The following is an 87,221-nucleotide window of genomic DNA, read 5'->3' on the forward strand; positions in this document are numbered from 1 at the left end:
CTCCACACTCAACATCAATAACACCGAAACCAACTACGGAACAACCACCAACATCAACGTAACCTACGAAGGAGCAGAAGGAATAACCGCAAAACTAAACGATGAATTAATAATATTCAAAGGAAACACCATACCAATACCAATACTCAACGCAGGAACATACACCTTAACAGTAACAACAATACCAGACAAAAACCACAACAGCATAACAAAAACAGCCACAATCACAATAAACAAAGTGGATTCAACAATAAAAGCCAATAATATCACATACACATACGAATCAACAGGAACCACAACAGTAAACTACACCGGAGCCACAGGATTCACCGCAACAATAGAAAAAGGAAACCTGAAAATCGAAAACAACACAATAACAGTCTACAACCAAAAACCAGGAACATACAAACTAACCATAACAACAATACCAGATGTTAATCATAATACTGCTAGCACAAACATAATGGTCACAGTAAACAAGATTGAAACAAAAATAACCGCACCAAACATAAAAACAACATACAACACCAACAAATACCTAACAATAACACTAAAAGACAACAAAAACAAACCAATAACAGGAGCAAAAATAAAAATAAACACACAAAAAACATACACCACCAACAAAAACGGCCAAATCAAAATAAACACCAAAAAATGGACACCAAAAACATACACACTAAAAATAACCTATACCGGAAACGAAACACACAAAGCCACACAAAAAACAACAAAAATAATCATCAAAAAAGCAACACCAAAAATAAACGCAAAAAACAAAACATTCAAATCCAACAACAAAAACAAAAAATACCAAGTCTCACTCAAAGACAACCAAAGAAAACCAATGAAAAAAGCCCAAATCCAACTAAAAATCGGAAAAACAACATACAAAACAACAACAAACAACAAAGGAACAGCAACATTCAAAATAAAACTAACAAAAACAACCAACGCACTCATAAAATACACAGGAAACAAAAACTACAACAAAATAACCAAAAAAATAAAACTGACAGTAAAAACAACATTCCAAACCATATCATACGGAAGCAAAAACCACCAAATGGTCAAAAAAATCCAAAAAGCACTTAAAAACAACGGATACTACACCACAGCCTACGGACACTACCTAAAAATAGACGGAATATACCACATCTGGACACAACAAGCAGTCAAACAATACCAAAAAGACAAAAAACTAAAAATAACCGGAAGAGTAGATGAAAAGACAGCTGTAAAACTTAAAATAGTATAAAGCAGGTGCCAGAGGGCATCTGCCAACCATTCTTTTTTTACCAATTTCACAAAGCGAATCTGCAGCATGTATATCCTCCAATACATTTTGAAAGCAAAAGCGGGAAACGTCGATGTTAATGTCAAAACCGACGATGTAAATTATAATCAAACCAAGTAAACCTCGGTTAAATCATAGCCATATTAAAAATAATGAAAGAAGATTGGAACCCCATCTGCATGAAATTCGAAAAGTTACATTTGAAACATTGCAGAATAATCGGGAAAAAATTTAAATCTTTAAAAAAAATCCTTAAAAAAAAAAGAAATAAAAGGGAGTTGAAGACTCCCCCGTGTTTAATTTTATTTGCGTCTTAATGGCATTAATCCCATAATACTTAAAATCACAAGCAGTATGTAAATCGGATTACCGGTTTCATGTTTAGCAATATTATGCGGAGCAACTTTATTTTCCTTATAATCATCTGTTTCGTTTTTTATTGGTTTAGATCTGTTGTCTTTTACTACTTCCATGTTTGTGGAAGCATTACCGGAATAATAATAATCATCACCACCGAATATTACTTTAATAGTATAATTACCTGCATTGAAGTCTTTTGGAATAGTCCAAGAGACAGTTCCAAAGCCGTCAGTAATTTTCACTTTTTTGACTGTTCCGTCAGGCAATACAACATCAACAATACCGTTGAATATTGAATCGTCTTTAGGAATGACCTTAACAGTAATCATTACAGTTTCTCCAGGTTTTGCTGAAGAAGGAACTTCTACAGATATGTCGACCGGAACTTTTAATACTGTGATTTTCATTGTATTGTTGGAAGGACTATAGATTCCATCACCAAGATATGACAGGTACCCTTTGTAGATACCTGGCCCGGATAACACAACATTCTTGAAAACAGCTCTACCGTTTACAACTTTGGCTGTGTATTCACCGGCAGCACTCTTGCTGATATCAGCAATCTTATCACTGACTTCCAAAATAGCTATACCGCTTAATACTGGGTTGCCGTTTTCATCCAATACGACAGCAACGATATCAACAACATCACCCGGATAACCAACAATGTCAAGAGCTCTGATAGTGGTATCCAATTTGGATACAAGTACATCAATTGTAGTTTCTGACGGATTGCATAAATTATCACCGGAGTAAGTTATTAATCCTGTATAATTTCCAGGACCTGGTAAAACAACACCTTTAAATGTTACAACACCATTCGAAACATCAGCGGTGTACTTGACACCATTGAGGCTCAAAGTAGCAGTACCATCAGGAAGTGGTTTTCCAGTTTCATCAGTAATAACAGCAGTTATAGTTACCTTTTTGCCAGGACTTCCACTGACAGGGCCAACAGTAATGTTTGAGTTGTGAATCACATCGGTTGAGTTGCTTGCAGTGACTGAATCCAATTTATCAGCAAATACGTTTACAGTATTATTTAATAATCCACCGACAGTTGATTTGAATTTGAATGTAAGCACAGCATTTTGACCTGCCTTAAAGAGGCCGTCGTATGTGAATACATCATTTCCTTGTGGGTCTTTGGATTGTTTCCATGATTCAGCGCCTTCAACAGACACCAATTCAAGACCTGCGGAATAAATTTCAACAACTGTAAGGTTTCTTATGTCAAAATCTCCTACGTTTGTGATATTGACTTTGAACAGTACATCTTCACCGATTTGGGTATTGTTGGTCAGGGTAATTTTCTCAACTGAAATCTTAGGGGTTTCATCAAATACTTCAACGGCAGCTACAGCATTGCCCATAACGGTATCATTGTAACCGTATGTAGCGTTGTTGGTCATGAGACCAGTAGCAGTAGTGTTGAATATTAGGTGAACAGTAGTGAAATCACCTGCTTCCAATTTATCCAGGATGAATGTTTTTGTACTTGCATCATAAGTCCAAGGAACATCTGATCTTATTGAGTCGTAAACTAAACCTTCAGAGAAGTTATCTTCACGGATGAATACGTTGTACAAATCAACGGTTCCAGTATTGACAATTCTGAATTCGAATCTTGCTTGGTTTCCAATGATAACACCGTTTCTTTCTAATGAGATTTTAGTAGTGGTCATGTTAATGGTTTTATCCATTACAGTAACGTTTTTACTGGTTGCATTAGTAACAATGGTACCGTTGAATCCAGCTGCGATTGAATTTGCAATGTTTCCTTCAGCAATAGCTCTAAAGTAAAGCAATACTGTGGATACGTCATCATCTGTCAATGAATAGTTCAATCTGAATGTATTTGAAGTTTCATTGTATATCCAGTCATCATCGGTAGTGTAGTGATCAAATACAAGGACATCTCCCCATTCTTTTTCAATGAAGAAAATGGAATCCAAATTAACGTTTCCTGTGTTTTTGATGACTACCTCATAAATGACTAGGTCTCCAACAAATGCCATGTCCTTAACCAACACTTTTGTAGCAGTTATGTTTGGTTCGTAAGGTAAAACCTCTTTTGCTGTGGCATTAACACTTGTTTTGTTTTTGCCTCCGTTCCAAGTTGCATTTACCGCATTGGTAATGGCACCAGGGCCGGTTACATTAAAGTACACATGCAGAGCCGCATAACCGCGCACACTGATTGAACGATTTAAGGTAAATGTCAATGTTGATTCATTGAAAATCCAGGAACTGGCACTTTCCCAACCTGCATAAACAAGGTTTTCACAAGGCAATTCCTGAATGGATAACTCCATAGATTCAAGATGTTTGTCTCCGATATTGTGAACTCTGATTTCATAGAGCACTTTGTCTCCAACATAGACTCTGCCTTGAGTGAGCAGATATTTTTCAACTGTAATATTGGAATTGTCACCTTCCACATCAGGAACGTGTTTGTGTGTAACGTTTATGTAGTCTGATGCATTGGCCAATTCAATATTATTGTCATATCCGCCAGTTACTGTATTGTTTTTGACACCCTCGCTTGTTGTATTGAATACAAGCAAAATGGTTGCCATATCATTAGGAAGCAAAGTTCTGCCATAAGTAAATTTGTACTTATTGTCGCTTATTTTGGATACTGTCCATGATACATTCTGGTCGGAATACAGGTATTCCAAACCGTCAGGAATGTTTTCGATGAAATAAACATTATCCAAAGCAATGTTTCCTTCGTTGATTATTACAATACGGAATTTAGCAAGTTCACCGACAGTAATGATTCTATCGGTTTCATATTTAATCTTTTCAAGGTCAATTGCAACATTGCGAGGCAATACATTTACGCCGCATGTTGTATTTTCACAGTCCATATCGCCGTTGAATCCGGAAATTACAGTATTGTTCTTAAATCCTGCAGTAGTAGTGTTGAAGTACAGTGTTAAACCGAAATCTTCGCCAGGAGCCACTTTTTCGTTCAGGGTAAACTTGTACCTGATGCCGTCAAGTTTTTCCATGGTCCAATTGTCTACAGATTTTCTGAAGTGGTCAAATACCAAATCACCGTAGTCGTCTTCAATAAAGTAGATGTTGTCCAATACGACATCACCTGTATTTTCGAGAATAATGTGATAAGCTACCTGATTGCCTGCATATACCAAATCACCGCTTACAAGTACCTTATGAATTTTCACATATGGATTATACGGCAATACTTCAACTTTTACAGAGCTGCTTGGTTTCACATCTTCATCTTCACAACCGGCAATAGCCTTATTTGTAAAGTTGCCGGGTTTTGTAGCATTGTAGACAAGTTCGATTACATGATTTTCACCAATCGCAAGAGGATGTTTCAAACTGAATTTGACCATTCCTCCTGAATCTACAGCATCCCAGCAATCTTCATTATATATGAAATGGTCATAGACCAAACCGTCAATATCCTTATAGTCCACAAAGAATGCATTACTTAAATCAACATCTCCAGTATTGATAATTTCAATTTTGAAGATTACCTGATCGCCTTCATAGATTACACCCTTATTCTCAAGATATTTGGATATTATCATGTCATATTTCGGTAAAACTTCCTTATCCGGAGTGGTATAGGAAGTTGTATTTCTGCCCACATTCCATGAGGCCTTTACGGTATTTGAAATGTTTGCGATTTTAGTAACGTTGAAATAAAGAATTACCTTAGCATAATCCCTTACCGGAAGGTCATTATTGTATTTCAATGTCAGCCTGTTACCTTGCTGAGTAAGAGTCCAATGCATAGCCTCGTCCCAATGACTGAATTTCAAATTAGGATAAGTTTCATCAACCAATTCCAAATCAGTAATTGTTGCATTACCAATATTGTGAACGACAATTTCATAGTGTACAGTATCACCCAAATGAATATCCCCATGGGTGAGTAGAGTTTTCACTACTGAAATATTGTGGTTACTTCCTTCAGGATAAGGTGAAACTGTTTCATTTACATAAACCCAATCACTGCTTGTATTTAAAAGTACCGGATTGTATAAATTGCTTGCATTGCTATAATAAGCCACTACCTTATTGGTATGATTACCCAATTTAGTTGCATTGAATATCACATCAATCAAAGCGGTTTCACCCATTTCGAAAGTATGATTTAATTCGAATGCTAATTTTCCATCAGAAGTAGTAAAAGCATTCCAGAATTTATCCCTGTCGGATTTGACGTAGACCAAACCGTTGGCGAACTCTTCAACGAAATAGAAATTCCTCAAGTCAGTGTTACCTGTGTTGGTTACTTCAACAACAAATCTCACTAATGAATTTGGTAAAACTTCCCAATTGGAAAGCCTGTCCTTTTCGATTGAAACGCTAGGCCTGAACGGCAGAACTTCCACTCCACAGGTAGCATTAGCTAAATTCATGGTATTGTTATGACCTGCAACAACAGTATTGTTTTTGAATCCGGAACTTGTAAGATTGAAGTACAAGTATGCGGAATATCTCATTCCTATACCTGCTGATTGGTTTAATGTGAACTTATATCTTTTTGAGTCAAGTTTTGTTTGAATCCATGTACCTACATCATTTTTAAAGCTGTTATAAACCAAACCGTCTGTATATGCATCTTCAATGAAATAAACGCCGTCTAAAATTGCATTTCCAGTATTTTCAACGGAAATATGATAAACAATCTGATTGCCGACATATTTTGTTTCAGTAGTTCCAACATGCTTTGTAATTTTTAAATTAGGAAGATATGGAATTACTTCAACATCTGCTGAATCAGTTACGTTGACTTCTGGATATTCACATAATGCTGAAGCATTGTTGGTAATGTGGCCTGCTTTGGTAGCATTATAGTAAAGCTCAATGCTGGCGGTTTCGTTAATACCAAGTGTATTCTTCAATGAGAATTTAATTCTGCCGTCACCCATCCGAGTCATAGTCCAACCGTCGGAATGGCGGTCGAATATCAATCCTGCGATGTTTTCATAATCAACTATGTAAGCACCTTTCAAAGCGATATCACCTGTATTTTTAACGGTAACCTTAAACATGATTTGGGAAATATCGTAAATGGTTCCTTTAGTCTCTAAAGATTTGGCTACAGTCATGTTTGGACTTGGCAAGATTTCAAAATTGCATTCTGATGAATTTGATAGCCTGTCAAAGTTTGCATACATCACTACCTTATTGGCGAAATTGCCTATCTTGGCCGCCTTAAACGGCAAGATCAAACTCACGCTTGAATTGGCCGGCAAAGGATTATCTGAAACCAACTTATCTCCGTCAAAATGCCATCCAGACAATTTAACACTTTTGTTGAATTCAATAGCTGACGGATAATCATCAACAGCATATAACTTTGTAATTTCCTCATCAACATCATTATAGAAGGTAATATTGAAGTATATCACATCATCCAAATGAATGCCCTCAGTGTTAACAAGAACTTTTGTCACATGGAACTGGCGAGGCAAGACTGTCAAGGTTGCAGTTGTATTGCATATCTCATATTTGCCGTTCTCATTTGTGTAATTGGCAAACAGAGTGTATTTTCCAGACTTGAGATTCCTAAGTACTGAACTTTCAAATATTTTTGAAACACCCATACCGTTAGTGTGAGAGTTTCCAAGCAATGTGTAAACGCCGTCAACAATCACATAATATTTTACTGTACTGGCATCGGCAATGAAAGTTAGATTTTCATCGAACAATCCTGAAATTAATTTTTGTTCCTTGAGGCTGCCTTCATACATTGTATGATTGAGCAGATTAAGTCCAGGAGTTATATGAATGCCTGTAGTGTTGAAGATTCCAGTGTATTGCATGTCTTCGGGGTGATTTTCTGAAATAATATACCAGTAATCATCCTTGATACCATGAGGAACGCTAACCTTACCGTATATGTCAGTTACAGCCTCAACAATGCTTGTTGAATCAGTTGAACTGTCATATATGCTGAGTGTGACCTCTTGATTACGTTCACGGGCATCCTGATAAACAACAGTGCCCCCTTGACTTTTATCAGCACCATCGACTACAGCAACACCATCAATCATGACATTTGAAGAAATGCAGTTATTGTGTATCGCATTCAATATGTTGTCTCCACCATATAATACCGCACCTACATGGGCAGTATTATAGACGATAGGCAATATGTATGAATAAGCCTGGTTATCACCAAATGTTACACTGTCGGCAGATAATTTAGAACCTCCGTCAAGATATATGGCACTTCCGTTAATAGCCTTATTGCCGTCAAAGGATGAATCTGAAAGCATCATTTCAGATCCGGTGGAATAAATGGCACCACCATAATCAGCAACATTACCGGTAAAGTTTGCCTTGATACGAATATCGGAAGATCCATTCAAATATACAGTACCAAGTGTAGCTGAATTGTCATTGAATACGGCATTTATCGTATTACCCTTAGAATTTTGACCCATTCGTATAGCAGAACCGTTTTTACCATTATTACTGATAAAATTACCTGTAATTATTGAATTTATCACATTTTTAGTCATTTCAATAGCTCCGCCACCAATACCATCAGCGGTGTTATTGATGAAAGTACCGTTTATATGAATGTCATCTGCCGGACCCTGGAAATAGATAGCTCCGCCTTCAAAACATGCATAGTTATCTTTAAAGTATCCGTTAATATTCACACTCTTTGCAGTATCTTGAAAATGGATTGCACCTGAATATCTGGTTAAAGCCTTGTTTCCTATGAATGTACCCTCAATATTTACATTTTCAGGATACCTGAAATATAGAGCCCCTCCACTTCCAGGTTCACCATTTTGACCTGCAGTGTTATTTATAAAAGTACCTGTAATGTTAACATTCACGGCTTTTTGATCTAAATATACGCCGGAACAATATTGAACAGCTTTATTTCCAATTAAATTAAGCTGGAATACTGAGTTTGTAACATCACCATAGAATTTTACCCCAGTAGCTTGTCTTGAAGTGTTGTTGATAAAAGTAAGATTAAAATTACACTTATCAAAAACAGTAGAAGTACCCGCATAAATAGTGGCTTGATTTCCTGCACGATTATCAATAAATTTAGCGAATATATTTGAATTTTTTACCGGTCGATTGAAATAAATAGCAGAACCATGGCCTTTAGAAGTACAATTTAAGAAAGTACAATTTTCAATAACCAAATAATTCAGATTACTTCCAAAGTATAACGCACCCCCATTACCATTAAAATTAGCATTCTTGAAAACTATGTTTTTCAATATTAAGTTATTAACAGCAGCAGAGGTAGTGAATATTCTGCTCTTGCCGGATGCATCGATTGAAAATCCCTTACCGTCAATCGTGATACCCTTTCCTATTGAAATTGCAGAACTACCTGCACTATTAATATAACTTTTATTCAATTCAAGAGTACCTCCAGCAGAAGTACTGTCAATTAAGCCTTTTAATTGACTGAATGACCCTGAATCAGCAGCCAATATATCATTATTGGTGGCCTTAAGGACATGATTTGAATCAAGTTCTACAGTTGAATTATCAGCTTTTGCCAAACTAAGAGGTGAGTTAGTAACTTCATCAACATCACTGCTGCCCGATTGCATGCTGACAGTAGTATCGGCATCAGCAGATGAAAGTGAAATAGGATCTACAGCGTTATTTAAATCCGAAGCACAAACTGTAGGTATTAATAATAATATTATTAGAAAAGCTAAAAATATTATTATGTTGTTTTGATTTTTCATTTCCTTTCTCACCTCCGTTAAGACCCTATTATAAAACAACGAAACAAATTAGGGAATAAATCATGATTAATTATCTTCCTCATCTTATATAAACATATGATATATTGGTGAAATTCGTATAATTTTTAGCTTATTTTATTAATCAATTGTATCAAAAGTAATGAATATTATACCAATTAGTAAAATAATATTATAAGAATATTATTGAACTTTAAAATTAAAAATATTCTTATTGAATATATTATTAAAAAAAAATGAAATAAAAAAAAATAAAAGTATGTAAATGAACATTCTTTTCCCATCACATTACCTGAAAGTAAAAAATTTCATATATAATATGAATAAACTTATCCAGTTAAGTTCAAAAGTATGAAAAGCACACTCTCAGCTAAGAGATGCAGTGAAAAAATGCATACTTCCCAAATCCCAAAACAATCCTATGCATTTGACTTGAAGCCGACAAGGGATGCAAACACAGATGCAACGCAAAGCAGCATTGAAATCAAGCAGGTTATCTGACAGCTGGTTATCAAAAGAGGATAGTACTGTTCTATTATAGGCACATTTCCCATTACGAATGCAAATACCAATGTCAGTATTCCCATACTCATTGCCTGGCCAACTGTACGCATTGTTGCAACTGAAGCTGATGCGACTGAAGTGTCTTTTGGAGGCACAGATCCCATAATGACATTCGTATTCGGAGGCGAGAACAGTCCAAAGCCTATACCATAGGCTATCATAGATACAACCAGAAATCCCATTGAAGTGGTGCTGTCAAGAGATGAAAACAGGAAAAGTGACAGGGTACCTAAAGCCATTCCAATAGCTGCCAGGATTTGTGGTACAAACTTATCTGACAATCTTCCGGCAATTGGAGCTAGCACTACCTGACACAATGGTGCTACAAGCAATATCATTCCTGCAGTCTGTGAATCAAAACCCTTGATGTATTGAAGGTGATAATTGAGTATTGTCATTACGGCATATGTAGCTAGGTATGCGCACAGAGATGCGAAGTTGGCAGACAGGAACTTGTTATTTTTGAAAAATCTGACATCAAATACGGGATATTTCTGTTTCAGCTCAATCAATGCGAATATTACCAGAATTATTATACCCAAAACGACCAGCAATATTCCAAGCGGAGTGTTTAGAATAGTAAATCCGTACATGAACAGCACCATTCCTATTCCGTAGGCAAATGATCCTTTGATGTCGAGAGGAATGTTTTCAAAGGAACTCCATTCTTCATCTATTCTAGTTAAAAGCAAAGCCAAAATAACAAACAGGAAGGGAACGCCAAAAAGCACTACGGATTTCCATCCTAAGTTATAGTTCAGGATTCCGCCGATGACAGGAGACAGTGAAAGACCTACATAAACACCGGTAATGTTTATGCCCAATGCCTTTCCGCGCTCTTCGGCAGGAAAAGCGTTCACAATCATCGCCATTGAAGTGACATTAATAAAAGAAAGAGAAATTCCTAAAATCAGCCTGCATGCAAGGAACTGCTCCTGTGATGTGACAAGCACATTGACTATGGAAATTATGATAAATAGAACTATGCTTACACATGTGACTTTCTTAAGCCCATATTTTCCTGAAATCTGGCCTGCCGGAACTGAAAGAACCGCCACGACCAATAAAAAGATAATTGTAACCCAATTTTGAACGATATTGCTCATATGAAATTCTGCTGCAATGGATGGAACGACTATAGTGACTGCATTGACAGCAAAAACAGTGAAAAATGACAATACCGTACAAATTATTAAGATTAAATTTTTATTCTCCATTGAGATATTATTTAAATTTTATATTATTTGAGTTTATTCATCAGGCCGGATTTCCTTGCATAATGGAACAAATAAAGCTGGACATAACCTGCATTGTCGCCGAACTCCTCCATTCCAAAATCACGAACCCTGGCCACACTGATATCCTTTCCATCAAAATACAAATGGGAAACTATGCGCTTTATCCATACATCTGACGGGAAAGCCTCTCTAAAGTTAAATCCATAAAGCAATATGCAGTCAGCCACTTTCGGACCGACTCCCGGAACTTCAAGCACGGTTTCAAAGGCCTCTTCATAGCTCATATTGAATATTTCACCAATACTGATTTCATCGGCAAATATTTCAGATGCCCTTCTCATGTATGGTGCCCTGTATCCCACTCCACAATCTTTAAGGTTATTTGTACACATTGAAATATCCGAAACACCTGATAAATCGGATTCCTCTTCCTCATCCAGATATACACCTAATAAATCAGAGCTTTTGGGAAATATGGAGTAGTCGCCATGATGGTCCCCCCAGTTCCTCTTTATCTGAGAAATCGACTTTGTCCATCTTTTGATTGAATTGTTTGCAGAGCATATCGATGAGATTACGCATTCAAAGGGATCAGGCGCCAAAAACAGTCTTAAGCCATTGCAGAATTTAGACATTTCCGTCAGCTCGGCATGATTGCCCAGATATTTATAGAATTTATCCAAATCAAAATCCAAATCGAAAATGTAATTTAACTTATCGCTGGCCTGCCTATACGAAACGTCACCGGAATAATTGAAATCTAAAAATTCGCCATATTGTTTGACATTGAAAATGACCTTATTGCCACCAATATCAACAACATTAGAAAAAGTACCGTCAACTTCACGCCATGGAGGCTGTGAAGTCTGGCCGGACAGTTGAGTTAACTCCAAATCAATAGGGGATTCGATAATCATAAGCGAACAGCCACATTATTTTCTTTCAAGTATTGCTTTACTGTACCTATTGAATACTGGTTAAAATGAAATATGCTGGCCGCAAGAGCTGCTGAAACATCGGTCTTTTCAAAGACTTCAAGGATATGTTTCGGTTCTCCGACACCGCCACTTGCTATAACCGGAATGTCAACAGCATCATTGATGGTTTTGTTCAAATCAATATCATATCCGTTCTGGGTTCCGTCCCCGTCCATACTTGTCAGCAGTATTTCGCCGGCTCCACGCTCTTCACATTCGATTGCCCACTGTATTGCATCAATGCCTGTGAATTCACGTCCGCCGTAGATGCTTGTGTCAAACCAGCAGTATCCCTTATCGGTTTCAATAACTGTCTTGTCAGGCACATCGTCAGGGTGGTCGACATATCTTCTTTTTGCATCGATTCCGATGACTACTGCCTGGGATCCGACAACCTTTGAAGCTTCAGTCAACAATTCAGGATTTTTGATTGCAGCAGTATTTGTTGAGCATTTATCCGCTCCGGCCTTAAGCATTTTAATGTAATCGTCGACTTTCCTTATTCCTCCGCCGACACAAATCGGCATGAAAACGTTTTCTGTCAGTCTGTCAATAACGTCAGCCATAGTGGCTCTTCTTTCATGGGAAGCAGTAATATCCAATACTACAACTTCATCGGCACCTTCCTCATAATAGCGTGTTGCAAGGTCAACAGGATTGCCTGCATACTTGATTTGCTTAAATTCAACGCCCTTTACAACTCTGCCTTCCGTAACCTGCAAATCACAGTCTAGACATGGAATAATTCTTTTAGTCAACATAGTATCAAATAAATAAAAAAAAGTAGAAATTTTTGTTTATTGGATATCCTTAAGCGGAATATCTTAAAACAAAACAGAGTATCGCTACAATAACAGTAGCCACGAGAACATGCTCAGGAGAAAGTTTTGGGCCTACACTTTCTTCATCAAAATATCTTACTAATCCTGCACCTGTTTGAGGCATGGAAATCTTATTATCTTTTTTTGCCATAGTAATCTCCCTTTAAGTTAATTGATAAAAATAATTGTATATAAATATTTTTTTCATAGTATATAAAGTTTAAATTTTTTCCTTTTTGATGACTTTGATATCACTGATTCGGGTATCCGGATACTGTCCGTCCTCATCTTTTTCAACTGCTTTTACCATATCCCATACAGTAAGCAAAGCAACACTTACACCAGTAATAGCTTCCATTTCAACACCAGTTTTGCCTAAAGTGTTGACGGCACAAATTGCCTTGATTTCATCTTCGCCAACTTCAAAATCCAGCTCTATTCCAGTCAATGCCAGCGGATGGCAAAGCGGAATTATTGAAGAGGTGTTCTTGACTGCCTGAATTCCTGCAATCTGGGCGGTTGTTAAAACGTTTCCCTTTTTGATTTCCTCATTTTGAATCAGATTGATTGTATGTTTATCCAGAAATATGCTGCCGCTTGCAACGGCCCTTCTTTTTTGATCGGGTTTACCCCCAACTTCAACCATATGTACTCCGCTGTCTGTCAAATGTGTAAATTCATCTGCCATAATATCTACTTCTCGCTTACTTCAATTACATCCAATTGTTCGCAAATAGCATTAACACCCAGGATTTCACTGATGTTAGGCTTGCTTCTTCCATCATCACCGGAAATCAGTTCCTTAATGTATAATCCCCCTTCGGTTTTAATGCGCATATTGAAGGAGGTGCCATCTATCATCTCATAAGACAAATCCAGAACATGCTTGATGCGCACTTTATCTGCACGACGCCTCAAAACCCTTTGAGGAGTCTGCTGGTGGATTTCATTCAAGTCTTTTATCTGTTCCAGCTTATCCATATCAATTTCGCCGTCACACTTTACAAGGGCATTATAGACCTTGTAGGTATCAGGAGATGATTGTTTGATTTCTGCTTTTCTTCTCCTTTCACAAACATGCAGATTATGATAGGAGGTTTTGCCTTCGTTAATGTGATTAATTTTCTCTTCTATCGAAGCCAGATCGATGTTTCTGATTTTTGGCTCCTTGATTTCCAAAACGAAAGGTCTTCCGGAACCAAGCATCAGCACGTCAATGTCTTCACGGCCGGCACCGTGGAATTTTGCTTCACGTCCTTTAGTCAATTTCAGGAAATGCTCGGAAATCAGCTCTTCGACTGATTCTGGATATTGCTTTCCTGTGTAGTTGCATTCCTCACAGCCCCTTCCCTTGCATTTTGTGCATGGCCATTTGGTTTGAGGAATTCCACGTTTCAGCTTGTTGTATTTTCCTTCAATATATAACGGATTAATCTGAATTCTGACTTTGGGCTCACCTGTAAGGTCAACGTTGAAAACTATATCCTGACTTTCGAATTCCGCTTCCTTGTCATATCTTTCCCAAATTCCAAGGCCGATAAGTCTGTTGACCTCCTTTTTGATGGTTTCAACATCAAGATTGAACTTTTCGGAAAGTTCCTCATCCCTCTCCTGGATATCCTTGCTGATTTTGGAACCTACAAGAAAAGTTTCGAACTCGACACCCAGCCTATTTATCTTATTGTCTATTTTTTCATAAAGGCCTTCGTCGAGCTTATCGAATAGGTTATCACAAACCGCACAGTCCACATTATCCAAATCAATTCCCAACTCCTCAGCTGCCTTGTTAGCCCTTTCGATATTGTTTGAGCCTTCGACGGTTTTGGACAGTTTGCGGCCAAGACAATTTTTACAGATTTTGCCGTCAGTTTCACTTATAATCTGTTTAGCTAATTCCCACATGTTATCTGTTCATGAATTGACCCATCATACGGTTCATTGCGCCGCCACCTAAACGGCCGCCACGTTTTCCTATTCCTTTCATTGTCTTTTTGGTGTTGTTGTAGTATTTCAAAAGCTCCTTGACTTCGCTTTCGTCTACTCCTGAACCTCTTGCAATCCTTCTTATACGTGACTGCTTGATGATTTTGGGATTCAACATTTCCTCTTCGGTCATTGAAGACATCATGATTTTATAGAGGTCTATCTTGTCCTCTGTCATCTTGGATGCCTCTTTTGTAATCTTGTTTCCCATGCCGGGAATCATGTTGAGCACCTGCTGCATCGGACCCATCTTGTTCATCATTTCAAACTGGTTTTTCATGTCCATCAGTGTGAACTTACCTGTCAGCATGTTGTTCATGGTCTTTTCTGCAACATCCTCATCGATGTTCTCCTCAGCCTTTTCTATGAGGGACTTGATGTCTCCCATACCCAGCAGTCTTGAAATGAATCTTTCAGGGTCGAAGAGTTCGAAGTCGTCGATTCTCTCACCTGTACCGATGAACTTGATTGGAGCGCCTGTTTCTGCTACTGCGGACATTGCACCCCCACCTTTTGCTGAACCGTCCAATTTGGTAATGATGATTGAACCGATATCTGTTGCCTGTGAAAATGCTCTTGCCTGTTCACCGGCCTGCTGACCGATAGTACCGTCAATAACAAGAATAGCTTCATTCGGATTGATGATATTGTCCAGCTCATTCATTTCAGCGATAAGGTCCTCTTCCTGCTTGTGCCTTCCTGCAGTATCGAAAATGATGACTTTCCTGTTTTTGAATTCCTGCAGACCTTTGCGGGCAAGGTCAAGGGCATCCTTGTTGTTTGGATCTCCGTACAAAGGCACATCCATTTCTTCAGTCAGCTGCCTTAATTGTTCATAAGCTGCCGGCCTCCATGTGTCTGTACATACGACCGCAGGATTGAAACCCTTTTTCTGTAAATATCTGCACAGTTTACCTATGGTTGTGGTTTTACCTGAACCCTGAAGCCCTAAAAACAGAATTTTATATGGCCTTTCATTGATGTCTAGACCTGCCGCTTCACTGCCAAGCAGGTTTACCATCTCTTCATAGATAATTGTTATAACATGTTCTCTTGGAGTGATACCTTTCGGAGGTTCCTCTTCAAGAGCTCTTGACTCGATTTTTTTTGATAACTCTAAAACTAATTTAATATTTACGTCAGATTGAATTAAAGCACGTTGTATGTCTTTTACAACCTCTTTAATTGTTTTTTTATCGATTACTGACATCCCTACTAATTTTTTCATCGTATTAGTAAGATTTTCTCCTAAACTTCCAAGCATTGCCATTGTAATCACTCTTATAAAAATTCATTTTCAGCAAATTATATAATTATATTAAGTTATACTTATATTTATAATAAGTTTTTATAATTATTTTTGTGATAGCATGTTAGAAGAAGTAATAAAATCATTGGAATCATCACCAATAGTAAAGAAAGGTGATTACAACTACTTTGTAAATCCAATAAGTGATGGAGTACCTGCAATGAATCCTCTAATGCTTAGGGAATTATCACTGGTTGTTCATAAGTATGCCGATTTGAATGTTGATAAAATCGTAGCCGTTGAAGCAATGGGAATCCATTTGGCTACCGCATTATCCCTTGCAACAGACATCCCGTTTGTCGTAATCCGTAAAAGGCAGTACGGTCTTCCTGGCGAAAAGGAAGTGTATCAGAAAACAGGTTACGGCTCATCAAACCTTTATGTAAACGATTTGCAAGAAGGCGAGAGGATACTTCTCATCGATGACGTGGTAAGTACTGGCGGGACACTTGTTGCGCTAATCAGAACATTGCAGGATATGGGTCTTGACCTCAAATCCGTAGTGGCCATAATCGACAAGGGCGACGGCAAGAAAATAGTCAAAAAGGAAACCGGCATAGACGTTCTATCAATCGTAAAGCTAGATGTTATTGATGGCAAGGTAGTTATCGAAAGCACAATTGAAGATTAAAATGTCAATGTATAACATGGATTTGGATAGGGTAATCCGAAAAATCAACTCCAAGGATGCTGAAACCGTAGGCCTTCAGTTTCCCGAAGGACTCAAAATGCAGGCAACAAAAATTGCCCGCAGGATTGAAGAGGAAACAGATGCAACAGTGATAATATCCGGAGACCCCTGCTTTGGAGCCTGTGATGTAAGCGACTATAAGATGAAGGGATCCGTTGATTTGATTGTTCATTACGGACACACACCACTCCCACTAAAATATGAGGTTCCCACAATATTCGTTGAGGCCTTTGCAGATATAGACATCAAGGAAAACCTGAAGCAGTGCCTTGATGCCCTTAAGGACTATTCCAGAATAGGCCTGGTAACCACAACACAGCACCTCCATCTGCTCAATGAAATCAGGGATTATCTGGAGGACAACGGCAAGGAAGTCGTTCTTGGCTCATCCAAATCAACCAGAAAGGGACAGGTTTTGGGATGCAACTTCTCATCAATCAAGAATCTTGATGCGGAAATATTCCTGTTTATAGGAAGCGGAAACTTCCACCCTTTAGGAATCAATCTCTTTTCAAACACCCCCGTCCTGGCATTGGATCCATACAATAATGAACTCAGGAGAATGGATGAATATGCAGACAGGATCCTTAGAATAAGGTTTGCAAGAATAACAAAAGCCGGAAGTGCAAAAAAATGGGGAATACTTGTATCCTCCAAAGAGGGCCAGTACAGAATGAAGCTTGCAAAGCAAATCAAAAAGACCCTGCAGGATGCCGGCATGGAGGCATACATAATTCTGGTGGACAACGTTACTCCTGATGCGCTGCTGCCATATATGGAATTGGAAGCATTTGTGGTAAGTGCCTGTCCTAGAATAGCTATTGACGACTCACAAATGTATAAAAAACCATTGCTAACTCCACAAGAACTTGAAATTGTTTTAAAGAAAAGAGAATGGGAAAATTATCAATTAGATGAAATATTATTCCATGAAAGATACAAATAGTTTAAATACTAATATAAATAAACTTATTATATTAAATAAAAATTTTTATAAATCTTTATTTTGGTGATTTTAATATGAGTATGGAAGATGAGCAAATTGTAATGCCTGGAGATAAATTAGGAATAATAGAGCAATATCTACCGGGAGAAGGTACTTATGACGATAATGGAGAAATAAAGTCATCAGTACTTGGTAATGTTAAAATTAATCAAAAAATGAAGGTCATATCTGTTCAAAGTGATGCTAAACCTGCTTTATTGAAAGTCGGAGATATCGTTTATGGACAAATAACCGATATCAAACCTCAAAGAGCCAATGTAAAAATAGACTGCATTAAAGACAATGCAAGACCATTGGCATTGCCGTACATGGGTGCAATCCACATATCACAGGCAAAAAAAGATTACCTCGAAAAATTATCCGATGCCTTTAGAATAGGAGACATTATTCAGGCTAAAGTAGTAAAAATTACCGGAGATAATGTTGATTTAGGTACTGTAGATGATGACTGTGGAGTTTTAAGAGCAATGTGCACCCGCTGCAGAGACTTTATGCACACCACTAAAAAGCAAAATGAGCTTCAGTGCAATACTTGCAACAAAAAAGAAAGAAGAAAAGTTTCTAAAAACTACGTTAATTAATTAAGGTTGATATAATGGATGAAAATTTTAAAATCATAGAAGAAAAAACATTAGAATTAACTTTCAGTGCGGAAGATGAAAGCCATGGTGTCTTCAACGCCCTCAGGCACATCCTCATGCAAGACCCTGATGTTGAATACGCTGTTTATAATATTGATCACCCTCTTACCGGAAAACCTGAAATGACCATTAAAACCAAAAGAGGAAAAAGACCAAGAGTAGTATTGAAAAAAGCAGCCGAAGAACTTCAAAAAGAAAGTTCAGAATTTAAAAAACTTATTGACGAAGCTTTATAGCTTCACCATTATTTTTATTGTGATTTAATGAGCAAATATAAAAAACCCTCAGTTACAGCAGACATATTCATTTTTGATGATGAATTTAACTTTATTTTAATCAAGAGAAAATTCGAACCGTATAAAGATTACTGGGCGATACCTGGAGGATATGTTGAATACGGAGAATCTGTTGAAGATGCAGCCGTTAGAGAAGCAAAGGAAGAAACCAACATTGACATTGAGCTTAATGAATTGGTAAATATTTATTCAAAGCCGGGAAGAGACCCTAGAGGCCATACTGTAACGGCAGTCTATCTTGCTCGTGGAAATATGGAAAATATGAAAGCTGACGACGACGCTAAGGAAATCGGAATTTTTCGTGAGGAAAATCTAGATGAAATCAATCTTGCTTTTGACCATGACAAAATAATTAAAGATTGTCTAGACAAGGCGAAAAGCAGTTTTTAAGGTATGCATTTAAATATCTTAAAGAAAATATTACATAAATGAGGAAGATTAATAAGTTTAACAAGGAGGAGTTAAATGGAATTTTGTCCTGAATGTGGCGCAATGTTACTTCCAAAAGATGGAATATTGAAATGTAACTCTTGCGGACATGAAAAAAATCTGGCGGATAACAATGACTATGAGGTATCCGAAGAAATCCAGGAAAGTGACAATGTCAAAATGCTTGGAGAAGATGTAGACGTTGGTCCAGTTACAAACGAAACCTGTCCCGAATGCGGACATGATAAAGCTACTTACAAATTATTACAAACTCGTAGTGCTGATGAAGCACCTACACGTATTTTTACTTGTACCAAATGTAAACATACTTGGAGAGCATACGACTGAGGTTTTTATATGAAAGAGTCTAAAGAAAAAGAGCATAGAATTTCCAATCTAAAGGACATGATTGATACCGTCAAGGATGGAGAAGACGGCATTGACTATGATGATATCGAAGAGGACACCGAATTGATTCAGTACCTCAACGATACAGGAAGTCTTGAAGATTTGGAAATTGATGATGAATTCATCTATCATCCAGACAACGATGATATCCATGCCATTAATTTAGATGAGAATCCTATTGATGAAGAATTTCTAATTAAAACACCGAAAAAAGTTGAGGAAGGTTTTAATGAAGAAAATCCAGAGGATGAAGATGAAGAATTGACCGGAGACATAAGCGATAGTTTCGACAATGTCCTGAATGCCAGAATCGGCAGGACCCCTGTTTTAGGTATAGTAAGTACTATTTTAGGTTTGATTTTAATCGTAATAGGTGCAATGATTTTCAGTTCTCGCAGTGACAGAGTAATTGACAATGTTATTTCTGGAGAAAACAGTTTCATTACCGTAATTTTCCTAATCATTGGAGTACTATTATTAATCTATGGAATTTACAAAGTTATCGGAATGAGGAATCCACTGCAAGGTATTTCCAATAGTATAGATTCTATTGACCATGAAGAAATCGAAAATACCGAAAATATTCCGAAAGAAGATCAAAACATCATTCCAAAAAGCAACATTCCATTAGACAAGGAATCTTTCAAAATAGGCGAATTCAATTTCGGTGACTTAAAGAAAAGTCTTAAAAAATCAAAATCTAATTCTGAACCTAAAACCACACCATCAGAAAATATCGATGATATTCCTCCTGCACGTGAAAAGCCTGATGAAAAAAAAGGTCTCACCGCCGAGGAAATCGAAGAGATAGAATACGAAAAAGTAAAACTTGAAAACGAGACTATTGACGATATTTTCGCTGAAGTTGAAGGCATTGAAGATATTCCTATTATTTCCTCTGATTCAAAAAAGGAAAAATAATAAGGAATACGTTTTTTTATTTTTTTATATATTAGGGCCTGTGGTCTAGTCAGGAATGACGCAGGACTTCGGATCCTGAGATCGGGGGTTCAAATCCCTCCAGGTCCGTTAATTTTTAACTCTAACAACTGCTTCTTTGAAAAAGTCAGGTATCAATGACCTGTACATAGGACTTTTGAACAGCATGTTTATGTCGCTGTCTATGATATATGTGTAGCATGAATCGTCTTCTGCACGCATTCCACGTCCATATGCCTGCATAAGGGTCATTACTGTTTTATATGCATACCATTTTTTATCCCTTTTCATTCTCATGTTGACCTGCTTGTCTCCCAGATATGGGAAAGGCACCTTATAGATTATCTGGAACCGGCACTTGTCATAAGGCAGGTCTACGCCCTCGCTCATGGAAGGTGAAACCAAAACCAACGGATTTTCATCCTTTTCAAAGAAATTAAGGATTTGCTCCCTGTTCTGTGACGAATGGGAAATCAAACGTGAATTGTTTAAATTTCGGGTAATGTACTGCTGGCATTTATAGCTGTGAGTGTGAATTAAACCCTTGTCCCCTTCATGCTTTTTCAAAATCTCCTGCAGAATAGGAATGGTTTTTGGAGCTGTCCTTTTGATTCTGTTGGCTGACATTTTTCCTGCCAGATTAAGAATTATTGGCCTTTTTTCCTTTGTAAACGGACTGTCGACCTTGATATGATACACTTCAGCAGGATTCAGACCCAACCATTTTGAAAACATCTTGTGGGAGAGAATTGTAGCGCTCATGAAAATGACAACATCCCCGTATTTCAGAAGGTTGTCCTTTGCATAGTGGTGAACCCTCAACGGCTTGAATGTGACTCCGAACTCATCAGTATCGATGACCCAATTCTTAGGTTCCCTTTCAAGGTTTTCTCTGAGAGTCTTTAGCCTGGCTATGGTTGAACGAATCCTATCCGCCTTGTTTTTGGTTACGTCCTTAAGCTCAATATCATCATAGCTTTCATAAATTGCTTCAATTTCCATTTTCCAGTCTTCAAGTTCGCCGTCCTTCAATGTCTCTTTGGAAATGATTTTGTTAATGTCCTTTTCAAGAGTCCTGTTGTACAGTGTGACCTCCATAGTTGACATCAGCTTGTTTTCAATGTTGTGGGCCTCATCCAAAATCAAAAGGGATCTTTTTCCGAAATGCTTTACGTAATTCAACTCGACAATGGCATAGTCATAGTTCATCAGAGTAATCGGAGAGTTGATTGCATTAGCTTTCTGATTCCAGTAATGGCAATGGCTTCCAGACTGGTAAAAGACTGCACCTCCAAATGAATCTTCAAAAGCCAGTTCCGCATCCAATGTAGGATTTTTGGCAACCCCGTATTGGCAAAAGAATTTGCTTGAGGTAGGTATTGTCTTGCATGTGCCCATGTCGCATGTAACCTCAAGATTATCGTTGAGGCAGGCGAAATTTCCTCTTCCCTTTACGAGAGGAAATTCAAACTCATCTGAATACTGTGACTGGAGCTGCTTTGTCATTGTCAATATATAGGCTGACTCATACATTTTTGCAAGGGTTGTTGCGATTGCAGACTTTCCCGTACCTGTACCTGCTTCCAGAACAATATACTTAAATCCCTTTTTGATTGCATCGTTGATATCCTGAATTATATCCAGCTGACCTAATCTAGGCTCTTCAAAAGGGAAGTTTTCAATTATTTCATCATCAATGTGAGGGTACAGTTCTTTTAAATATGCTGATGTTCCTTCATCAAGCTTATGGTTATCAACAGAATAAACTTCCGGAATCTCATCATCCAAAATTGATGATGTTCTTTTCTTTGTAAAACTGAATAAGGTTGTTGAACCTCCGGATTTCTTTTTGCCGGTAGTTCCACAGGTACAATTACTTTTAAGCATTCCGCAATTTGGACAAAACATAGGATTAGACATTAACATTATATTAGTTGGTATACTATAAATAAATTATAGGAAGAGCATTTGAAAAATAATTATCAAATCGAATAGCTATTAAATAAAGTGATTATATGACAAAAAAAGGAAAATTGATTGGAATTGGTGTTGGACCGGGAGATACTGAATTGCTTACTCTGAAAGCTGCAAAGGTTTTGGAGACCGTACCGGTAATCTTCTCACCAAAATCATCCAAGGAAAAGGAAAGCATTGCACTGTCAATTGTCAGGCCAATTATCAAGAAAAGAAAAGATTACAAAAGACTAATGATTGTAGAACCAATATTTCCAATGATTGAAAATAAGGAAGAGCTTGAAAAGGTCTGGACAAGCGCATCTGAAATGATTGCCCAATATCTAAACAGCGGCAGAGACGTTGCATTCATCACTCTGGGAGACAGCTCAATATTCAGCACATATTCATATGTGCAAAAGAAACTTAAAGGTCAATATGAAATAGAAACAATTCCGGGAATTACATCATTTACCGCCTGTGCTGCAACACGTAACGAGGCACTGGTCGAGCAGAACGACATTTTAACAATTGTTCCAAAAATCGATGAAAGGCTTGAAGAGGTATTGGAATACAGCAATTCCATTGTGCTTATGAAGGCTTCAAGAAACACATCAAAATTGGAAAGCACCATCGAGGAAAATGACAGGCCTAAAGAAATTTACTCAGTGCAAAACTGCACACGCGAAAACGAAAAGATAATTGAAGGATTTTCCCACGAAAAGCCTTACCTTACCACAACAATAATAAAATTCGAAAATGACTAGTAGTTACTAATCGGCAGAGGTTCAACCTCGAAAACACATCTACCATCACCCATCGTATAACATTGGATTTCAATTACACTGACTGGCAATTTGAAGTATTGTGTAAATAATGCTTCAAAAATTCCAGTATCCAAAAAGCAGGCTGGTTTTCCGGTTCTCGGAAGCAGTTCACATTCGAAACAGTCATAGGATGTTATTTTAATAATCTGACCTACTTCAAATGAAACCCTGCCCAAGCCTTTGGTTTTCCAAAAATCAGCGATATTTTCAAGGAAAATATCCAAATCCTCATCATACAATTTTTCAAAAAGAGAGTTGCCTATGCTGTTGCCTGTCTGCTGCAAAATAGGATCTATATTAATTCCTTCCTGAATAAGCATTGATTTCAGAGTGTGGAACAGCAATGTGGAAAATTCGGCATCATTTTCTATAAGATTTTCTATCAGATAATCTGCCTGAGTTTCCTTAATCTCATTAGGCTCAACAGCATTCACAGAACCAATATATTTGGAGTTTATATAGAAAATTTTCTTTCTGTTGTCTATAGGGTGATGTCTATAGGAAATAATTCCGCTTTCTCTCAAACCTTTAAGATGAACAGAAACAGTGGATTTTGACTTACCGACATTACTGACGATTTCTTCAAATTCCATATCACTATCCCTTAGCATTTCCAAAATAGTGAGTTTTACTGGACTTTTGATTACATTTACACCAACATTGTCTTCGGAGTTGGTGAAAATTTGTATTGGTTTTTGTTCTTTCATGTTAAATCTCCAAATTTATACACTTATATTTAAAATCTTTAATTAATAAATATAACTAAAATTAAATGATTATACTATTGTATAGAAATTTTAAAGAAATATTGAAGATTGTAAAAAAAATTAAAACAAATTAATACGAACTGTTCGTTTTAATCCAACAAAATAGTTCGTATACCCAATAACCACAGGCCATAAAACCGCTAAGGCAGGCTTTGAAATCATCAAAAAATCAGTGTAAATTACATTAGACTATGAATCATATCCCAAACAGATTCCCTGCATTGCGTGAAGTTATCTCAATTACTTCACTTTCGCTCATGCCAAGTTCATCTGCAATTTTTCCAATTACATACTTCAGATTCAGGGAAGTATTCTGCTCTCCCCTCTTTTCTTCGGGAGCCATATATGGAGAATCAGTCTCTACAAGAACATGGTCAATGCCAATGTTTTTAAGCACTTTTCTTGTTTTCTTATTGTTTTTGTGAGTAACCGGTCCGCCGATTCCTATATAAAATCCCAATTTGATAAAATCTCTGGCCATTTCAGCCGAACCCCCATAGGCATGAAGAGATCCGACAACATCATGCCTTTTAAGTATGTCATAAGTATCCTGCATTGCCTTTCTGGAATGCACTATCACCGGAAGGTCATGCTTTTCAGCCAAATCAAGCATCCTATCAAACAGCCCGATTTGCATGTCCCTGTTGTCCTTTGTATGATAATAGTCTATGCCAATCTCGCCTACTGCAACCACCTTGTCATTGTCAAGCTGACTGTCCAGAAGCGAAATATGCTCATCAGTTATTTCATCGGCAAAGGAGTAGAAATATCCTAAAGCAGCGTATACGTTTTCATGTCTGGCAGCTAGCTCCAAAACCTCCAGATTGCTTTGAGGGTCGGTTCCGTTCACTATCATGACTATGTCATTTTCTGCAGCCTGCACTATAATCTCCTCGGCATTTTCCATTTCGCTTGCATAAACATGGCAATGCGTATCTATCATCATAAATCATCACTTAAAAGATTTTTTGCATAAGTTTTTATTGTTTCGGCTTCAATTATTATATAATCAATTAGATTAAATTAAATTTTTGGTGAATGGAAATGGAGGATAAGTTTTCAAGAACAGAAATGCTGATTGGAAATGACGGACTGAAGAAACTGAGCGAATCAAAAGTCGCTGTTTTTGGTCTTGGGGGCGTAGGCTCTTATGTCTGTGAAGGACTTGTCAGAGGAGGAATCGGCAATTTCGTTTTGATAGACTTCGACAAGGTAGATGAAAGCAACATCAACAGACAACTGATTGCAACATCAAAGACTGTCGGCAGGCAAAAGGTCGACTTAATGAAAGAAAGGATTCTGGAAATCAATCCCGATGCCAATGTTGAAGTTTACAGGGAATTTTATATGGCGGATTCGCAAAGCGACATCATTACCGAGGACTTGTCCTATGCCGTTGACTGCGTGGATACGATAATGGCAAAGATTGCAGTCATATGCAAATGTGATGAGCTGAATATTCCGGTAATCTCCTCAATGGGGACCGGGAACAAACTGGATGCGACAATGTTTGAAGTGGATGACATCTATGAGACATCCGTATGTCCGCTTGCCAGAATAATGAAAAAAGACCTCAGAAAGAGAAATATAGAAAAGCTTAAGGTAGTCTATTCAAAGGAACATCCTATAAACACCAATGACTGTGAAATAAATAAGGATAAAAAATTCAAGGTGAAGGGAAGCGTTTCCTTTGTTCCTTCTGTTGCAGGACTGATAATTGCAGGCGAAGTAATTAAAGACATTGCAGGCAAATAACGATTAGTTTAATTCAATTTAACGTATAATTATTAAGGAGACAATAGAAATGGCAGATGAAAAATCCGCAAGTGACAATGCAAACCGAATGAGCAAAAACGAGTATTATCTTGCAATTGCCCTTGCAGTATCAAAAAGAAGCACATGCTTGAAAAGACGCTATGGAGCAGTAATAGTTAATAACGACGAGATAGTAAGTACAGGATACAATGGAAATCCAAGAGGAGAGGAAAACTGTTGTGACAGAGGAAACTGTCAAAGAATGAACCTTCCGTCCAATTCAGGCAACTACAACGATTGCTTTTCCGTTCATGCAGAACAGAATGCAATGATAAGTGCAAGCAGGAACGAAATGCTTGGCTCAACCATTTTTCTTGCCGGAGAAAAGTATGATGACGGCTCATGGGTAGAGATAGATGACGCAGAGCCTTGTCCGATATGCTTCAGAATGATAAAGAACTCCGGAATTGACAGGATAGTCAGCCAAAAAGGAATCATGAATCTGAGTAAGGAATCTGAGATGTAATATCCCCACATATGCTGAAGGCATTGAAAATGTCAGACGATACACTAAAAGAGCTGAGAGAGATAACAAAAAACAGGCAATGCTGGAAAGCAAGTCTTGATGATGTTGCAACCAAATTGAACAGTGATTATTCGGTTGCCGTGAAGGCGAAGGCATTATGGCTTCTTGGAGAGATGGGATTAAAACATCCTGCAGAAATAGCCTGTCATGTTGATGATATTGCAGGATTTATGAAAGATGATGATGCCAAACTTCGTGAAAGGTCAGCCAATGCAATGGGAAGAATAGGACGGGCAGACAAAAATCTTGTAATTCCCCATATGGACAGATTAATGGAAATGAGATATGACGAATCAGAAAATGTCCGTCATGCATTTGTCTGGGCCTGTGAAAATATAGCTTCGAATGCTCCCGAGCTGTTTTGTGAAAGACTGGAGATTTTCTATGAAATGATTTCAGATCCCGGAGAGAAAGTCAGGATAGAAGCTCCCGAAATGTTCAGGGTAGTTGGAAAAAGAAACCCCGATTGCGTAAAGCCTTATCTGAAGAGGTTGGAACTGATTGCAGAAAATGACGACAACCCCACAGTTCGAATACACAGCACCGGTGCAATCCGAATTACAAAAAAAACTCTGAATAAAGGTTTATGACATATGCAAATTTTGATGAAACACTTTGCAGAGATATAAAAAACATTGAAAAACTAATTTTTAAAACTTCTTGTATATGCCCAGTCAAAATTGGGATTGAAATTTGAAAACCTTGTCGTTAATGTGAATTGCATGTCATTAAATTAAAACTATAAAAATAACCATTGATTTTATTAAGCATATCTTGCAGGAAATTACTGGAAACTTTTTCGTCATTCTTACTTCATGGAATTCGGCATGAAAATTAAATGACTATCTTAATAACATCATGAAAAATTTTTTATAAATTTATTACTTAAATATAATTATGTATAGTTTCATTATTTGTGTTATAGCATTAATCGCATCGTACTTTACTTATGCAAAACTGGTTGAAAGGTCAGTCGGCGTTGATGAAACACGCGAAACTCCAGCATACAGACTGCAGGATGGGGTTGACTACGTACCGATGCCTCTAGTAAAGAATTTTTTAGTGCATTTTTTAAACATTGCCGGTCTGGGCCCAATTTTTGGAGCCATACAAGGTGCATTATTTGGTCCAGCGGCATTTATATGGATTACATTAGGTACAATCTTAATTGGAGGGGTTCATGACTACTTCACAGGATTCATGTCCGTGCGAAATGATGGATTGACCATGCCTGATATCGTTTCAAAGTATTTGGGAACCAGAATCAGAAAACTTGTTGCCGTTCTCATAATTATTACTGGAATTCTTGTTGCAACCACATTTGCAAAGGGAGCTGCAGATTTAATCAGCGCCCTAACTGGCATACCACTACTTATTTGTATAATAGTAATATTCATTTACTTCTTGATTGCAACCGTATTTCCGGTAGATAAACTTATTGGAAGAATATACCCTATTTTTGGAGTATTGCTATTGCTTATGGCAGTGATAATGCTAGGTGGACTAATCCTTAATCCATCATACTCCATTCCGGAGTTTACAACACAGGGATTGTATTTAACTGACAAAAACATTTTTCCATTTCTGTTTGTTACCGTTGCCTGCGGAGCAATTTCAGGTTTTCACGCATCCCAATCTCCAATAGTTGCACGATGTATTGAAAATGAAAAGGACTCCAGGCCGGTATTTTATGGTGCAATGGTTGTGGAAGGTTTGGTTGCTCTTTTCTGGGCAGCAATTGCAATGGCATTTTTCCACGGCCAGCCTCAACTTGCAGCAATCTACGGCGCACAGCCTGCAGTGGCAGTAAAGGAAATGGCAACAGTATTGGTAGGACCTGTCGGTTTGGTTTTAACCATCATAGGAGTTGTAATCTGTCCAATAACATCAGGGGACACTGCACTTAGAAGTTCAAGAATAACAATTTCAGATTCATTGAATATCAACAATGAGAAAATAATGACAAGGCTGAAAATAGGTATACCATTGTTTTTAGTATCATTCGGATTGACATTTATTGATTTCAGTTTGGTTTGGAGATACTTTGCATGGTCCCAATTGATAGTAGCTACAATAGTTCTGTATGCAGCAGCAGCCTATCTGATGAAAAACAAACAGCATTACATCCTTGCATTAGCTCCAGCAATAGTTTGTACTTTAATTGCATTTGCATACATTCTGCAAGCTCCGGAAGGTTTAAGATTGCCTTCAATGATATCTAATGTAATTTCGGTCATTGCAACGGCAGTCACCACAGTACTATTCCTTAAACAATACAAACCAAAGTCGGAAACTCAAACTGACCAATAATTTAAAAACCTAAGCGGCTTTAATTAGTCGCTTAAACGTTTTTAAATATATTCTTTTTTTAAAATATTTATTAAAATACAATTTTTATGATGTAAACACGTGAGTACATTCGAAAATTATTCTTCAGATAATCTTTGGCCCAAATCATAAGCTTTAGCACAGTCTTTAGGAAACTGCACTTCCTTGATCTGTTCCTTGTGTTCGGCATCGAACATGTTGTTTAGATATAAATCGTACTTTTTAAACTGCTTTGTGTCATAAGCATACAATGATTCACATTCACCAAAGATTGCTGTGAGATATCCCCTCATGATGGCCAGCTGGTCTTCACCGTTGAAATAATCCATTTCTTTAGGGACATTCATTGTGTATATCATTGCTGTTTTTATTTTCTTTTTGATTTTTGAAACCCTATTGCCGTCATCGTCTAAAACATAGGTATCGGCTGCAAAAAGCAATCTTTCAATTTTCTGAGTTTTTCTTCAGATGGCATGCAAAACAGCTCATGCATCCCTTAAAATCATAAGTGTACAAATCAATGTATTTCACATTTGCACCGTTATCTTCAGCACCTTCAGCCACATTTTTGCAAAGCTCTGCAGTGTTTCCCTTTTTTCTAGGACTTGCATTAATAACTATCAAATTCATAATATAGACTTTGGGATTAATGGTAAAAAATATATTTACATTAATTGGTGAAAAAAAGTTAAAAATTCATTTAAATTAAAAATAGCTATTAAAGATATGGAGAAATTAACTTCAATAGCTATTGTAGACAGTGAAAGAAACCTATATTATCTCACATATAAATTTCGTTTATTGTTAATTAATTCTATATCGATGGAGAAAATAATAACTAAAAATTGTTATGCTCTCAATTAATAGTTATTGGCTAATGATGGATTTATCAACATAGAAATAATTAATTCGAAAAATAATCAAATATTCTCTATTCAACTATTTTTCTAACATTAGTAACGCATTACTAATCTTAGAAAGATAATTAGAAGGGAAGAATAGTTATTGAATAAATAACTATTCTACATATGGCTAGATATTAACTATTTTCGATGATTATAATTCTAATGGACCCAATTTGGTCAGAGTATCATGGAATTCTTCCATTGTCCTTTGGAATTTTTCACCTTCTGATGCTGATATCCATTCATGGCGGAATCTTTCTTTTTCGATTCCGAATTCTTCTAGAATGTCTTCAACGATTTTTGATCTTCTGGACCATTTGTAGTTTCCTGCGTCATAGTGGCAGTCTCCAATATGGCATCCTCCTACAAATACTCCGTCTGCTCCTTCCTGGAATGCTTTGAAAATCATTGAAGGGTTGATTCTTCCAGAGCACATTACACGAATAATTCTGATGTTTGGTGAATATTGCATACGTGCTGTTCCTGCTGTATCTGCTCCACCGTAACAACACCAGTTACATAATAAACCTACTATTTTTAAATCGTCTGCCATCTAATCACCTCATAATTCGGTTTTTTCTGGACTGTATAATGGAGGTTTAATATCATCTGAAACTCCAGCTACATAGCCAGTTCTATTGTAGTATTTTTTCTGCAATTTGTCAAAGATTAATGAAACAGGAATGTCCATTGGACATACGTCATCGCATTGTCCGCAATCCACACAGCTGAAACTCATGTGAGATAATCTTACTCCCTGGAACGCAATAGGGGTTGGCGGAACTGTTGTTTCATCTTTGAAGTATGGCTTATTTAGTTCACAGTTTTCAAAGCACCAACAGATTGGACAAACGTCACGGCATGCATAACAGCTAATACAACGACTCCATTCATCCATTTCGCTAACTAACGGATAGCTTGCATCCTGAACCTTTTTAGCCATTTTAATCATTATGCCTTCGACTTTTTCTCTTCCATCAATTGCTCCTTGAGCAGGATTTTTTGTTTCGATAAGTCCTGCTTTTTTAGCGCCATCTATTAATTCCTGACCTTTTTCATCGTTGATTTCAATGAATGTCCAGCCGTCTTCTGCTCCCCAGTTTCCACAGGCGATGTTTGCTTTTCTTGGGATTTTCACATCACATCTTTGGCAGTTGTTACGGCGACCATATCCTTCCTCTTCGAGGTCGTGGATTTTCACAGCTTCTTCTGAACCGTCTGCAAGTTCAATTATGAATTTACCTTTGTCGATTTCCTCGCTGACAACATCATCAGGGTCAGCCTCGTAGAAAAGGTCAATCATTTTCCTGCCGCTAACAGGAGATACAGTTCCTCCACAGTTTAATCCAATCAGATAAATATTGTCCTTATTAATTTTATGTCTTGTTATCAGTTCCTCTACAGCCCTCATGTCACATGGTTTGACTGTGACTGCTACTTTTTTATCAAATAAGTATTTTTGAACAATGTCCCCAATCATTGTTGGAGCGCAATGGTAAGATCCGGCTGTCTTTAATAAATCATCAGATTCTGTGATGAATGTTGGGGTTGCATCGTATACATCATTTTGAGGACTTAATGCCAAAACTCCGTCAACTATTTCCTCATCTAGCAAATACTTTAGAATACTTGTTACAGCTCCCCCACATTCGCCAGCATTGTGAATATCATCATTTTGGGATTTTGCTAAAACGTAACTCATATAATCACTATCCATTTAATTTTTCAATTATCTCAATTTCACTTAAAACATCTGATTCGACTGCAGCGGCAAACATTTGGGTTTCACCCATTGCATTTACAAATGACCCGTCCTTTTCAAGCCATGTTTTAATTGGAACGACAATGTCTGAAATTTCAGTTGTTTTGTTTGAACATGGAGCGAAACTGATAATTTTTGATATCCTTGCGAAATCAAAGTCCAATTCAGCAGCAATATCATCATTGAAAACCAATAAGACCTTGGTGTTTTCCAATAATTCAATCATTTCATCTGATGATTTGGCCTCCATGATTCCTAAAGTACCTTTAGAATTTGATTTGCTGAATACAGGCAGACATTTGCAGTTCAATGCTTCAATTTTATCCAAATCATCCTGTGAATCAACATAATTAAATACTATTACTGAAGAGTCGTCAATATTGCCCTTGTTATTGTCTAAAAATTCCTGAACTGAAGAATTTGATGTTTCATCAGCAATATTGAAAGTGACTGAGTTTTCGGTTTTCCCCAATGCATAAATTTTTGCACCGTTTTGCTTTGCATGGACTATCCTTCTTCCAATTAACGGATTTTCATATAGTAAATCTCCAATTACAAAGACTTTGTCCGCACCTGCAACTTCATCATATGAAGCAACATCAGCAAAATCCTTCAGGTTGTCTGCATAAAAAGCAATATTGTAATTTTTAGATTCACCGAATTCCTTTATAGCTTTAATTTCTTCAATATCATTGCTGCCTGAACAGATTAAAGTTACATCAGAACTATCGGCAGAGTTTAATTCTTTTGATACTTCTTCAATTGCTTTTTCAACATCTACTTCTGATTTTGACACAAATGCCTTCTCAAATTTGTTTTGATAACAGTCAATTGAGTTTCTTCCATTTAAACAATTTTTTCCAGCATTTACAGGATGTCTTTTATAGGGAAATGTTCCCACAATTTCTCCATTGTTTATAATAACATTAAGTCCGCAGCCTACACTACAAGACGGACATAATGTATGCTTAATCTCCAACATATATACATCACCACAATTAGTTATAGAGAGTATTAGAAGTGTTCACTGTCTAAATTTGAATATTCTTTCTTTGATAAAATATGAACGGATTCCCGTGTTATAGAAATCATATCCATCAGAACATTACATGCATGATAAAAGACCATCTGAGAAACTTCATCGTGAATGAATTCCTCAAATAAATCTAATTTTATAATCCCCTCAACTTTAAAATTTAAATTAAAATTTCCACATGACTTTAGAACTATGTTGAAATTTATCTTTTCTTGATCGGTGTTGGTGTATTCGACAAACCAATCAATATCCAAATTTAAATTCGTATTTTTAGGATTTATATCATCTCTAATCAATCCAATTTTTTGCATGCAAATTTCCATTATACTCCCAACCAGTTAATAACAATTATAAAATTAGGCATCTAATTATATAATCTAATTTTTCTTGGGAGTAATAACAATATAAATGTTTTTAAAGTATTAACTTTAATATTTAAAGTTTAATATAAAAAATAAGCATTCATAAAAGTTTAATTTTTAATTGAATGAATTTAATTATCGTAAATTAAATTTAATAATCTCATTTTCAGTTTTATAAATTAATTATTACTTTTTAAAAAAATATGAATTTCGATAATTAACGTTTAAATTAACAATAAAAACATCTAAACCAATTTAATTAAAAAAAATACGATAATTATGATAGTATAGGAGGTAAAAATATTTAAAAAAACGGATTGAATGACATGAAAATTTTAACATTAAAATCTGATAGTAATACTTTATCTAAAATTATTACTACTCAAAGACATAAAAAATTATAATAAAGTATTACAAATTCCATGAGATATTACAAGATACTTACATATAAATAATTTATACCGCAGCAGATAAGTATTTATCCAAAAATACATCGTCTCAACAAGTTGACAAGATCGTGATAAAAAAAGAGAATATCATCACATCAGATCAAATATTCCCTTAAATCATCACCAAAAAAACAAGTAGTTCAAAATTATCCAAACTAATGGATTACTTTGATAGGTTTGATACAAAATGACTCAAGATAATTAAAAAATGCTTTTAACTATCTTTCTAACATTATTATTTTCACAATAATCTTAGAAAGACAATTTAAAGATAGAGTAGTAAATAGCCTCCTACAGCTATTTACCAGAGTATATGATATTTCAAAATCGAGGTTTTTATCATATTAATTATCAATAATCATGATAATCTAATAAATAATCACTAGTAATAACATATATAAAGCTTACTAAAGTAATACTTTATAATTTACTTAAAAACAATTCATAATTTGATAAATTTAAAAAATATTGTATTTTAGAAAATTTATGAATAATCAAAGTCAATATTATCCGTATGAATAAAATCAAGAAGACATGTATGACCGTTAATAATTTAAATCAGATATTGAATAATTAAATAAAATTCAAATAATTGAAAATTTAAGAAACCAAGATAGTAAAAAAATTCTATAAATAAAAAATAAAAGAATTAAAAATGGATAATTTAGAAAATAAACTATCAAAATCAAATAATTTAAAAATAAAGCAAGTAAATATATATTTTATATAAAAATAATAAACAAGACCAAAATATCAGATGCCCCTTATGTCCTTGAAAATAAAATAAAATAAATACATTATTTATTTAGGTAAAAAAACGAATAAAATTTCAGTTTATTAAAAACAAGAACAAATGAACACCAAATAAATCCAATGAATAAAAAGTCAATTAAGTAATACTTTTTTTAAAAATAATACTATTTAAATTAATAAAAAATAAAAAATAATTATTACTAAAAAGGAAAATGACAAAATGCCTTATACAATAGTCAAGGCATCAGGCACTTTTTTAAGTACGTTTTCCTTAACAGGAATCATTGTTGATGATGCAATAGAAAAGTCTGCATTTTCAGCTGCAATTTTATCATCTTTCTGCGGAATGACTGTTGCATTCAATGCATCCTGCAGATTATCAACGGTATTTTTCAATACCCATTCGTCAACATCAGAAATGATAATCTCATCCACATATCTATCAAGCTCATTAGCGATTACCCATGATATGAATCTTCCGCCATGTAGCGCGATAGTATTCCCTTCAGCCAAATTAACAATATCCTCCAAAGTGTGCTTCAATTCTATATTTTGATACATTCTGGAGTTGATTAAAGTTGCCCAATGTGCATCTCCAACATGGTACGCACCTATTTTTCTTGGATATACATAATCCGGTCCAGCTATCTTAACGGCAGTAGCTAATGAAAGCAAATCGTGTTTTTGAACTGGAAGTCCTCTATTAGGAAATTCTTCATTGATGATTTGAATGATTCGAGGGAGTCCGAATTTACCTCTTCTTGCAGTTCCAGGCTCAAATCCGCACATATAACCATGATGATTTTTTGGAAAACCTGTAATAACCATATTCAAACCGGAACGCAATCCCACACGGACTTCATGCTCATAGGCACCATTTGTTGCCACCACTTTTCCGGGAGACAATATCCTTGCAGCAGCAATTGTTTTTGCAAAGCTTTCAGTTGTGTTTTCACATCTGTTGAAAGGACCTCCTTCAACAACTATAACATCAGCACCGATTTCAATGGACTTTTCAAATCCAGTAATCACTTCATCGTAACCGTCGCCGACAAACATGATTGATTCCAAACCCCTGCCATATTTTTTGGCCAGCTGTGCAATGTCTTCGGCTTCTCTTAAAGGTGCCGCATGTCCGTCACCGGTTTGTTCGCAAGTAACATTGACCGCAACAGATGATGATAATTTAACCCATTCCTCCTTATCATCCTTTTGCTCCAATTCTTTATCAATCAGACGCTCATGGATTCTTCCTCGAGGACACTCAGTAAATGCAGGACCCTTATTATAGCATTCACCACCACACCCGCTGATATTTTTTGGAAGTCTCATAGCACCGTTTTCCCCGAAATGATCCAAATCCAGAGGAACATCAACAACTTCATGGACTTTTCTCATTACTTCAAGCCCACTCATTCCAAATTTTTCGCCTATATCTGAAAATGCATAAGCGCAAATATGGATTGGAGCACCAATCATATCCGACAATCGGCAATTGCCCAACAAATCCATTAATTCTAAATCAGATGCGCATGTTCCAGCAACAACCTCAGTCAAATCACAACCTAAGGGAAATCTTTTAAATTGCATCCCAAGTTTCATTGCTTCATCCATTGAGAGTTCTGAAATTGCATCAACAACAGACCCCACATCCTTGTCCATTTTTGAAATTTCAATTGCCGCCTCATCATCATGAACAGCTTTTTTTATTAAATCATACATGAAAAATTCTCCAAAATTAAGTTTAACTAATATATTTTTCAGTGAAATCTTGAATAAATATGTTTCGATTTAGGTTTACCTAAAATAGATTTAAAATAGTAATATAACAAAATAAAAAGTATTACTAAATCTAATCATAACAAAAAATTAGTAATAACAGTATTACAAAAAATAAAAAAATGCTACAATAAATAATACTAAAAAAAGGGTAATAACAAATTTTAAATAGTACTATTTTTTAAATATAATTTATTACTGCATGGAATAAAACTACCATAATTTTTAATACTTAATGGGTCTTCTCATTAAGTCCATGCAGTAACATTCGAATAGTATGAACTTTTATAAAAGTTCATTTTAAAATAAGGAGACAAAAAAATGGTTCTTTCTAAATTAAAAGAAAGATTCAGTAACGATAAAAAAGGAGATAAAAAAATGAAAGTAGCAATTTTAGGTGCCGGATGTTACAGGACACACGCTGCAAGTGGAATTACCAACTTCTCAAGAGCTTGTGAAGTTGCAGAAGCAACTGGAAAAGAAAACATTTCTATGACCCACTCAACCATTGAAATGGGTGCAGAATTATTAGAATTAGCAGGTGTAGACGAAGTAGTCGTATCAGATCCAGTATTTGATGGAGATTTCGTTGTAGTAGATGATTTTGATTACGCAGAAGTAATTGCAGCACACAAAGCAGGAAACCCAGAAGATGTAATGCCTGCTATCAGAGCAAAAGTAAATGAATTAGCAGAAACCGTACCAAAACCAGCTAAAGGTGCTATTCACTTTACTCACCCAGAAGACTTAGGTATGAAATGTATTAACGATGATTCTGAAGCTGTAGCTGACGCTGACTGGGTAATGACCTGGTTACCAGAAGGAGGTATGCAACCTGACATCATCAAAAACTTCGCTGATGACATTAAAGAAGGCGCAATTGTAACCCACGCATGTACTATCCCAACTACTGGATTAAACAAAATCTTCGAAGACTTAGGAACCAACGTAAACGTAGCTTCCTACCACCCAGGTGCTGTACCAGAAATGAAAGGACAAGTATACATTGCTGAAGGTTTCGCAGACCAAGCTTCCATTGACACTTTAATGGACTTAGGTCAAAAAGCTAGAGGATCTGCTTTCACATTACCTGCAAACATGGTTGGTCCTGTATGTGACATGTGTTCCGCAGTAACTGCTATTACCTATGCAGGTATTTTAGCTTACAGAGACACTGTTACCCAAATTTTAGGTGCTCCAGCAGGATTTGCACAAATGATGGCAAACGAAGCTTTAACCCAAGTAACCGCATTAATGCAAGATGAAGGTATCGACAAAATGGACGATGCTTTAAATCCAGCTGCATTATTAGGTACTGCTGACTCCATGAACTTCGGTTCCTTAGCAGAAATCGTACCTACAGTATTAGATTACTTAGGTAAAGACAAATAAACACGATAAGTTAAATTGTTGATTTTTATCAACAATTTTTAACTTATTTTTTAATTGTTACCCGTTAGCCATTAAAAAATAAGTTAATTTTATATTAAAGATAAAAAAAATTAAAGCCTGGTGTTAACTTGATTGATGAAATTTTAAATAGAGCAAAACAAGGACAAGAATTAAGCGATGAGGAATTTTTAGAATTGTTGAATATCGATAATGATGAAGATTTGGAAAAATTGTTCAAGACAGCTTGCGATATAAGAGATAATCAATCAAAAGTAATCAAATTAACATCAACAGTCCACCTTACAAACAAATGCCAAATCCAACCTAGATGTGAATATTGCGGATTTGCAGAAGAAACATCTGAAAAAGGATATTATAATGCATTTTATAAATCAAATGAAGAAATATTGAATGCAGTAAAATCCATTCAAGAGGCTCACATTCCCCGCGTGAGCTGTTCTGGAGGGTATGGATACAAAGGAAAACAGGCAGTAAATGCCTGCAGAATTGTAAAGGGACATTCCGATTTGGAAATTCTTGTAAATGTTGGTGGAGATTTAACCGAAAAATCCGTGCAGGAGTTAGGCGAACTGGGCGCAGATACAATTTGCTGCAACTTGGAAACTATAAATGAAGACGTGTTCTATCAAAGAAAACCTGGAGACTCACTGGATCAAAGAATACTAACTTGCAAAAGAGTGAGCGATGCGGGAATCGGTCTCTCATCAGGACTGCTTTTAGGCCTTGGTGAAACCAAGGAAGACAGGATAAAACACCTGCGTTACTTATCCAACTTCAGAACCCTGGAAGAAATTCCAATTATGGGATTTAATCCATATGAAGGCACTCCAATGGAAAATCATCCTGCATTTCCATTAAAAGAACAGCTGAAAATGGTTGCCATTACAAGAATAATGTATCCCGAAATCACAATCACAATGCCCACACCAACTGTAGGCCCTGAAAATGTGGAATTTTCATTGAAAGCGGGTGCAAACAACTTGGCTACAGTAATAGCTGACAATTATCCTCATGAGGTTAAAGGAGTAGGTTCTCCCGAATACGGAAATTATACAGAAGTCGTCAATGTCATTGAAAAATTGGATTTGATACCTCAAACTATTTAATCACTTTTTTTAATATATGATAATATGGCATTTGAAAAGATGATAAGAAATGCATTTGAAGAATCCGAAAACGACTGCAGATTTGGAGATACTCTAGAGGAAATTGCAGAAATTCAGGATTACATAAAAAATGCTGAAAAGATATGCATACCCAATAAAAATGGAATTAAAGTTGAAGTATTGAATAGGGTTTTAAATGAATACGAACTGCCTCAAGCTGAAATACTTCAAATCAACACAAATACCGCAGATACCAGCAGAATTCCAGCACTGTCAAAGGCATATATGGCACTTGACCAAAGCGATGCAGATTTGATAATAGCCAGAGGACGTTTAGGAATTCCGGGTTCCGGATCACTGCTTATTTTTATAGACAGCAAGGGAAGAATACTTACTGCAGGAACTTCCCCCTCACATGCAATTCACAAAAAGACAATTGAAGAAGCAGTTTATGAAGAAGCATGTGAAGCCCTTGAAAAGATTGGTTTTAAAAAAATTGAAGGTTAAAACATGGATATCGATACTGGAATAACATCTGAAGTACTTACAATTAAATCTGAAACCAAACTAATTGATATATTTAATGAAATTATTTCAAAAAAGTCAGAAGCTGTTTTCAACTACATTGAAAGTTTAAATTTTTCCTTAGATGCCAAAATAATTGTTATCGGAACATATTTTACAGGAGTAGGAATTGTTAAAAAATTAAGCAAAAAATATGAAAACATATTATTGATTGATATCTATCCTCATTTGGAAGGCTTGCTTTATACAGATGTTGGAGGTGAGCTAAAAAACAATGTTGATTTTTCATCCGACCTCGATTTAATCTATTCCGGAGATGTTGTAATTGACACAACAGGTTTTGGTGGCATCAATGTTGAGCAGTCCTCAAAATTTGATGTTGATGCATTCATAATAGAAGATCCGATTGCTGAAGACAATGATATCCTTTTGAAGGATAAAAACAACATTGACGAAAGATTAAGTGCAGTCAAATCCCCAAATAAGGCAATAATAAAAACCGAAGGTATAAATACGAAAACATCCGGAACAATGACATTGACAATAGGCCTTTTGACAAAAGTTTTGAACAGATGCCTTGAAAAGGAAGGTACTCTATATAGCGCATGTGAAATGGGCTTTTTTGAAGAGGTCATTTTTAAAGAAAAAGATATTGATAAATTTATTGAACTTGCAAATGCAAATGCCCTGAAGGTGTCCACAATCAGACCGTTCAATTGCGATGACATCATCAGTGAAGAGCTGAATAAAATTACCTCAAGAATGATTTAAATGAAACTTAAAGAAATAATTGACTTTTTGGAAGAGAAAATTCCTAAATCCTTGGCTTTGGAAAATGATGAAATCGGATTTAAAAAAGATTATGATTTATCACTGAATATTGAATTAATTAAGCTCTATATGGATTTACTGCCCGAAGATGATGATAACAGCGAAAATACTTTGATAATAACCCATCATTCACCATTATTCATTCCAAAAACACCGACTTACACAATACATTCAAATTGGGATATAACAGATGGCGGTGCAAATGATGCATTGGCAAAAGCACTAGATTTGGAGGTTATTAGTTATTTTGATGACAATACAAATATCGGAAGAATCTGTAAAACAAATCAGAAGTTCATTGAACTGCAAAATAATATTTTAAACAATTTCAACCATGTGCGAATCGTAAATAGCTTAGATGATGAAAAGACAATAGGAAAAGTTGGAATCGTATCCGGTTTTGGTTTAAAAAACCCAGATTATATAAAATTAGCCAAAGCAAAAAATTTAGATATTTTAATATCAGGAGACATGACGCAGGAAACTGCAATTCTTGCCAAAAATTTAAAAATTACATTGATTGACCTAACCCACCATGAAAGCGAAGTTCCGGGATTGTATGCTCTTGAAGACCTCTTAAAAGAACTTGATATTAATACTGAAGTTATCGACAAAAACCCTATAGAAGTGATAAAATGACAAATGACGAAATCAAAAAAATGGAAGACAGACAAGTCCCTCACGGCAGGATTGACTTAATTGGATGCGGAAGATTAGGTTTGAGAATTGGAATAAACCTAATGCAGGTTCACAGAGGTGGGCCAAGAACAATAGGTGCTTTTGACGGTCAGAAAGTAGATGGAGGAGATGTAATTTTTACACTTCTTGGAGCTGAAATAGGTCAAAACAAACCTGATTTCATTAAACAGCTATGCACCCACAAAAAAGAATTCAGAGAAGTTTTAAGCTATCCGGAATATATTACAGAGGAAAATACAGATTTGATTGAGGGAGATGTTGTAATCATTGTCATCGCTGGCGGAAATACCATACCTACCGCAGCCAAAATAATAAAGCATGCACATGAAAGAGGGGCGAAGACCATTGGAACAGCAGGAATATTCGGATATGGAAATGAAAATATTGAAATCAAAGACATTTCAGAATATGATGACACCAATCCCGCTGTTGAAGAGTTAAGAAAACAGGGAATAACAGAAAATCATTTGCTTTTAACAACAAACAAATTCATAAGAGATGGAGAACCTATAACACCATATACTTTAGATGAAGTTGCAAATACCATTACAATGAATGCATTGAAGTTATTGGATGATAAACTATGATCAAAATAGCAACAGCAGAATGTTTTACACAAGGCAAAATTGGAAGGGAACTGCATGCACTGGCTCAAAGTTATGAAGGAATCTTTGGATTAGAATACATTGAAAACATAGAAGAATATGGTGATTTCGATTATAATGACCTTAGCGTAACCTGCAGCTTATTTATTCCAACAATTGAAGCCATGGAAAAGGTATTGAATGTTGAAAATCCCCCAAAACCAGATAAGCTAATCAAAGGCATAAAGGTTTATGATGAAGCAGGAGATAAGGCCGTGAGTAAAATTATGGCAAAAGCTGTAAAGGAATTGAGCGGTTGTGACATAGCCATTGGAACAACAGCAGGCATTGGACATGGTGGAATATCAATAATAACAGACAACTACGAAATTACGACAACAACAGATATTTATGCAGATTTATGTGAAAAGGACAGCGAAAAATTATTTCAGCGTAGCGAAAATGGAATTGAAAAAACATTAGAAATACTATTGCTGCTTCTAAATAACAAGTTTAACCAGATAAAATCTTTTAAAAATGTAGAAATAAAAAAATTAGAAAAATTTAATATTTAGGGATTTGAACTGAATATTTCAGCAGATAAATATTCTAAACAGAAAAAAATAAAAAAATGGTAAAACTCTATACCATTACCTGACCGATAATATCTTCACTAACAGCAGTAATTTTAACTATTTTACCGTCCTGCAAGTATTCAAACTTATATTTGTTCTTACCATCATCCATATCCTTAATCAGGAATCCATCTTTGCCGGCGATATTTTTCTTATCACCGCCAGGATTGATTGAATCAATTTTCTGATTGTTTTTTGAACCTACCTGAATTTCCAATTCATCGCCAGCGGCATTACTATATTCGGAAGTTTTTTCACTATCAACAGCTGTGCCGTCAATATCTTCTACATCATTAGAATCACTTACATCTGTTTCTTTTTCAATAGAACTGTATCCATCAGGAATTTTGAATTTAATGCCTTCTAAAGTTAATTCTTCAGTTGCACTAATGGCAGCCACTGTAGAAACAACTACGACCAAGAACAATGCAAGAACTAATACTTTTTTCTTATCCAAAATTTTCACCCCCTTGCATTTATATTAATATATAACCTGAAAATTATATTTATAATTATTTAATTTTCAAAAAAATATATAGTTTTATCTATTTTTTTATTTTTATATAGCAATAATTTTGTATTTTAACTGAATATTTTTTATCATTTCCACAACTTTGGATAAAACGTATAATGCTTATTTCAATTTCCAACATTAAATTAATTTTATTTTCGATTTTTAATTAAAATAAATGAAATAGCATACCATTTATTTAACTCAAAAGACACATATTCTTTAAATGATGAAAGGGATAATATGGTCGACAGAAATATAAATTATAACAGATATTTTTTAAGGCAAATCAATGATTTTGACGAATCTACAATGCTTAATCCCGATTTAACAGGTAATGAAAAAATTAAATTAAATAAAAATGAATTAAAAATAAAAAATAATAAAATTAAAGAATTTTGCAAAGAAAATTCAATTAGCGAAAATATACTTTTTTTAGCAAGCACATTAACAACTTTGAATAAATTTAATTTCTCCAATAAAAATCTAATTTTCCATGAAAACAATATAATCTTTACAACAAAATTTGAAAACAGGAAAATAACAATTAGAGACTACCTAATTCAAATCCAAAACGATTATCTGGAAAATTTAAAATATTGCGAATTTTCAACTGATAAAATAATTGATGAATATGACTTAAAGACCGAATTCTATTATGCCTTCAATAAAGACCTAAATCTCAATTCATTCAAACGCGAATATAATTTTTACCTGAACATTCAAAAAACAGCCGAAGAGTTCGTATTATCCTCCCATTACAATGACCAGTTATACTCCAATGAATACATCAATCTCTTCTTGAAAAGCATCGCCACAATCATAAACCAAATTCTGTCAATCGACACTTCAAAATCAACCTTATCAGACATCACACTTATTAAAAAAGAAGAAAGCAAGGAATTTAAGGAAGTGGAAATTCCATTCATCCACAAGCGCTTTGAAAAGCAAGTTGAAGCAAATCCTGACCACACAGCACTCATATCAAACGGCGAAAGATTAACCTACAGCGAAATTAATAAAAAATCCAACAAAATCGCCAATGCACTTATCAAAAAGGGTGTAAAACCTAAAAGCAATGTTTTGGTAATGCTTCCAAGAAACAGCAATTTGATTGCATCAATTATGGGTATTCTAAAAGCAGGTTGCACCTACATTCCGATTGATCCGTCATATCCAAAAGAAAGAATAGAATACATTTACAAAAACAGCAAAGCGGATTACATAATTACCGACCGTGATTTAGAAGATTCAATCAATATCAGTGAATTACTCAAAGAAGAAAACAGCGAAAACCCTGACGTTAACATCAAACCTGACGATTTAGCTTATGTCATTTATACATCAGGTTCTACTGGAAATCCTAAAGGAGTGATGGGAAGCCATAAAAATATCACAAGTGTGTTTTCAAAAGATGAAAACAATGAAATCTATAATGAATACGTGAAAATGAACAGGAATCTTGGAATTTCTACAGTATCATTTGTTGCATTTTTAGTCGATTTCATGAGCCTTACATTTGGAACCACATTAATACTTGCCAATGACAATGAAATAGAAAACATAGAATCATTGACCCGACTGATAGAAAGTGAAAAACCTGATGCCATTACTTTTACAACTCCCTCACGTCTTAAACAATCTCTGGAGTATGAATCATTCACAAAAGAGCTTTCATCAATAAACTACATCACCATTGGTGGAGAAATGGTGACAATGGATGTCCTATCCAAATTACCATGTGATAAAACAAATGTTTATATTGGTTATGGGTCTACAGAAACCACAGGATTTGCAACATTGGAAAAAATAACCAATCCAAACAATGATTTGACTATTGGAAAATCCGTTCATAATGCAATATCCGATGTTAGAGACATTGACGGGAAAATAGTGCCTCAGGGAGTGATGGGTGAACTCTATATCGGGGGAAACGGAATTGCAAAAGGATATTATAACTTAGATGACGAGTCAAATGAATCATTCCTAACCATAAACAGAATACCATACTATAAAACCGGAGATTATGCAATAGAAACCCCCGACGGCAAAATTGAATTAAAAGGAAGAATAGACAATCAAATCAAACTCAGGGGATTGAGAATAGAAATCAGAGAAGTAGAATCAAACATTTCAAAATATCCAAATATAAATGAAAACATCGTTGTGATTAAAAAAATCAACAACGAAGACCATCTGTGCACATACTTCACCTCCGAAAAGAAGATCAACTCCAATGAACTAAAAGAATTCTTAAAAGAAAGATTAACAAAATATATGATTCCAACTGTGTTTATGCAACTGGACGAACTGCCAAAAACACCAAATGGAAAAATAAGCATCAGAGAACTTCCAAAACCAAAACTTAATTTGGAATTGGTTCCGCCGCAGAGTGAAACGGAAAAAACATTATTCAAAATAGCTTCATCCATTTCAGAAATCACCGAATTCGGTGTAACTGACGATTTATATGCAATCGGATTTACCTCATTAACATTCATGAAACTTAATGCCGCAATCTATAATGAAACAGGCATTAATTTAAACATTTCAAAATTAATCGACAATCCAACAATCAAAAACATTGCAAATCAAATTGAAAATACAAAATCCGGCGATTTAGATAAGATTATGGAGGATGCTAAAAACGCAATGTATATTCCATTGACCGCAAATCAATTGGGAGTATACTACGAATGCGCTCAAAAACCCGACGAACCGCAGTACAACCTTCCAAGTCTAATCAAATTTGACAAAACTGTTGATGGTGAAATATTAAGAGAGGCAATCATCAAAACTATCGATGCCTACCCTTACCTTAAAACCAGAATCGTCATGCATGGTGACCAGCTAATGCATAAGCGTGATGATTCAATAGCAATCGATGACATACCGATTGTTGAAGTGCCATCCATCAGCGATGAGGAAATTCAAAAACTCAATACCGAAAGATTCGACCTGTTAGGAGGCCAACTGTTCAGAGCAAAAATTTATGTAACTGATGATGAAATCATATTGTTCTTTGACATTCATCACCTGATAACAGACGGTGAATCCATCGACAGACTATTCAGAAACTTTGCTTATGCTTATGAAGGCAAAGAGATTGAAAGTGAAATTTTTGACGGATATGTCAATGCATTGCTTGAAGCGGAAAATGAAAACAGTGCGGAATACATAGCTTCTGAAAGATATTTCCATGAGCTACTGACACAGGAAGTTGACTCAACAGTTCTGACACCTGATTTAAATGGAAATGAAGAAGAGGGTGAATTGGTGTCAATATCCAAAAATATCAATCCAAAGCTGATTAGAGAATTCTGTGCCAATGAAAGAATAAGTCCTAACGTATTATTCATGGCAAGTACCGTATTGAACCTGAACAAGTACACATTTTCAGACAAATCCTTAATAACAACCATATTCAATGGCAGATCAAGCCCAAATTACTTCAATACACAGGGCTTTTTAGTCAAAACATTGCCTTTGCTGTCCATCAATGAAGATAGAGACATTACCGTTAAGCAGTTTTTAACTCAAATTGATGGAATATGGAAAGAAACAATACAGCATGCAGATTATCCGTATATTAAAATTGCCGAAGAGTTTCAACTAAAACCTGAATTCATGTACACCTACAATAATCGTGATGAGCAGGTTATCACCGTAAACGGTAATGAATATCCGTATATTCATTTAGAAACCCAACAGACAGATTATAAAGTCACTTTTGACATTAATGAAAGTAAAGACAATATTGAATTATCCATACTGTACAACAATCAGCTATACAGTGAAAAATACATTAAAGTATTCCTGAACAGTGTTTTGAGCATTATAACTCAGTTCATTAATGACGATACCGGAAATTTAAGTATCAGTGAAATTGAACTGAACAGGAATTATGAAATACCTGAATTCACTCCTGTGGAAAATCCGTTTATCCACAAGCGCTTTGAAAAGCAAGTTGAATCAAATCCTAAAGGAATTGCACTTGTTGCAGAAGATGCCACATTAACCAATGAGGAACTTAATCAAAAGGCAAACAAAATTGCAAACGCATTAATCAAAAAAGGAGTCAAGCCAAAAAGCAATGTCCTTGTAATGCTTCACAGAAACAGCGATTTAATAGCATCAATATTAGGTATACTGAAAGCAGGAAGCACATACATTCCAATAGACCTTGAATATCCTCAGGACAGAATCAATTATATTTATGAAAACAGTCAGGCGGACTACATCATTTCCGAAGAGGATAAAGAAAACGCCTTAAATATCAAGGAACTTCTCAAGGAAACAAATACCAAAACTCCTGATGTTGAAATCACGCCGGATGACTTGGCCTATATGATTTACACCTCAGGTTCAACCGGAAATCCGAAAGGAGTAATGATTTCACATGAAAACATCTGTAATGAAGTGGAAAACCCAAAATCACAATATGAAAGCTTACTATGTATTGCAACAATTTCTTTCGATGTGGCAATGGATGATATTTTCGTAGCGCTTGCAAACGGAATAAAACTCATATTTGCAAACGATTCACAAATCAAAATCATTCCTGAATTGACTAAACTAATAAATGAACATAAACCGGAAGTTGCTGAGTTCACACCATCCAGACTGGCATCACATCTTGAAGTGGATGAATTCTGTGAAGCAATACGCTGCCTTAAATGTTTATTCCTTGGAGGAGAGCAGTTTTCAACCAAAGTATACGAGAACTTCAGAAAACACTCTGATGCAATCGTATACAACAGTTACGGACCAACAGAAACCACAATTACATCAAACAACAAGGAAGTCACAGATGTCAACGACATAACAGTCGGATATCCACTATACAACTACGTCACAGACGTGCGTGATATCGATGGAAAACTCCTGCCTTACGGAGTAATGGGAGAGCTATACATTGGAGGCGTTGGTGTAGGTAAAGGATACTACAACATGCCGGATAAAACCGAAGAAGTGTTCCTGACCATCAATAACATCCCATACTACAGAAGCGGAGACTATGCAATCTCAAGGCCGGACGGTGAAATAGAACTCCTTGGAAGAATCGACAATCAAATCAAATTAAGGGGATTGAGGATAGAAATTGGAGAAATCGAGTCCAACATTAACAGATTCCCTTCTGTAAAACAGGCTGTTGTCGTAATCAGGGAAATCAACAATAACGATCATTTATGTGCATATTATACTGCTGACGATGAAATTGATACATTCGAATTAAAAGACTTCCTTAAAGACAAGTTAACCAAGTATATGATACCTACTGCATATATGCAGCTTGATGAAATGCCACAAACACCAAACGGAAAGACAGACATAAAAGCATTGCCTAAACCGAAATTGGACCTGGAATATGTGGAAGCTGAAAACGAAACCGAACAAATACTCTTCAAAATCGCATCAGAGCTTGTAAATACTAATAAGTTCGGTGTAACAGATGACTTATATGCAATCGGATTTACATCACTGATATTGATGAAATTCAACTCATTAATCTATACAGAAACAGGAGTTAATATAGACATTTCACAATTATTCGACGATCCAACCATCAGAAAGCTCGCATTGCAAATAAAAGAGGGCTACGACAGGCTAGATTTAGAAGAATTTACCAAATTAGCAGACAAACTGGAATACTTCCCATTAACTGACAATCAGTTGGGAGTATACTATGAATGCATGCAAAGTCCAGATGAAATAAAATACACGATGCCAACAGTCTTAAGACTTGACAGTACAGTAGATGCAGAAAAATTGAAAAAATCCATAATCAAAGCCGTGGAAGCCCACCCATACATCAAAACCAGAATCATAACCACAGATGACGGTTCACTGAAACAATATAAAAACAATGAAGCCGACATAGACGAAATCGAAATCGTTAAAGTCGATTCAATAACAGACGATGAAATCATCAAAAATGACGTGAAAGCGTTTAATTTTGGTGATGAACAATTATTCAGATTCAAGATATACGAAACAGCCTGTGAAACAGTACTGTTTAGTGACTTCCACCACATTATAACAGACGGTGAGTCACAAATCAACTTCTTTACAGATGTTGCAAACGAATATGAAAACAAAGACATGTCAGAAGAGATTGTAGACGGCTATATATACAGCCTCATTGAAGATGATGCTAAAAACAGTGAAATATACGAAAAATCCAAGGAATTCTTTGATGAAAAGCTCTCACAGGATATCGAATCAACAGTTCTCACACCAAACCTTAATGGAAACCCGGATGAGGGTGAACTGAAAACTGTCATCCAAAAAATCAATCCGAAAAACATTAAGGAGTTCTGTAATGATTATTCATTGAGTCAAAATGCGTTGTTTCTGTCTGCACTCGCATTGACATTGAATAAGTTCACATTCAGCGATAAGACACTGATAACAACAATCTTCAATGGAAGGTCCAACCCATATTATTACAATACACAAGGATTTCTTGTTAAAACACTTCCATTAATATTCCGCAGCAAAAACAGAAAAGCTACTATAAAAGAATTCATCAGAGGCATTGATGAAATATGGAAAGAAACAATAAAGCATAGTGGATACCCATATACTACCCTTGCTGAAGAATACCAATTAAAACCAGAATTTTTCTTCTCATATCAGGAATTCCTTAAATCGGAAGAAGTAACAATAAACGACAAGGCTTATGAAGGATATGAATTAAGTTCTGATGACATTTCAGCAACTGCATATAAAATTAATTTAGATATTTTCGCATATGAAGACAACATCAAATTCAAATTAGATTATAACGACCAGTTGTATAGTAAAGATTACATCCAAAAATTCCTTGATTCACTTAAACTTGTCTTAAACCAATTCATTAAAAGTGACATTGACAAGTTAATGATTAATGAAATAGAACTGGAAAGTGAATCAGAATTAGTTGAATTTACTCCTGTAAAAAACCCATTAATCCATAAACGCTTTGAAAAACAAGTTGAAAGCATACCTGACGAAATTGCACTGGTTTCAAATGAAGAAAAATACACTTACAGAAAATTGAATGAATTAAGTAACAGGGTTGCCAACGCCTTGATTAAACGTGGAGTTGAGCCAAGAAATAATGTTTTAGTAATGCTTCCAAGAAACAGCGATATGATAGCAGCAATACTCGGTGTCTTAAAAGCAGGATGCGCATACATCCCAATAGATCTGGAATATCCTAAGGAAAGGATTGATTACATCTATGAAAACAGTCAGTCAGACTACATCATATCCAATGAAACTTATGACAACTCATTAGACATCAAAGAACTGCTTGAAGAGGAAAACATCAAAAATCCGGATGTTGAAATTACACCGAATGACTTAGCGTATATGATTTACACATCAGGATCAACCGGAAATCCAAAAGGAGTAATGATATCACACAAAAACATTTGTAACCAAGTTCAAAATCCAAAATCACAATACGAAAGCCTGCTCTGTCTTGCAACAGTATCATTCGATGTATCTGTAGACGACATGCTAACATCCCTTTCAAACGGACTGAAACTTATTCTTGCAAGTGACACTCAAATCAAAAACATTCCAAAATTAATAGAGCTAATCGAAAGCGAAAAACCGGAAGTATCCGAAATTACACCTTCAAGACTTGCATCATATCTGGAAGTGCCTGAATTTTGCGAAGTAATCGGCTGCTTAAAATGCCTATTCCTCGGAGGAGAGCAGTTCTCAACCAATGTATATGAAAACTTCAGAAAACACTCTGATGCAATCGTATACAACAGTTACGGACCAACAGAAACTACAATTACCTCAAATAATAAGGAAATCACCGATGTTAATGATATAACTGTAGGTTTGCCATTAGAGAACTATATAACTGATGTGCGCGATATTGACGGTAAACTCTTGCCGCAGGGAGTAATGGGAGAACTGTACATCGGAGGCGTCAGCGTAGGTAAAGGATATTACAACATGCCGGACAAAACCGAAGAGGTATTCATGACCATCAACAACATTCCGTACTACAGAAGCGGAGACTACGCAATAGAAAAACCGAACGCTGAAATCGACATCAAAGGAAGAATAGACAATCAAATCAAACTCAGAGGATTGAGAATAGAAATCGGAGAAATTGAAGCTAACATTACCCGATTCCCTAAAATTAAAAATACTGCTGTTGTAATCAAAAAAATCAACAACAGCGAACATCTATGCGCTTACTTTACTGGAGAGGAAGATATCGACATTAATCTCCTTAAACGTTACCTGCAAAACAAGCTGACCAAATATATGGTTCCAACAGTTTTCATGCAGATTGATGAAATGCCTCAAACACCGAACGGTAAAACAGACATCAAGGCATTGCCTGAACCTTCATTGGCGCTTAATTTTGTTGAACCTGAGACAGAAACCGAGAAAAAGATATTCAAGCTCGTTTCATCACTTACAAGTGCAGATGAATTCGGTATTACAGACGACTTGTACGCTTTAGGATTCACATCACTAACGCTGATGAAATTAAATTCAATGATTTACAACGTGACTGACGTAAACATTGAGATAACAGATTTATTCAACAATCCGACAATCCAAAGCCTTGCAGATAAGGTTGACAACAACATAGACACCCAGATTGACATTCCAGAAATCATCAAGACTGCAGAAACAATGGATCTGTTCCCGCTGACATCCAACCAGTTAGGAATCTACTATGAATGTAAGCAAACCGAAGAAATCAAGTACACAATTCCTTCCTGCATACGCTTTGGCAGTGATATTGACGCATACAGACTTAAACAGGCAATAATAGATACTGTTGAAGCGCATCCATATCTTAAAACAAGAATAATTACCACCCCCAATGGTGAATTGAGACAGAAAAGATGTGACGATGCTGAAATTGATGAAATTGAAATCGTGGAAATTGACTCCATTTCAAATAAAGAGATGATGGATAAAGACGTCCAATTCATTCCGATTGAAGATAATCAGCTGTTCAGATTCAAGATTTACAAGACTCCAGATGAAACAGTGCTTTTCACAGATATTCACCACATCATAACTGATGGAGTATCACAGGACCTTCTTTTCAAAGACATGCTGCAGGCTTACAATCATGAAGAAATCGATAAAGAAACTGTAGACGGATATGCTTATAGCCTAATTGAAGCTGAACTCGGCGAAAATGAAGTTTCAAAAGAGTATTACAAAAAGAGGTTTGCTCAAGGATTCGAATCCACCGTACTTACTCCAAACATAAACGGAAATCCGGATGAAGGCAAAATCAAACTTATCGGCGACAGAATCGACTCCCACTTCGTAAGACACTTCTGTCAAGACCATTCCATAAGTCCAAATGTTCTCTTCATGAGCGCTACAATCCTAGCACTTAACAAGTTTACATTCTCCGACAAGGCACTGATAACTACAATCTTCAACGGAAGATCCAACTCCAACTACTACAATACTCAGGGAATGCTTGTAAAAACACTCCCAATCATGGTAGGCAGCGAAAACAGGTCAATGATGGTTGAAGACTTCATCAAAGTGGTCGACAAATCATGGAAAGATGCGCTGGTACACAGCAACTACCCCTACACCACACTTTCCGAGGAATATCAATTGAAACCGGAATTCTTCTATGCATATCACGGAGCGTTTGAAACCGATAGTTTGGAAATGGGAGGAAATAAATACGCCATGGAAGAGCTTGACGGAACCGTGGCAACAGACTACAAGCTCAATTTAGACATTTATGATGATGGAGACGACATTGGAATTTTAATTGAGTACAATGACCAAATCTATACTAAAGACTATGCCAAAGACTTTTTAAACGCAATAAAATACATATTGGTTCAATTCTTCGTAAACGATATGGACAAATTAAGAATTGAAGATATTGAGCTTGCAACCAACATGATTCCAGTTGAATTTGAAGAAGTAATCAATCCATTCCTCCACAAGCGTTTCGAAGCGCAAGCGAAAGAAAAACCTGATGAAATCGCACTTGTTGCAACTGACAAAATACTGTCATATGATGAGCTCAACAAAAAGTCAAACCGCATAGCAAATGCGCTTATCAAAAAAGGTGTGAAACCTAGAAGCAACATATTGATAATGCTTCCCCGTAACAGTGACCTGATTGCTTCAATAATCGGTGTATTAAAAGCAGGTTGTGCCTTCATACCACTCGATTTAAAGTTCCCTAAAGAAAGGATTGACTACGATGGCCTTGACCTAAATTCACTATCCGTTAAAGAATTGCTTGAAGAGAACAATACAGACAACACAAATATTGAACTTGATCCTGATGATTTGGCATACATGATTTACACATCAGGTTCAACAGGAAATCCTAAAGGAGTGATGATTTCACACGAAAACATCTGTAACGAAGTGGAAAACCCAAAAGCACAATACAAAAGCATATTATGCATTACAACAATTGCCTTTGACGTTGCTATGGAGGACATATTTACATCACTTACACATGGAATCAAACTGGTATTTGCAAACGATTCACAAATCAAAAACATACCTGAACTAACAGAACTAATCAAGGAACACAAACCAGAAGTAGCTGACTTTACACCATCCAGAATGGCTTCACACCTCGAAGCGGATGAATTCTGTGAAGCAATAAGCTGCCTGAAATGCCTATTCCTTGGAGGAGAGCAGTTCTCAACCAAAGTATATGAAAACTTCAAAAAACACTCCGACGCTGTTGTATACAATGGTTACGGACCAACAGAAACCACAATCACATCAAACATTAAAGAAGTCACAGATGTCAATGACATAACCGTCGGATACCCAATGTACAACTATATAACTGACGTGCGCGATATTGACGGGAAACTCCTGCCTTACGGAGTAATGGGAGAGCTATACATTGGAGGAGTCGGTGTAGGAAAAGGATACTACAATATGCCGGACAAAACCGAAGAAGTATTCATGACCATTAATGATATCCCATACTACAGAAGCGGAGACTATGCAATCTCAAGACCGGACGGTGAAATAGAACTTTACGGAAGAATCGACAATCAAATCAAACTCAGAGGACTGAGAATAGAAATCGGAGAAATCGAATCCAACATATCCAACTTCCCAAAAATAAAACAGGGCATTGTCGTAATCAAGAAAATCAGAAACAACGAGCATCTGTGCGCATACTTCACCTCAGAAGAGGAAATCGACAAGGATGCACTCAAGGAATACCTAAGCGAAAGACTTACACAGTACATGGTTCCGACCGTTTTCATGCAGATTGAAGAGATGCCGCAAACTCCTAACGGAAAAACAGATGTAAAAGCATTGCCTGAACCTAAACTTGAACTTACATACGTCCCTCCTAAAAACAAGCTCGAGCAAACAATCTGTGCAATATACTCCTCCATCCTCGACATAGAAATCGTCGGTGCAGAGGATAACTTCTTTGAAATAGGAGGAACATCACTTATCGCATCAAAACTAATCATTGAATTACTTAAACAGGATTATGACGTGAAATATGACGATGTTTTCAGAAACCAAACTCCAAGAAAACTGGCAAGCTTCCTTTCAGGAGATGAAATCTCAGATGACCTGAACGTTGAAATCATTGAAAACTATGACTATACCAAAATCAACAAGCTTCTTGAGAAAAACACCTTTGAAAACTTTGCAAAAGGTACAAACCAAGAGTTGGGTAACGTACTGCTTACTGGAGTAACCGGTTTCCTAGGTATCCACGTATTATATGAATACATCAAAAATGAAGAGGGAACAATCTACTGTATGCTAAGAAAAGACCAGTTCGATACCTGCGAAGAGCATTTAATAGATTTGATGAACCACTACTTCGATGAGGACTTAACTGACCTTATCGGATCAAGGATAATCCTAAGCGAAGGAGACATAACAAATCTGGATGACTTCAAGAAGCTTGAAGACTATCCAATTGATACAATAATCAATTGTGCAGCCATAGTAAAACACTATACACACGATGACTACATTTTCAGAGTTAATGTCGATGGAGTAATCAACGGACTTGAATTCGCTGATGTAAACGACATCACATATGTTCAGATATCCACAGTCAGCGTATTGAACGAATATACAGAAGATGCAGACATTAATGATGTGCACTGCGATGAAAAGACACTGTACTGGGGACAAGACCTGTCCAACAAATACCTGAAGAGTAAGTTTTTAGCAGAAAGAATGGTACTTGAAAAGGCATTAAACGGCCTTAATGTAAAAATAATAAGGGTAGGAAACCTTATGGGGCGTCAAAGTGATGGAACATTCCAGAAAAACTTTGATACGAATGCATTCCTAAACACTATAAGAGCCATTAAAAACATCAAGGCAACTATGCCTGCCTTATCTCAAGAAATTACTGAATTAAGCCCAATCGATTATGTGGCAAAGGCAACACTTGAACTTGCAAAAGCACCGAAAGAAAATACAGTATTCCATGCCTTCAGCGATAAGGCGATACCACTCAGAGACATAATTAATGTTCTCAACTCATTCGGATTCGGCATTGAAGAAGTCACACCTGAGGAGTTCAGAAAAATCTATGAAAAGAACATGGACGAAAACATTCAAGGAATGATTACTGCTGAGTTAAACATTGATGACTTTGCTGAAGACAATAAAGAAACAGAAGATGTTGAAAGTGATGTCTACGAAATTGTAATGAAGGAGCAAACATTGGAAATCCTTAAAACATTTGGATTCAGCTGGCCTGAATGCGACAAAGAGTATCTTACAAGAATAATCAGACATCTGGTTGAAGTGAATTATTTTGATTAGAAAAAATCGTTGAAGTAATTTTGAACTCCCATCTAATGGGAAGTTCAAATAATACCTTCAGATTAACTCCGTTTAACAGTTTTAAACAGCGAAATCGTATTTTCCTCTTTGAACTCTTTCAAAGTAAGTCAAAGCAATTGTAACAGGAATAATAATGTATTTAAGGGCAATAAACCAAGGCATTCCCCCCATCATATTAAATATCAGTACAATAACACCGGAAATAAGAGATATTAAAATTGCAAAGTTAGCAACCTTATAGTTTACCCTATATTCATGAAGGAAAAAGATCATGCTGATTAGTGTTATCACTGTAAGCATGCCGACAGGATTTTTAAAATCAACCGTAGTGGCGAATATTCCAAATATAATCACGACAATATATAAAATTACTGCAGACAGGAAAAAAGCTTCCTGATTCCTTTTCGCATTAAAGCCATAAAATGAATAAACTAAAAGAGCAATACAAACCAAAAATGAAAGAATATTTGTTATATAACTGAGAGTAAATCCCATTCTTAATTCAAACATACCCCATATACTGATTATGGCTACACATATTACCAATATGCTTTGAAAAAGTAGACCGTAAGCCAATCTTGAAGAAATTCCAAAACGGGCCAACATTTCATCATTATTCATAATACTGAACTCCTTTAATTGATATTAATATATATCTTTTTACTTTATATTAATTTTTTCTAAAATTTTGGATGTTTCAAATATTAATTGTAACTATTCTGAACGAAATTTAAATGAAACTTTAAGCTTTTAACTCAAATTTTTTAATTTATAAGTATAAAATTATATAAAAATAAAACCATGTTTAAATCAAACATTCAATGAATTGATAGTAAGATTAAATTATAGATGTGTGAAAAATGTCAAAAAGATCAGAAATAATAGAAACTATTCTCGAGAAAAAACACCGCGAATATATTGATGATGCCTCCAAGGCAGACGAATATATGCAAGAACGTTCCCTTGAAGAAGACGAAGAATACAAAATTCCAAAAATGATATATCATACAAAAGTTGAAAGCAAAGACATGTTCGGATGCCAAATGGTTACATTTAATGATGTTGAAAATACAGAGCGTCTGATCATATATCTTCACGGAGGAATATATGTAAACGAAATCAGACAACCTCACATTTCCTTTTGCGACAAACTCGCAAAAAAGGTTAATGCATGCATATTTACTCCAATATACCCTCTTGCTCCAAACCACACCTATGAAGAAACATATGAAATTGTTGAAAAGTTATATGCCCATCTGCTAACAATCAAAAAGCCCATCACAATTATGGGAGATTCAGCCGGAGGCGGATTGACTGCAGCATTCTGCGAATATTTGGGGAATAATAACCTGCCCCAGCCAAATAACATAATTCTAATATCACCATGGGTTGACGTATCAATGTCCGGAAATTATGACGACGTTGAATATGATCCTATGCTTGGAGTGGACGGCGCCCGCGAAATGGGAAAATCATGGGCAGGAGACCTGGATCCGAAAGACTATAAGGTAAGTCCATTGTTTGGAGAAGTGAGCAAACTCCCAAAAACTACGATATTCATTGGAACTCATGAAATAATATATTCAGACGTTGTCAAATTTCATGACAAGCTAAAGGATAACGGCGTTGATGTTGAATTGAATGTCGGAGAAAAAATGAGCCACGTTTATCCGCTTTATCCAATGGTTCCAGAAGCAAAAGAAGCATTTAATCACATTGTTGAAATACTTCTTGGCCAATCAAAGTAACCTGCTTTTAGCTATTTAAAGTTCCCGAAAGTATTTGGAAAGTCACCAATTATGGAACCCATTATATTTATGCATTGTTTAGATGAAAAAATTTTATATTAGATTTTTAAAGAGATAGTATCAATAATGAGCATTTTTACAATAGTGCAGATATTAAAGAAACATTAAAACAATATGAAAATTATTTTTTTATAATTGTGAATTCTATCTTTTTTATTAAACTTTTGAACTGCCTCAACTTGTAGAAGTTGAAGATTGATTATATCAGCATACCCCAACATAGCTGATTTATAGAAAATTACTTCCCTTTAACTTATTCCTCCAACATCTAAAACTATTAATTCCTTCAATGATAAATTATTAGATATAACTTATAATTAAAGAAATTGGAGGAATAAATCTTGAAATTATATAAAATAACTATTATTATATTGTTCGTGTTTATTTTTTCAATAGGTGCCGTTTCAAGCCAGGATGCAAATCAAACTGCAGATTTGGATATTGGAACAGATGTAGAATTGGAATCAGGAAATCCTGATTTAGTTTCGACTTCAACAGGCACATTTATTGATTTGAACGCAAGCATATCACAAAGCAGTGCGAAGATGGATATCGATCAGGATTATGCCTATGATATCAAAAAAGACAAAGCTCTCTCAAGCATTGAGATAACTAATAAAAATTTATCAATTAATGGTAATAACCATATCATAGACGGTAATGGCCTAACAAGAATTTTTACAGTCGATTCTTCAAACGTTGTAATGAACAATCTGATTATTAAAAATGCAAATCGGTCAGCCATTTTCATTAAAAATTCAACATTAATAACAAACAATGTTACCTTTGAAAACAATCTTGCCGTAGGCGGCGGTGCAATTTGTGGAGTATCATCCATTTACAACAGCAGTGGTGATAGGTTTATCAATAATTATGCCAAATACGGCTCTTCAATTTACCTAGCAGATAGAAGTGAATTATATCTTAACGATGGAACTTTTAAAAATGATGATTACTTCGATTGGAGTTTAATATATTTGAATTCTTGTACAGTTGATATACAGAACTCTGCTTTTTATAATTTAACATCAAATTATTGCCCTGCACTGTATATTGGAGAGTGTGAAGGTAGAATTAAAAATTCCAAATTTGTTAATTTGCACGCGAATAAGACAGCGGGTGCTGTAGCTTTAAAAAAGATTTTCAAAGAATTTTCCATTGAGGATTGTGAATTTATAAATGCCACCAGCGAAAAGAATGGGGGTGCAATTTATGCCGACATAAATGGAGATGGAGACTTGCCACGGGGAAACCTGAATATTGTCAATTCCCGTTTTGAAGATTGCACTTCTGAATTTGGTGGTGCCGTTGTTCAATTAGGAGGACTTTTAAATATAAACAATACAAATTTCACTTCAAATATTGCTGATTATGATGGAGGAGCTGTTTATACTTCAAATTCTTATGTTAGTATCGATAATTCCAGTTTTATTTCAAATAAAGGTTTAACAGATGGATTTTCAAATGGTGGTGCAATATTTAATGATAAAGGATCATTAGAATTAATTGGCTGTACTCTTGAAAATAATGTGGCAAGCAATGCATCTTCAATTTACAGCTATGAATCAGAATTAACCCTGAATGAATGCCACTTTAACAACCCAACTGTAAACAGCACCAGCATCTGCATGGTATTTGGCAATGGATATTCACAAAATGGAACCGATTTCAACAATGATGTCCTATCCTTAAACAACACATATTTTGAAACAAATGTAAAGAGTTCTCAAAAACCGTTTGTTATTATCAACAATACAATCCATTATGATAAACTGCCGGAAAGGTTTGATTTGAGGGATTACAATTGGGTATCCCCAGTTAAAAAACAAGGGGATATGGGTGCCTGTTGGGCATTCGGTAATGTTGCCGCATTAGAATCATCATTGATGCGATACCTGAATATCACCTATGACTTTTCCGAGAACAATGTGCAAAATTCAATGCTGAAATATTCAAAATATGGCGTTTCCACTATTACAGAAGGGGGAGACTTATATACTGCAGTAGGATATCTGCTTAGTTGGCTTGGAATATCACCTACAGAATACGATAGCTATGATGAATTGGGCAAAATTTCACCGATTATATCTTCACCCAATGATGTCCACATATTCGATGCGGTTTTTGTCCCTGCAAGAAATAATGTAACAGATAATTATTTAATCAAAAAGGCAATTATTGATTATGGCGCTTTAGCCGTTTCATGCTTTGCAGTTGAGGATGGAATCTATTTCAATACAAACACTTCTGCACAGTACATAAATGAATCCTCAACCGAAAATCATAAGGTTTGTGTGGTCGGTTGGGATGACAATTACTCCAAGGATAATTTTGCAATCACACCGCCAGGTGACGGCGCATGGATTATCAAAAACAGCTGGGGCAGCGAATGGGGAGACAAAGGCTACTTCTACATATCCTATTATGATGGAAGTTTTGCATCCAAAAAAGAACTTACCGGTTATATTATTAAGAATGACATCAATTATGACATGATTTATCAGCACGATATCGGCGGAGATTTAGTGTTGCTAGATGCGAATTATTATATGAACAAGTATATTGCAGAAGAAGATGCCCTAATTGCTGCTGTCGGAACTTATTTCGACAGTTCTAACTTAAACTACGAATTCTCAGTTTTCGTCAATGATGTTGAAGTATATACTCATAAAGGCGCAAGTGAATTCAGAGGATATTCTACAATACCATTAAACAAATTCATAAAAATCAAAAAAGGAGATGCCTTTAAAGTCATATTTAAGAATAAGGCCCCTGCATTAACTGACGGCAGGACACCTATTGACAAGGACGTGACATTCCAAAGTGATGACGGAAAAACATGGGAGGATTTATCCAACACCCAACGCGTAGCGGTTTTAAAAGTTTACACAATTCCTGATTTGAATATCGCTGACGATCTGGTCAAATATTACGGTGATGATACTCCATATACTGCTAACGTTCAGCCTGGCGACAAAGTGATATTTGAAATCAACGGCATTACTGCAACAGTAACAGCGGATGAAAATGGAAGTGCAGAACTTGGCATTGATTTAAAACCCGGCACATACTATATAAAAGTGAATTACAATGGAACCAAGTATCCTTTCAATGTTATAATCAAAAGCACAATCTCATCTCAGGATGCAACCAGAGGCTATAACAGCAACTACAACCATAAAATCCAATTGCTTGATAAAAAAGGCAATGCCTTAAACAATACTGCAATTACTGTGACCGTCAATGGCAAAACTAGCAAATATACAACTGACAGCAACGGTTTTGTCACCATAAAATTTACTAAATTAACAGCCAATCAGAAAATTAGCGTCGTTAATCCGTCCACCAGTGAAACAGGTGCAAATACAATCAAGGTAGTTTCAAGATTCAGCGGAAATTCAAACATCAGAATGTATTACTTCGACGGATCACGCTATAACTTCAAGGTTTATGGCAATGACGGTAAATTGGTTGGAGCAAACAAAGTTGTTAGCGTTAAAATTAACAAGAAGGCATATAAAGTTAAAACAAATAAAAACGGTGCTGCATCACTGGCAATACCAAATACCGTTAAACCAGGCACTTACACAATAACTGCAACTTATGCCGGCCAAACTGTTAAAAATGTTGTAAAAGTAAACCAGGTACTTAAAACAACAAAAAAGACAGTTAGAAAATCAGCTAAAAAATTAGTGCTTACAGCAATGCTGAAAAACCATCTTAAAGGTAAAATCATTAAATTCAAATTTAATGGAAAAACCTATAAAGCAAAAACCAATAAAAAAGGAATCGCTCAGGTAACCCTTAAGAAGAATGTCATTAACAAACTCAAAAAAGGAAAAACATATGCCGTTGTTGTAATCTATTATAAAGACACAATAAAATCAACAGTAAAAATCAGATAAATAAGGAAATAATTATTTTCCTTATTTTAATTTTTTTATATCACCATTTACCAAATTCCTATAAAATGTATGAGATAGATCGTTTTTTAAAAAAAAGAAGAGTAGATGCTGATGCACCTACTGAATATATTAATGAACTCCCGCCTGAATTGCAGACATTATAAAGCCGGAAAAATCTATCATTAAATGAACAATATATGATACAAATACGTTTTTTGTTTTCATATATGCATATAAATTAAATATAGAACCGAGTCCCTGAATTAATAGTATTTGAAAAATTCTTCCAGAATATGCAGAGTAATGAGCCATTCCAAAAATAAACAATGAACCAAAAATACCTATACATAGACTAATGTCACGATTTCCAGTTGATTTATATATTGCATACATTATAAGCAATAGCAGGAATATTTTTAAGAACTCCTCACCCATAAGCTGTAGAAAAATTGTTACAATAAATGTAGGACTTAGTTGTTCGGCTATTGGAAGAATTCCATTACCAGCAAGAGGATAATGCATTAATGCTAAAATTGGAGTAGCTATTAGCATAACATATAAAATATAGCCAAGAAAAGATAATATAATTGTTTTAATGTCTTTTAACCTTATCCTTTTAAAGAACAATCCATAATTTCTTTTACAGATGTACAATGCAGGAATTATTGTTACCAAAAATATCATTACAGATTTGAGTGCAGGATGCGAACTAAACAAAGAAATTGTAATTATGACCAAAATAACTGATATTAATACAATAGACCAATCAGCTGTGGATAGCTTCGGCACGTCATTGTAGAAAGGAAAATCAATCCCATCATCTAAAAATTTAAATTTGTCTTTTAAAGAGAACATGACAATTCACCTCCATAAATAAAAAAATAGATGAATAATTCATCTATCTAACATTAACTGTTGTTTTAATAGTGTCTTTAAAGTAACTCACCTTAACTACGTATGTTTTACCCTTTTTAAGCTTTTTAATAACATTTTTATTCAATGCTTTTTGTGCTATGCCTTTTGCATTGGTTTTTACTTTATATGTCTTGCCGTTGAATTTGAATGTTATTATTTTGCCTTTAACAAATTTGCCATTGATTTTAAGTGTTGCTTTTAATGTGAATTTTTTAGCAGTCTTTTTAACAGTGACTTTGCTTGCCTTAAGCACATGTTTTACAGTGATTTTGTTCTTGTAGGTTTTGCCATTGTATGTGGTTGTCATGGAATAAGTTTTTGGAAGCTGTGTTATCTTTATTTTAGCAATTCCACTGTTGTCAGTCCTGACTGTAGTTGATTGACCGTTAATTTTGAATTTAACACTTGCACCTACAACAACATGGCCGTCAGCTGTTGTAACTTTGACTGAAAAGTATTTGCCGCCGCCATAGTCGACTGCAATGTTTTTGTTGCCAACGATAGCAGTATCATCTTCTAACGTATATGCTTTAATACAGGCAACCTGTCCGTATTTCTGATACAAATCTTTCCAAGATCCATCATCAATATTAGTTAATGAAACACCCTTCTCATAGTGCATCCTTACTGGAATAGATATGCCTAATGCCGGGGATGTTACATAAATACTAAATTTATCACCTTTTTTAATTGGAATGTACTTGTTCAATTTAATGGTGTGGTATCCCCGATAAGGTGAAACGCCTTTTTGAGTATAGACCACAGCACCATTCACTGCAACTTTAATTGTATAATCCATGCCGCTCTGATTAAAGTAGGTTCCAACAGCAGCTATCAAATCATCTTCGACACTGACAAAGTTATTCACATTTGTTATAGGAGTGCCGTATAATTCACTGGTTTCATCATACATCATAAATTCCCAAATACCTGTAAAATCATATTGATAATTCTTATTGTATGGCAAAGTATTTTCAAACACATATGCGACCGCCTGTTCTGTTAGTTTGTCATCGGCGCATAATGTTCCATCATAATATGAAATGAACATGTATCCTCCATCACCACATTGGGCTCCCCAACTGTTTTTGATAATCCATGCCCCATCACCTTCAGGTGTGGTGGCGAAGTTTTCTTTTGAATAATTATCATCCCATCCAACAATAGCAACTGCATGATTTGGAGCACCATTCAAATGATAAAAAGCACCCGAAGTATCGTTATAACCTTCTGGATCTTGAAAAGCATCAAAAAGTACAGCCAATGCACCATATTTAAGAATAGCTTTTTTAAGAGCAGGATTTCCTGGAATTGATACTTTTCCAGAATCAATTAAAACAAAATCCTGAAGGTGTATTGTTTGATTTGTGTGGATTGAAGGAGATAATTTTCCAACTTCATCATATATGTCATAAACCTGCGGAAATGCTCCAATCCAAGATAAAAGATAACCTGCCGCAATCATTTCATTCGCACTTTCGACATTACCGGATCCGTATCTGCTGAAAATAAGCATGGAATCCTGCATATTATTTTCTGAAATATCATATGATATCCCAGTATTTTTCAATAAAGCAGATTCAAATGCTGCTATTCCACCAAATGCCCAACAAGAACCCATACTTCCTTGATCCCTAACTGGTGTAAGCCATCCGATTTCCCTCAAATCAAATCTGGTAGGAAGAATACTAAGGTCAATGCTGTTTGTGGTTAAATTTAATTTCATTCCTTCGCCAGTAATCACACTTGGATAATATGTGTTATTCAAATCATCTTTAGAAATTGTATCGTTCCCATATATTCGACCTATTGTTGATTCAACATCATCAAAATAAGTATAAACAGGATTATTGTTGTTGTTAAAGGTTATATTATCCAGATGATATTCGGCATCATAAATTAATATTCCACCGGCCATTGAAGCGCTATTATTATTGAATTCTGAATCCGTAAGATTTAAAAGGCCGAAATCAAAATATAGTGCGCCTCCGGATGTTTGATAATTAGGCTGTGACACCACTTTATTTGAATTGAATTTACAATTGATTATTTCTGCAATTACATCTGAAAGATATGCTGCCCCTCCGGCATAAACTGCAAAACAGTCGGTGAAGCTTGAATCTTTAAGGGTTAAATTACCGGTTAGCTGAACAAAAGCCCCGCCAAAACCTGAGAAAATATTATTGAAAGTTGAATTTCGAATAGTTATTTCAATTGGTTCTGTAATTGGTTCGGTACCCTCTCCTTCGACATCGACAAATACTGCCCCTGCATTTTTAGTTGAAGTAGTATTTGCAAATAAACAATTTTCAATAATTGCCTGTTTAGGTACCCGAATTCCTACAGCACCAACGGATTCATTTGCTTTTAAATTATAAAATTTAGTATTATTGATGATTACATAGCACTCTTGAGCAAATACTGCAGGAGCATATTTTGACGAAACATTATTGAAAATACAATTATCAATAGATAATACAGTGAAATCCCGCTCGTTAGTAGAAATTGACCCCCACTTACTGAAATATTTTGATGTAAAATTACTGTATTCAACATTTAAAGTACCGGTTTCCAAATAAAGTGCACTGCCCCTATCTGAATAACCATCAATAAAGTTACAATTAGAAATATTAACAATGGCATTTGCCGCAATAGTCATTGCTCCTCCAAAGAGTTTTGCACCATTGTTAATAAATGTAACATTATTTAAAGTTAATGACCCTTTTTCAGCAATTATTGCACCACCATACCCATCAGAATAACCATTAACAAACTTAAGATTGTTTATTGTGATATTTTTTCCTAAAACGACGAACATTGACACCTGACCATTTCCATCAAGTATGTGGTTATTTCCATTTATTACAAAATTATCTTTAACAATACCAATTGGCTTTCTAATATCAGCATTATTGAATTTATAGTCCTTTTCTATTTCCAATACTTCCCCAGATGCAGAAATATCCTTAGCTAAATCTGTAAACGTATTGTTAGTTTCACTTTCACCATATTTGTTATATTCTGTACTTTGCAAGACTGCTGGCTCATCATTAAGAGCAGCATCCCCCATTTCTATTGTATTATCTGTACTTATTGTTTCATTGCTAATTTCTTCTGTTGCTGAGACCGCACCTATTGAAACTATCAAAAAAAGCAATAAAAACCCTATTGCCGTGAATTTCATAGATTACCCCCAATTAATCAAAATTTAACCCATAAATAAAAAAAAATATGAATATTATTTTTACCTGTTATCGAATATTGAATATTTTTTAAACAACAGGTTAAAAAAAAGTTTATTCCCATACATATATAAAAATATCGATTTAATTCCAAAGAAGACATTTTGTTCTATTACATACGAATATATCTTTAATCTGATTTTAAATCATTTTTAACAGAATAATTGAAATTTGAGATAATTTTATCCAAAAGATAATTAGAAATCTCACAAAAAAGCAATTGTCACAAAATTCTTAAATTAAAAATATTGCTTTTTAGTTATATCCAAAAAATCTTCCGTTAATTTCATCATTTCCAATACTGCAATAGATTGATGTTAAATATCATGATATGAAAAATGTTTTGGTCATGCATCCTTTTTAGCCCATTCCGGTGCAATGCGTTTAAAGAACCTTACGGCACTTTCATTAGCAACATAATCATATCTGAATTTGCTGTAGAAAAGCAAAATTACTGCAGACAAATTTAACAATATGCATATAAACATCATTAAGTTAGCTGACTGAACGAATAAATGATTAATATGGTTAGGTCCCAATTGCTGATTTCCAATGAAAATTGACAATATGACTGCGAAAATTCCAGCACTTAAAATTTTACCTAATTCCTTACTGGTTGATAAAACTGAACTTGCATCAGGTAAATCTTTTTCATCCACAATAGTTAAAACGTATTTATTATTTGGAGCTGAAAACAATCCATTGCCTATTCCTTGTAAGGCGCATCCAACAAGAATAATATTAAATGGTATAAAATCAACAAAGAAAAATATGACTGATGATACGCATATGAACATCATTGCCACACCGGATATTATTCTTGAATCTATCCTATTTGAAAGCCTGCCTGAAAAACCGGATATCCCTATCATGATAATAGGTGCAATAAGAAGAATAAAACTCACGACAATCTCTTCAACATTTAAAACATATTGCAAATGCAGTGCCAGTACAGTAATGGTAATTGTTACAGTGAAATAAGTTATCATAGCAGCATAATTTCCAATCACATATTTAGCATCCTTAAGCAACTCAAAATTAAATATCGGTTCTGGAACGCTTTTTTCAACTTTAATCAATATTATGAATAAAATAACGCTGACTACTACAAAAACAATTCCAAACTCATCCAATAATGTCATCCCATAGGTAAACAGACACATCATAACAACGTAGATTAGTGAACCTTTATTGTCGACAGGTTTCTTTTCTGTAGCCCATTCATAGTCAATTCCATTCAGCAATATCAACAGAATAGCTATTATTGGGAGAACCATTAAAAATGCCCATTTCCAACTTAATACAGAAATTGCCAATCCCATAAATACCGGAGCAATTAACAATCCAACATATCCTGCCGATGAAACTACACCTAATGCAGAACCTATTTCACTATCCTCAAACTCTTCAACTACAATAACATATAAGCTAATGGCCAAAATAGCAGCTGAAAATCCTTGCATCAGTCTAGATAAAAGAAACATAAAATCATTTATCGAAAATGCTGAGATTAAAATAGAAAATAGCAGTAATAAAAGACTTATTTTAGTGGATTTTTTAACCCCATACTGTGAAATGATATTAGCAAAAGGCAGACTGAAAGCTACAAAACTCATCATATAAATTATATTTACCCACAAAATTGCTTCAGCAGAAAAATTCAATTCGATGGCTATACCTGGCAGTGCAATAACAGTCATGTTAGCAATTAACTGTATGATTAACTGAGATATCGCTACAACAATCAAAGTTGATTTCTTATCTGAAATTTTAAAAATAATATCCCCACCAAATTGAATATTATATATATTCCATATTGTTTTTATAGTTAGCTTTAAGATAACAAAGCCTAATAAAACGTACGCATAGTTCACATGCCTATCTTTCACCACTGAAAACTTTAATAAAAAATGGGCACAAATTTAAGTATATGAATGAAAATCTTTATGGAATGTTTGATAAAGTTTTACAATCCGAATATTCTATTATAGAAGATGGCTCAAAAAAGACTATTAAACTGGGAAAAAATGCAAAATACGGGACAATGGAGACTTATTCCTTATTTGATGGAATAATTCTGTTAAACTACCTAGACCTATAGAGGTCGAGGCAGTTCAACTGAAATTTAATCATTTTTTTATAATTAATTTCGACTTTTGATTGTAATTACAGTGCTGTTTAACCCCAATACCCTCGAATAATCAATTTTATCAGCAATCTTATTCAAAACACTGATATTGTCAAATTCAAGATTATCATTTTCAACTACAGGATTAAAGTCAATGCCTGTATCCTTAATAGAAATTAAAATATTTTCACCATTATTTTTAACAATGACATCAATTGCATCAACATATTCATTGATATTGATGATATTGACAAGCATTTCTTCAATAGCCATACTAACCAATACTGCCGATTTATTTTCGGCCAAATATTCCTGAACTTGGCTAGATAACTCTACAGCCTGTTTGACATCGCCTTCGATTGTATATGCAAATACCTTTTCATCATCATTATGTTTGTTTATGAAAAATCCTGAGTATTCGCCATTAGTTTTTTTGTTGAGATATTTTGAATATACGAGTATGTATAATATTGTAAGGACTTCGGCAATAGTGAATGAAATCCAAATTCCGTTTGCACCCATCAAAAATGACAATAAAAATGCAAATATCACCGGAAAGACACAGCCTTCAAGTATGGATATGGTATTTGACAATTTATCTTTTTGAATAGCTTGGGCGTAAAAGGTATACAGGAACGTAATTGCTATTCCAACATAACTCAATGAGAAAATCCTGATTGCATTCAATACAATAGGGATATCTGAAGGATTGTTGACATGGTATAACATCAATAACGATTGAGGACAGATAATGAAGAACACAGACAGTATTAAACTTGAAGCCAGAACTATCTTTAAGGATTTTTTCGTAATATAATCAACACTTTTATAGTCCTCCTCCTGATAATAGACCGATACGATTGGAGACATTGTCTGTGCAGTACCAATCAGGAATATGTAAAGAATAAACAGACTATTGCAGCAGATGTTGAATGCAACCAAACCATACTGGCCTATGTATAAGGTAATCAGAGTGTTTATTATAAAAATCTTTATTGTGAAATATAATTGTGTTGATGCACCGGAAAATCCGGATTTACAGATTTCAGCAGTAGTGCTCAAAAATGACTTGAATTTAACGAAAACGAATTCTAATGTCCTTTTAGGATTGAAGAAGTAAGTTAACATGTAGATAGAGCCTAAAATATAACCTGCAATTGTTGCGCCGGCCGCACCGGAAAGTCCCCAGCCAAACACTCCAATAAATATAAGATCAAATACAATATTGGCTACATTAGCCACAATCAATGACCTTAAAGGCAGATCTGCAATCCCATCTGCACGAACAAAGTACGATAAGCACATGATAAAGCATAAGAATGGAATTTCAAATATGTAAATACTATAATATTGGAAAACAATTGGTTGTATCTGAGCGGAAGGGCATAAAATCGCTATAATCGGACCTGAAAACAGCGTTCCCAAAACCGAGAACAATATTCCAATCAACACTAAGGACATTATCGAAACGGAAAATATCCTATTACTTTTTTCATTATCAAACTCCGCCTTTGCAATTGAGCACATTACACTGCCCCCCAAACCGATCATCCAATAAATTAAATTAACGAATGTGCCCAACGGCTCTACCGGTTGGATAGCAGATAATGCAACAGCACCAATCAAATTACTTACAATAATTGAATCAACAAGCAAACAAATATTGCCTGTCATTGAAGTTAATAAGGTAGGAATGAAGAATTCCTTGAATTTACCACTTAATAATTTATAATTACGTTCATACATTGTTTCACTCACCTAAAGAAATTCAAATCATTCAAATATTTAACAAAATTATAAATGTACTCCTTAGAAATCAATGGCCAATTAATGCCCAGACGATACAGCACTTGAGTAGTATAATAGTTTTCAACTGGAACCCATTCTTTTTTAACTTTACCTGATCCAATTGAAGTAATTAAACCAGAAACTCCATCCTGCTTGGATTTATCAGCCAATGCATCATTTAAGACCTGTTCATATTCTTCATTTTCACAAGGTTCAATATTTAAACCCAACGGCTTTATAATATCAATTACATCTGCAAAAGTAATCTCATGAGAATTATACGGATGGAAAACAACACAGTTCTTTGGTGTTTTGGCCAATGCAACAATTGATTTGGCAGTTATGTCAATCTGACTGAATTCAATGCTGTCGGCCAACATTTCATAAGTCGCTTTTCCCATAGTGATGAAAGCCTTTAAACGATTAATGAATCCGTTTGACTCAAAGTTAATCTGGAATTCACTGTCCGAACTTCTAGCCATCAAGTTACCAACTCTCATTATTTTAACGTCAAGGTCATCTTCTACAGCCGCCTCAAGCACTGCCCTTTCAGCTAAAAACTTACTGCCAATATACTGATTGTCCACTCCCTGACCTATGAACAGATTCCTTTCATTATAATCAACGTCCAATGGTGGGAAATTATCAATACTTTCTCCTGCAACACTGCATGTTGAAACTTGGACATATTTTGCATCTTTCATTTTGGCAAACCTTAATCCGTTAATTACTCCTCCAAGATTGATATCTTCTATATCAGTTCCGGATGAGAAGTGCTTAACATTAGCTGCACAGTTTATAACCGTATCAATATTTAAATTCAGAATATTTTCAAAATACTTGAAGTCAGTGATATCACCTTCAACCACTCTCAATCTCTCATCAATGATAGACTCACTAATATTGTCTTCAAAGTAATAGAACAATAAAGATTTGAGCCTATCAAGACCTGATAAACTACCTTTGGACCTTACAAAACAGTAAATTGTGCCGGATTCCGCTTCTAACAGTTCATTTAAGACATGAATTCCTAAAAATCCGGTAGCTCCTGTCAATAGAATATTGCCCAGACTGTCCTCCAATTTTCCGTTTATCATTGATTGCAAATTATTTTTACTCAATAATTTGTTGATTTTAGAATAATCATATTTGCTTTCATCTTCGGATTGTGAAGAATCCCTTTGAGAAATGAATTCGGAAATCTTTCTTGGAGTAGGATTTTTAAATACATCACCATAATTTAATTCATAATCCCTATTTAAAGCTGCCAATGTAATTTTAGTGACAAGTAGCGAAGTGCCTCCAATTTCAAAGAAATTATCTTCAACGCTTACTGTGTCAAGTCCTAAAATTTCGGCAAATGTGTTTGCAAAGAATGCTTCAACTTCATTTTCTGGACCCACATATTCTGAAATAAGTTCAGGTTCAGGCAAGCTTTTCAAATCTGTCTTACCATTCAAGGTTTGAGGCATTTCATCCAATTCCATATAAACAGTAGGAACCATATAATATGTTAATTTTTCAGAAAGATTATTCTTTAATTCCTCAATGTCAAATGAAAATTCATTGGATGCTCGATTTTCAACTTTATATTCCTCATCAACAGTGAAATAAGCACATAAATGGTCATTGCCCTTAATTTTTCTAACGACCACCGCAACGGAATGAATAGGTTCGAAATTGGAAATGACTGATTCAATTTCACCAATTTCAATTCTAAGGCCTCTGAGTTTTATCTGATTGTCCAAACGTCCGTGAATGTATATGTTTCCTTCTTCATCTGATTTGGCAAAATCTCCTGATTTATAGAATCTTATTCCATTAATCTCACAGAACGCCTTCTCATTATTTTCCGGCCTATTTAGATAAGCTCTTGAAACTCCACCTCCTGCAATATACAATTCTCCCATAACGTTTGGAGGCAGAGGATTGCCATCCAAATCCATAATGCTTTCATAAACATTGAAATAAGGCTTGCCTATATTCAGTTTTCCATCATCAATCAGATGCGCATTACACACAACCGTTGTTTCAGTAGGTCCGTACATGTTATAGACCTTTGCATCAAGGCCATTGAGAATATCAAGCAATTGTGGAGGGAATCCTTCACCCCCAATGGATAAAACCTTAAATTTAGAAAATTCTTCACCCAAATCATCCAATTCGAAGTATTGTAACAGACGTGATGGAGTTCCGCTATAAACATTTGCACCTGTTCTTTTAATGAAATCGCATAAAGCTAAAGGATCCTTATATTCAGCATCATTGGCAAATGCAATCGGAATTCCGTTCATCAATGCAGTCATTGTTTCCTGATGAAGCATATCGAATGCAACTGTGGAAATGGATAAGGCCTTATATCCTTCTTTTTTACCGTTTATTGCCACTTCATAATTATAAACACTTCTGGAATCAGGATAGACAAAGTTTGCAAGGTTCCTGTGTTCTATCATCACTCCTTTTGGAAGACCTGTTGAACCTGAAGTGTAAATAATATATGCAAGATTTTCCCCTTTTAATTCCGGATCCGGGTTTGAGGTATCTGTCTCTTCAAGCAGCTCTGAAATTTGTATAATATGGTTTGAATAATCACTTAAATCAATATTTTTAATCTCCACAATATCATCAATAATGATGAATTTAGAATCACTGTCAGTTAAAACGTGCTCGATTCTATCCTTAGGATAATCGGAATCAACCGGAATGAATGCCGCCCCTGATTTTAGGATACCGAATATGGAAGCAAATACGTTACTGTCACGCTTCAATATAAACATAACCTTGTCTTCAGCAACAACTCCTCGCTTGATAAGTGCATTAGCTATCTTATTAGCCCTTTCGTTCAATTCTTCATAGGTAAAATCGCCATCTTCAGCAGATATTGCCAAATCATGAGGATGCAATTCCACCTGCTTTTCAAATATTTTATTTAACCTATATTCATCCAATTCTACAAGATTCAAATCGTCAACGGACAATTCATTAGCTTCAACAATGGAAATATCTTTTAATTGGGTATCTTTATCAAATGTTATAAATTTATTTACAACAACTATAAAACTATTTAAAAATGTTTGAATCAATTCCTCGGAATATAACTGATCATTAAAGCTCATTGAGACATCATATTTATCTTCAACCTCTGAAATGTTAAGATTCAATTTAAATTTAAGGTCATCTTCATCCAATGCTTCCCTTTTTACATAATCCCCATTAATCTTTATGTCTTCAACAATGTTTCCATGGAATGCATAGAGAAACTCCGGCACAAATCCATATTTATCGGCAATTTCTGTTAAAGGATATGAAGAATGAGCCAATACATCAAACCATTCCTTATTTGCATACTCAAAGAATTCATCAATGGTCAAATCAGAATTTACATTCAAAGCTATAGGCAATGTTTTAACCATCATGGCCAATGTCTTTTGCTGATTTGGATTGAACCTACCATTGGTAATTGTTGCAATTAATAAGTCTTTAGTATAGGCGAATTTTGATAAAACAAAAGAGGAGACTGCCAGGAAGAAATTGTTTTGACTTATTGACAATTCGCTGCAGAAATGATCTATTTCATCTTTTTCAAGGAAAATAGTTTTCTCCAAACCAGTACTCTCATTTTCATCACCGCTTAAATCCGGAGTCATTAAAGTAGCTTCATCAAATTCTTTAATTTTATTGAAGAAAAACAGTTCTGATTCCTTATATAAAGAAGATTCCTGAGTTTTAACTTCATTTAATGAATATTCGAAACCGTTGATTTCTTCTGATTCATATTCAATGCCGTCATAACTTTTTGCAATTTCATCAAATAGTATATTCAATGAAGTTCCATCTACAATTATATGATGGAAATCGCAAAGAATTGAGGTGTTGGCTTGAGTTTTAATAATTCTAAACCGGAATAACGGTCCTTCACTTAAGTCAAATGGTTTGACAAATTCTCTTTTGAAGTTTTCATCAATGCTTTCCGCTTCAACTATCTCAATTAAATCATCTATAACCAGATTATCCCTACTTTCCTGATATGCAACACCGTCCTGCATTACGATTCTTGTTTTTAAGTACGGATGAGAATTGATTACTTTTATAATAGCTGATTTGAGTCTGTTTTCATCAATATCACTTCCCAATTCAATATATTTAGGAAGATTATAATTCAATTTCTCATAATCCTTTACGCAATCGAAGTAAACGCCCAACTGATTAGGAGTTAACCTATAATACTTATGTTCACTTTCATCAGTTTCGCTTTCAGCAAATCCGTCATTGATTTCAATGTTTTTGGCAATATTACGAATTGTTGGCTGCTGAAGAATGATGGTAACATTGATTTCCTTATCAAGTTTATTGTAGATTTCTGTGCTTAGCCTCATTATTGTTAATGAAGTAAAGCCCAGCTCATAAAGGTCATCTGTAACTCCAAAATCATCAAAGCCCATAATTTCACTGCAAATTTCAAAAATGCTTTTTTCAAGTTCGCTATCGGCATTGACATGTTGTGAACTTAATTTTGGAACAGGCAAACCTTTAGCATCAATTTTTCCGTTTGGTGTTTTAGGCATCTCATCCAATTGCATAAACGAAGTAGGAATCATATATCTGATTAATTTTAAAGAAAGATAATCTTTTAAATCACTGACATCGATATCTTCAGCCGCAGTGAAATATGCGCATAGTATGTCCTGATTGTTCATCTGCTTTACAGCCACTACAACATTTTCAATACCAGGATATTTGGAAATTGCAGATTCTATCTCTCCAGGTTCAATTCTTTGACCTCTAAGCTTGATTTGCTTATCTTTCCTTCCTACAATGACCAATTCATTATTTGAATTTTTATAAGCCAAATCACCGGTTTTATAGAATTTCAAATCATTTACAAATAAAAATTCAGATTTGTTTAAATCATCCCTATTCAAATAGCCTGGAGTGGTTTGAACCCCTGCAGTACAGATTTCACCAGTAATATTGTTAGGCAATGGATTACCGTCGATATCAATGATTAAATCTATATTGTTTGGAATAGGTACTCCTTCAGTAATTTCATCACCGTCAATTAATTTCTGATGTGTTGCAATTGTATTTTCAGAAGATCCGTATGAATTAAATATTTTTGCGTCGCTGTTGGCACGTATATCACCATAGACCGATGGGATGAATTTCTCTCCGCCAACAATAATAATCTTAAATTGTTTAAGCAGGTCTTTGAACTCAGTGACTTTCATATACTCCTGAATTCTTGAAGGAGTTAATGATAAACCGTCAACTTTTGAATCTTTAATCAGACGAATTAGCTTGGAAAGGTTTTTGCTTTCCTCATCACTAGCAAGAGTCACTTTTGTTCCGTTGATTATTGTCGCTAAAACTTCTCTTAAAAATGCGATGAACGTGGTTGTGGTCAATGACAGCATATTGGAAACGTCATTTTGTATGGCATGAATTGCAATATTGTCCTTGCTAGGATTAATATAATTTATTAGACCTTTATGAGTAATTTTTACCCCTTTCGGTTTTCCAGTAGACCCTGAGGTATAGACTATGCAAGCCAAATCATCAGATTTTATGTCAACATCCAAATTGCCGTCATTCTCATTATCCAATAGTTCATCAATGTTTGATTGGATGACCAATTTGGCACCAGTGTCCTGCCTAATAAAATCTGTCTGCTCTTCAGGCTGTTCAGTTGACACTATTGTAAATGAAGCGCCAGTTTTTATCACTCCATAAATGGCAGATATTAATTTAGCTGACCTTTCAAGTTTTAGGATAACGTGGTCGCCGGAACACACACCCAAATCAACCAGACTATGTGCAATCCTATTTGATAGGCCATTCAATTGATTGTAAGACAATGTTTGGCCATGGTCAATAAGAGCAATCTCTTCAGAGAGATTTGAAACAGAATCTTCGAACAATTCCTTAAGATTTGCATCAATCTCAATCGCTTCAAAATCATTGTGAATCTCTCTTAATTCCATTTCCTTTTCACTTGGCAATAATGAAATCTCATCAACAGGTTTAGTGAAATCTTCCTGCAGCTTATTAACCATCAATCCAATATTATCAGTTAAATCCGCAATGAACTCCTGGGAATAAAGTGCATCATTATACCTTAAGAATACCAGATAATTGTCCATGTCCTCTTCAATGTAAACACTTAAATTGAATTTTGGCAAATCAAGTGAAAGGTCTTCAACCTTTAAGGAATTGACTTTGCCACCATCATTAACCATTTGGTATTCAATATCCACACCCACCTGATAGGCATAGTAGATATTCGGATTGATATTATATTTTTCAAATAATTTAGTATACGGATAGTTTTCATGATTGATTGTTTCAATTAATGTATTTTGAACTGAATCGAAATATTCACCAACACTTTGACTTGTATCGATTTTATGAATGAACGGTAGTGTTTTTACAATCATTGCAATTGTATTTTCATAATTTGGATTCAATCTACCGCTGGAAATAGTTGCAATTAGCATGTCTTTTGTATATGTATATTTACTCAATGCCAAAAGAGTTGCAGATAAAAATAAATTATTTGGAGTGATATCGTATTCTTTACAGTATTTATCAATCGAATCCTTACTTATTGAGTTACAACATTCCCCTAATCTTGCAGTTTCAATAGGTTTAGTGATATTTGGTGTGATATCAGTACTAATGTCAATCTCAGCAATTTTGGAATTGAAGAATTCTTCGGATTTAATGTAGGAATCTGACCCCTCCTGTCCATAATCTTCGAGAATATATTCAAATCCAGTATATCCCTCAGATAACATCTCATTATCATTATATGCATTAATCAGATTTTCAATAAATACATTCAATGATAATCCATCAAAAATGATATGATGAATATCTAAAAGTAATGTAGTTTGATTGTTATAATAAAATATTTTCACCCTGTAAAGTGGAGAATCAAGTAAATCAAACGGTTTTGCGAAATTTTCTCGAACTTTGATACTGCATTCCTTATTTAATATTTCCACATTGACTTTCGCATCATCCTGACGTTTAATGCATACTTTTCCATCTTTTTGTGTGATGATGCTTTTTAGATAGCTGTGATAATCAAATACTTTTATCAAAGATTCCTTTAATCTTTCAGGATCGATATTTTTACCCAATTCTATAACGAAAGGCATGTTATAAATTAACTTATCCGGATTTTTGACCGATTCTATGTATACGTTTAACTGATTATGGCTTAACGGATAATAATCCTGTTTTTCATAATTGACCTTTACAACTTTACTTGTATTGATGAGAAGATTTTCCAAATCACAAATATTTTCTGCATCCATCAATGTTTTAAAAGATAAAGAAGCGTTAAAACTGGAATATATCTCATGTGAAAGTTTCATTAGGGACAGTGATGAAAAGCCTAAACTAAACAGATTATCAGTAACACCAAAATCTTTGAAATTCAAAATTTCACTGCATATCTCATACAGCTTTCTTTGAACATCATTTTTAGGCATCACATATTCAGTTATCAAGATAGGCTCCGGCAAATTCTTAACATCAACTTTGCCGTTCGGTGTCTGCGGCATCTCATCCAATTGCATAAATACTGTTGGAATCATATACCTGGTAAGGCGATCCTTTAAAAATTCCTTTAAATCATCATTATCAATTGTCTCATCAGCAGTATAATAAGCACATAAATGGTCATTGTTATTAATCTCTTTAATCACTACCACAACTTGTTTTATATTTGGATATTTGCTTATGCTAGTTTCAATTTCACCTATTTCGATTCTTAATCCTCTTAATTTAATTTGATTATCTATCCTTCCCTTAATGTCAATTTCACCATTTGGAAGTTTGATAGCATAATCTCCGCTCCTATAATAAGGAATGCCATTTATGGTCAAAAATACTTCTTCAGTTTTTTCCGGCATGTTGTAGTATCCTTTTCCAACACCAATACCTCCAATGTACAATTCACCCATTACACCCAAAGGCAATAGCTTGCCATCAATATCACGAACATCAGTAACATAATTGATTAAAGGAAGACCCACTGTCAAATCATTTACATCAGTAACTTCCTTGTTGTTTGATGTGATTGTCGTTTCGGTAGGACCGTAACTGTTGTAAACAACAGCATCACTGTATTGCCTTAAATCCTCGTAGACTTTAGTTGAAAATTTCTCCCCACCCAAGAAAACGCATTTCAAGCAACGAATAGCTTCACAGAACTCTTTAACCTCCAGGTATGAAGCCAATCTTGATGGAGTAAAGTCAGCAACTTCAGGTTTGTTTTCATTGATTAATTGAGTCAATTCAGGAATATTCTTAATTTCAACATCATTTGCAAATACCAATTTCAATCCATTGGAAAGAGAAGTAAGAATATCATCCGTAGACACGTCAAAAGAAATTGTTGTAATACAAAGCAGGCTATCATAAGTGGATTTAGGATTTGAAACCTGATTGCAAATGTTTTCATGGCTAATCATTACTCCCTTAGGATTGCCTGTTGATCCTGAAGTGTAAATCATATAAGCCAAATCATCACCAATAACGCGAATATTCGGATTATCACAATCCCCTTCTTCAAGAAGTTCATCAACATCCAATGAAAGTTGGGAAGTTTCATTGCATATAATATAATCCGCCTGACTGTTTTCATAAATGTACCTAATCCTTTCTTTAGGATATTCAGGATCAATAGGAACAAAAGCACATCCCGCTTTTAAAACACCTAAAATAGAAGCGATGAGTCTACTGTCTCTTCCAAGCATTATAAGAATATTGCTTTCTGGCTTAACACCCCTTTTGATTAATGCATTGGCAATCCTATTACTTTTCTCATTCAGCTCAGCGTAAGTTAAGGTAACGTCACTTGCAACCAATGCCACGTCATTTGCCTTTTCGACCGCTTGTTTTTCAAAGCGTTTATGTAAAACCGGATTTTCAACTGGGGTGAAATCAGGCAATTCATCAGATTTGTTCAATTCTATTTCATTAATCTTCAATTGTTCGATATCATTATCGACAAATTGGTTTAAAATGGATAAAACACTATTCAAGAATGTTTTAATATATTTTTCACTGTACAAAGCATTATTGTATAAAATAACCAGTTCCATACTGTCTTCAGTTTCATTAACATCAAAAGTTATTTTATAATCGGTTTCAAGGGAATTCAAATTTTTTATACTGTACACATCATTGCCGAATTTGACTTTTTCTTTTTCGAGATTGTTGTATGTATACATGAATTCCGGCTTCAAATCAAATTCATCAGCAATATTGATATAAGGGTAATTGCTGTGCTTGATTCCATCCTTCCAGATGTCATCAATTTGTGTGAATAATTGCCTGACTGAAATGTTCCTGTCTTCATTGATGGAAACTATAGGGAATGTTTTAACTAAAAATGCCTGAGTATTATAATAATTAGAATTCAATCTGCCGTTGAATATGGTTGTCAATAACGTTTTGTCACTGAATGTGTATTTATTTAATGTCAATATTGTGCTTGCCATGAACAATATGTTTGGCGAAATTCTTTTTTCGGCGCAGAACTCTTTTATAAATTGTGAATCTATATTTTCAGAAATGGACTCCAATCTGCCAATATCCTCATCATTGTTCAAGTCCGGAGTCAGAACAGTTGATTCCACTTCTTTTGACAGTTGCTCATGGAAATATTTCTCACTGGCAACATATTCTTCACTGTCCTTGCCTTCTTTTTCAATCAGAGAACAGATATATCCGTCAAAGACTTCCTCTTCAATCTCTTCACCATTGTATGCATTGGCAAAGTTATTGAATAATGCATCCAATGATTCACCATCAGATATTATGTGATGGATATCAAAGAATAGAACTGTTTCATCAGTTGTCTTATAGATTTTAGCTCTGAATAGCTGATTATTTAATAATTCAAACCTCTTGACATTTTCTTTTTCTATTTCCTCATCAGAAATATCATTCACTTCCACAATAGGAATTTCATCAATAGGGATTGAATCGTCACGTTTGTGCATCAGTTGGCCCTCATGATTGACAATTCTAGTTTTGAGATAAGGATAGGCATCAATAGTTTTGATAATGGATTCTCTTAATTTCAATGCATCAATTGACTTATCAAACCTTACGATTGCCGGAAGATTGTATTGCGCTTCATCCGGATTCTGAGCACATTCATAGTAGACACCCAATTGATTAACCATCAATGGATAAAATGTAATATCAGTTGAAGATTCAATCAATTCATTTAAATCCTCATCGGATTCGGCATTATCAATTTGACCGGCAATATTGCGTATTGTAGGATTATCTAACAATTCAAGAATATCCAAATTAATATTGAATGATTCAAAAATGTCTACATTGAACTTCATCAATGACAATGAGGTAAATCCAAGTGAATATAAATCATCAGTAACACCAAAACCATCGGCATTAATATATTCGGATACCATTTCTAGCAATTTCTCTTCAGTATCATTGACCGGCAAAACATTTTCAAACACCAATTTAGGTTCAGGCAAATTCTTAACATCAGTTTTACCGTTTGCAGTTTGTGGAATCTCATCCAGCTCCATATAAACTGTAGGAACCATATAATAAGTTAATTTTTCGTTCAGATGTTCCTTCAATGCATTAATATCAATGGAATAATCCTGTCCGCCGTTTTTAAACTCATCGTAAACAGTAAAGTATGCGCATAAATGGTCGTTACCGTCAATATTCTTAAGAACAACTGCAAGAGATTTGATGCCTTCAAATTCCTTTATGACAGATTCAACTTCACCTATTTCTATTCTTAATCCACGGAGCTTGATTTGGTTATCCATTCTTCCAAATACATAGTATTCCCCTTCTTCCGTGACCTTTGCAAAGTCTCCGGACTTGTAGAACCTGATTCCATTTTTTTCTACAAAAGCTTCAGCATTCTTGTCTGGACGGTTATAGTATTCTCTGCAAACACCTTTTCCTGCAATATACAATTCTCCAATTACATTTGGAGGCAGAGGATTGGAATCTTCATCCATGACCTCCTCATAAACATTCAGCATTGTTTTTCCAATGGTAATCTTATTGCTTTTAAGCAAACTGGAATTACAATAAACTGTGGCTTCGGTCGGACCATACAGATTATATATTTTTCCATTGGAATTTTTGGAAAGCAGGTCATATAATCTAGGAGGGAATGATTCACCACCAATCAAATATGCTTTAAAACCGTACATAGTCTCCTGCATTGATTCGATTTCAAGATATTGAAGTAAACGTGAAGGTGTGACCACATAAACATTTGCTCCGGTCCTTTGAATTAAGTTCTTCATTTCAATAGGATCCTTGTATTCGCTATCATCAGCAAATACTATTGGAATGCCATTTAAAAGTGAACCCATTATTTCCTGCTGAAAAACATCAAAGGCAACAGTAGTTGTGGATAAAACTTTATACTTCTCTTTTTCAAGATTATGGACCAATTCATAAGTATAAATGTTTTTTGGGTCAGGATATACATAATTTGCAAGATTCCTATGTTCAATCATTACTCCCTTTGGAAGCCCTGTGGAGCCTGAAGTATAAATCAGATAGACCAGATTCTCAGGAGAAACGTCGACATCAGGATTGGAAACGTCTTCTTCTTCGAGCAATTCATCAATATGTAGCAGCTTATCAGAGTGGGCGGATAAGTCAATATTTTTAATATCCACAATATCGTCAACAATTATGAATTTTGAGCCACTGTCTTTTAAAACATGCTCTATTCTGTCATCCGGATAGTCGGAATCAATTGGAATAAAGCATGCCCCTGTTTTTAAAATACCAAAAATTGAAGAAAAGACGCTGCTGTCACGTTTTAGAATTATCATGATTTTATCTTCAATTCCGACACCTTTTTTAATTAGGGCATTTGCAATACGATTGGCTCGTTCATTTAATTCATTGTAAGTAAAATCGCCATCAGTGGCAGTTAAAATAACATTATCTCCATGCAATTCCACCTGTTTTTCAAAAATCTTATGAATCAGCAACTCGCCAATTTCAACAAATTCCAAATCATCAACATTAGGAACATCACGATTAAGTATGGAAATATCTTTTAGAAAAGTATTCTCCAATTCATCATCGGAAAATTTGATTATCTTATTTAAAACTATTAAAATACCATTTAAAAATGTATTGATTAATTCTGGAGAATATAAAGCATCATTAAACTTGCATATTAATTCAAAATCATTTTCATTCTCTACAACATTTAATATTAGAGCATATTTTTCTTCCTTGGAGAAATCATCGCAGTTGAACTGATACAAAAATTTAGGATTGAAGCCAAAGTCATCAACAATTTGCAACAATGAATCATGATGGACAATCGAATTTAGCCATACTCCATTAATATCTGATAAAAAAGATATGACGTTTAAATTCGTATCCAGATTTAATATTAAAGGATATTCTTCAAAAGATTGATTATCAATAATCCCACTATTTGCAAAAAGTAAGTTCTTATTATAAACAAATTTAGACAGTACAAAACTTGAAATTGCTAAAAATAAATTATCTGGTTCAATATTTAAACCATTACAGAATTTATTTACATAATCAGAATCAATAAATGAACCTATCCTATGAATTGAACCTTGCAATTCATCTCCATTTAAATTAGGGGTGATGAATGTCTCATCATCGATTTTCAAAATTTGGTTTTTGAAATAATCTTCAACCTCATTTTCACAAACCAACATATCTTTTTCTTCAATGCCCTTCGCTAATGACAAATTAATACCCATAAAACCTCTCCAAATAATCTTATACAATAAATTATTTTTTTATCAATATTTATTATTTATTGAAAGATTTAAAAATCCTAAGGAACGAAAAAATCATAATATTCAAAATTTAATGAATAATTTTAAAATTATAAAAAGGGATTGAGAAAATAGTGCATTAGCTTCTTAATTGAAGAATTGGTGGAATAAGATTATATTAGAGTGAAATGTTATGATTATGATAAACCAATAAGAACACGAATAATTCGTATAAAACTTATAAAAAAGTTCCGATACTTACTCTTTTTCAGCACTGAAACTCTAATGAAAAATTTGTTTTGTAGTTATTATTAAATCTTTTGAAACCGTTGAAAACATTAAAATCATTGTCTGATATTGTAATATTTCTTTCACTCCGTAAAATTGCTTTAATTTTAAACAAAAACTATATATCATTTCTAATTTAATATGATAATATTAATTACAGTTTAATTAAGTAAAATAAAGCTATTGAGGAATGAAAATAGCCAATGAAAGATTCATCATTGAAACATATGGCATATAGGACAATGGCAAACAATTGACTTGGGAAGAATTATGTGATCTCATAAATAAATTGTATGAAGAAAATAAATTGCTGAAATCAGTTAAAACCATAGATTCTATCATATCTAAGTTAAAAATAGAAAATGATTGTTTGAAATTCAAATTGGAAAGCACAAAAAAATTGTTACAAAAAATAAAAGATTATTGTGATGACATAGGGATGATAATTGATGGCTATAAATCAGATGCAGAAAGATATTGGAGTTGCTTTATCTTGGTTTTCATTTATTCCGAGTTATGAAGCATATGAAGAAGATTTAGAGGTTTTTAAAGGTTAAAATCATATTCATAAAAAGATTTAGGTGATTTTGATACCTATACTGGAAAAGGAGCTATTGAATGAATGATAAACGAAAAACAGTCCCTCTTGATGACATTATTGGAATACTTGACATTCCTCCAGTTGAAGGAAGGTTTCATGAAATTCTTTCTACTCAAGAAATATTAGATACTGAAACAGACATCAAATATTATGGATTAGTAGATAGAGAATTTCTAGAGCTTGTCAATAAAATAGTTGAAGAAAAAGAAAAGTACTTTGAAATGGGAAAAAACGAATATGAATCAAATAAAAGATGCCATTTACACAGATTAAGTGTTTTTCAAGAATATGCTCAAAAATATGAGAGAGACAGTAAAGAGCATGATCTTATCTGTGAAATAGGTAGTAAAATAGGATTGCCAACTGGTATTTTTGGTGATATCAATCATAGAGCTGGTAAAAGTAATGGAGGATTTTAATGACTAATAAAAGATTTATCATAGATTGCAAGGGCATTATCAACAATTGGAAAACAACAAATTCATAGACTAACCAGGTGAAAAAAATGACTGATTTCTTATATGGTCTGTTTTTAGGTTCAAGTTTTGTACTGAATCTTGTTCTTATATTATATTGTATCCTACTTATAAAAGCATATAATAAAGTGAGTGATGATAATTGATAGTTATGAATTGCATAATGGTGTTGAACCAAGATTAAGAACTGGATATGTTAATAGGAGAACTGCTTACAAAAAAGTAGAAGAATAGAATAATAGAGAGAAAAAAAAGTGCATTGTTATTATATTAAAGAATTTGAGGTGATTGAGTGACTGAAAAACAATTTACAGTAGAAGACATTGAAGACATGATTTATCAATTAGGAGTATTAATAACAGATGCCTCACAAGGGCTCCTCATTACCACTTTGAAAAAAAATTTTTTTGAAGAATATAAAAAATTTGACACAATTACTGCATGGGAGTGTTTTGTTGATGAAGTGAACCGTATAGAATCCGTTGTAGAATTACATGACTTTCTTGCAGAATGTAATAAGGAAGATTGGAAATTATTATTAGAAAGATTTGAAGGATGATTTTGAATGTCTAAAAATATTTAATTAATTATTTAATTAGTCATGTTCCATTAAATAATTTTCATTTAATCTAATTATTCTATTGAATATATTCGATTTAATAGAACTTGTCCAATTTAATAAAACAATCATATTTGTTCTATAAAATAATATTTGTTCGATTTAATGGAATATGTCCAATAACAAAAAACATATTAATTAGATAAAATAAAATAATAATAAAATAAGAGGGAAGTTTAACATGAAAATAATGCCCATTTCAATGCCAAAAGATATTGACAAATACTTTTTTAATAGGATAAAAGATATTAACATGATTAACACACAATTATCCACAGTAAAATTTGATATACCCCCACAACTCTTAATAACTGGATATCGTGGAGTCGGTAAAACATTTTTGCTTAGAAAAGTATTAAATGATCAAAGCAATGATATTTTAACCGCATTCATTGACCTATCAGAAATTATGGGAAGACAAAAAGGAAATCTAACTGAAGAAAAAGTTTTAAAAGCACTCCTAAATGCAATTGATGAAACAATTTCACAAAATAAAAAATCCTACAAAAAATGGATAGGAAAAATTACATCAACTATTAAAAAGTTAGAGCTGAAAAATTATGACTTTTCAGACAATGTAAATGTATTTGATATTCCAATTCCAGTAATTTCAGATAATTATGATAAATTGTCAAAATTCGTAATGGAATTGCCTCAAAAGATTGTTGACTCTTCAAATGATATAACTGGATTCATAATTGTAATTGACGAATTCCAATTGCTTAAAAATGTTGAAGACCCTGAGGCATTCTTTTGGTTAATGAGAAGTTTCACACAAAAACAATTCAATGTTGGATATGTTTTCACAGGTTCAGTTTCAAAAACCGCAGATATAATAAACATGATAAATGGTCAGGAAGGGGCATTCGGTGGAAGACTGATACAAATAAACATAGAACCATTTACCTTTGATGAAACAAAAAGATATATTGATGAAAAATCAAATAATTTAAAATTCTCAAATGAAGGATTTGAGAGATTTTATAATTGTACACGAGGAATACCATTATATATCAATAGCTTATCATCAATTTTACCAAATAATACAGTTTGTGATGAAGATATTATAAAAGAAACACTTCTATTAAATATAGACCAGGTAGCTATAATGTGGATTTATATCTGGGGAAGATTATCCCAAGGGGAAAAAGACTTTATCATTTATCTATTGGAACATGATGGGGCGACAAGGGCAACTTTAGATAAGCAATTAGGATATTCCAAATCAAGTGTTACTAGATTCATAGATTCCCTATCAAATCAAGGGATAATTGAATTTTCACAGAATAAAAAATTTGTTTTGGTCGATAAAATGCTACAATTTTGGTTGAAAATCAAATTTGAAACAGCTGGGTGTTATCCACTATGATTAATTTAATTGAAAACATGGAAAACAATTAAATTATTTTAAAAAAATACGAATAATTCGTATAAAATGTATGATATAGTTCGCATACTTATCAATTTGCCCACTAAAACTCAAATATATGATTAATAGAAATAAAATTTAAAAAATTAGATATTGGAAGCAAAAATAACTAATTATCTAATGATTCATCAGCATATTTAAATTTACTTCTTGAAAACAGCCAGACAATCAATGCCGCAACAGAAACCGCACTTGCCGCAATCATTACATATGACCATCCCCCCAATGACCATAGAAGAGATGCAAGAGCACTTCCAACAGCCCCAAATATAAAGTTATTCACAACAAAAACCGTGTTCAATCTGCTGCGTTCACCTTGAGATAAGTTAAACAATCTTGTCTGGGTCAAGACACTTACTCCCTGAACTGCAACTGAAAGTACCGCTGCAACAATCACAATGGCAACAATTGAATCACTGAATGCAAAGCCGCACACCATACTAACAAGGCAATAGTTAAACGGCTCTGCGGACAAAAGAAATGTTAAAGAAGTCCAGAATATGTTGAAAATCAAACCGAATATCAGTCCTGAGTGCAGCAATATGTTTGGCAATGAGCTATGATTTTTAAAGGTGGTGAAAACACTTGCCAAAAGTTTCCCATATGATTTGAACTTGTTTTTTGCAGGAATTTCCGGCAATACATAAATCATTACCAAAACCATGACCAGATTCAAAGCGGCCGCTATAACATAAACGGATCTCCATCCCCAAAATCCTGCAATGATGCCGCTTGCAAACCTTGAAAAGAGGATACCTGTTGTTATTCCGGATGATACAATTCCAACGATGTGGCCACGTTCATCCTCACGGCTCAAATCCCCTGCAAGAGGCAATATGATTTGACCGGAAATTGTTACAATCCCCATACTGAAGAGTGACAGTGACAATATGATAAATGAAGGTGATATGGCACAGGAGACCAAAGCCAATACGGAAAGCACCATTACAAGGGCTATCATACGTTTTCTTCGAACAAAATCACCCAAAGGCAAAATAAAGAGAATTCCCATCGCATAGCCTATTTGGGTTGCAGTAACCAGAAGTCCCCCATTTGCCGCTGGAAGACCAAAGCCATCCATTATCTGGACAAGCAACGGCTGGGCCCAGTACAGATTACCTATTGCAAGACCTGAACATATCGCAAACAGTATCGCCAGGAATTTAGTCATGACTATATCATTATCATTCATATTATCGCACCAATTAAAATTTTCTAATCAAATATTTAAAAAATAGGGTATTTAAAGATAAAGTGGCATCAATGACATCTAAAAAACTTAATATTAAAACATATATAACAATAAACATGACTTTAAATCCGAAAAAACTTGCATATTACGAAAAAAAGTATGAGCGAAACCCCCTGGAAGACACTCTCAAATTCATGAGCAACAAGTGGACACTGCATGTTTTAAGAGACCTGTTTTTAGGAAAAAGTCATTTCAATGAATTTAAAGTCAACAGACCCTCCCTGGACAACAAGGCACTGTCAAGATGCCTTAAGACAATGCAGGATAATGGCCTTATTTACAAGACAAATGAGGGCAATGATCCAAAAAATACCCAATATTTCCTAACCAAAAAGGGAAGGTCACTGAATAAGGTATTCTATGAACTGTTACTGTTTGCTCTTGAAACGGATGTCGACAACGAACATTATTCGGAATATGAAAAAAAAGAATTGAAAGAAATGTATAAGAAAATTCTGGAGTTGAAATGAAAAGAATGAATTTTTAAAAATCTATTCCTGATTACTTAAAAGAACACCACCGACTCCAACATTGTCAAATTTCCTTTCGTTGAACAGCACATATATCATTTCTATCGGAAGGCCTGTGACTCTTGAAGCGGATTCGCTGAATTCTTTTGCTAAAATTTCTTTTTGCTCTTTTGTTAATTCTCCTATATCAAAACTTATAACTGGCATATTATCACCAATTGAAAATTAAATTTTTCTAAATAAAAAGTTAATGTGGCATGAAAGCCACTTAATTAATAACTATACCCTCTTGAAAAAGCCACTGTTATAACGAACAATTCGTATAAAACGTATGATATAGTTCGCAACATTATCAATTTTCAGTAAATCTCAACATATTATTTTTAAATAATTATGTGGTTTAAAGAGTAAATA

At 34.8% G+C, this 87,221-nt stretch carries 54 protein-coding genes and 1 tRNA gene; 28 read left to right on the top strand and 27 right to left on the bottom strand.

The genetic code is table 11. The features are described 5' to 3' along the window. The coding region (locus QZV68_RS02770; RefSeq protein WP_296878350.1) for a peptidoglycan-binding domain-containing protein at nt 1-1,258 on the top strand (1,258 nt) is incomplete at its 5' end. A gap of 341 nt (nt 1,259-1,599) precedes the next feature. Here QZV68_RS02770 and QZV68_RS02775 read toward each other — a convergent pair. From QZV68_RS02775 to QZV68_RS02810, 8 genes are all read right to left on the bottom strand, one after another. Further along, nucleotides 1,600-9,384 (bottom strand): hypothetical protein, encoded by a 7,785-nt coding sequence (locus QZV68_RS02775; RefSeq protein WP_296878352.1) that lies wholly within the window; start codon nt 9,382-9,384, stop codon nt 1,600-1,602. A 437-nt stretch (nt 9,385-9,821) separates the two neighbouring features. After that, nucleotides 9,822-11,183, bottom strand: coding sequence for an MFS transporter (locus QZV68_RS02780; RefSeq protein ID WP_296878354.1), 1,362 nt, complete (start codon nt 11,181-11,183; stop codon nt 9,822-9,824). 23 nt (nt 11,184-11,206) lie between these two features. Further along, the gene (locus tag QZV68_RS02785; protein WP_296878356.1) at nt 11,207-12,121 is read right to left on the bottom strand and encodes a DNA glycosylase; all 915 of its coding nucleotides are present in this window, start codon (nt 12,119-12,121) and stop codon (nt 11,207-11,209) included. After that, complete coding sequence (hisF, locus tag QZV68_RS02790; RefSeq protein ID WP_296878358.1) at nt 12,118-12,942, bottom strand: imidazole glycerol phosphate synthase subunit HisF; 825 nt, start codon at nt 12,940-12,942, stop codon at nt 12,118-12,120. Before hisF ends, QZV68_RS02785 begins: the two co-directional genes overlap by 4 nt. 49 nt (nt 12,943-12,991) lie before the next feature. Continuing rightward, nucleotides 12,992-13,153 carry a preprotein translocase subunit Sec61beta gene (locus tag QZV68_RS02795; RefSeq protein ID WP_296878360.1) on the bottom strand — a complete coding sequence of 54 codons (162 nt, stop codon included), beginning with the start codon at nt 13,151-13,153 and terminating at the stop codon, nt 12,992-12,994. 69 nt (nt 13,154-13,222) lie between these two features. Further along, complete coding sequence (gene moaC / locus QZV68_RS02800; protein ID WP_296878362.1) at nt 13,223-13,690, bottom strand: cyclic pyranopterin monophosphate synthase MoaC; 468 nt, start codon at nt 13,688-13,690, stop codon at nt 13,223-13,225. A gap of 5 nt (nt 13,691-13,695) precedes the next feature. After that, nucleotides 13,696-14,904, bottom strand: coding sequence for a tRNA pseudouridine(54/55) synthase Pus10 (locus QZV68_RS02805; protein ID WP_296878364.1), 1,209 nt, complete (start codon nt 14,902-14,904; stop codon nt 13,696-13,698). 1 nt (nt 14,905) lies between these two features. After that, the gene (locus QZV68_RS02810) at nt 14,906-16,255 is read right to left on the bottom strand and encodes a signal recognition particle protein Srp54 (protein WP_296878366.1); all 1,350 of its coding nucleotides are present in this window, start codon (nt 16,253-16,255) and stop codon (nt 14,906-14,908) included. 100 nt (nt 16,256-16,355) lie between these two features. Between QZV68_RS02810 and hpt the strand changes: the two genes are divergently transcribed. From hpt to QZV68_RS02850, 8 genes are all read left to right on the top strand, one after another. Beyond that, on the top strand, nt 16,356-16,925 hold the full coding sequence (gene hpt / locus QZV68_RS02815) for a hypoxanthine/guanine phosphoribosyltransferase (protein ID WP_296878368.1): 570 nt from the start codon (nt 16,356-16,358) through the stop codon (nt 16,923-16,925). Nucleotide 16,926: 1 nt separating this feature from the next. Continuing rightward, nucleotides 16,927-17,931, top strand: a complete 1,005-nt coding sequence (gene dph2 / locus QZV68_RS02820; RefSeq protein ID WP_296878370.1) for a diphthamide biosynthesis enzyme Dph2 — start codon at nt 16,927-16,929, stop codon at nt 17,929-17,931. 74 nt (nt 17,932-18,005) lie between these two features. Next, nucleotides 18,006-18,572 (top strand): exosome complex RNA-binding protein Csl4, encoded by a 567-nt coding sequence (locus QZV68_RS02825; protein WP_296878372.1) that lies wholly within the window; start codon nt 18,006-18,008, stop codon nt 18,570-18,572. A gap of 11 nt (nt 18,573-18,583) precedes the next feature. Further along, the gene (locus tag QZV68_RS02830) at nt 18,584-18,868 is read left to right on the top strand and encodes a DNA-directed RNA polymerase subunit L (protein ID WP_363136871.1); all 285 of its coding nucleotides are present in this window, start codon (nt 18,584-18,586) and stop codon (nt 18,866-18,868) included. A 27-nt stretch (nt 18,869-18,895) separates the two neighbouring features. Continuing rightward, on the top strand, nt 18,896-19,318 hold the full coding sequence (locus tag QZV68_RS02835) for an NUDIX hydrolase (RefSeq protein WP_296878393.1): 423 nt from the start codon (nt 18,896-18,898) through the stop codon (nt 19,316-19,318). A gap of 75 nt (nt 19,319-19,393) precedes the next feature. Continuing rightward, entirely contained in the window at nt 19,394-19,705 is a 312-nt protein-coding gene (locus QZV68_RS02840; protein WP_296878395.1) for a transcription factor S, read from the top strand. 9 nt (nt 19,706-19,714) lie between these two features. Next, nucleotides 19,715-20,686, top strand: a complete 972-nt coding sequence (locus QZV68_RS02845; protein WP_296878397.1) for a DUF308 domain-containing protein — start codon at nt 19,715-19,717, stop codon at nt 20,684-20,686. Between the two features lie 34 nt (nt 20,687-20,720). Continuing rightward, nucleotides 20,721-20,794, top strand: a tRNA-Arg gene (locus QZV68_RS02850). On the opposite strand, the gene QZV68_RS02855 is transcribed toward QZV68_RS02850, so the two are convergent. Then, nucleotides 20,795-22,624 carry a helicase C-terminal domain-containing protein gene (locus QZV68_RS02855; RefSeq protein WP_296878463.1) on the bottom strand — a complete coding sequence of 610 codons (1,830 nt, stop codon included), beginning with the start codon at nt 22,622-22,624 and terminating at the stop codon, nt 20,795-20,797. 95 nt (nt 22,625-22,719) lie between these two features. Here QZV68_RS02855 and cobI point away from each other — a divergent pair, with 95 nt between their 5' ends. After that, nucleotides 22,720-23,424 carry a precorrin-2 C(20)-methyltransferase gene (gene cobI / locus QZV68_RS02860; RefSeq protein ID WP_296878399.1) on the top strand — a complete coding sequence of 235 codons (705 nt, stop codon included), beginning with the start codon at nt 22,720-22,722 and terminating at the stop codon, nt 23,422-23,424. Here the strand turns inward: cobI and QZV68_RS02865 are convergent. Together QZV68_RS02865 and QZV68_RS02870 are read right to left on the bottom strand one after the other, a co-directional pair. Further along, nucleotides 23,421-24,191, bottom strand: a complete 771-nt coding sequence (locus QZV68_RS02865; protein ID WP_296878401.1) for a V4R domain-containing protein — start codon at nt 24,189-24,191, stop codon at nt 23,421-23,423. The genes cobI and QZV68_RS02865 overlap by 4 nt on opposite strands. A 256-nt stretch (nt 24,192-24,447) precedes the next feature. After that, a complete protein-coding gene (locus QZV68_RS02870) occupies nt 24,448-25,197 on the bottom strand; it encodes a TatD family hydrolase (protein WP_296878403.1) in 750 nt (249 codons plus the stop codon). A 98-nt stretch (nt 25,198-25,295) separates the two neighbouring features. Between QZV68_RS02870 and QZV68_RS02875 the strand changes: the two genes are divergently transcribed. The 4 genes from QZV68_RS02875 (at nt 25,296) to QZV68_RS02890 (ending at nt 28,902) form a co-directional block, all read left to right on the top strand. Further along, nucleotides 25,296-26,006 carry a tRNA threonylcarbamoyladenosine dehydratase gene (locus QZV68_RS02875; protein ID WP_296878404.1) on the top strand — a complete coding sequence of 237 codons (711 nt, stop codon included), beginning with the start codon at nt 25,296-25,298 and terminating at the stop codon, nt 26,004-26,006. 49 nt (nt 26,007-26,055) lie between these two features. Then, nucleotides 26,056-26,532 (top strand): dCMP deaminase family protein, encoded by a 477-nt coding sequence (locus tag QZV68_RS02880; protein WP_296878405.1) that lies wholly within the window; start codon nt 26,056-26,058, stop codon nt 26,530-26,532. Nucleotides 26,533-26,561: 29 nt separating this feature from the next. Continuing rightward, entirely contained in the window at nt 26,562-27,182 is a 621-nt protein-coding gene (locus QZV68_RS02885; RefSeq protein WP_296878407.1) for a HEAT repeat domain-containing protein, read from the top strand. A 307-nt stretch (nt 27,183-27,489) separates the two neighbouring features. Continuing rightward, entirely contained in the window at nt 27,490-28,902 is a 1,413-nt protein-coding gene (locus QZV68_RS02890; RefSeq protein ID WP_296878409.1) for a carbon starvation protein A, read from the top strand. Between the two features lie 116 nt (nt 28,903-29,018). On the opposite strand, the gene QZV68_RS02895 is transcribed toward QZV68_RS02890, so the two are convergent. The 7 genes from QZV68_RS02895 to hmdC form a co-directional block, all read right to left on the bottom strand. After that, nucleotides 29,019-29,360 (bottom strand): hypothetical protein, encoded by a 342-nt coding sequence (locus QZV68_RS02895; protein ID WP_296878411.1) that lies wholly within the window; start codon nt 29,358-29,360, stop codon nt 29,019-29,021. 4 nt (nt 29,361-29,364) lie between these two features. Next, nucleotides 29,365-29,550, bottom strand: a complete 186-nt coding sequence (locus tag QZV68_RS02900) for a flavodoxin family protein (protein WP_296878413.1) — start codon at nt 29,548-29,550, stop codon at nt 29,365-29,367. A gap of 426 nt (nt 29,551-29,976) precedes the next feature. Further along, the gene (locus tag QZV68_RS02905) at nt 29,977-30,378 is read right to left on the bottom strand and encodes a hydrogenase iron-sulfur subunit (RefSeq protein WP_296878415.1); all 402 of its coding nucleotides are present in this window, start codon (nt 30,376-30,378) and stop codon (nt 29,977-29,979) included. 9 nt (nt 30,379-30,387) lie between these two features. Then, nucleotides 30,388-31,542: a Coenzyme F420 hydrogenase/dehydrogenase, beta subunit C-terminal domain gene (locus QZV68_RS02910; RefSeq protein ID WP_296878417.1), complete on the bottom strand. Its 1,155-nt coding sequence runs from the start codon at nt 31,540-31,542 to the stop codon at nt 30,388-30,390. Then, complete coding sequence (locus QZV68_RS02915; RefSeq protein WP_296878419.1) at nt 31,535-32,569, bottom strand: molybdopterin-dependent oxidoreductase; 1,035 nt, start codon at nt 32,567-32,569, stop codon at nt 31,535-31,537. Before QZV68_RS02915 ends, QZV68_RS02910 begins: the two co-directional genes overlap by 8 nt. 32 nt (nt 32,570-32,601) lie before the next feature. Beyond that, nucleotides 32,602-32,934, bottom strand: a complete 333-nt coding sequence (locus tag QZV68_RS02920) for a hypothetical protein (RefSeq protein WP_296878421.1) — start codon at nt 32,932-32,934, stop codon at nt 32,602-32,604. Between the two features lie 1,478 nt (nt 32,935-34,412). After that, complete coding sequence (hmdC, locus tag QZV68_RS02925) at nt 34,413-35,909, bottom strand: 5,10-methenyltetrahydromethanopterin hydrogenase cofactor biosynthesis protein HmdC (protein WP_296878422.1); 1,497 nt, start codon at nt 35,907-35,909, stop codon at nt 34,413-34,415. 435 nt (nt 35,910-36,344) lie between these two features. Between hmdC and hmd the strand changes: the two genes are divergently transcribed. The 7 genes from hmd (at nt 36,345) to QZV68_RS02960 (ending at nt 41,699) form a co-directional block, all read left to right on the top strand. Continuing rightward, a complete protein-coding gene (hmd, locus tag QZV68_RS02930; protein ID WP_296878465.1) occupies nt 36,345-37,358 on the top strand; it encodes a 5,10-methenyltetrahydromethanopterin hydrogenase in 1,014 nt (337 codons plus the stop codon). 128 nt (nt 37,359-37,486) lie between these two features. Continuing rightward, a complete protein-coding gene (gene hmdB, locus QZV68_RS02935) occupies nt 37,487-38,485 on the top strand; it encodes a 5,10-methenyltetrahydromethanopterin hydrogenase cofactor biosynthesis protein HmdB (RefSeq protein ID WP_296878424.1) in 999 nt (332 codons plus the stop codon). A gap of 24 nt (nt 38,486-38,509) precedes the next feature. After that, nucleotides 38,510-38,992 (top strand): DUF3236 domain-containing protein, encoded by a 483-nt coding sequence (locus QZV68_RS02940; protein ID WP_296878426.1) that lies wholly within the window; start codon nt 38,510-38,512, stop codon nt 38,990-38,992. Nucleotides 38,993-38,995: 3 nt separating this feature from the next. Continuing rightward, nucleotides 38,996-39,781, top strand: a complete 786-nt coding sequence (locus QZV68_RS02945; RefSeq protein WP_296878428.1) for an SAM-dependent methyltransferase HcgC family protein — start codon at nt 38,996-38,998, stop codon at nt 39,779-39,781. After that, nucleotides 39,782-40,480 (top strand): Nif3-like dinuclear metal center hexameric protein, encoded by a 699-nt coding sequence (locus tag QZV68_RS02950; protein ID WP_296878430.1) that lies wholly within the window; start codon nt 39,782-39,784, stop codon nt 40,478-40,480. It begins immediately after the preceding gene. Further along, complete coding sequence (locus QZV68_RS02955) at nt 40,477-41,127, top strand: hypothetical protein (RefSeq protein ID WP_296878432.1); 651 nt, start codon at nt 40,477-40,479, stop codon at nt 41,125-41,127. Before QZV68_RS02950 ends, QZV68_RS02955 begins: the two co-directional genes overlap by 4 nt. Next, nucleotides 41,124-41,699: a FeGP cofactor biosynthesis protein HcgF family protein gene (locus QZV68_RS02960; protein ID WP_296878435.1), complete on the top strand. Its 576-nt coding sequence runs from the start codon at nt 41,124-41,126 to the stop codon at nt 41,697-41,699. The genes QZV68_RS02955 and QZV68_RS02960 overlap by 4 nt, the downstream gene beginning before the upstream one ends. Nucleotides 41,700-41,766: 67 nt before the next feature. Here the strand turns inward: QZV68_RS02960 and QZV68_RS02965 are convergent, their stop codons facing one another. Further along, nucleotides 41,767-42,216 carry a hypothetical protein gene (locus QZV68_RS02965; protein ID WP_296878437.1) on the bottom strand — a complete coding sequence of 150 codons (450 nt, stop codon included), beginning with the start codon at nt 42,214-42,216 and terminating at the stop codon, nt 41,767-41,769. 297 nt (nt 42,217-42,513) lie between these two features. Between QZV68_RS02965 and QZV68_RS02970 the strand changes: the two genes are divergently transcribed. Next, nucleotides 42,514-55,065 (top strand): non-ribosomal peptide synthetase, encoded by a 12,552-nt coding sequence (locus tag QZV68_RS02970; protein ID WP_296878439.1) that lies wholly within the window; start codon nt 42,514-42,516, stop codon nt 55,063-55,065. Nucleotides 55,066-55,146: 81 nt separating this feature from the next. On the opposite strand, the gene QZV68_RS02975 is transcribed toward QZV68_RS02970, so the two are convergent. Next, entirely contained in the window at nt 55,147-55,707 is a 561-nt protein-coding gene (locus QZV68_RS02975; protein WP_296878441.1) for a hypothetical protein, read from the bottom strand. 239 nt (nt 55,708-55,946) lie between these two features. On the opposite strand from QZV68_RS02975, the gene QZV68_RS02980 reads away from it, so the two are divergent. Then, the gene (locus tag QZV68_RS02980; RefSeq protein ID WP_296878443.1) at nt 55,947-56,834 is read left to right on the top strand and encodes an alpha/beta hydrolase; all 888 of its coding nucleotides are present in this window, start codon (nt 55,947-55,949) and stop codon (nt 56,832-56,834) included. 401 nt (nt 56,835-57,235) lie between these two features. After that, nucleotides 57,236-60,799 carry a C1 family peptidase gene (locus tag QZV68_RS02985; protein WP_296878445.1) on the top strand — a complete coding sequence of 1,188 codons (3,564 nt, stop codon included), beginning with the start codon at nt 57,236-57,238 and terminating at the stop codon, nt 60,797-60,799. Nucleotides 60,800-60,928: 129 nt separating this feature from the next. Here the strand turns inward: QZV68_RS02985 and QZV68_RS02990 are convergent, their stop codons facing one another. The 5 genes from QZV68_RS02990 to QZV68_RS03010 all read right to left on the bottom strand — a co-directional run bounded on the left by QZV68_RS02990 (nt 60,929) and on the right by QZV68_RS03010 (nt 81,654). Further along, nucleotides 60,929-61,654, bottom strand: coding sequence for a type II CAAX prenyl endopeptidase Rce1 family protein (locus QZV68_RS02990; RefSeq protein ID WP_296878447.1), 726 nt, complete (start codon nt 61,652-61,654; stop codon nt 60,929-60,931). A gap of 43 nt (nt 61,655-61,697) precedes the next feature. Next, a complete protein-coding gene (locus QZV68_RS02995) occupies nt 61,698-64,898 on the bottom strand; it encodes a C1 family peptidase (RefSeq protein WP_296878449.1) in 3,201 nt (1,066 codons plus the stop codon). 405 nt (nt 64,899-65,303) lie between these two features. Beyond that, nucleotides 65,304-66,830 carry an MFS transporter gene (locus QZV68_RS03000; RefSeq protein WP_296878451.1) on the bottom strand — a complete coding sequence of 509 codons (1,527 nt, stop codon included), beginning with the start codon at nt 66,828-66,830 and terminating at the stop codon, nt 65,304-65,306. Nucleotides 66,831-67,099: 269 nt separating this feature from the next. After that, nucleotides 67,100-68,830, bottom strand: a complete 1,731-nt coding sequence (locus tag QZV68_RS03005; protein ID WP_296878453.1) for an MATE family efflux transporter — start codon at nt 68,828-68,830, stop codon at nt 67,100-67,102. Nucleotides 68,831-68,838: 8 nt separating this feature from the next. Next, on the bottom strand, nt 68,839-81,654 hold the full coding sequence (locus tag QZV68_RS03010) for a non-ribosomal peptide synthetase (RefSeq protein ID WP_296878455.1): 12,816 nt from the start codon (nt 81,652-81,654) through the stop codon (nt 68,839-68,841). A gap of 924 nt (nt 81,655-82,578) precedes the next feature. On the opposite strand from QZV68_RS03010, the gene QZV68_RS03015 reads away from it, so the two are divergent. From QZV68_RS03015 to QZV68_RS03025, 3 genes are all read left to right on the top strand, one after another. Further along, a complete protein-coding gene (locus tag QZV68_RS03015) occupies nt 82,579-82,980 on the top strand; it encodes a hypothetical protein (protein ID WP_292883071.1) in 402 nt (133 codons plus the stop codon). A gap of 349 nt (nt 82,981-83,329) precedes the next feature. Next, on the top strand, nt 83,330-83,596 hold the full coding sequence (locus tag QZV68_RS03020) for a hypothetical protein (protein ID WP_292882476.1): 267 nt from the start codon (nt 83,330-83,332) through the stop codon (nt 83,594-83,596). A 262-nt stretch (nt 83,597-83,858) separates the two neighbouring features. Further along, complete coding sequence (locus QZV68_RS03025) at nt 83,859-85,025, top strand: ATP-binding protein (protein WP_296878457.1); 1,167 nt, start codon at nt 83,859-83,861, stop codon at nt 85,023-85,025. Nucleotides 85,026-85,194: 169 nt separating this feature from the next. On the opposite strand, the gene QZV68_RS03030 is transcribed toward QZV68_RS03025, so the two are convergent. Beyond that, complete coding sequence (locus QZV68_RS03030) at nt 85,195-86,277, bottom strand: MFS transporter (RefSeq protein ID WP_296878459.1); 1,083 nt, start codon at nt 86,275-86,277, stop codon at nt 85,195-85,197. Between the two features lie 71 nt (nt 86,278-86,348). Between QZV68_RS03030 and QZV68_RS03035 the strand changes: the two genes are divergently transcribed. Continuing rightward, nucleotides 86,349-86,807 carry a helix-turn-helix domain-containing protein gene (locus QZV68_RS03035; protein ID WP_296878461.1) on the top strand — a complete coding sequence of 153 codons (459 nt, stop codon included), beginning with the start codon at nt 86,349-86,351 and terminating at the stop codon, nt 86,805-86,807. 21 nt (nt 86,808-86,828) lie between these two features. Here QZV68_RS03035 and dmpI read toward each other — a convergent pair whose 3' ends face one another. Next, the gene (gene dmpI, locus QZV68_RS03040) at nt 86,829-87,014 is read right to left on the bottom strand and encodes a 4-oxalocrotonate tautomerase DmpI (RefSeq protein WP_058738979.1); all 186 of its coding nucleotides are present in this window, start codon (nt 87,012-87,014) and stop codon (nt 86,829-86,831) included. Nucleotides 87,015-87,221 lie beyond the last annotated feature (207 nt).

The sequence above is a fragment of the uncultured Methanobrevibacter sp. genome (assembly GCF_902801725.1).
GTDB lineage: Archaea > Methanobacteriota > Methanobacteria > Methanobacteriales > Methanobacteriaceae > Methanocatella.

What these genes read in the sequence shown, in the direction of transcription:
- QZV68_RS02995 (WP_296878449.1), bottom strand. Translation starts at nt 64,898, where the DNA reads ATGAAATTCACGGCAATAGGGTTTTTATTGCTTTTTTTGATAGTTTCA.
- QZV68_RS03035 (WP_296878461.1), top strand. Translation starts at nt 86,349, where the DNA reads ATGACATCTAAAAAACTTAATATTAAAACATATATAACAATAAACATG.
- QZV68_RS02920 (WP_296878421.1), bottom strand. Translation starts at nt 32,934, where the DNA reads ATGCAAAAAATTGGATTGATTAGAGATGATATAAATCCTAAAAATACG.
- hmdC (WP_296878422.1), bottom strand. Translation starts at nt 35,909, where the DNA reads ATGTATGATTTAATAAAAAAAGCTGTTCATGATGATGAGGCGGCAATT.
- QZV68_RS02875 (WP_296878404.1), top strand. Translation starts at nt 25,296, where the DNA reads ATGGAGGATAAGTTTTCAAGAACAGAAATGCTGATTGGAAATGACGGA.
- QZV68_RS02795 (WP_296878360.1), bottom strand. Translation starts at nt 13,153, where the DNA reads ATGGCAAAAAAAGATAATAAGATTTCCATGCCTCAAACAGGTGCAGGA.
- dph2 (WP_296878370.1), top strand. Translation starts at nt 16,927, where the DNA reads ATGTCAATGTATAACATGGATTTGGATAGGGTAATCCGAAAAATCAAC.
- QZV68_RS02900 (WP_296878413.1), bottom strand. Translation starts at nt 29,550, where the DNA reads ATGAATTTGATAGTTATTAATGCAAGTCCTAGAAAAAAGGGAAACACT.
- QZV68_RS02840 (WP_296878395.1), top strand. Translation starts at nt 19,394, where the DNA reads ATGGAATTTTGTCCTGAATGTGGCGCAATGTTACTTCCAAAAGATGGA.
- cobI (WP_296878399.1), top strand. Translation starts at nt 22,720, where the DNA reads ATGACAAAAAAAGGAAAATTGATTGGAATTGGTGTTGGACCGGGAGAT.
- hisF (WP_296878358.1), bottom strand. Translation starts at nt 12,942, where the DNA reads ATGTTGACTAAAAGAATTATTCCATGTCTAGACTGTGATTTGCAGGTT.
- QZV68_RS02940 (WP_296878426.1), top strand. Translation starts at nt 38,510, where the DNA reads ATGGCATTTGAAAAGATGATAAGAAATGCATTTGAAGAATCCGAAAAC.
- QZV68_RS02855 (WP_296878463.1), bottom strand. Translation starts at nt 22,624, where the DNA reads ATGTCTAATCCTATGTTTTGTCCAAATTGCGGAATGCTTAAAAGTAAT.
- QZV68_RS02955 (WP_296878432.1), top strand. Translation starts at nt 40,477, where the DNA reads ATGACAAATGACGAAATCAAAAAAATGGAAGACAGACAAGTCCCTCAC.
- QZV68_RS03025 (WP_296878457.1), top strand. Translation starts at nt 83,859, where the DNA reads ATGCCAAAAGATATTGACAAATACTTTTTTAATAGGATAAAAGATATT.
- QZV68_RS02975 (WP_296878441.1), bottom strand. Translation starts at nt 55,707, where the DNA reads ATGAATAATGATGAAATGTTGGCCCGTTTTGGAATTTCTTCAAGATTG.
- QZV68_RS02870 (WP_296878403.1), bottom strand. Translation starts at nt 25,197, where the DNA reads ATGATGATAGATACGCATTGCCATGTTTATGCAAGCGAAATGGAAAAT.
- QZV68_RS02950 (WP_296878430.1), top strand. Translation starts at nt 39,782, where the DNA reads ATGAAACTTAAAGAAATAATTGACTTTTTGGAAGAGAAAATTCCTAAA.
- QZV68_RS02780 (WP_296878354.1), bottom strand. Translation starts at nt 11,183, where the DNA reads ATGGAGAATAAAAATTTAATCTTAATAATTTGTACGGTATTGTCATTT.
- QZV68_RS03030 (WP_296878459.1), bottom strand. Translation starts at nt 86,277, where the DNA reads ATGAATGATAATGATATAGTCATGACTAAATTCCTGGCGATACTGTTT.
- QZV68_RS03015 (WP_292883071.1), top strand. Translation starts at nt 82,579, where the DNA reads ATGAATGATAAACGAAAAACAGTCCCTCTTGATGACATTATTGGAATA.
- QZV68_RS02970 (WP_296878439.1), top strand. Translation starts at nt 42,514, where the DNA reads ATGGTCGACAGAAATATAAATTATAACAGATATTTTTTAAGGCAAATC.
- dmpI (WP_058738979.1), bottom strand. Translation starts at nt 87,014, where the DNA reads ATGCCAGTTATAAGTTTTGATATAGGAGAATTAACAAAAGAGCAAAAA.
- QZV68_RS02775 (WP_296878352.1), bottom strand. Translation starts at nt 9,384, where the DNA reads ATGAAAAATCAAAACAACATAATAATATTTTTAGCTTTTCTAATAATA.
- QZV68_RS03010 (WP_296878455.1), bottom strand. Translation starts at nt 81,654, where the DNA reads ATGGGTATTAATTTGTCATTAGCGAAGGGCATTGAAGAAAAAGATATG.
- QZV68_RS02835 (WP_296878393.1), top strand. Translation starts at nt 18,896, where the DNA reads ATGAGCAAATATAAAAAACCCTCAGTTACAGCAGACATATTCATTTTT.
- QZV68_RS02785 (WP_296878356.1), bottom strand. Translation starts at nt 12,121, where the DNA reads ATGATTATCGAATCCCCTATTGATTTGGAGTTAACTCAACTGTCCGGC.
- QZV68_RS02825 (WP_296878372.1), top strand. Translation starts at nt 18,006, where the DNA reads ATGAGTATGGAAGATGAGCAAATTGTAATGCCTGGAGATAAATTAGGA.
- QZV68_RS02910 (WP_296878417.1), bottom strand. Translation starts at nt 31,542, where the DNA reads ATGGATAGTGATTATATGAGTTACGTTTTAGCAAAATCCCAAAATGAT.
- QZV68_RS02980 (WP_296878443.1), top strand. Translation starts at nt 55,947, where the DNA reads ATGTCAAAAAGATCAGAAATAATAGAAACTATTCTCGAGAAAAAACAC.
- QZV68_RS02805 (WP_296878364.1), bottom strand. Translation starts at nt 14,904, where the DNA reads ATGTGGGAATTAGCTAAACAGATTATAAGTGAAACTGACGGCAAAATC.
- QZV68_RS02885 (WP_296878407.1), top strand. Translation starts at nt 26,562, where the DNA reads ATGTCAGACGATACACTAAAAGAGCTGAGAGAGATAACAAAAAACAGG.
- QZV68_RS02865 (WP_296878401.1), bottom strand. Translation starts at nt 24,191, where the DNA reads ATGAAAGAACAAAAACCAATACAAATTTTCACCAACTCCGAAGACAAT.
- QZV68_RS02905 (WP_296878415.1), bottom strand. Translation starts at nt 30,378, where the DNA reads ATGGCAGACGATTTAAAAATAGTAGGTTTATTATGTAACTGGTGTTGT.
- QZV68_RS02890 (WP_296878409.1), top strand. Translation starts at nt 27,490, where the DNA reads ATGTATAGTTTCATTATTTGTGTTATAGCATTAATCGCATCGTACTTT.
- hmd (WP_296878465.1), top strand. Translation starts at nt 36,345, where the DNA reads ATGAAAGTAGCAATTTTAGGTGCCGGATGTTACAGGACACACGCTGCA.
- QZV68_RS02880 (WP_296878405.1), top strand. Translation starts at nt 26,056, where the DNA reads ATGGCAGATGAAAAATCCGCAAGTGACAATGCAAACCGAATGAGCAAA.
- QZV68_RS02945 (WP_296878428.1), top strand. Translation starts at nt 38,996, where the DNA reads ATGGATATCGATACTGGAATAACATCTGAAGTACTTACAATTAAATCT.
- QZV68_RS02915 (WP_296878419.1), bottom strand. Translation starts at nt 32,569, where the DNA reads ATGTTGGAGATTAAGCATACATTATGTCCGTCTTGTAGTGTAGGCTGC.
- QZV68_RS03005 (WP_296878453.1), bottom strand. Translation starts at nt 68,830, where the DNA reads ATGTATGAACGTAATTATAAATTATTAAGTGGTAAATTCAAGGAATTC.
- QZV68_RS02990 (WP_296878447.1), bottom strand. Translation starts at nt 61,654, where the DNA reads ATGTTCTCTTTAAAAGACAAATTTAAATTTTTAGATGATGGGATTGAT.
- QZV68_RS02845 (WP_296878397.1), top strand. Translation starts at nt 19,715, where the DNA reads ATGAAAGAGTCTAAAGAAAAAGAGCATAGAATTTCCAATCTAAAGGAC.
- hpt (WP_296878368.1), top strand. Translation starts at nt 16,356, where the DNA reads ATGTTAGAAGAAGTAATAAAATCATTGGAATCATCACCAATAGTAAAG.
- moaC (WP_296878362.1), bottom strand. Translation starts at nt 13,690, where the DNA reads ATGGCAGATGAATTTACACATTTGACAGACAGCGGAGTACATATGGTT.
- QZV68_RS02960 (WP_296878435.1), top strand. Translation starts at nt 41,124, where the DNA reads ATGATCAAAATAGCAACAGCAGAATGTTTTACACAAGGCAAAATTGGA.
- QZV68_RS02810 (WP_296878366.1), bottom strand. Translation starts at nt 16,255, where the DNA reads ATGGCAATGCTTGGAAGTTTAGGAGAAAATCTTACTAATACGATGAAA.